A 110328-nucleotide genomic window follows, 5' to 3' on the forward strand; every position below is an offset into this window, starting at 1 on the left:
GCTGGACAAGCCGTTCCTGATGCCGATCGAGGACGTGTTCTCGATCTCGGGCCGCGGCACGGTGGTGACCGGCCGCGTCGAGCGCGGCGTGGTCAAGGTCGGCGAGGAGCTGGAGATAATCGGCATCCGTCCGACGACCAAGACGACCTGCACGGGCGTCGAGATGTTCCGCAAGCTGCTCGACCAGGGCCAGGCTGGCGACAACATCGGCGCGCTGCTGCGCGGTGTCGACCGTGAAGGTGTCGAGCGCGGCCAGGTTCTGGCCAAGCCCGGTACGGTCAAGCCGCACAAGAAGTTCGTGGCCGAAGCCTACATCCTGACCAAGGACGAGGGTGGCCGTCACACGCCGTTCTTCACCAACTACCGTCCGCAGTTCTACTTCCGCACGACGGACGTGACCGGCATCGTGTCGCTGCCGGAAGGCACCGAGATGGTGATGCCTGGCGACAACATCACGGTCGATGTCGAGCTGATCGTGCCGATCGCCATGGAAGAGAAGCTGCGCTTCGCCATCCGTGAAGGCGGCCGCACCGTCGGTGCCGGCATCGTCGTCACCATCAAAGAGTAATTGGCGCCGGCCTTCGCCGGAATCCAAACAGAAAGGGTGGTCCTCGGGCCGCCCTTTTTGCATTGTGGCCTTGCGTTACAGCCTCTTGGAAGCGGGCAAGCCGTCATTTCAAAACCTGTTGCAAGCGCCGCCACCGCAACTAGTATAGGTTGTATCGAGGGGGCTTGCCCAAATGGGTTGGTGGCATCGTTTGAATGGCCGGACATGGTGGTCGCTCAGGCTGATCTGCCTGGTGTCGTTCTGTGTCATCGGGCACGCCGCCTTCGCGGCGAAGACAAAGAAGCCCGTGCCCGATCTTGGTCCGACGATGCGGTTTGTCGTCGTCCGCAGCAATGCACCGGGTTGCGAGCCGACCTGCCCGGAATGGATATCGGCGGAGGGCACGATCGAGGCCGGCACGCCGGTTCGGTTCAAACGCACGCTCAAGGCGCTCCGCGGCCGAAAGCTGCCTGTCGTCGTGGATTCTCCCGGCGGCCACGTCGAGGCGGCGCTGGCGCTTGGCCGACTGATCCGTAAGAACAAGCTCGATATCGCGGTTGGCAAGACCCGGTTCACTGGGTGTCAGCCGGATGCCAAGGACTGCAAGGAAAACGACGGCAAGGGCGCCCGCTATTTCGGCAATCCCTATGCCAACGGCGCTATCTGCAATTCAGCCTGCCCGTTGATGTTTGCCGGTGGCATCAGGCGCGTTGTAGGGCAGTGGGCCTATCTCGGCGTCCATCAGATCACCACGACCTACATCCGGACGAAATTGCAGTACCGGACCACCTATCGCGTCGTGAGAGGCAAGAAGAAGATCATCGACAAGAAGATCGTCAGCCGCAAGAACGCCGGCAGCTACAAGACCTACGAGATGAGCAAGGCGGTGGAGAAGAAGCTGGCGGCCTATCTCAAGGAAATGGGCGTCGGCCTCGGCGTGCTCGAAACGATGAAGAACACCCCGGCCAGCGGCATCCAGCAACTGGCCCCGTACGACATGCTGCAGACGAACCTGGTCACCAGCCTCGATTCCCTCGACCTCCTGACCACGCCGACCATATGCAAGGCAACTCCGGTACCGGCGAATTGCCGGGAAATACCGGCGAACAAGGGCGCAGAGCCGGCCGACGTGCCGACGGCCGAAGCCAAGCCCGAGATTCCGCAGCCGGCTGCGACCGTGCCGCCAAAGGAAGAGGCGGAGATGCGCTTCGCCCTCGTTCGCGGCAGCAACCCGCTGTGCAATCCCGATTGCCCGGAGTGGATTTCGGCGGAAGGCACGATCACTGCGGGGACCCCTGAAAGGCTGCGCAAGTTGCTCGATACCCTCAGTGGGCGAAGACTGCCCGTGGTGATCAGCTCGCCTGGAGGCGACGTGCTCGGCGCCATTGCGGCCGGCCGGCTGATCCGGGAGCAAAAGCTCGACGTTTCCGTCGCCCGAACCGATTTCGTCGACTGTGATCCCCGGGCGGTGGGTTGCATCGCCGCGGATGGAGTCCATGCCGGGCTGGATGGCATCCATGCCGGGCTTACCATCGATTCAGGTGGCGAATGTAGCTCGGCCTGTGCGATCATGGTCGCCGGCGGTGTCAGGCGCCTTGTCGGCCCCAGAGCACGCCTCAGCATCCAGTCAGTGGGGCAAGCGCGGCAGGTTGAGGCCTATCTCGACGACATGGCGATTGGCCGGGATCTGTTCACCGCAATTCAGCGCCACTCAGCCCAGCACCAACTCGAACCTGACACGATGCTGAAGCTCGGGTTGACGACGGGACGCCAATCGGTGGACGAACTGACCGGCGCCACCATCTGCAGATCGGTGCCGAAGCCCGACAATTGCAGGGTCACGCCGTCGGCCAATGCCGAGGCCGCAACGCCCCCGAAGCTGTAGCGTCGCCGACCAAACTAGCCATCGAGGCAGGTTGAGTTCGCCACGATCCTTCCGCTATCGTCCCTGCCCATCAGCCGGGCGTCCAATAGTGGAGCAGGCTGCTGCCCCCTGTTTTCCACCGCCCATGGCCACACGCCGCTCTTTACAGCGCGCGCGGAAGCTTTTAGGAAGCGCCTGCTGCGCCGACATGCGCACGATACGGGCATAGCTCAGTTGGTAGAGCGGCGGTCTCCAAAACCGCAGGTCGTAGGTTCGAGCCCTGCTGCCCGTGCCATTTCTGCGAAATGGCGATTTCTCGGAAAAAGCCCGGTTTCCAGGAACCGGCCTTTGAAAATCGGCCGATGACTTGCCATATAGGCTGAGTTGAGGCATAAGAACCCCATAGCCGGGACGGGACGACTGGATGGTTCCGAGGCGGCGTTTGGTCATAAAGCGGACACTTGCCACTTGCGTGGATCAAGAATCGGTTTTATGTAGACGAAACAGACACGCGACGCGTGGAGCTGGGAAGCCGGCTTTACGCGTCCGATTTGCATGGGCGAAATGATTGCGCTGATTCGGCGCGGCCATGAGGTTCAGGCGGCACGTCCCGGCCAGCGGGATCATCCAGGAGACCCGGCCAACGGGTCTTGAAGACAGAGCGGCACATGGCTTCGAAAACCACAAATCCTTTCGTCTTTCTCCAGCAGGTTCGCTCGGAGACCGCCAAGGTGACTTGGCCGTCGCGTCGCGAAACGATGATCTCGACGGTGATGGTCCTGGCGTTCGCCCTGATTGCGATGATCTTTTTCTTCAGCGCCGACGTGGCCATGGGCTATGCGATCGAGTGGATTCTGAGCCTTGGACGCTAAGTCCGGCGATTACGGAGAAGTCTTGAGATGACTGCGCGGTGGTACATCGTCCACGCCTATTCGAACTTTGAAAAGAAGGTCGCCGAGGATATCGAGAACAAGGCCAAGCAGAAGGGCCTGTCCGCCGACATCGAGCAGATCGTGGTGCCGACCGAGAAGGTCGTCGAGATCCGCCGCGGCCGCAAGGTCGATGCCGAGCGCAAGTTCTTCCCGGGCTATGTGCTGCTGAAGGCCAATCTGACCGATGCGATCTTCTCGCTGGTGAAGAACACGCCGAAGGTCACCGGCTTCCTGGGCGACTCCAAGCCGGTGCCGATCACCGAAGCCGAGGCCCAGCGCATCCTGAACCAGGTGCAGGAAGGCGTCGAGCGGCCCAAGCCCTCGGTCACCTTCGAGATCGGCGAGGCGATCCGCGTTTCGGACGGTCCGTTCGCCTCGTTCAACGGTTTCGTCCAGGAAGTGGACGAGGAGCGGGCGCGGCTCAAGGTGGAAGTTTCGATCTTCGGGCGCGCCGTGCCCGTCGATCTCGAATTCGGACAGGTCGAGAAGGGCTGATCCGAAATCCTCGCCGCCGGTTGGCGGCAAGGAGGCGGCGCGGAAAAAACGCGCGGCCTGAACGGGTGGGAGGCGAATGCGGCTTTAGCCGGCCGCACGAACCGCACCACCAGACTGCAACCGCCGGCGTTTCCCCGATAGTGGGGCCGGCATGAGACAAAGGCAGGAATAGAGATGGCTAAGAAAGTTGCAGGCCAGCTCAAGCTCCAGGTTGCCGCGGGCTCGGCTACGCCGTCGCCCCCGATCGGCCCGGCGCTTGGTCAGCGCGGCATCAACATCATGGAGTTCTGCAAGGCGTTCAACGCGCAGACCCAGGAAATGGAAAAAGGTTCTCCGATCCCGGTCGTCATCACCTACTACCAGGACAAGTCGTTCACCTTCGTCATGAAGACGCCGCCGGTGAGCTACTTCCTGAAGAAGGCCGCGAACCTGAAGTCGGGCTCGAAGGAGCCGGGCAAGGTCAAGGCCGGCACGATCGGCCGCGACAAGGTGCGCGCCATCGCCGAGCAGAAGATGAAGGATTTGAACGCCAACGACGTCGAGGCGGCCATGCGCATGGTCGAGGGCTCCGCCCGCTCGATGGGCCTGGAAGTGGTGGGCTGAGATCATGGCAAAGATTGCAAAACGCGTATCGAAGGCCCGCGAAGGCATCGATCCCAACAAGGCTTACGCGCTGGGTGAAGCGCTGAAGCTGCTCAAGGATCGCTCCTCGGTGAAGTTCGACGAGACCATAGAAGTCGCCATGAACCTCGGCGTCGACCCGCGCCATGCCGACCAGATGGTCCGCGGCGTGGTCAACCTGCCGAACGGCACCGGCCGCTCGGTCCGCGTCGCCGTGTTCGCACGTGGCGACAAGGCCGAGGAAGCCAAGGCTGCCGGCGCCGATATCGTTGGCGCCGAGGATCTGGTCGAGATCGTCCAGAAGGGCACGATCGACTTCGATCGCTGCATCGCCACGCCGGACATGATGCCGCTGGTCGGCCGTCTGGGCAAGGTGCTCGGCCCGCGCGGCATGATGCCGAACCCGAAGGTCGGCACCGTCACCACCGACGTGGCCGCCGCCGTCAAGGCATCGAAGGGCGGCGCCGTCGAATTCCGCGTCGAGAAGGCCGGTATCGTCCATGCCGGCGTCGGCAAGGTCTCGTTCGACGTGACGGCGCTGGAAGAGAACGTCCGCGCCTTCGCCGACGCGGTGACCAAGGCAAAGCCGGCTGGCGCCAAGGGCAACTACGTCAAGAAGGTGTCGGTCACCTCGACGATGGGCCCGGGCCTCAAGCTCGACGTCTCGACGCTCGCGGCGTCCTGATACGAATGACCCGGATCGGCCGCTAAAGGGCTGATCCGAAAAAGAATTCCGGGCCTCCGACCTGTCGGCGGCCCGGTACCGGAAGTCGGAAGGCTTCCGGACATCCTGTCCGAGATTGCAGGCGGCCCGAGCCTTGGTTTGAAAAGGGGGGCCTTAATTCATGTGGGCCTGCATGAGACGGGTGAAGACCGGACAACGGAGCCGCAAGCTCCAATGAAAGGTTCGAACCGTGTTTGCCTTTTGTCTGCGCATCGCCGGCTTGGCCGTCGATGTGGCGAAAGGGGGCAGGATCCTCGAGCGTCGTTCGGGAGATCCGTTACTGGATGGCCCGGCCGGCAAAAGGCAACCCGACGCCTGTCCTCGTGAATGGGAATGTTCCCATTGAAAGGGCAGGGGTCAACTGGAGATAGGCAGTGGACAGAGCGGAAAAACGCGAACTCGTCACGGGCCTGAATGATGCGTTTTCAAGCGCTGGTTCAGTTGTCGTGGCCCACTACGCCGGTATCACCGTCGCGCAAATGAACGACCTTCGGTCGAAAATGCGCGCCGCCGGTGGCACCGTCAAAGTCGCGAAGAACCGTCTCGCCAAAATCGCTCTTCAGGGCACGGACTCCGCATCGATCATCGAGCTGTTCAAGGGACAGACGCTGATCGCTTATTCGGAGGATCCGATTGCGGCGCCGAAGGTCGCGTCCGATTTCGCCAAGGGAAATGACAAGCTCGTCATTCTCGGCGGCGCAATGGGCACAACCTCGCTCAACGCCGACGGTGTGAAGGCACTCGCCACACTTCCGTCGCTCGATGAGCTGCGCGCCAGGCTGGTTGGCATGATCGCCACGCCGGCTACCCGGATCGCCCAGATCGTCAATGCGCCAGCGGCTTCGGTCGCGCGCGTCATCGGCGCTTACGCCCGGAAGGACGAGGCGGCATGAGGCCGTTCCTCGCTATCACAAACACACGTTCGAACCTTATGAAGGAACATTCAAATGGCTGATCTGGCAAAGATCGTAGACGACCTTTCGAAGCTGACCGTCCTCGAGGCGGCCGAGCTGTCGAAGCTTCTGGAAGAAAAGTGGGGCGTTTCCGCCGCTGCTCCGGTGGCGGTTGCCGCCGCTGGCGGCGCTGCGGCCGCTGCTGCTCCGGCCGAGGAAAAGACGGAATTCGACGTCGTCCTCACCGAGGCAGGCGCTCAGAAGATCAACGTCATCAAGGAAGTCCGCGCCATCACCGGTCTTGGCCTCAAGGAAGCCAAGGACCTGGTCGAGGCGGCTCCGAAGCCGGTCAAGGAAGGCGTTTCCAAGGCCGACGCGGACAAGTTCAAGGCGCAGCTCGAAGCAGCCGGCGCCAAGGTCGACTTGAAGTAAGCGTTGTCTAAAGCGGCGGGCGGCCTCGCGCCGTCCGCCACTCCCTTCGCGTGAAGGGAGGCCAGAGTTACGCGAGACGTACGAAAACCTCTTTCCTGAAGGCCTTGAAACCGGCCTTCAGGAAACGGGTTTTCTCCCGTTCTAGCCGACCGCCGACAGGCGGCCGGATAACCGATTGAAGGGCCGCCGCCGAGGTGGCCGCGAATGCAAGGCGAACCGCGGCGAGGTTCGTCCCGAGTTTAGAGCTAAGGAGCGACGATGGCCCAGACCCAGACTTTCAATGGCCGCAGACGCGTACGCAAGTTCTTCGGTAAGATCCCGGAAGTTGCGGAGATGCCGAACCTCATCGAGGTTCAAAAGGCATCCTATGACCAGTTCCTGATGGTGGACGAGCCCAAGGGCGGGCGTCCGGATGAGGGACTGCAGGCCGTTTTCAAGTCGGTCTTCCCGATCTCCGATTTTTCCGGCTCCTCGATGCTGGAGTTCGTGAAGTACGAGTTCGAAGGACCGAAATTCGACGTTGACGAATGCCGTCAGCGCGACCTGACCTATGCCGCGCCACTGAAGGTGACGCTGCGCCTCATCGTGTTCGATATCGACGAGGATACCGGCGCCAAGTCGATCAAGGATATCAAGGAGCAGGACGTCTACATGGGCGACATGCCGCTCATGACCTTGAACGGTACCTTCATCGTCAACGGCACCGAGCGCGTCATCGTCTCGCAGATGCACCGTTCGCCGGGCGTCTTCTTCGACCATGACAAGGGCAAGTCGCACTCGTCCGGCAAGCTATTGTTTGCCGCGCGCGTCATTCCCTATCGCGGTTCGTGGCTCGACATCGAGTTCGATTCGAAGGACGTTGTGCACGCCCGCATCGACCGCCGCCGCAAGATTCCGGTGACGTCGCTGCTGATGGCGCTTGGCATGGACGGCGAGGAGATCCTGTCGACCTTCTACAACAAGATCACCTACAAGCGTGCCGGCGACCACTGGCGCATCCCCTTCAACGTCGAGCGTTTCCGCGGCCTCAAGGCCGTTGGCGACCTGGTCGATGCCGACACCGGCGAGGTCGTCGTCGAGGCCGGCAAGAAAATCACCGCACGCCAGGCCAGGGCGCTGGGCGAAAAGGGTCTCAAGGCGATCAAGGCGACCGACGAGGATCTGCTCGGCAACTACCTCGCCGAGGACATCGTCAACTACGCCACCGGCGAGATTTTCCTCGAAGCCGGCGACGAGATCGACGACAAGACGCTGAAGGTGCTGCTCGGTACCGGCGAGGACGAGATCAAGGTTCTCGACATCGACCATGTCAATGTCGGCGCCTATATCCGCAACACGCTCAACGTCGACAAGAACGAGAGCCGCCAGGACGCGCTGTTCGACATCTACCGCGTCATGCGTCCCGGCGAGCCGCCGACGCTCGAGACCGCCGAAGCCATGTTCAACTCGCTGTTCTTCGACAGCGAGCGCTATGATCTGTCGGCCGTCGGCCGCGTCAAGATGAACATGCGCCTCGAGCTCAAGGCCGAGGACACCGTGCGCGTGCTGCGCAAGGACGACATCCTGGCCGTGGTCAAGACGCTGGTCGAACTGCGCGACGGCAAGGGCGAGATCGACGACATCGACAATCTCGGCAACCGCCGCGTGCGCTCGGTCGGCGAGCTGATGGAAAACCAGTACCGCGTCGGCCTGCTGCGCATGGAGCGCGCGATCAAGGAGCGTATGTCCTCGATCGAGATCGACACGGTGATGCCGCAGGACCTGATCAACGCCAAGCCGGCGGCCGCCGCCGTGCGCGAGTTCTTCGGCTCCTCGCAGCTGTCGCAGTTCATGGATCAGACCAACCCGCTGTCGGAGATCACCCACAAGCGCCGCCTTTCGGCGCTTGGACCGGGCGGTCTGACCCGCGAGCGCGCCGGCTTCGAGGTGCGCGACGTGCACCCGACGCATTACGGCCGCATCTGCCCGATCGAGACGCCGGAAGGCCCGAATATCGGCCTGATCAACTCGCTGGCCACGTTCGCGCGCGTCAACAAGTACGGCTTCATCGAGAGCCCGTACCGCAAGATCGTCAACGGCAAGCTGACCAATGAGGTCGTCTATCTCTCCGCTATGGAAGAGTCCAAGCACCACGTTGCGCAGGCCAATGCCGAGCTCGACAAGAACGGCGGTTTCGTCGACGAATTCGTCATTTGCCGCAGCGCCGGCGAAGTGATGATGGCGCCGCGCGAAAACGTCGATCTGATGGACGTATCGCCGAAGCAGATGGTGTCGGTGGCAGCTGCCCTGATCCCGTTCCTCGAGAATGACGACGCCAATCGGGCGCTGATGGGCTCGAACATGCAGCGTCAGGCCGTGCCGCTGGTGCGCGCCGAGGCGCCGTTCGTCGGTACCGGCATGGAGCCGATCGTCGCTCGTGACTCGGGCGCTGCCATCGGCGCTCGTCGCGGCGGTGTCGTCGACCAGGTGGACGCGACGCGTATCGTCATCCGCGCCACGGAAGATCTCGATCCCGGCAAGTCCGGCGTCGATATCTACCGGCTGATGAAGTTCCAGCGTTCGAACCAGAACACCTGCATCAACCAGCGTCCGCTGGTGCGCATGGGTGACCGGGTCAACAAGGGCGACATCATTGCCGACGGTCCCTCGACCGAGCTCGGCGATCTGGCGCTCGGCCGCAACGTGCTGGTCGCGTTCATGCCGTGGAACGGCTACAACTACGAGGACTCCATCCTCTTGTCCGAGCGCATCGTCGCCGACGACGTCTTCACCTCGATCCACATCGAGGAGTTCGAGGTCATGGCGCGCGACACCAAGCTCGGTCCGGAGGAAATCACGCGCGACATCCCGAACGTCTCGGAAGAAGCGCTGAAGAACCTCGACGAAGCCGGCATCGTCTATATCGGCGCGGAAGTGCAGCCCGGCGACATCCTGGTCGGCAAGATCACGCCGAAGGGCGAAAGCCCGATGACGCCGGAAGAAAAGCTGCTGCGCGCCATCTTCGGCGAAAAGGCGTCCGACGTGCGCGACACCTCCATGCGCATGCCTCCGGGCACTTTCGGCACCGTCGTCGAAGTGCGCGTCTTCAACCGTCACGGCGTCGAAAAGGACGAGCGCGCCATGGCGATCGAGCGCGAGGAGATCGAACGCCTCGCCAAGGACCGCGACGACGAGCAGGCGATCCTCGACCGCAACGTCTATTCGCGCCTGTCCGACGTTCTCGTCGGCAAGGAGGCGATCGCCGGGCCGAAGGGGTTCAAGAAGGGCTCGAAGCTGTCGAAGGACACGCTCGACGAGTATCCGCGTTCGCAGTGGTGGCAGTTTGCCGTGGAGAACGAAAAGCTCCAGAGCGAACTGGAAGCGCTGCGTGGCCAGTACGACGATTCCAAGAAGGCGCTCGAACAGCGCTTCATGGACAAGGTCGAGAAGGTGCAGCGCGGCGACGAAATGCCTCCGGGCGTCATGAAGATGGTCAAGGTCTTCGTGGCCGTGAAGCGCAAGATGCAGCCCGGCGACAAGATGGCCGGCCGCCACGGCAACAAGGGTGTCGTGTCGCGCATTGTTCCGGTCGAGGACATGCCTTTCCTCGAGGACGGCACGCATGCCGATATCGTGCTCAACCCGCTGGGTGTGCCGAGCCGCATGAATGTCGGCCAGATCCTGGAAACGCATCTGGGCTGGGCTTGCGCCGGCATGGGCAGGAAGATCGGCGAGCTGATCGACGCGTACAAGACAGGCGGCGACATCAAGCCGCTGCGCAAGACGCTCGAGAGCTTCATGCCGGCCAACGACCGCAACGAGCCGATCCGCGAGTATGACGACGAGAGCGTCGTTCGCCTCAGCGAACAGATGCGCCGCGGCGTCTCCATCGCGACACCGGTGTTCGACGGCGCGCACGAGGCTGACATCAACATCATGCTGGAGCAGGCGGGCCTGCACACCAGCGGTCAGTCGCAGCTCTATGACGGGCGCACCGGCGAGCCGTTCGATCGCAAAGTGACGATGGGCTACATATATATGCTCAAGCTTCACCATCTTGTGGACGACAAGATCCACGCGCGTTCGATCGGACCGTACTCGCTCGTTACCCAGCAGCCGCTGGGCGGCAAGGCGCAGTTCGGCGGCCAGCGCTTCGGCGAAATGGAGGTCTGGGCGCTTGAAGCGTACGGTGCCGCCTACACGTTGCAGGAGATGCTGACGGTGAAGTCGGACGACGTCGCCGGCCGCACCAAGGTCTACGAGGCGATCGTCAGAGGCGACGACACGTTCGAGGCCGGCATTCCGGAGAGCTTCAACGTTCTGGTCAAGGAAATGCGGTCTCTCGGCCTCAATGTCGAGTTGGAAAACACCAAGCTCGACGACAACCCTGTCCGGCTGCCCGATGCTGCCGAATAGAGGCGCGGCCGAGTAAACAAGACATCCGGTCGCGGGAGATGGCTCTCGCGACCGGGTGCAGAAATTTTCGGCCGGTGGGCCGACCACTCAGCGGGCATTCGGCTCGCGTTAGATGCAAGGGGTTTTCGAGGACCCCGAAAAGGAGAACGGCATGAACCAAGAGGTCATGAATCTCTTCAATCCCCAGGCGCCGGCGCAGGTGTTCGATTCCATCCGGATTTCGCTCGCCAGCCCTGAGAAGATTCTGTCCTGGTCGTTCGGCGAGATCAAGAAGCCGGAGACCATCAATTACCGCACCTTCAAGCCGGAGCGCGACGGCCTGTTCTGCGCGCGCATTTTTGGTCCGATCAAGGACTATGAGTGCCTGTGCGGCAAGTACAAGCGCATGAAGTACAAGGGCGTCATCTGCGAGAAGTGCGGCGTCGAAGTCACGCTGTCGCGCGTCCGCCGCGAGCGCATGGGCCATATCGAGCTCGCCGCGCCCGTCGCCCATATCTGGTTCCTGAAGTCGCTGCCCTCGCGCATCGGCACGCTGCTCGACATGACGCTGAAGGACATCGAGCGCGTCCTCTACTTCGAGAACTACATCGTCACCGAGCCCGGTCTGACCGCGCTGAAGGAGCACCAGCTCCTCAGCGAGGAAGAGTACATGATCGCCGTCGACGAATATGGCGAGGATAGCTTCACCGCCATGATCGGCGCCGAGGCCATCCATGACCTCCTGGCCGGCATGGATCTGGAGAAGATCGCCGGTGACCTGCGTTCGGAGCTGGCTTCGACCACGTCCGAGCTGAAGCAGAAGAAGTATCTGAAGCGCCTCAAGGTCGTCGAGAACTTCATGGAGTCCGGCAACCGTCCGGAATGGATGATCATGAAGGTGGTTCCGGTGATCCCGCCGGACCTGCGCCCGCTTGTCCCGCTGGACGGCGGTCGTTTCGCCACGTCCGACCTCAACGATCTCTATCGGCGCGTCATCAACCGTAACAACCGCCTGAAGCGGCTGATCGAGCTGCGCGCGCCCGGCATCATCGTGCGCAATGAAAAGCGCATGCTGCAGGAAGCCGTCGACGCACTGTTCGACAATGGCCGCCGCGGCCGCGTCATCACCGGCGCCAACAAGCGTCCGCTGAAGTCGCTGTCCGACATGCTCAAGGGCAAGCAGGGCCGGTTCCGCCAGAACCTGCTCGGCAAGCGCGTCGATTATTCCGGCCGCTCGGTCATCGTCACCGGTCCGGAGCTCAAGCTGCACCAGTGCGGCCTGCCGAAGAAGATGGCGCTCGAACTGTTCAAGCCCTTCATCTATGCCCGCCTTGATGCCAAGGGTTATTCCTCGACCGTCAAGCAGGCCAAGAAGCTGGTCGAGAAGGAGCGTCCGGAGGTCTGGGATATCCTCGACGAGGTCATCCGCGAGCATCCGGTGCTGTTGAACCGCGCGCCGACGCTGCACCGCCTCGGCATCCAGGCATTCGAGCCGATCCTGATCGAAGGCAAGGCGATCCAGCTTCACCCGCTGGTCTGCACGGCCTTCAACGCCGACTTCGACGGCGACCAGATGGCGGTTCACGTGCCGCTGTCGCTGGAAGCGCAGCTCGAGGCTCGCGTGCTGATGATGTCGACCAACAACATCCTGCACCCGGCTTCCGGCGCGCCGATCATCGTGCCGTCGCAGGACATGGTTCTCGGTCTCTACTATCTCTCGATCGTCAACCAGAACGAGCCGGGCGAGGGCATGGTGTTTGCCGACATGGGCGAGCTCCAGCACGCGCTCGAGACCAAGGCGGTGACGCTGCATTCCAAGATCAAGGGTCGTTTCCGCACGGTCGACGCCGAAGGCAATGTCGTGTCGAAGATCCATGACACCACGCCTGGCCGCATGATCATCGGCGAACTGCTGCCGAAGAACGTCAACGTGCCTTACGAGACGGCCAACCAGGAGATGACCAAGAAGAACATCTCCAAGATGATCGACACCGTCTACCGCCATTGCGGTCAGAAGGAGACGGTCATTTTCTGCGACCGCATCATGGCGCTCGGCTTCAGCCACGCCTGCCGCGCCGGCATTTCGTTCGGCAAGGACGACATGCTGATCCCGGATGCGAAGATCAAGCTGGTCTCCGACACCGAGGCTTTGGCCAAGGAATACGAGCAGCAGTACAATGACGGCCTGATCACGCAGGGCGAGAAGTACAACAAGGTCGTCGACGCCTGGGCCAAGTGCTCGGAAAAGGTCGCCGACGAGATGATGGCCCGCATCAAGGCGGTCGAGTTCGAGGACAATGGCCGTCAGAAGCCGATGAACTCGATCTACATGATGTCGCACTCCGGTGCGCGTGGCTCGCCCACCCAGATGCGCCAGCTCGCCGGCATGCGCGGCCTGATGGCCAAGCCGTCGGGTGAAATCATCGAGACGCCGATCATCTCGAACTTCAAGGAAGGCCTGACCGTGCTCGAGTACTTCAACTCGACCCACGGCGCCCGCAAGGGTCTGGCCGACACCGCCTTGAAGACGGCGAACTCGGGTTACCTCACCCGTCGTCTGGTCGACGTGGCGCAGGACTGCATCGTCAACTCGCTCGACTGCGGCACCGACAAGGGCCTCACCATGCAGCCGATCGTCGATGCCGGCCAGGTCGTCGCTTCGGTCGGTCAGCGCGTGCTGGGCCGTACGTCGCTCGACGACATCACCCATCCGGTGTCGGGCGAGGTTCTGGTCAAGGCCGGAACGCTGATGGACGAACGCGACGTGGAGCAGATCGAAAAGGCCGGCGTCCAGTCGGTCCGCATCCGCTCGGCGCTGACCTGCGAGGTCAGGGTCGGCGTCTGCGCGGTCTGCTACGGACGCGATCTGGCCCGCGGCACCCCGGTCAACCAGGGCGAAGCCGTCGGCGTCATCGCGGCGCAGTCGATCGGCGAGCCGGGCACCCAGCTCACCATGCGTACCTTCCACATGGGCGGCACGGCGCAGGTGGTGGATAGCTCGTTCCTTGAAGCCTCGTATGAGGGCAAGGTCGAGATCCGCAACCGCAACGTGGTGCGCAACTCCGACGGCCAGCAGATGGTCATGGGCCGCAACATGGCGGTGCTGATCCTCGACGAGGCCGGCAAGGAGCGCGCCACGCACCGCGTCACCTATGGTTCGCGCATCTTCGTGGACGATGGCGACAAGGTGAAGCGCGGCCAGCGCATCGCCGAGTGGGATCCCTATACCCGCCCGATCCTCACCGAAATCGAGGGCAAGGTGGCGTTCGAGGATCTGGTCGACGGCATTTCCGTTCAGGAAACGGCCGACGAGTCGACCGGCATCACCAAGCGCGAGGTCATCGACTGGCGGTCGACGCCACGCGGCAACGACCTGAAGCCGGCGATGGTCGTCCACGACGCCAAGGGCAAGGTCGGCAAGCTGTCGAAGGGTGGCGACGCCCGCTTCCTGCTCTCGGTCGAGGCCATTCTTTCGGTCGAGCCGGGTGCGCATGTGAAGCCCGGCGACGTGCTGGCGCGTATCCCGATGGAAAGCGCCAAGACCAAGGACATCACCGGCGGTCTGCCGCGTGTTGCCGAACTGTTCGAGGCACGCCGTCCGAAGGATCACGCCATCATCGCCGAGATCGATGGCACGATCCGCTTCGGCCGCGACTACAAGAACAAGCGCCGCATCATCATCGAGCCGCATGACTCGACGCTTGAGCCGGTCGAGTACCTGATCCCGAAGGGCAAGCCGTTCCATCTCCAGGACGGCGACGTCATCGAGAAGGGCGACTACATCCTCGACGGCAACCCGGCGCCGCACGACATCCTGGCGATCAAGGGCGTGGAGGCGCTTGCCTCCTACCTCGTCAACGAGATCCAGGAAGTCTACCGCCTGCAGGGCGTGTCGATCAACGACAAGCACATCGAGGTGATCGTTCGCCAGATGCTGCAGAAGGTCGAGATCACCACGCAGGGCGATTCGACCTACATTCCGGGCGACCACGTCGACGTGATCGAGCTGGAAGAGGTCAACGAGCGCCTGATCGAGGACGGCAAGAAGCCGGCCGAAGGTCAGCCGGTGCTGCTCGGCATCACCAAGGCCTCGCTGCAGACGCCGTCCTTCATCTCTGCCGCCTCCTTCCAGGAGACGACCAGGGTGCTGACCGAAGCGGCGGTTGCCGGCAAGACCGACATGCTGCAGGGGCTGAAGGAAAACGTCATCGTCGGCCGGCTTATCCCGGCCGGCACCGGCGGCACGATGAGCGCGATCCGGCGCATCGCCACCTCGCGCGACGAGCTGATCATCGACGAGCGCCGCAAGGCCTCGGGCGTCGAGGTCGCCGAGCCGATGCTGACCGACATGGTCACCGCCGCGCAGTAAGCGCGGGATGAAAGAGAAGAAGGAAAGGGGCCCAAGCGGCCCCTTTTCGCATTTTGGCTTTCCCAGGGATCGAGAAGAACATGAGCAAGAAGATTTGGACTGATGTCGACGACTACATCGTTTCCTCTCTCTTCGAAGCGGATCCCGTGCTTGACGCGGTGCTGGCAGCAAACCGCGACAAGGGCCTGCCGGCCATCGACGTCTCGGCCGCGCAAGGCAAGCTGTTGTCGCTGCTGGTGCGCATCGGCGGCGCGAAGAAGGTGCTCGAGGTTGGCACGCTTGGCGGCTACTCCACCATCTGGATGGCAAGGGGATTACCCGCCGGCGGCAAGATCGTGACCCTCGAACTCGACCCGCATCATGCCAGGGTCGCGCGGTCGAACTTCGAGCGGGCAGGGGTCTCGGACCGGGTAGACCTACGCACCGGTCCGGCGCTTCAGTCGCTCGCCGCGCTGGGCAGCGCAAACGCCGGTCCGTTCGACCTGATCTTCATCGACGCCGACAAGCCGAACAACCCGAACTATCTGTCATGGGCCATGCGGTTGTCGCGGCCGGGAACGGTCATCGTCTGCGACAACGTCATCCGTGACGGCGCGGTGCTGGATGAGGATGGCCGTGACGTCAACGTCGAAGGCGCACGTGCGGCGCTCTCGTTCATCGGCGGCGACAAGCGCCTGGACGGCACCGCCATCCAGACAGTCGGCGCCAAGGGCTATGACGGCTTTGCGATAGCGATCGTCAATTGAACTTGCGCGGTGAGCGGCCGGACCTGCGATCCGGCCGACGCCTACTGATCAGTCGAAGAAAGCCTCGACCACATTGCGCTTGCCGAGCATGAAGGCGTCGGCGACATGCTGGAGCGGGGCGAGGTCGACGTCCGAGGTGCCGGCGCGCACGATCTCGGCAAAGCGCCTGTAGAGCATCGGATACTCGGCTTCCGGCTCGTCATGGATCACCTTGCCGTCGACTGCGAGCTTCGTGCCGCCGCCGGAAAGCACCATCTGGCCCTTGTCGGTTTCGGCAACGATATCCCAGCTTTGCGGGCCGGTCTGCAGCCAGTCGAGTTCCATCGTCACCGGCAATCCATCAGAGGTGCGGAAGGCGACATGTGCCGCGACCGGGGACGCGCGGTTTTCGGGAAAATCCAGAACCGCCGAGGTGATGAACATCGCCGGCAAGATGTGGGTTGCGATCGACAGCGCATTGATGCCGGGATCGAAGACGCCGAAGCCGCCCGGCGCCCAGATCCATTCCTGGTTCGGGTGCCAGCGGCGCACGTCTTCCTTCCAGTTGATGGCCGCCGATTTGATTTTGGCCGAGCCGAGGAATGCGCGCGCGGCCTCGACCGCCGGCGCATAGCGCGAGTGCCAGCTGGCGAACAGCGACACGCCGTTTGCCGCCGCCAGAGTCTTGAGGTCTTCGACCTCGCTGACCGTGGCGCCGGGCGGCTTCTCCAGAAAGACATGCTTCTTCGCCGCCAGCGCCGTTCGCGCCGCGTCGTAGCGGTATTGTGGCGGCATGCACAGCGATACGGCCTCAAGTTCAGGCACCGCCTCGAGCATCGCTTCGATATCAGGAAAATTCGGAATGCCGTCGACCTTGCCATTCCGGCTGGCAGCGGCGGTCAGGCTATAATCCTTGTCCTTGGCCAAGGCTGGAAGGTGCTGGTCGCGGACGATCTTGCCCACCCCGACAATGCCGATCTTGATGGGCTCGCTATTCCTGGACATGGAGGCTCCGACGATTGGAAAGATTGGTTCTTAGCAGAGAACCGATGCCGGGCAAGCCTCGGTGCAGGTGGAACGCTTAGCCATTCGCCCGGATCTGCTCTGCGTCAGAGCGGCACGTCGAAGGTGACGATCGAGACTTCGCCCTCGAGCGCGCCTTGATAGGCCGACAGGTGCGGCTCGTCGTCGGGGACGCCCTCCATGTCGCCGATCTGATCGAGCTCGGCCTCGGCATAGCCTTCGGCCGCCAGTGATTCGAGAGTGCGCCGCACCGCCGAATCGTCGTCGGGCGCGACCAGCATGACGTGGACGCCTTCCGGCTTACCGCCTTTTCTTTTCCACACCCGGCCGGTGATGATGGTGACCGGGCGCTCCTCATTGTCGTTCACGGGCCGATTCCTCTGTATAGGTTTGGCGGGCGGGGGATTGCGCCGTTCATGCCGACTTTTTCGCATGAAGCATGGCCGCATGACAGCCAAAAGCCGGTCACTTTCTTCCCAGCCCTTGCAAAATGGCGAAAGAAAATTACATGCGTTTTTCGCATGGCTGCCAAGCTCCGGTTGGCGCGCAATATTTGGCGCTGCGGGGTTGACGGACAACAGGCTTGCGAGTAGAAGCCGCCCAGTCAGAACCGATGTGAGGCTCTCCCTTCCGAAGCGACACGCTTTGGAGTTTGCCTCAAACAGGGTTCGTTTTACGAGCGAAAAGACATTTCCGGCGTGCATGAAGCGGCTTCCGCTTCCTCTGCCATTTGTTCGGGCAAGACCGCGAGGCGCGGTTTGTGGCCCGAATTTGCGTATGGAAATGACGCTTTGAGCGGCCCTGACCGGGCGAGACACGGATTGAGAGACAAGAGGGTTTAATGCCTACCGTCAACCAGCTGATCCGCAAGCCGCGCATTGCGCCGGTGAAGCGCAACAAGGTCCCGGCCATGCAGCAGAACCCGCAGAAGCGGGGCGTCTGCACGCGCGTCTACACAACGACGCCGAAGAAGCCCAACTCGGCGCTGCGCAAGGTGGCCAAGATCCGCCTGACCAATGGTTTTGAAGTGATCGGTTACATCCCCGGCGAAGGTCACAACCTTCAGGAACACTCCGTGGTGATGATCCGCGGCGGCCGCGTCAAGGATCTTCCGGGCGTGCGCTACCACATCATTCGTGGCGTGCTCGACACGCAAGGCGTGAAGAACCGCAAGCAGCGCCGTTCGAAATACGGTGCCAAGCGTCCGAAGTAAGGTTTTCCGGCTTCGGCGCTTTTTTTGACTGCGCCGGGCTATGAGAGATTGAGAGACAAAAGCCATGTCCCGTCGTCACAGTGCAGAAAAGCGTGAGATCAATCCGGACCCCAAGTTCGGCGATCTGATCGTCACCAAGTTCATGAACGCCGTCATGTATGATGGCAAGAAGTCGGTTGCCGAGACCATCGTCTATGGCGCGCTCGACCAGGTCCAGTCGAAGACCAAGCAGGAGCCGGTCACCGTCTTCCATCAGGCGCTCGACAATGTCGCGCCGCATGTGGAAGTGCGCTCGCGTCGCGTCGGCGGCGCCACCTACCAGGTTCCGGTCGACGTGCGCCCCGAGCGCCGCCAGGCTTTGGCCATCCGCTGGCTGATCGCCGCCGCCCGCAACCGCAACGAGACCACCATGGTCGACCGCCTCTCCGGCGAGCTGATGGACGCGGCCAACAACCGCGGCACCGCCGTCAAGAAGCGTGAAGACACCCACAAGATGGCAGAAGCCAACCGCGCCTTCGCGCACTACCGCTGGTAAAGCGCGAACGAGACTGAGAGGCAGCTACGATGGCCCGCGAATATAAAATCGAAGACTACCGCAATTTCGGTATCATGGCGCATATCGACGCCGGCAAGACGACGACCACCGAGCGCGTCCTCTATTACACGGGCAAGTCGCACAAGATCGGCGAAGTCCATGACGGTGCTGCCACCATGGACTGGATGGAGCAGGAGCAGGAACGCGGCATCACCATCACGTCGGCCGCGACCACGACCTTCTGGAAGGGTCGTGACGGCAAGATGTACCGCTTCAACATTATCGACACCCCCGGCCACGTCGACTTCACCATTGAGGTCGAGCGTTCGCTGCGCGTGCTCGACGGCGCCATTGCGCTGCTCGATGCCAATGCCGGTGTTGAGCCGCAGACGGAAACCGTCTGGCGCCAGGCCGACAAGTACCGCGTGCCGCGCATGATCTTCTGCAACAAGATGGACAAGATCGGCGCCGACTTCTACCGCTCGGTCGAGATGATTGGTTCGCGCCTCGGTGCGCATGCCGTCGTCATGCAGCTGCCGATCGGCGCCGAGACAGAGTTCAAGGGCGTCGTCGACCTCGTTGAGATGAACGCGCTGGTCTGGCGCGACGAAACGCTGGGCGCTGCCTGGGACGTCGTCGAGATCCCGGCCGACCTCAAGGCCCGTGCCGAGGAATATCGCGAGAAGATGATCGAGGCCGCCGTCGAAATGGACGAGACGGCGCTTGAGAATTACCTCGAAGGCAAGATGCCGAGCAACGATGAGATCCGCGCGCTGATCCGCAAGGGCACCATCGCGGTCAAGTTCTATCCGATGTTCTGCGGCTCGGCCTTCAAGAACAAGGGCGTCCAGCCGCTGCTCGACGCCGTCGTCGAATATCTGCCGTCGCCGGCCGATGTTCCAGCCATCAAGGGCGTCGATGCCAAGACCGACGCCGAGATCGAGCGTCACGCCGACGATAACGAGCCGCTGTCGATGCTCGCCTTCAAGATCATGAACGACCCGTTCGTCGGTTCGCTGACCTTTGCCCGCATCTATTCGGGCAAGCTGACCAAGGGCGTCTCGCTCGACAACACGGTCAAGGGCAAGAAGGAGCGCATCGGCCGCATGCTGCAGATGCATGCGAATTCGCGCGCCGACGTCGAGGAGGCTTTTGCCGGCGACATCGTCGCTCTTGCCGGTCTCAAGGACACGACCACCGGCGACACGCTCAGCGATCCGCTGCATCCGGTCATCCTCGAGCGCATGGAATTCCCAGACCCGGTCATCCAGATCGCGATCGAGCCGAAGACCAAGAACGACCAGGAAAAGATGGGCCTCGCCCTTCACCGCCTGGCCGCCGAGGATCCGTCCTTCCGCGTCAAGACCGACGAGGAATCGGGCCAGACCATCATCTCCGGCATGGGTGAGCTTCACCTCGACATCATCGTCGACCGCATGCGTCGCGAGTTCAAGGTCGAGGCCAATGTCGGCGCGCCGCAGGTGGCCTATCGCGAGACGATCACCCGCAAGCACGAGCAGGACTACACGCACAAGAAGCAGACCGGCGGTACCGGTCAGTTCGCCCGCGTCAAGCTGCTCTTCGAGCCGAATCCGGAAAGCAGCGAATTCGAGTTCGAATCGAAGATCGTTGGCGGCGCGGTGCCGAAGGAATACATCCCCGGCGTCGAAAAGGGCATCAACAGCGTCATGACGTCTGGTCCGTTTGCCGGCTTCCCGATGATCGGCGTCAAGGCGACGCTCATCGACGGCGCCTACCACGATGTCGACTCCTCGGTGCTCGCCTTCGAAATCGCCGGCCGTGCCTGCTTCCGTGAAGCAGCGCCCAAGCTTGGCGTGCAGTTGCTCGAGCCGATCATGAAGGTCGAGGTGGTGACGCCGGAAGACTACGTCGGCAGCGTCATCGGCGATCTGAACGGCCGCCGCGGCCAGATCCAGGGCCAGGAAGCCCGCGGCGTTGCCGTGGTCATCAACGCCATGGTGCCGCTCGCCAACATGTTCAAATACGTCGACAATTTGCGCTCGATGAGCCAGGGGCGCGCTGCCTACACGATGCAGTTCGACCACTATGAGCCGGTGCCGACCGCGGTCGCCCAGGAAGTCCAGAAGAAATACGCGTAACCCGCACGGGTTGCAGCGCTAACTTAATTCAAAGCCCGCACGGGCGAGCAGGAATGGAGACATCACATGGCAAAAGGTAAATTCGAGCGCACTAAGCCTCATGTGAACATCGGCACGATTGGTCACGTCGACCATGGCAAGACGTCGCTGACGGCGGCGATCACGAAGTATTTTGGCGAATACAAGCGCTATGACCAGATCGATGCGGCGCCCGAGGAGAAGGCGCGCGGCATCACGATTTCGACGGCGCATGTCGAATACGAGACGGCCAACCGCCACTATGCCCATGTCGACTGCCCCGGCCACGCCGACTATGTGAAGAACATGATCACCGGTGCGGCGCAGATGGACGGCGCGATCCTGGTGGTGTCGGCCGCCGACGGTCCGATGCCGCAGACGCGCGAGCACATCCTTTTGGCCCGCCAGGTCGGCGTGCCCTCGATCGTGGTGTTTTTGAACAAGGTCGACCAGGTCGACGACGCTGAGCTGCTCGAACTGGTCGAGCTCGAGGTGCGCGAGCTCCTGACCAAGAACGAGTTCCCCGGCGACGACATTCCGATCGTCAAGGGTTCGGCTTTGGCCGCTCTGGAAGATTCCGACAAGAAGATCGGCGAGGACGCGATCCGCGAGCTGATGGCTCAGGTCGACGCCTACATCCCGACGCCGGTTCGCCCGCTCGACAAGCCGTTCCTGATGCCGATCGAGGACGTGTTCTCGATCTCGGGCCGTGGCACGGTGGTGACCGGCCGCGTCGAGCGCGGCGTGGTCAAGGTTGGCGAGGAGCTCGAGATCATCGGCATCCGTCCGACGACCAAGACGACCTGCACGGGTGTCGAGATGTTCCGCAAGCTGCTCGATCAGGGCCAGGCCGGCGACAACATCGGCGCGCTGCTGCGCGGTGTCGACCGTGAAGGTGTCGAGCGCGGCCAGGTTCTGGCCAAGCCCGGTACGGTCAAGCCGCACAAGAAGTTCGTGGCCGAAGCCTACATCCTGACCAAGGACGAGGGTGGCCGTCACACGCCGTTCTTCACCAACTACCGTCCGCAGTTCTACTTCCGCACGACGGACGTGACCGGCATCGTGTCGCTGCCGGAAGGCACCGAGATGGTGATGCCTGGCGACAACATCACGGTCGATGTCGAGCTGATCGTGCCGATCGCCATGGAAGAGAAGCTGCGCTTCGCCATCCGTGAGGGCGGCCGCACCGTCGGTGCCGGCATCGTCGTCACCATCAAAGAGTAATTGGACTTAAACCGATCTGTCGCGGGCGCGGGATGCCCGCGCCGCGCCAGAACAAGGAATTGACGAATGAACGGTCAGAATATCCGCATCCGCCTCAAGGCGTTTGATCACCGGGTGCTTGACGCCTCGACGCGGGAAATCGTGTCGACGGCCAAGCGCACCGGCGCCAACGTCCGCGGCCCCATTCCGCTGCCGACGCGGATCGAAAAATTCACGGTCAACCGGTCGCCCCACGTCGACAAGAAGAGCCGTGAGCAGTTCGAGATGCGCACGCACAAGCGTCTGCTCGACATCGTCGATCCGACCCCGCAGACGGTCGATGCTTTGATGAAGCTCGATCTGGCCGCCGGCGTCGACGTCGAGATCAAGCTCTAAGGGATTGAGAGCGCGGTGGGGGCGGTGCCCCGGCCCGGAACTCTAAAGGAATTGAACCGATGCGTTCAGGTGTGATTGCAAAGAAGGTGGGAATGACCCGCATCTACAACGATGCCGGGGAACATGTTCCCGTCACCGTTCTCCAGATGGAGAACTGCCAGGTCGTGGCGCAGCGCACGCAGGAGAAGAATGGCTACACCGCCGTTCAGCTCGGCGTTGGCCTTGCCAAGGTGAAGAACACGTCGAAGGCGATGCGCGGCCATTTCGCGACCGCTTCCGTCGAGCCGAAGGCCAAGGTTGCCGAGTTCCGCGTCTCCGCCGACAACATGATCGATGTCGGCGCCGAGATCACCGTCGAGCATTTCGTCGCCGGCCAGAAGGTCGATGTGACGGGCACGACGATCGGCAAGGGTTTCCAGGGCGTCATCAAGCGCCACCACATGGGGGGTGGCCGTGCGACGCACGGTAACTCGGTCTCCCACCGCACGCACGGTTCGACCGGCCAGCGCCAGGACCCGGGCAAGGTGTTCAAGGGCAAGCATATGGCTGGCCACATGGGCGACACCCGCGTCACCACGCAGAATGTCGAGGTCGTTTCGACCGACGCCGACCGCGGCCTGATCCTGATCCGCGGCGCGGTTCCCGGTTCGAAGGGCGCCTGGATCCTGGTCCGCGACGCCGCCAAGGTTGCGCTGCCGGCCAATGCGCCGAAGCCTGCCGCGATCCGTGCAGCTGCCGAAAGTGGCGCCAAGAACGATGCCCCGGCCACAGAGGGAGCGGAATAATGGACCTCAAGATCACAACGCTGGGCGGCAAGGACGCCGGCAAGGTGAAACTCTCCGAGGAGATTTTCGGCCTTGATCCGCGCGAGGACATCCTGCAGCGCGTCGTGCGCTGGCAGCTCGCCAAGAAGCAGCAGGGCACGCACAAGGCCAAGGGCCGCGCCGAGATCGCGCGCACCGGCGCCAAGATGTACAAGCAGAAGGGTACGGGCCGCGCCCGTCACCATTCGGCGCGCGCTCCGCAGTTCCGCGGCGGCGGCAAGGCTCACGGCCCGGTCGTTCGCAGCCACGAGCACGACCTGCCGAAGAAGGTGCGCGCGCTCGGTCTGAAGCATGCTCTTTCGGCCAAGGCCAAGAGCGCGTCGATCATCATCATCGACGAGCTGAAGCTGACCGAGGCCAAGACAAAGGCGCTGATCGCGAATTTCGCGACGCTGGGCCTGTCCAACGCCCTGGTGATCGGCGGCGCCGAGCTTGACAAGAACTTCAAGCTGGCGGCGACCAACATCCCCAACATCGACGTGCTGCCCATCCAGGGCATCAACGTCTACGACATTCTGCGCCGCGGCACGCTGGTCCTTTCGAAGGCCGCCGTCGAGGCTCTCGAGGAGCGCTTTAAATGACCGACCTTCGTCATTACGACGTGATCGTCTCGCCGGCGATCACCGAAAAGTCGACCATGGCTTCCGAGCAGAACCAGGTCGTCTTCAACGTCGCCAAGAAGGCGTCGAAGCCGGAAATCAAGGCCGCCGTCGAAGCGCTGTTCGGCGTCAAGGTGATGGCCGTGAACACGCTTGTCCGCAAGGGCAAGATCAAGCGCTTCCGCGGCACGATCGGCCGCCAGAGCGACGTCAAGAAGGCGGTTGTGACGCTGGCCGACGGCCAGTCGATCGACGTCGCGACGGGTCTCTGAGCAAGGCCGCGAGGACAGGACAATGGCACTTAAAAAATTCAACCCGGTAACGCCGAGCACCCGCCAGCTGGTCATCGTCGACCGCTCGGGCCTCTACAAGGGCAAGCCCGTCAAGGGCCTGACCGAAGGCCTGACCAAGTCGGGCGGCCGCAACAATTACGGCCGCATCACGGCCCGCTTCATCGGCGGCGGTCACAAGCGTACGTACCGCATCATCGACTTCAAGCGCCGCAAGTTCGACGTCGTCGGCACGGTCGAGCGCATCGAGTACGATCCGAACCGCAGCGCCTTCATCGCGCTGATCAAATATGACGATGGCGAGCTGTCCTACATCATCGCCCCGCAGCGCCTTGCCGCCGGCGACAAGATCGTGGCTGGCGAAGCGGTCGACGTGAAGCCGGGCAATGCGATGCCGCTGGCCTCGATGCCGGTCGGCACGATCGTCCACAACATCGAGCTGAAGCCGGGCAAGGGCGCCCAGGTTGCCCGTTCGGCGGGCGGCTACGCCCAGCTCGTCGGCCGCGACCAGGGCATGGCCATCCTGCGCCTGAACTCGGGCGAGCAGCGTGTCGTGCACGGCTCCTGCATGGCCACCGTTGGCGCCGTGTCGAACCCCGACCACGGCAACATCAACGACGGCAAGGCAGGTCGCACGGTGTGGCGCGGCAAGCGCCCGCACAATCGCGGCGTGACCATGAACCCGGTCGACCATCCGCATGGCGGCGGCGAAGGCCGCACCTCGGGTGGCCGCCATCCGGTTTCGCCCTGGGGCAAGCCGACCAAGGGCAAGAAGACGCGGTCCAACAAGGCGACCGACAAGTTCATCCTGCGCTCGCGCCATCAGCGCAAGAGCTAAGAAGAGGTAACGCCAAGTGACTCGTTCTATTTGGAAAGGCCCCTTCATCGACGGCTACCTTCTCAAGAAGGTGGACAAGGTTCGTGAAGGCGGTCGCAATGAGGTGATCAAGATGTGGAGCCGTCGCTCCACCATCCTGCCGCAGTTCGTCGGCTTCACCTTCGGTGTCTACAACGGCCAGAAGCATGTTCCCGTTTCGGTGAACGAGGACATGGTCGGCCACAAGTTCGGTGAATTCGCTCCGACCCGGACCTATTACGGTCACGGCGCGGATAAGAAGGCGAAGAGGAAATAATCATGGGCAAGGCCAAAGCTCCGCGCAGGCTTGCTGACAACGAAGCGCGCGCCGTGTTGCGCACGATCCGTATCAGCCCGCAGAAGCTGAACCTGGTTGCCGCGCTGATCCGCGGCAAGAAGGTCGCGACAGCGCTCTCCGACCTCGAATTCTCGGCCAAGCGGATTTCCGGCACGGTCAAGAAGACGCTGGAATCGGCGATCGCCAACGCGGAAAACAATCACGACCTCGACGTCGATGCGCTGATCGTGGCGGAAGCCTATGTCGGCAAGTCGATCGTCATGAAGCGGTTCCATGCCCGTGGCCGCGGTCGCGCCAGCCGTATCGAGAAGCCGTTCTCGCACCTCACGATCGTCGTTCGTGAAGTCGAAGAAAAAGGGGAGGCCGCATAATGGGCCAGAAAGTCAATCCGATCGGTCTGCGTCTCGGCATCAACCGCACCTGGGATTCGCGCTGGTTCGCGAACACCGGCGAGTACGGCAAGCTGCTGCACGAGGACATCAAGATCCGCAAATATCTTGAGAAGGAACTCAAGCAGGCTGCGATCTCGAAGGTCGTGATCGAGCGTCCGCACAAGAAGTGCCGCGTCACCATCCATGCGGCGCGTCCGGGCCTGATCATCGGCAAGAAGGGCGCCGACATCGAGAAGCTTCGCAAGAAGCTGATGGAGATGACGAAGTCGGAGACGCACCTCAACATCGTCGAAGTGCGCAAGCCCGAGATCGACGCGACCCTGGTCGCCCAGTCGATCGCCCAGCAGCTCGAGCGCCGCATCGCGTTCCGCCGCGCCATGAAGCGCGCCGTGCAGTCGGCGATGCGCCTCGGCGCCGAAGGCATCCGCATCAATTGCGCCGGCCGTCTCGGCGGCGCCGAGATCGCGCGCATGGAATGGTACCGCGAGGGCCGCGTGCCGCTGCATACGCTGCGCGCCGACGTCGACTACGGCACGGCCGAAGCGCATACGGCTTACGGCATCTGCGGCGTCAAGGTCTGGGTGTTCAAGGGCGAGATCCTCGAGCATGACCCGATGGCTTCGGAGCGCCGCGCGACCGAAGGCGATGCGCATGGCGGTGGTGGTGAGCGCGAACGCGGTCGCCGTCGCGAAAACGCGTAAGACATTTAGGAATTTGGAGTTAGAACGATGCTGCAGCCAAAGCGCACAAAGTTCCGCAAGCAGTTCAAGGGCCGCATCCATGGTACCGCCAAGGGCGGCACCAACCTGGATTTCGGCGGTTTCGGGCTGAAGGCGCTTGAGCCGAACCGCGTCACCGCGCGTGAGATCGAGGCGGCCCGCCGCGCGATCACCCGCGAGATGAAGCGCGCCGGCCGCGTGTGGATCCGTATTTTCCCGGACGTGCCGGTGACGTCGAAGCCGACCGAAGTGCGCATGGGCAAGGGCAAGGGCGCCGTCGATTACTGGGCGGCCCGCGTCAAGCCAGGCCGCATCATGTTCGAGATCGACGGCGTCAACGAGGAAACCGCCCGTGAGGCGCTGCGTCTCGGCGCGGCCAAGCTCTCGGTCAGGACGCGCTTCGTACAGCGCATCGCAGAATAAGGACGGGCTGATCATGAAAGCCGAAGACATCCGGACCAAGACCCAGGACCAGCTGACCGACGATTTGGCCAGCCTGAAGAAGGAGCAGTTCAACCTGCGCTTCCAGAAGGCCACCGGCCAGCTCGAAAAGACCGCGCGCGTGAGGCAGGTCCGCAAGGACATTGCGCGCATCAAGACCATCGCCGCGGAAAAATCCGCGGCCAAGAAGGCTTAAGGACGAAAACCATGCCAAAGCGCATTCTGCAGGGCACCGTCGTCAGCGACAAGAACGAGAAGACGGTTGTCGTCAAGGTCGAACGGCGCTTCACGCATCCCGTGATGAAGAAGACCGTGCGCATGACCAAGAAGTACAAGGCGCACGACGAGAACAACGCCCACAAGGTCGGCGATCAGGTGTTCATCCAGGAATCGAAGCCGATTTCCAAGGACAAGCGCTGGATCGTCGTGGCCTCGGACCAGGCGTAAAACAACGAATTTTGGACAGACCGGGGAGGGGCTTCGAGCCTGTCCCGTTAGAAAAGAAGAAGGCGGCCAGTCATGATTCAGATGCAAACAAACCTCGACGTCGCGGATAATTCCGGCGCCCGTCGTGTCATGTGCATCAAGGTGCTGGGCGGCTCGAAGCGGAAATACGCTTCCGTGGGCGACATCATCGTGGTGTCGATCAAGGAAGCCATCCCGCGCGGCCGCGTGAAGAAGGGCGATGTGATGAAGGCGGTCGTGGTTCGCACGGCCAAGGACATCCGCCGCCCGGACGGCAGCGTGATCCGTTTCGACAAGAACGCGGCCGTTCTCGTCGACAACAAGAAAGAGCCGATCGGCACCCGCATCTTCGGACCGGTTCCGCGCGAACTGCGCGCCAAGAACCACATGAAGATCATCTCGCTCGCGCCTGAAGTGCTGTAAGGAGCCGGACCAATGCAAAAGATTAGAAAAGGCGACAAGGTCGTCGTGCTGGCCGGCAAGGACAAGGGCCGTTCGGGCGAAGTCCTCTCGGTACAGCCGAAGGATGACACCGCGCTGGTGCGCGGCGTCAACATGATCCGTCGTCACCAGAAGCAGTCCCAGTCCCAAGAGGGCGGGATCATCACCAAGGAAGCGCCGATCCAGCTGTCGAACATCGCGCTGGCCGATCCCAAGGATGGCAAGCCGACCCGCGTCGGCTTCATCTTCCAGAAGGACGGCAAGAAGGTGCGCGTCGCCAAGCGCTCGGGAGAAGTCATCAATGGCTAAGGCTCAAACCAAGCAGGCGACTGCCCAGAACACGCCGCGTCTCAAGCAGGTCTACAACGAGACCATCCGCAAGGCGCTGCAGGAGCAGTTCGGCTACGAGAACGAGATGCAGGTTCCGCGCATCGACAAGATCGTGCTGAACATGGGCGTCGGCGAAGCGACCGGCGATTCGAAGAAGCCTTCGATCGCGGCCGAAGACCTGGCGATGATCGCCGGCCAGAAGGCCGTCGTCACCCGCGCCCGCAATTCGATCGCCGGCTTCAAGGTCCGCGAGAAGATGCCGATCGGCGCCAAGGTCACGCTGCGCAAGGAACGCATGTACGAGTTCCTCGACCGCCTCGTGAACATTGCGCTGCCGCGCGTCCGCGACTTCCGCGGGCTCAATCCGAAGAGCTTCGATGGCCGTGGCAACTACGCCATGGGCATCAAGGAACACATCGTGTTCCCGGAGATCAACTACGACAAGGTTGATCAGATCTGGGGCATGGACGTCATCGTTTGTACGACTGCGAAGACGGACGACGAAGCCAGGGCATTGCTCAAGGCCTTCAACTTCCCCTTCCGCCAGTAACGGCAGCGAGAAAAGGAAAAATCTGAAATGGCAAAGACCAGCTCAGTCGAGAAGAACAACAGGCGCCGCAAGCTTGCGGACCAGTACGGTCCCAAGCGCAAGGCCCTCAAGGCGATCATCATGGATCAGTCCAAGCCGATGGAAGAGCGCTTCCGCGCCCAGCTCAAGCTTGCTGCCCTGCCGCGCAACTCGGCCAAGATCCGCATCCGTAACCGCTGCGAAGTCACGGGACGTCCGCGTGCCTATTATCGCAAGCTCAAAGTATCGCGCATCGCGCTTCGTGATCTCGGCAATAACGGCCAGATCCCGGGCCTGGTCAAGTCGAGCTGGTAAGGAGGACATAACATGTCATTGAGCGATCCTCTCGGCGATATGCTGACCCGCATCCGCAATGCCTATGGCCGCAAGAAGTCGAGCGTTTCGACGCCGGCCTCGCGCCTGCGTACCCGCGTCCTCGACGTGCTGAAGGCTGAAGGCTATATCCGCGACTACAGCCAGACCGACTTCGACAACGGCAAGTCCGAAATCGAGATCGAGCTGAAGTATTTCGACGGCGCGCCGGTCGTGCGCGAAATCGCCCGCGTCTCGAAGCCGGGGCGTCGCGTTTACGTTTCGGCCAAGTCGATCCCGCACGTCGCCAACGGTCTCGGCATCGCCATCCTTTCGACACCGAAGGGCGTGATGGCCGACCACGAAGCACGCGAACAGAATGTCGGCGGTGAGATCCTCTGCCAGATCTTCTGATCTGGCAGCTCATCGCAAAGTGGAATCCGGTCTTCGGATCGTTCCCGAAGACAGAGACCTGAAACAAGAGAAGTGACGAGGACAAAAAAATGTCTCGTATTGGAAAGAAACCCGTTTCGCTGCCGCAGGGCGTGACCGCGACCGTCAACGGCCAGACCGTGACGGCGAAGGGCCCCAAGGGCGAGCTGAAGTTCGTGGTGAACGACGAAGTGCTGGTCAAGATGGAAGGCTCGGAGATCGCTGTCCAGCCGCGCGACCAGACCAAGACCGCCCGCGCCAAATGGGGCATGTCGCGCACGCAGATCGTCAACATCCTGCAGGGCGTCAAGGACGGTTTCGAAAAGAAGCTCGAGATCACCGGCGTCGGCTACCGCGCCGCCATGCAGGGCAAGAACCTGCAGCTCGCGCTTGGCTTCAGCCATGACGTCGTTTATGAGACGCCGCAAGGCATCACGATCACCGTGCCGAAGCCGACAGAAATCACCGTGGCCGGCATCGACAAGCAGATGGTCGGCCAGGTCGCCGCCGAGATCCGCGAATATCGCGGTCCGGAGCCCTACAAGGGCAAGGGCGTGCGCTACGCTGGCGAGAAGATCGTCCGCAAGGAAGGCAAGAAGAAGTAGTGGGCTTGGCCCCGAAAAGTTGCAGACTTTTCGGAAAGGGCCAAGCCAAAGAAGTGTAACGCCGCGGGGCACGGCCGCGGGAGGCGCTTTCGCCTACCGCATATGGTTGTCCCCGTTTTTTGAAGGCAAGGAACTGACATCATGGGCTCGAAAGAATCCACCCAGCGCCGCGCTCAGCGCGTCCGCCGCCAGATCAAGAAGGTCGCGGGCGAGCGTCCGCGTCTGTCCGTCCACCGCACGTCGAAGAACATCTACGTGCAGGTCATCGACGACGCCAAGGGCCACACCATCGCTGCCGCCTCGACGCTGGAGAAGGACCTCAAGGGTTCGCTCAAGACCGGCGCCGACACCGCGGCCGCCGCCGCGATCGGCAAGCTGATCGCCGAGCGCGCCTCGAAGGCAGGCGTCAAGGAAGTCGTCTTCGACCGCGGCCCGTATATCTATCACGGCCGCGTCAAGGCGCTGGCCGAAGCCGCCCGTGAAGGCGGTCTCAGCTTCTAAAGACTTTCGCCCCCGGTAACCCACAGAGGCGCCGGATATCATCATCAACCGTGCTTCCGGAAAAAAACAAGGAACAGGATATGGCACAGGAACGTAGGGATGGCGGCCGCGGCCGTGATCGCGAAGAGCGCGACGATGGCATGGTGGACAAGCTCGTCCACATCAACCGCGTCGCCAAGGTCGTCAAGGGCGGCCGTCGCTTCGGTTTTGCAGCGCTCGTCGTCGTCGGCGACCAGAAGGGCCGCGTCGGCTTCGGCCACGGCAAGGCGCGCGAAGTGCCGGAGGCGATCCGCAAGGCGACCGAATCGGCCAAGCGCGACATGATCTTCGTGCCGCTGCGCTCGGGCCGCACGCTGCACCACGACGTCGAGGGACGCTGGGGTGCGGGACGCGTGCTGCTGCGCGCTGCTAAGCAAGGTACCGGCATCATCGCCGGCGGCCCGATGCGCGCCGTCTTCGAGACGCTCGGCATGCATGACGTGGTCGCCAAGTCGATGGGTTCGTCGAACCCCTACAACATGGTTCGCGCCACCTTCGACGCGTTGAAGAGCCAGATGCATCCCAAGGATGTGGCCGCAGCGCGCGGCATCAAGTATTCGACGCTTCAGGCCCGCCGCGGCACCGCCGTTGCGGCCGAAGAATAGTCGATCTGACCAGGGATTTTGACCATGGCCAAGAAAGCAACAAAGACCATCACCGTCGAGCAGATCGGCTCGCCGATCCGCCGGCCGAAGGAGCAGCGCGCGACGCTGGTCGGCCTCGGCCTCAACAAGATGCACAAGCAGCGCACGCTGGAGGATACGCCCTCCGTGCGCGGCATGATCGCTGCCGTCCAGCACCTCGTCCGCGTCGTGGACGAGGGCTGAGCAAAAGCGCAGGAGAACGAAGATGAAACTCAACGATCTGCGTGACAAGGACGGCGCCACGCATTCCAAGAAGCGTCTCGGCCGCGGCATCGGTTCCGGCTCGGGCAAGACCGCCGGTCGCGGCGTCAAGGGACAGAAGGCGCGCTCCGGCGTCGCCGTCAACGGCTTCGAGGGTGGCCAGATGCCGCTCTACCGGCGCCTGCCGAAGCGCGGCTTCAACAACATCTTCGCCAAGAGCTTTGTCGTCGTGTCGCTGGCCCGTATCCAGACCGCGCTCGATGCCAAGAAGCTCGATGCGAAGGCGACGGTGACGGCCGAAGCGCTGGTCGCGGCCGGCGTCATCCGCCGCGTCAAGGACGGCGTGCGCATCCTCTCCGATGGCGACATCAAGGCCAAGCTTGCCTTCGACGTGGCCGGCGCCTCCAAGGCGGCAATCGAGAAGATCGAAAAGGCCGGCGGTTCCGTGAAGCTGCCGGAAAAGGCAGCCGCCGAGTAACGACGATTTGAAGCGCGATCGGCAAAGGTGCGACCCGGTTTTGCTTTCGATTGCGCTTTGATTTGACCAATATGGCGGCCGCGTCAACGCGGCCGCTTGCATGTTTACGGTCCGGAGCTTATCTCGTGAGTTTCGGTGATACGCGCCGCCTGTCCTGCGGGCCTTTGAGCGTGACATAGAAATCAAAGAAGTAGAGCATGATGTTACCCGAAAACCGCTTCACACTTTTCGGCATCATGCTCTAGCGGAGAATCAGGCATGGCTTCGGCTGCTGAACAACTGGCCTCGAATCTGAATTTCTCGGCCTTCGCCAAGGCGGAGGACCTGAAGAAACGCATCTGGTTCACCATCGGCGCGCTGCTCGTCTACCGCCTCGGCACCTACATCCCGCTTCCCGGCATCAATCCCGACGCTTTCGCGCAGGCCTTCCAGTCGCAGAGCAAGGGCGTGCTCGGCATGTTCAACATGTTCGCCGGCGGCGCCGTGCAGCGCATGGCGATCTTCGCGCTGGGCATCATGCCTTACATCTCCGCCTCCATCATCATGCAGCTGATGACCTCGGTCATCCCGTCGCTGGAAGCGCTGAAGAAGGAAGGCGAGCAGGGCCGCAAGATCATCAACCAGTACACGCGCTACGGCACCGTGCTGCTGGCGCTGGTGCAGGCCTATGGCATTTCGGTCGGGCTGGAGGGCGGCAACGGCATCGTCAGCGATCCCGGCATGTTCTTCCGCATCTCGACCGTCGTCACCCTGGTTGGCGGCACCATGTTCCTGATGTGGCTCGGCGAGCAGATTACCGCGCGCGGCATCGGCAACGGCATCTCGCTGATCATCTTCGCGGGCATCGTCGCCGGCCTGCCGCACGCCATCTCCGGCACGCTGGAGCTTGGCCGTACCGGTGCGCTGTCGACCGGTCTTATCCTCGCGATCATCGTTCTCGCTGTCGTCGTCATCGCGCTGATCGTGTTCTTCGAGCGCGCCCAGCGCCGCCTGCTGATCCAGTATCCGAAGCGCCAGGTCGGCAACCGCATGTTCCAGGGCGACACCTCGCATTTGCCGCTGAAGCTCAACACGGCAGGCGTCATTCCGCCGATCTTCGCCTCGTCGCTGCTGTTGCTGCCGGCGACCGTCGCCGGCTTCTCGCAGACGACCAACATGCCTGCCTGGGCCAGCACCGTCCTGGCGGCGCTCGGCCATGGCCAACCGCTCTATATGGCGTTCTACGCGGCAATGATCGTGTTCTTCGCCTTCTTCTACACGGCGATCGTCTTCAACCCGAAGGACACCGCCGACCAACTCAAGAAGCATTCGGGCTTCATTCCGGGCTACCGTCCGGGCGAACGCACCGCCGATTACATCGACTACGTTCTCACCCGCATCACCGTCGTCGGCGCCATCTATCTGGTGCTGGTGTGTCTGCTGCCCGAGTTCCTGATTTCTGCGACTGGCGTACCATTCTACCTCGGTGGCACATCGCTTCTGATCGTGGTCAGTGTAACGCTCGATACGGTGGCGCAAATTCAGGGTCACCTGATCGCGCACCAGTATGAGGGCCTGATCAAGAAGTCGAAGCTGCGCGGGGGGAAGAAGGCCAGATGAGGTTGATATTGCTTGGGCCGCCAGGAGCGGGCAAGGGGACACAAGCACAAAGACTGGTAGAAAAGCACGGCATACCCCAGCTTTCCACCGGCGACATGCTGCGCGCGGCCGTCCAGGCCGGCACCGAAGTCGGCAAGCGCGCCAAGGCTGTGATGGATGCCGGCGAGCTGGTTTCCGACGCCATCGTCAACGCCATTGTGGCCGAGCGCATCGACCAGGCCGATTGCGCCAAGGGCTTCATCCTCGACGGGTACCCACGCACGCTGGTGCAGGCGGACGCGGTCGAATCGATGCTCAGGGAGCGCGGCCTCGCTCTCGACGTCGTCATCGAACTTGTCGTCGACGACAAGGCGCTGGTCGGTCGTATCGTCAAGCGCGCCGAGGAGACCAAGGCCGCCGGTCAGCCCGTGCGCAAGGACGACAATCCGACGGTGTTCGAAGAACGCCTAAGGGAGTACTACAAGAAAACGTCGCCGCTGATCGGCTACTATTACGCCAAGGGCAAGCTCAGAGGCGTCGACGGGATGGCCGGCATCGATGCGGTCACCGAACAGATAGAAACCGTGCTCAAGTCGGCCACCCAAGAGGCTGCCTAGAGAAAGTAGACGATTGCGCTTGACTGGAGCGGTCCGCTGGGGTATGGCGGCCCGTCTTCCTATCAGGGCACTACAGCGCCGCGCGTCTTTTGGACGCGCAAAGGACGCTGTAGCACTTTGATTTGGCGCATGATCCTTTCCTAAAACCGATTTCGGTTTTAGGGGTCATGCGCAGGCTTTGCTTGTCCGCAAGGGCAAGGCGGCCCGCTTTGAACTGGAAACTCCCGCAAGGGCCGGCCTCCACCGGACGCGGGGCAACTTTGACAGCGCCGAGCCTACCTTGTTTCCAAGGGTTGGCCGGCCCATATGGAGAAGAGAAGAACATGGCTCGTATAGCCGGCGTCAACATTCCGACCAACAAGCGCGTTGTCATCGCGCTTCAGTACATTCACGGCATTGGCAAGAAGTTCGCCCAGGAGATCGTCGACAAGGTCGGCATCCCGGCCGAGCGCCGCGTCAACCAGCTCACCGACGCCGAAGTCCTGCAGATCCGCGAGACGATCGACCGCGACTACCAGGTCGAAGGCGACCTGCGCCGCGAAGTGTCGATGAACATCAAGCGGCTGATGGACCTCGGCTGCTATCGCGGCCTGCGCCATCGCCGCTCGCTGCCGGTTCGCGGCCAGCGCACGCATACCAATGCACGCACCCGCAAGGGCCCGGCCAAGTCGATCGCCGGCAAGAAAAAGTAATTTAGGGCAGTAAGGGAGTAGGGCAGTAAGGCAATAGGATCGGCAGACATACTGCCCTACTGCCATATTCCCCTACTGCCTTCTCCCTGGTGGAGCCGCTGGCATTACGGCGGTGTAGAGATCAACTGAAAGGACCATCATGGCCAAGGAAGCCGCTCGTGTTCGCCGTCGCGAACGCAAGAACATCTCGTCGGGCGTTGCCCACGTCAATTCGACCTTCAACAACACGATGATCACCATCACCGACGCGCAGGGCAATTCGATTGCCTGGTCGTCGGCCGGCGCTCAGGGCTTCAAGGGTTCGCGCAAGTCGACCCCGTTCGCCGCCCAGATGGCCGCCGAGGACGTCGCCAAGAAGGCCCAGGAACACGGCATGCGCATGCTCGAGGTCGAGGTCTGCGGACCCGGCTCCGGTCGTGAATCGGCGCTGCGCGCCCTGCAGGCGGCCGGCTTCACCATCACCTCGATCCGTGATGTGACGCCGATCCCGCACAATGGCTGCCGCCCGCGCAAGAAGCGCCGCGTCTAAATTACCGAACGCCGCGCGAGCGCCTCTACGGCGCTCCTCCACGGCATTCCAGGTCGCCCGCCACGATTGGATGGTGGCGGGTCAACGGAAGGAAAGCATCATGATCCAGAAAAATTGGCAGGAACTGATCAAGCCGAACAAGATCGAGTTCTCGTCGAAGAAGAAGACGCTGACCACGCTGGTCGCCGAGCCGCTGGAGCGGGGCTTTGGCCTCACGCTCGGCAACGCGCTGCGTCGCGTGCTTCTGTCTTCGCTGCGCGGCGCGGCTGTGACCGCCGTGCAGATCGACGGCGTCCTGCATGAATTCTCGTCCATCGCCGGCGTGCGCGAGGACGTGACCGACATCGTCTTGAACATCAAGGAAATCGCCATCCGCATGGAAGGCGATGGCCCCAAGCGCATGGTCGTGCGCAAGCAGGGACCGGGCGCGGTTCTCGCCGGCGACATCCAGACGGTTGGCGATGTCGAGATCCTCAACCCCGACCACGTCATCTGCACGCTGGACGAAGGCGCTGAGATCCGCATGGAATTCACCGTCGACACCGGCAAGGGCTACGTGCCGGCCGAGCGCAACCGCGCCGAGGACGCGCCGATCGGCCTGATCCCGGTCGACAGCCTGTATTCGCCGGTCAAGAAGGTCTCCTACAAGGTCGAGAACACCCGCGAGGGGCAGGTTCTCGACTATGACAAGCTGACCATGACCATCGAGACCGACGGTTCGATCTCGGGCGAGGACGCGGTGGCTTTCGCCGCCCGCATCCTGCAGGACCAGCTCGGCCTGTTCGTCAATTTCGACGAGCCGCAGAAGGAAGTCGCCACGGAGGCCGTCACCGAGCTGGCCTTCAACCCGGCACTGCTCAAGAAGGTCGACGAACTCGAGCTTTCGGTGCGTTCGGCCAACTGCCTGAAGAACGACAACATCGTCTATATCGGCGACCTGATCCAGAAGACCGAAGCCGAGATGCTGCGCACCCCGAACTTCGGCCGCAAGTCGCTGAACGAGATCAAGGAAGTCCTAGCGGCGATGGGCCTGCACCTCGGCATGGAAGTGCCGGACTGGCCGCCGGAAAACATCGAAGACCTCGCCAAGCGTTACGAAGATCAATATTGAGGCGTTTGCCTCTGAACCCGCAATGAAGGAGAAGAGCCATGCGCCACGGATTTAAAGGCCGCCGGTTCGCCCGCAGCATAAGCCATCGCAAGTCGATGTTTGCCAATCTTGCCGTGTCGCTCATCGAGCACGAGCAGATCGTCACCACTCTGCCGAAGGCGAAGGATTTGCGTCCGATCGTCGAGAAGCTGGTGACGCTTGGCAAGCGTGGCGACCTGCACGCCCGCCGCCAGGTGATTGCCCAGATCGGCAATGAAGGCGTCGTCAAGCGCCTGTTCGACACCATCGCGCCGCGCTACGCCACCCGCAACGGCGGCTATCTGCGCATCATGAAGGCGGGCTTCCGCCACGGCGACAATGCCGCGATGGCGGTCATCGAGTTCGTCGATCGCGACACCTCGGCCAAGGGCGCGGGCGACCGTGCCCGCATCGAGGCCGAAGGCATCGATGAGGAAGCCGCGGCAGCATAAGGCCCGGTTTTCCTGAGTGAGTTTGAGGGGCCTGCGGGCCCCTTTTGCTGTCACGAGGGCTCCCGACGAGCGCTTGCTTGCCTTTGGCGGCCGGTTTTGTCGCCGATTGCCCAAAATAATCAGATTTCAGCGCCTTAGCCTTTCATTCTGCACAATCGTCGGGACAATGCGCCCGAACTTGCCTTGGAGGATTCGGAATGCGCATCAAACGGCTGTCCCTTGTTCTGTTCTGCGCCATGCTGGCATTCACAGCCGCGCCGGTGATCAGGCAGGCGCTGGCCGAAGACGCCGCCAAGACCGATCCCGGCCTGTCCGACGTGCTGACCGACCTGCTACACGGCGTTGAAGGTGAAAACGCCACTTCCGGACCCGACAAGCGCGTGCCGTTCGGCCGCGAGGAGGTGCAACTGTCCTTCGCGCCGCTGGTCAAGCAGACGGCGCCGGCGGTGGTCAACGTGTATGCCTCGCAGACCGCCAAGGTGGTGTCGCCTTTCGACGGCGATCCGTTCTTCGAGGAATTCTTCGGCCGTTCGCAGCCGCGCGCGCAGTCTTCGCTCGGCTCCGGCGTGCTGGTCGACCCGACCGGCGTGGTGGTCACCAATTTCCACGTCGTCAAGGACGCCGATCAGGTCAAGGTCGCGACCGCGGACGGCCGTGAATTCGATTCGAAGGTGCTGCTCAAGGACGAGACGCTCGATCTCGCCGTGCTCAAGATCTCCTCCGACAAGCCGTTTCCGGTGATCGCCATCGGCGATTCCGATGCGCTCGAGGTCGGCGATCTGTTGCTGGCCATCGGCAATCCCTTCGGTGTCGGTCAGACCACCACCAGCGGCATCGTTTCGGCACTTGCCCGCAGCCATATCGGCGTTTCCGATTCCGGCTTCTTCATCCAGACGGACGCCGCGATCAACCCCGGCAATTCCGGCGGCGCGCTGATCAACATGGGCGGTCAGCTGGTCGGCATCAACACGGCGATCTACAGCCGCAGCGGCGGTTCGATCGGCATTGGCTTTGCCATCCCCTCCAACATGGTTCGCGCTTTCGTCGACGCCGCCAAGGCCGGGCTCACCTTCTTCGAGCGGCCCTATGTCGGCGCCGAATTCGAGCGTGTAACGCCGCAGATCGCCGAATCGCTCGGCATGGAGAAGCCGACCGGCGCGCTTGTTTCGTCGGTCGAAGAGGCCGGACCGGCCGCCAAGGCCGGGCTCAAGCCCGGCGATGTCGTGCTGTCGCTCAACGGCAAGCCGATCGAGGGCATCGAGGCTTTGGATTACCGCATGGCGACGCTGTCGATCGGCACCAATGCCAGTTTCGCCGTGCTGACCAAGGGGCAGCAGGCGACGATGGACATCGCGCTGGAGCGCGCGCTGGAAGGTGCCAAGTCCTCGGAAGTGACGCTGCGCGGCCGCAGCCCGTTTTCGGGCGCCAAGGTTGCGGAACTGTCGCCGCGGCTTGCCCAGCGGCTCGGCGTCCGCACCGGCGTCAAGGGCGTCACCGTGGTCGACATCAACCGCAATTCACCCGCGGCCGATTTCGGCTTCCAGCCGGGAGATATCGTTCGCGAGGTCAATGGCACGACCATCGATACCGCCGCGACGCTGGCGCAAGTAGCCCAGCAGGATACGCGCTGGTGGCGCTTTACCGTCGAGCGCGGCGGGCAGATAATGCGCCAGGTGTTGCGTTACTGAGCCCGATCTCCGCCTCTCTGAACGAGATCGCGCTCCAAACCAAAAGAAATGCATGGCCGATCTGTTCAGCGTCGATGAACCTGAGAAGGCGCCGCCCGGCCGGCCGCTGGCCGACCGCTTGCGTCCGAAGAACCTCGGCGAGGTCGTCGGCCAGGAGCATCTCACCGGCCCTGACGGCGCGCTGACACGGCTGATCGGTTCGGGCTCGCTCGGCTCGATGATCTTCTGGGGGCCGCCCGGCACGGGCAAAACGACGGTCGCGCGGCTGCTTGCCGGCGAGACCAGCCTTGCCTTCGAACAGATATCGGCGGTGTTTTCCGGCGTCGCCGACCTGAAGAAAGTGTTCGAGGCGGCAAAGTTGCGCCGCTCCAATGGCCGTCAGACGTTGCTCTTCGTCGACGAGATCCATCGCTTCAACCGCGCCCAGCAGGACAGTTTCCTGCCCGTCATGGAAGACGGCACTGTGGTGCTGGTCGGGGCCACCACCGAGAATCCGTCCTTCGAACTGAATGCCGCGCTTCTATCACGCGCGCGTGTGCTCGTCTTTCATTCGCTCGGTGAGGACAGCATAGCCAAACTCCTGGCGCGGGCGGAGGAGAGCGAGGGCAGGGCGCTGCCGCTCGACGATGAAGCAAGGGCGATGCTCATCCGCATGAGCGATGGCGACGGCCGTGCATCGCTGACGCTGGCGGAGGAAGTCTGGCGGGCGGCCAAGTCAGGCGAGGTGTTCGGCGCCGAGGGCCTGCAGCGCATCGTACAGCGCCGCGCGCCGATCTACGACAAGGGCCAGGACGGCCACTACAATCTGATCTCGGCGCTGCATAAATCAGTGCGCGGCTCTGATCCCGACGCAGCGCTCTACTATCTCGCCCGCATGTTCGACGCCGGCGAGGATCCGCTCTATCTCGGCCGTCGGCTGGTACGCATGGCGATGGAGGATATCGGGCTTGCCGACCCGCAGGCCCTGGTCATCGCCAATGCCGCCAAGGATGCCTATGACTATCTGGGCTCACCGGAGGGTGAACTTGCCTTCGCCGAAGCCACCGTCTATCTCGCCACCGCTCCCAAATCCAACGCCGTCTACACGGCCTTCAAGGCCGCCACCGGGGCCGCCAAGGAATTCGGATCGCTGCTGCCGCCCAAGCACATCCTCAACGCGCCGACCAAGCTGATGAAGGAGGAGGACTACGGCGCGGGATATCGCTATGACCATGACCAGCCCGACGCATTTTCCGGCCAGGATTATTTCCCGGAAAAGATGGGCCGGCGCACATTCTACGATCCGCCCGAGCGTGGGTTCGAGCGCGATATCAGGAAGCGTCTCGACTATTGGGCGAAGCTGAGAAGCGAGCGGGAAAAGTAGGCTTGGCGCGCGCGGCCGTCCTTGCGCCCGTCATTGCACCCTGGGGCGACAACCTGCCCTGGGGCATTTCGGCTTCGCTCGTCCTGCACATGATGCTCGCCGCCACGCTGGCGCTGATGCCGATGCCGAAGCGCCCGAAACAGCTGCAGGAGGAACGGGTTTCGGTCGAGATACTGACGCCGGAACAACTCCAGCCGCCAACAGATGCGAAGCCTGCGCCAGCAGCAGCCGCTGCGCCGGTTCCTTCCCCTGTCACCGCGGCGCCTTTGCAGGAGGCGCTACCGCCAGCGACAGCGCCTCCGGCCATGATCCGTCCGACGGAAATGCTGTCGGCAAAGACGCTCGCCGATCCACGCAGCAGGCAGGCGCGCGCCGATCTTGCGACATTGGCCTCCGACGAGCGCATGGTGCAGCTCTGCAATCTCGAGGCAATGGATCAGATCCGCAAATGGCGGGCTGATTTCCAGCCGGAACGGGTGGTGCCTTACGCGATGGGCGAGGAGACGATCTCCGCAACCTCCATCACCGCCAACGGAGCAGCCTTCCGCAGCCGCAGGAACTGGTACGCGCTGAAGTTCACATGCGAGCTGGCACGGGATGGCGAAAGCGTCACCGGCTTCGCGTTCCTGGTCGGCGATCCCGTGTCCCGTGAAAAGTGGGACGAGCTCGGCCTGCCAGCGGTGCATTGACATGTGTTCCGACACGGGATGCCGAATCTGAGCCGATCAGGTACAGTGTCGCCGGCAAGTCACAGTAGTGTGATGTGTACCGTGGAATAAAAAATTCTATCAAAGCGCGCGGCCGGCCGGGGTGCGCCGCCAGATTGGGCCAGATTTGGCCAAGACCATTTTTCGAAGAAGGATCGCGCATAGCGCGTGGAAAAATGACCAAGAAACTTCGCAAATCCCTTCGGCAGTTTGCTATTGCCGCTCCGCTGCTTGCGCTCGGCTTCTACTTCATCCCGATCCTGACCATGATCTGGATCGTCTGCGGCCTGATCGACGTGCTGCGCAATCACAATAAGAATCTGTCGCTGTTCCGCGGCTATTTTCTCGGCAATGGCATCTTCACCTGGCTGCTGTCGCCCTTCAACCTGTTGGTCGATCTGCTGTGCTACAGAAACCCGGGCGTCTGGAAGCTGGAGCAGTTTCCGCCGGACTATCAGCGCGAAGTCAACGAGGTTCTCGACGTCTTCAAGGCGCGCAAGGATGAGATCATCGCCGATATCGACGCCAATTTCGGCACCGGCCGGCGCGGCATGTATGTCTACCAGTGGTACGGCAAGCACAAGATCGACAACGTCGCGGAATTCAACAAGGACTTCAAATACATCAAGACCATCGCCGTGTCGGTGTTCAAGGGCAAGGAATCGACCTCCTGGCATTTCGGACCGCTGCGGCTCAGCCTGCGCATTCTCTACAATCTTCTTCCGGTGAAGGCCGAGGTTTTCGTCGAGTGCAACAACGCCAGGAACTACTGGCACGACAATCCGCTCTACATTTTCGACGACACGCTGCTGCATCGCTCGGTCAACGAATATGATGGGCCCCGCTATTGCGTCTTCATGGACATCATCCGGCCGTCGCCATTCCCCGGCCTCATCGCCGCTCTTCTCGCCATCGTCTCGGTCAGCGTCGAGCGGTTCAATTCCATGTTCTACAAAAACTGGAAGATGATCGGCTCGAGCAAGCCGAAGAAGGTCGAGGCGAACTGAGACAGGTAATCGGCGGAACGGTTTCCGCCGCCAGCAGCAGGGATTGACCCGGCGATCGGGCAGGGGCAGTAGACGGCAATGTTCAATCTCATTCTCGTTGTCGTCGGTGGCGGAATTGGCGCCGGTATCCGCCATCTCACCAACATGGGTGCGCTGCGGCTTGTCGGCCCGAATTATCCCTGGGGCACGATGGCGATCAACATCGTCGGCTCCTTCGTCATGGGCCTGTTCATCGCCATCATGATGCGGCGTGGCGGATCAGCCGAACTCAGATTGTTTGTCGCCACCGGCATCCTGGGCGGCTTCACCACCTTCTCGGCTTTCTCGCTCGATTTCGCGACGCTATGGGAGCGGGGCGCTGCGCTGCCGGCGTTCGGCTATGCGCTCGCCAGCGTCCTTGGCGCGATCATCGCCCTGTTTCTGGGTCTTTGGCTCGCAAGAAGCCTGCCTTAATGCTATTGCCCCCGTTCTAAACGGGGTAAAGCGAGAAAAATGGCAGGCGTTGAACAGATCACAGTGGAGGCCGGTGAGGCGGGCATGCGGCTCGATCGCTGGTTCAAGACCCATTTCCCGGGTCTCGGCTTCGGCCATCTGCAAAAGCTCTTGCGCTCCGGCCAGATCCGCGTCGACGGCGGCCGGGTGAAGGCCGACACCCGCGTCGAACCGGGGCAGATGGTCCGCGTGCCGCCGCTCGAAGTCGACAAGAAGGGCGAGAGCCCGCTCACCGGCCACTCGATCCGCAACCAGGGCGATGCCGACGTGCTCGCCAAAATGCTGATCCATGAGGACCCGAAGGTCTTCGTCTTCAACAAGCCGGCGGGCCTCGCCGTTCAGGGCGGCTCGGGCGTCACCCGCAATGTCGACGACATGCTCGAAACCTGGCGCAATCAAAAGGGCGAAAAACCGCGACTGGTGCACCGGCTCGACCGCGACACGTCGGGCGTGCTTGTCGTTGCCCGTACCAGGCTTGCGGCCATGAAGCTTTCCGAGGCGTTCCGGGCGCGCGAGACCAAGAAAACCTATTGGGCCCTGGTCAAGGGCGTGCCGCCGAAGCGCGAGGACAAGATCTCGACCTGGCTGATCAAGGAGCCGACGCCCGACGGCGACCGCGTGCGCGTGGCCGCGCATGGTGAGAAGGGCGCCGACCACGCGGTGTCGTACTATCGCGTCATCGAGCAGGCGGCACAGACGATGACCTGGCTTGAAATGGAACCCTATACCGGCCGCACCCATCAGCTTCGCGTCCATGCCGCCTATATCGGCTGCCCGATTATCGGCGACCCCAAATATTTCGAGGCCGATACCAATTGGGATTTCCCCGGCGGCATTCAAAACCGCCTGCATCTGCATGCGCGCCGCATCGTCATTCCGCATCCCGACAAGGGCGTCATCGATGTGACCGCGCCGATGCCGCCGCATATGCGCCAGAGCTGGAACCTGATCGGCTTCGACGACGCCAGCGCGGAGGAGTAGGGCAGTGGGCGTCGCCACCGACACGCTTGACCGCCGCGACGCGATCGACATGGCGGCGGCCGCGATCATGGTCGGGCTGACGTTTTCCTGGGGCCTGAATTATGTCGCCGCCAAGATCTCGTATGCTGGCTACGATCCCGTTTTCCTGTCGGTCGCGCGCTCCATCATCGGTGGTCTTTGCGTTTTTGGCTGGTGCTGCTGGCGCGGCATCAAGCTGTTCACGCCCGACAAGACCCTTGTCGCGGGCATCGTGGTGGGTGTGCTCTTCGGCATCGAGTTTCTGTTTCTTTATGTCGGGCTGGAACACACGACGGTTGCCCGCAACACGCTTCTGGTCAACACCATGCCGTTCTGGGTGCTGGTCGGCGGTCATTTCCTGCTGGACGAGCGCATAACGACCCGCAAGCTCCTTGGTCTTCTCTTGGCTTTCGCCGGTCTGGTCGCCGTATTCTCCGACAAGGCGGGCGCCGGCAACGGCGTGACATTGACTGGTGACCTGCTCAGCCTTGGCGCCGGCATCCTTTGGGCTCTGACCAGCATCGTCATCAAGCGCTCGAAACTGGCCGAGACCAGCGCCGAGAAGTTGCTGCTCTATCAACTGGCCGGCGCCATCCTGGTCGGCGTCCTGGTGTTGCCTTTCGCCGGCCCGCCCGTCCGCGACTTTGCTGCCTTGCCGACATTGGCCCTGCTGTTCCAGGCTGTCTACGTCGTCGCCTTCACCTATGTTCTCTGGTTCTGGCTGCTCAGGCGCTATCCGGCATCGGGCCTGTCGAGTTTCACCTTCCTGTCGCCGGTGTTCGGTGTGCTGTGTGGCGCCGTCATCTTGAACGAGCCGCTGACCGTCCGCATTTTCCTGGCGCTCGGTCTGATCGCCGCCGGCCTGATTATCGTCAACCGGCCCGCGCGCAAGCTGGCACCCGTGTAAGAGAGACCTTCCATGCGCGATATCCTCAACGACCTTGAAGCGGCAAAGCAGCTTTCCGATCCGGATCCGGTGCGCCGCGCCCAGATCCAGATGAAGACGCAATTGCCGAAACGCTTCTACAAAGCCGTCTCGGTCGCACCGCTCGACGACGGTTTTGCCGTTCATCTCGACGGCAAGCCGGTGCGCACGCCGGGCAAGGCGCTTCTGGTGCTGCCAAACGAAAAGGCTGCCCGCCTGGTCGCCGACGAATTCGCCGTGCAGGGCGAGACCATCGACCCGGTGACCATGCCGGTCATGCGTCTCGTCAACACGGCCATAGACGGTGTCGCCAGCGACCCGCAGGCGGTGCTGGAAGACATCTTGCGCTTCGCCTCGTCCGACCTGCTCTGCTATCGCGCCGACGCACCGCAAGGGCTCGTCGACCGGCAGAACGAGCATTGGGATCCAGTCATCGACTGGGCGCGGACGGCGCTCGGTGCGCGGTTCCATCTCGCCGAAGGGGTGATCCATGTCGAGCAGCCGCGCGAGACAATCGCCGTGCTGGGCGTCCATTTTGCCCAGCGCAAGGATCCGCTGCGGCTGGCGTCGATCCACGTCATGACCTCGCTGACGGGATCGGCGCTGCTGGCGCTGGCGGTCGACTTCGGCGAACTCGACGGCGAGGCGGCCTGGACCGCCGGCCATGTCGACGAGGACTGGCAGGCCGAGCACTGGGGCCAGGATGCGGAAGCCGTCGCGCGCCGCTCGGCCCGCAAGCGCGACATGATGGCGGCCGTCAGCCTGCTTGAAGCGCTCAAGGGCTGAAGCGTTCACCGCGGCGCGGGCTTTCGCGCCGATGCGTTAGAGCGACGTGCGTCCGGTTGGACGCACTAAGTACGCTCTAACATTTTTGAATCTATGCATCGTGCTTTCCGAAGATCGTTCCGATATTCGGGCCGATGCATTCGACCAAAGTCATAATCCCAAGGTTGGTCTGCCGCCGGACGGCACTTTCTGTCATTTCTTCCGCCGATGGCCGTGCCGTTCCGCTTTCGGAAGAGAACGCGGACATGATGCGCAGCATCGAAGACAGCCGGAATCTCACGGGAGGACATATCAATGGCAATGGCATCGACCGCCGGCAGCGTAAGCCGCGGCATGACGCGGGAGGAGAAGAAGGTCATCTTCGCTTCCTCGCTCGGCACCGTTTTCGAATGGTACGATTTCTATCTCTATGGCTCTCTGGCAGTGTTCATCGGTTCGACTTTCTTCAGTCCAACCATTCCGGAAGCCACGCGCAATATCTTCGCGCTGCTGGCGTTCGCCGCCGGCTTCCTGGTGCGTCCGTTCGGCGCGCTGCTATTCGGCCGCATCGGCGACCTTGTCGGCCGCAAATATACTTTCCTTGTCACCATGACGATCATGGGCCTGTCGACCTTCCTGGTTGGCTTGCTGCCTGGATATGCGACTTTGGGCATCGCCGCGCCGATCATCCTGATCGTCCTGCGCATGCTGCAGGGCCTGGCGCTCGGCGGTGAATATGGCGGTGCGGCAACCTATGTCGCCGAGCATGCGCCGGACGACCGCCGCGGCTACTACACGTCGTGGATCCAGACGACGGCAACGCTCGGCCTGTTCCTATCGCTGATCGTCATCCTGATCGTCCAGGGTTCGATGGCCAAGGAAACCTACGCCGCCTGGGGCTGGCGCATTCCGTTCATCGTCTCCTTCCTGCTGCTTGGCATTTCGATCTGGATCCGGCTTTCATTGTCTGAATCGCCGACCTTCCAGCGCATGAAGGACGAGGGCAAAGGCTCCAAGGCGCCGCTGACGGAAGCCTTTGGCCAATGGAAAAATGCCAAGATCGCCATACTGGCGCTGTTCGGCCTCACCGCCGGTCAGGCAGTGATCTGGTACAACGGCCAGTTCTACGCGCTGTTCTTCCTGACCAACGTGCTCAAGGTCGATGCGCAGTCGGTCAACATCATGATCGCGATTGCGCTGGCAATCGGGTCGATCTTCTTCGTCGTGTTCGGCTGGCTCTCCGACAAGATCGGCCGCAAGCCGATCATCATGGCTGGCCTCGCATTGGGAATTGTCTGCACCTTCCCGCTGTTCAAGGCACTGACCTGGGCCGCCAATCCGGCGCTGGCCACCGCGCAGCAGAACACGCGTGCGACGGTGACGGCGGCACCCGGGGACTGCAGGTTCCAGTTCAATCCGGTCGGCACGGCGAAGTTCACGACATCCTGCGATATCGCGACTTCGTTCCTGACCAAGAACTCGGTGCCTTATGATGTGGTGGCAACGGCTGCGCCCGGAACGGCTGCGTCGGTCAAGATCGGTAACGAGACGGTAGAGTCCTACGACGCCATCGCCGCTGGCGATCAGGCGAAAGCCAAGGACGCCGCCTTCGTCAAGGCCGTCAACATGTCCTTGCAGGACGGCGGCTATCCGCTGAAGCGGGCGGCAATCAAGGTGCCGGACCAGAAGCTTGACGGTTTCGTCGCGGCCAATCCGGAACTGAAGCTCGATGCCACCGCCATCCGCGCTGGCGAGAAGGCGACGGTTCCGACAGACCAGGCGATCAGGGACAAGCTGCTGACTGCCGAGGAGGCAGCGGGTGCGCCCGAGGTCACCGTCTACAACATACCGGGCGGTGGCGCCTTCGCCATGTTCGCCGACCCGGCCGCGGTCAACTGGCCGATGACGATCGGTATCCTGTTCATCCTCGTGCTGTTCGTGACCATGGTCTACGGTCCGATCGCCGCGATCCTGGTCGAGATGTTTCCGACCCGCATCCGCTACACTGGCATGTCGCTGCCTTACCACATCGGCAATGGCTGGTTCGGCGGCCTGTTGCCGGCGACGGTGTTCGCGCTCAGCGCCTACAAGGGCGATATCTACTATGGTCTCTGGTATCCCGTGATCATCGCGGCGATGTCCCTGATCATCGGCATGATCTTCGTCAAGGATACGCTGGGAACCGACCTGCACGCCAAAGAGTAGGCGACTGTTCCGCCTTCAAAGACAAAGCCCGGCGCGAACGATCGCGCCGGGCTTTTGCGTTTTCAGGGTACGATAATTCTGCGGCTTCAACTCTTTCGAGTTTGTTTGGCTTCGTCCTCGATGGCGGCCTCGTGGTACCAGGCGTCGCCGAAATCCGCGCTGACATTGCGCAAGGAGGCAAGCTCTGCCGCGAACTTAGCCTTTCCGCTTAAATTTGAGGCAGAAGTGCGCGCTGCCACCGGGAACATCAGGATCTTGGCCGAGGGACGGGTCGGAGTGATTTCCATTGCCGGCCTCCTTTCTTCTGCCGAACGATATCGATTCAACCTTTTCGTAAAATAGGTGTTGCAATCCATTTAAGCAATATGCCTATGAAAAGATCAGTATTTGCCTAAGATTTATGCAACATCTGCTTTTGATTGATCTTGCCGCATTGCTTAGACGGCTTGGCGGGTTTGCCGGGTTGCCGGGCCATTTTTGCCGCACCTCTCAAGCCGAGAATGGCACACGATTTGCATTTTAATGAACCGGCAGGTCGGCTGCTGGGTGGTTCGGCTTGCGCCGGCGTCATCCAGAAGTTCGGTTTATCAAGCAACGAGAGGTCAGAATGACGAAGTACAAGCTCGAGTATATTTGGCTCGATGGATACACCCCGGTTCCCAACCTTCGGGGCAAGACCCAGATCAAGGAATTCGCCGAGTTTCCGGCGCTCGAGCAGCTTCCGCTGTGGGGCTTCGACGGCTCTTCGACCATGCAGGCCGAGGGCCACAGCTCCGACTGCGTGCTGAAGCCGGTCGCCGTCTATCCGGATCCGGCGCGCACCAACGGCGTGCTCGTCATGTGCGAGGTGATGATGCCGGACGGGGTTACGCCGCATGCATCCAACAAGCGCGCCACCATCCTCGACGACGAGGGCGCCTGGTTCGGTTTCGAGCAGGAGTATTTCTTCTACAAGGACGGCCGCCCGCTCGGCTTCCCCGACAGCGGCTATCCCGCGCCGCAGGGTCCTTACTACACCGGCGTCGGCTATTCCAATGTCGGCTCCGTCGCGCGTCAGATCGTCGAGGAGCATCTCGACCAGTGCCTCGCGGCCGGCATCAACCACGAGGGCATCAACGCCGAAGTGGCCAAGGGCCAGTGGGAATTCCAGATCTTCGGCAAGGGCTCCAAGAAGGCCGCCGACCAGATGTGGATGGCCCGCTACCTCCTGCAGCGCCTCACCGAGAAATACGGCATCGACATCGAGTATCACTGCAAGCCGCTGGGCGACACCGACTGGAACGGCTCCGGCATGCACGCCAACTTCTCGACCACCCATATGCGCGAAGTCGGCGGCAAGGACTATTTCGAGGCGCTGATGGCGGCCTTCGACAAGAACCTGATGGACCACATCGCCGTCTACGGCCCGGACAACGACAAGCGCCTGACCGGCAAGCACGAGACCGCGCCGTGGAACAGGTTCAGCTACGGCATCGCCGACCGCGGCGCCTCGATCCGAGTGCCGCATTCCTTCATCAACAATGGCTACAAGGGCTATCTCGAGGATCGCCGCCCGAACTCGCAGGGCGACCCCTACCAGATCGCTTCGCAGATCCTGAAGACGATCGCCAGCGTCGACACGGCTGAGAAGAAGGCCGCTGCCTGAGCATTCCTCACGGCGCAGACCTCAGCGGTCTGCGCCGTGACGCAGCTCTGTCATGTCGGCGGCGCTTGGTGGCCTGGCTCTTACGACGAATGACATGAAAAAACCCCGGCGTCATCTGCGCCGGGGTTTCTTGTTTCGGAACCGGCCTGGTCAGATCGAATAATACATGTCGTATTCGACCGGATGCGGGGTCATTTCGAAGCGCATCACCTCGGCCATCTTGAGCTCGATATAGCTGTCGATCTGGTCGTCGTCGAAGACGCCGCCGGCTTTCAGGAAGCCGCGGTCCTTGTCGAGGCTCTGCAGGGCTTCGCGCAGCGAGCCGCAGACGGTCGGGATCTTCTTCAACTCCTTCGGTGGCAGGTCGTAGAGATCCTTGTCCATCGGCTGGCCCGGATGGATCTTGTTCTTGATGCCGTCGAGGCCGGCCATCAGCATGGCGGCGAAGGCGAGGTAGGGGTTCGCGCCCGGATCGGGGAAACGGACCTCGACGCGCTTGGACTTCGGCGACGAGCCGAACGGAATGCGGCAGGAGGCCGAGCGGTTGCGCGCCGAATAGGCGAGCAGCACCGGCGCTTCATAGCCTGGCACCAGGCGCTTGTAGGAGTTGGTCAGCGGGTTGGTGAAGGCGTTGATCGCCTTGGCGTGCTTGATGATACCGCCGATATAGAACAGGCAGCTTTCCGACAGGCCGGCATACTCATTGCCGGCGAAGGTGGGCTTGCCGCCCTTCCAGATCGACTGATGGACATGCATGCCCGAGCCGTTGTCGCCGAACACCGGCTTCGGCATGAAGGTGGCCGTCTTGCCATAGGCGTTGGCGACCTGGTGGACGACATATTTGTAGATCAGCATCTTGTCGGCGTTGCGGACCAGCGTGTCGAACTTGATGCCGAGCTCGTGCTGGGCGGCCGCGACCTCATGGTGGTGCTTTTCGACGCGCACGCCCATTTCGGCGAGCACGGTCAGCATTTCCGAGCGCATGTCCTGTGCCGAATCGATCGGCGGTACCGGAAAATAGCCGCCCTTGATGCGCGGACGGTGGCCGAGATTGCCGGTCTCATAGTCGGTGTCGTCATTGGACGGCAGTTCGGTGGAGTCCAGCTTGAAGCCGGTGTTGTAAGGGTCGGCCTTGTACTTGACGTCGTCGAATACGAAGAACTCGGCTTCCGGGCCGACGAAGATCTGGTCGCCGATGCCTTCCGCCTTCATATAGGCCTCGGCCTTCTTGGCGGTGCCGCGCGGGTCGCGGTTGTAGGACTCGCCCGAGATCGGGTCGAGGATGTCGCACAGGATGACCATCGTCGACTGCGCGAAGAACGGGTCCATATGCACCGTTTCAGGGTCGGGCATCAGCACCATGTCGGACTCGTTGATCGCCTTCCAGCCGGCGATGGAGGAGCCGTCGAACATGACGCCATCGGCAAACATGTCTTCCTCGACCTCGACGACATCCATCGTCACGTGCTGCAGCTTGCCCTTCGGATCGGTGAAGCGCAGATCGACGAACTTCACGTCGTTGTCCTTGATCTGCTTCATGATGTCTTTGGCTGTCGTCATGTCATTTCTTCCCTGTGTGGTGACGTTTCGAGGAGACGGTAATCTGAAATCAGAAACCTCAGACGGCGTCCATCCCTGTTTCGCCGGTGCGGATGCGCACGACCTCCTCGATGTTGGAGACGAAGATCTTTCCGTCGCCGATACGGCCGGTCTGGGCCGCCTTGCGGATGGCTTCGATGGCGCCTTCGACCGCATCGTCGCCGAGCACGACCTCGATTTTCACCTTGGGCAGAAAATCGACGACATATTCGGCGCCGCGATAAAGTTCGGTATGGCCCTTCTGCCGGCCGAAGCCCTTGGCTTCGGTAACGGTAATGCCTTGCAGCCCGGCCTCCTGAAGCGCTTCCTTCACTTCGTCTAGCTTGAACGGCTTGATGATCGCTTCGATCTTTTTCATGTAGTAAGTGGCCTCCACTGCCAAAAAGACGGGTTGTGAGCCCCGCTTGCGCCTCCTTCAAGCACGAACTGTGCCAATTGAGAGGGTTAGAAGCGGCGTTACGCGATTTCAATGCCATGTCGCGCCGGGATGCAAATTCGCGTCATCCGCTGCATTGGATGCGTCATGGGCGCTCGGAACCTACACATTGCCAATCACTGCGTCCGCACAATAATGGGGCAGGAAGCACATTTCATAGGCACTTACGCACAGGGTTGGCTTTGAACGTTGCATTGGCGGATTGTGTTGTCTCTGCGATGTTTGCCTCAAACCGAAAACTGGACAATGCTTGCGCAAATGCGGGTCGGCAATCCATGAGCAATGAACTTTTGTCTCCGACCGAGATGGCCGAGGCCGACCGGCTGACGATTGCGGCAGGGCCACTCGATGGCTTCGGCCTGATGCGGCGCGCCGGCGAGGCGGTCGCAGCCGTGGTGCTGGCTCGCTATCCCCAGGCGAGCCCCGTCCATGTCCTGTGCGGCCCCGGCAACAACGGAGGCGATGGCTACGTCGTCGCCGGCATTCTGAGGGCCAGCGCCGTCGAGGTCCTGCTTTGGGCATCCGGCCCGCCCAGGGCCGGCAGCGATGCGGCGCTCGCTGCTTCGCGGTGCCCGATCAAACCTCGTCCGCTGGCCGAGTTTGTTGCCGAGACGGGCTCGGTCGTGGTCGACGCGCTCTATGGGGCAGGGCTGTCCAAGCAACTCGCCGGCGATGCCGTAATCGCAGTCGACAGGGTGACCAGACTGAACCTGCCCGTCGTCGCGGTCGATCTGCCCTCGGGCGTTTCCGGCGCAAGTGGCGAAGTCCTCGGCCGGGCATTCCGCGCCGAGGTCACGGTGACGTTCGCGCGCAAAAAGCCGGGACATTTGCTGCTGCCGGGGCGCGCGATGTGCGGCGAACTGGTGCTTGCCGACATCGGCATCGGCGACGGCATCATTGCGCAGCTTGAACCACGAACCTTCGAAAACACCCCGCCGCTTTGGGTGGGTAGCTTCCCGGTTCCCGCTGTCGACGCGCACAAATACAGGCGCGGCCATGTCGGTGTTTTCTCCGGCGGGCTTTCGGCGACGGGTGCGGCGCGGCTGTCGGCGCTGGCCGCTGCCAAAAGCGGGGCAGGGGCGGTGACCGTGCTGTCGCCGGCCAATGCCATGCAGGTGAATGCCGCGCATCTGACCTCGATCATGTTGCGCAAGGCCGACACCGTTGCCGACCTGCACGGCTTCATAGGCGAGCGCCGGCCCTCGGCCTTTGTCCTCGGCCCGGGCTTTGGCGTCGGTGAAAAGGCACGGGATTTTGCCCTTGCCGTACTAGGTGCAGGACGGCACGGCGCCGCCGGCGGGATCGACGGACTGGTGCTCGATGCCGATGGCATCACCTCACTTCGCGACGCGCCTGAGTTGCTTTTCGAAGCCGCTCGTCTGCCGGACGCCCCCGCCCTGGTGCTGACCCCGCATGAGGGTGAATTCGCCAGGTTGTTTGCCGATATCGCCGGGGACAAGACCCTGTCCAAGCTGGCCAGGGCGCGCGCCGCCGCCGAGCGCGCCAACGCCGTCATCATCTACAAGGGCGCCGACACGGTGATCGCTGCACCGGATGGCAGGGCGGCAATCAACGGGAATGGTGCGCCGTGGCTCGCCACCGCCGGCTCCGGCGACGTGCTGGCAGGAATCATCGCCGGACTGTTGGCGCAAGGCATGCCGGCTTTCGAAACGGCCTGCGCGGCGGTCTGGATCCATGCCGAGGCGGGCAGCCGTTCTGGGCCAGGGCTGATCGCCGAGGATCTGCCGTCGGCGCTGGTGCCGGTGCTGCGCGAGCTTGTCGACAGGCGCAACGGGGTCGCGCGATGAGCCTCCGATTTGCTCTGCTCGCGGCGATCTTTTCCCTCTTCATAACGCATGCCGCTCGTGCCGAAGGGCCGGTATTGGTTGTCGACGATCCGGCCATTCTCGCTGCGCTCGACGCCAAGGGCTTCGGCTTCGCCGGTATTTTCGACCTCGATGGCAAGGGCGACCTGAAGACGCTTTACGACAAGGCGCCGGCCTATCATCAGATTGTTGAAACCGTTGCAGGCGACGTTGCCACGCTGCGCGTCGAGATGAAGGCCGGTGGGCGGCCCCTCTACGAAGTCACCGACGGCAATGTCGGCCGCATCATGGACATGCGGTGGCTGAAGACCGACGCCGCGCGCTTTCGCCTCGTCGGTGTCGTCAACCGGCTCGACCGGCGCGATTTCGCCGAGATGCGGGACGACAAGAGTTGCGGCGAGGTGCGTTTCATCTATCGCCTTGCCTACAGTTTTGGGAAAGGCGGCAAGGTTCTTGCCTCGCGCCTGCCGTTCAATTTCAACGCCGTCTACAGCGTCGCGACGGATGCCGATGGCGGCTGCGTCGGAGTTGCCGGACGCTGGACGCCGCAGCTCGATGAAAGCGTCGATGCCGGCTGGCTCATCGGCGGACCGCTGGAAAGGGCAGGGCTTGCCTTCAAGCAACTGGAGCTCAACGCCCAGGTGGTGCGCTTTCCCTCCGGCCAGGAAACCGAATTCGGCGGGCAGGCCGCCTATCTCATGCGGATTTTCGGCATCGACGGCACTGGTGCAAGCGAGAGGCCGTTGGAGAACACTCCGGATATCGCGCATCTTGCCGAAAATGCGGCGCTGAAGAGAAAACTCGCCGGCTATATCAGCGCCAATGTCACCGCGATCGATCTCGGCATCTACGAGATCCCCGACGAGTTCCTGGCGAAAAAGGTCATCTCATGGTCGACGTTCGGCAGCGCAAGGCAGGCCAACCACCCGTTTACGCAATTATTCCGGTCTGCGGATTTTGCCGGGCTCGATTATTCCGCCTTGAGGCTGGTGCGCACGCCGGAGGCGCTGGTCGAGCGGCTGGACAATGGCGCCTGCCAAGGTTGCCATCAGGCGGGTTCCACCGCCGGGTTCCATTTCATCGGCCTTGACGACAAGACGACCTCGCCGCTGAACCGCATCGAGGTCGGCATCTCGCCGCATCTCCACGCCGAACTGCCGCGGCGTGATGCCTGGCTGCGCGAGGTGGTTGAAGGCAAGGAGCCGAACCGTTTCCGCCCGCTGTCCTTCGCGCCGCCTGCCGTATGGAACGATGCCGACGAGATCGACTATGCGCCGGCCGAAATGGCGATGCCGTGCCTGACGCCGGAAGACGCAAATGGCTTCGGCCCGACCTGGCAATGCGGCGGCGGCACTGTCTGCACGCCGCTGGCCACCGCGTCAGGCGTGCGCACGACGCTGGCGCAATGCCTGTTGCCCAAGGACAGCGAAAAGATGTTCTCGGGCCATCCATGTCTGACAGGCTCGATCGCCAGCAATCCTGCACAGCCCTTCAACGATCGCTACCGCGTATCGGGCCAGTTCGCCGCCTTCGCGCCTGGCATTTCGCGCACCGCCTACACCTGCCGGCCACCGAAGATCGGCGTGCCGGCAGGCATCGCCTATCGCGGCTGCGACGACAAGGACCGCAGCTTCGCCGCCTTCAAACAGGGCAAACCGATGCCGAACGAGATCTGCGGGCTGGTCGGCGGCAAAAAATTCGACACCTGCGTGGCGACCAACAATTTCGACCAGTGCCTTGGCGGCGCGGTCAATCGCGGCAACCGGCCGGCCTGCTCGGCCGACCATTTCTGCCGCGAGGATTATATGTGCCAGTCGCTGCCGCCGGACACGCCGGGTGCTGCCAAGGTGGAAGGGATCGGCTTCTGCTCGCCGACTTATTTTATCTTCCAGATGCGCATCGACAATCATGCAACGCCATGGGCGGGCGCCGTCCGCGCCACCATGGGCGCCGGTTTCGGAGCAGCGAAAGCGGAGTGAGTCTTTGCTGTGGCCGCGTATGCGCTGCCAGCGATCTCACAGCGGGATGTTATCGTGCTTCTTCCAGGGGTTCTGCATATCCTTGTTGCGCAGCATCCTGAGCGCGCGGGCAATGCGGCGGCGGGTCGAATGCGGCATGATCACCTCGTCGACATAGCCGCGCTCGGCGGCGACGAAGGGCGACAGGAAGCGATCCTCGTAAGCCTTTGTATGCGCCGCGATCTTTTCCGCGTCGCCGATGTCCTTGCGATATATGATCTCGACCGCGCCCCTGGCACCCATCACGGCGATCTGCGCCGTCGGCCAGGCATAGTTCATGTCGCCGCGCAGATGCTTCGACGCCATCACGTCATAGGCGCCGCCATAGGCCTTCCTGGTGATGACGGTGATCTTCGGCACGGTCGCCTCGGCGTAGGCGAACAACAGCTTGGCGCCATGCTTGATCAGTCCGCCATATTCCTGCGCGGTGCCGGGCAGGAATCCCGGAACGTCGACGAAGGTGACGATTGGGATCGAGAAGCAATCGCAGAAGCGCACGAAACGCGCTGCCTTGCGGCTGGCATCCGAATCGAGAACGCCGGCCAGCACCATCGGCTGGTTGGCGACGAAGCCGACCGTGCGGCCCTCGACTCGCCCAAAACCGGTAACGATGTTCTTGGCGAAACTCTGCTGGATCTCGAAGAAGTCGCCCTCGTCGGCAATCTTGAGGATCAATTCCTTGATATCGTACGGCTTGTTGGCATTGTCGGGGATCAGCCGGTCGAGCGACAGATCGTGATCGGTGACCGACTGGTAGCATTCGATCTCGGGAATCTCGGCCGTGTTGGAAGCGGGCAGCAGATCGACCAGCCGGCGCATCTGCAACAGCGCCTCGACGTCATTGTCGTAGGCGCCGTCGGCGATCGAGGACTTCGTCGTATGGACGGAGGCGCCGCCCAGGCTCTCGGCGGTCACCGTCTCGTTGGTGACGGTCTTCACCACGTCCGGCCCGGTGACGAACATGTAGGAGGTGTCGCGCACCATGAAGATGAAGTCGGTCATCGCAGGCGAATAGACGTCGCCGCCGGCGCAGGGCCCCATGATCACCGAGATCTGCGGGATCACGCCGGAGGCCAGCACATTGCGCTGGAAAATCTCGGCATAGCCGCCGAGCGCCGCCACGCCCTCCTGGATGCGGGCGCCACCGGCGTCGTAGAGGCCGATGATCGGCGCGCGGTTGCGAAGCGCCATCTCCTGCACCTTGACCACTTTTTCGGCGTGCGCCTCCGACAGCGAGCCGCCGAACACGGTAAAATCCTTGGCGAAGACGTAGACCGGCCGGCCGTTGACGGTGCCCCAGCCTGTGACGACGCCATCGCCGGCGATCTTGGTTTTTTCCATGCCGAAGTCGGTCGAGCGGTGCTCGACATACATGTCGAACTCCTCGAACGAGCCCTCGTCGAGAAAGACGTCGATGCGCTCGCGAGCTGTCAGCTTGCCCTTCTTGTGCTGGGCGTCGATGCGGACCTGGCCACCGCCCATGCGCGCCATGTCGCGGCGACGCTCGAGTTCCTTCAGCACGTCCTTCATCGGTCGATCCCCAAAATGGAAAGCTGCATTTCGTGGTAATCATGCCGGCAAGGGAGCGCAAGCGTGACTCTCCCGCGGCGAAACTTCTTTGCAGGAATTCGCCCGATATGGCAGACTGAACTTATGAAGAACAACATTGAAATATCAGAGGATTTGAGTCGCCGGATCGACATCTTGGCCTCGCGCTCCACTCTGACTCGCAATCAGATCATTGAGGATGCACTGTCCCACGGCCGTTCCCTGGCGTGGCAGGAAAAGTGGGTCGCCGGTGTTCGGGCCGGAATCGAGGCCGCTGACCGTGACGACTTCGCAAACGAAGAAGAGATCGCGGCGGTTCTCAACAAATACAGTCGGGCATAAAGGTCTGTGCGAATTGTCTGGACCCGACATTATCTGATCGAGCTAGCATCAATCGGCGACTATATCGGCCAGCACAACCCGCGAGCCGCCGCCCGCGTCGTCAATGACATTCATTCAAAGACTGCTCGGCTGCTGTCCGCCAATCCGTTCATCGGACGCATCGGTTAAATCGAAGGCACTCGTGAGCTGGTAATTTCCGGCACACCTTTCGTCGTGGCGTATCGGGTGAAGGACACTTCTGTTCGTCCAGCATGGGGCAAGAGAGTGGCCGGACGACGTTTGAGCACGGCAGCTCATCTTGACTGGTTTTATTGCACTGCAACATGACGCCCCTTGCATTGCGCGGCGAACTAGGCCATATGCAGCGGCATAGGCGCTTGGGCCGGGCAAGATCCGGCCTTCTCGACGAATGAGACTGGTTGCGTCTGTTTTCCCTCTTTCCCGTTGATCGGCAAGGTGGCGAAAAAGCCCCGTGGCATGATGCCTGCGGGCACGACAGCGCAGCCGAGTGGACGTTTACGTCCGCCCGCCTTGTCGTTTCATATCAATTTTTTCGACGGCAGGTTGCGCCCTGCCGCCATCGATGTTTGCGGCTACAGGCCGCGTGAAAGAAGACTATTTTGACCAACGAAAACACCCTTGCCGGTAACACCATCTCGACCGGCAGCACTGCGGAACTCACAGGTTTCGCAGCCCTTGGAATTACCGGCGCGCTGCTCAAGGCGACCCATGGCGCCGGCTTCACCGAGCCGAAGCCGATCCAGATGCAGGCGATCCCGCCGCAGATGGAAGGCCGTGACATATTCGGCATCGCCCAGACCGGCTCCGGCAAGACAGCGGCCTTCGCGCTGCCGATCCTGTCGAAGATCATCGCGCTCGGCACCAAGCGCCGTGCGAAGACCACACGTGCCCTGATCCTGGCGCCGACGCGCGAGCTTGCCGTGCAGATCGAGGACACCATCAAGATCCTCGCAAAGGGCGCGCATGTCTCGACGGCGCTGGTGCTTGGCGGCGTCTCGCGCTTCAGCCAGGTGAAGAAGGTTGCGCCCGGCGTCGATATCCTGATCGCCACGCCCGGCCGCCTGACCGACCTGGTGCGCGAGGGGGACCTCATCCTCTCCGACACCAAATGGCTGGTGCTGGACGAGGGCGACCGCATGCTCGACATGGGCTTCATCAACGACGTCAAGCGCATCGCCAAGGCGACCGCGCCCGACCGTCAGACGGTGCTGTTCTCTGCGACCATGCCGAATGAAATCGCCGAGCTGGCGAAGGGCCTGCTGAAGAACCCGATCCGCGTCGAAGTCGCGCCGCAAAGCACCGCGGCGGCCGAGATCGTGCAGGGCGTCGTCTTTGCCCGCACCAAGCAGAAGCGCCAGGTGCTGTCGACGATGCTCGCCGACGACGCAATGAAGTCCGTCATCATCTTTTCGCGCACCAAGCATGGCGCCGACAGGGTGACCAAGGACCTCGAGCGCGACGGCTTCAAGGCCGCCGTCATCCACGGCAACAAGTCGCAGAACGCCCGCCAGAAGGCACTGAACGATTTCCGCGATGGTTCGGTGCGCATTCTTGTCGCCACCGATATCGCGGCGCGTGGCATCGACGTGCCCGGCATCAGCCATGTGGTGAATTTCGACCTGCCCGATGAGGCGGAGAGCTATGTCCACCGCATCGGCCGCACCGGCCGCAACGGCATGGATGGCATTGCGATCACGCTTTGCGATCCTTCCGAAAACAGCAAGCTGCGCCAGGTCGAGCGTATCATCCGCACCAAGCTGCCTGTCGTTGCCGACCATCTCGGCAGCCCGGATCCGCAGCGCAATCCGGCCGAAAAGAACGAGCGCTTCGAGCCGGCGAGCAGCCGCCCCGACCACAATGGCCGTCGCGACGGCAGGCGGCCCGGTGGTGGCAACAACGGCTTCGGCAAGAAGCGGTTCGGCGATAAGCCGGCCGGCGATCGGCCGTTCGCGGCCAAGCCGCAAGGCGACCGCCCGGAAGGCCGCAAGCCGTTCAAGGGAAACAACAAGCGCCGCTTTGGCGGCAAGCGGCCGGCGACGCACGCTGCCTGATGAGTGCCACTTCGGCGGATTGAGCCCGGCTTGATCGCTGATAAATGAAAAAGGGCGATCGGAGCAATGCTCTGATCGCCCTTTCGTTTCTACTGCACCACGGCCTCCACCCACACCACGATCCGCTGCGCCAGGAAAGCCGTGGTCGACGGCGACAGCGCGTCGCCGGCAATGACGTGGTTGTCCTTGTCGCCGGTGTCGTCCACGGGCACCAGCTCGTGTGCCGCACCCCAGCGCCCGGCGATTTCGCGGATGCGGTCGGGCCGCACCACGGCGTCCGAATCCGAAAAGATGAACAAGGCAGGGATGGTCGCCTTCTCCACCGGCGCGCCATAGGCGAGTTCCGTCAGCGCCGCCATCGGCAGCGTCGCCGCCGTCGGATACCGGTGTGTCCAGAATTTCGCGTGCAAGGCATTGCGCGTCTCAAAGCTGCGTTGCTTGCCGATGACCAGTTCGGCGATCTGTTTGCCCCATGGCTTGGTGAGCAGCTCGGCGCCGGAAGCCTTCACGCCGAAATTCGGCGAGATGAACGCGATCGCCGCAACGCCGTCCGAAGCGCAGGGCTGCGTTGCCGCCCACGCCGCCAGCGAGCCGCCTGTCGAGGTGCCGATGACGATTACCTTCTCGCCGATCGCCCGGCCTATGGCGAGCGCTTCCTCGTAGTCGTTGATCCAGGCGTTGACGCTGCCTTCAGCCATCGCGGCGCCGTCCTGCCCATGGCCGGTGAGGCGGGTGTAGAAGAGGTTGGCGTCGAGCTGGTCGGCGACCTCGTCAGGCAGCGGACGGACCTCGCCCTTCGACGCCGAAAATCCGTGGATGTAGACGATCGAAAGCTTCGTCCTGGCGTGAACCATCGGGTTTGCCCAGATGATTTCCTTCTCCAGCCCGTCGCGGATATCAGGCGCGGCGGCTTCCTGGCGCGCCAGATAGGCCTGCGGATCGTCGCCGATCACCGAAGGATCGAAACGGATCGTGGTGTCGACCGGCACACGCGGGCCAAGCACGACGGCCAGGACAAGGATGACGACAAGACCCAGCACCGCGAGCACGATCCGCCGCCCCATCGCAGACTCCAAACAACAATTCTCAACCTATGGCCGCGGTTGCAACCAGGCAACTCGTACGCTGTGGACAGTTTATTCGTTCGGCGGCTTGCGGTCGAAATTCAGCGGCCGTGACTTCCAGCGCGTCGCCGTTTTGATGACCCACCGGCAGACCGGTCTCGGCAGGATGCTGAGCAGCTTCAGCCCCCAGCTCAAGCGGCGCGGGAAGGTGACTTCGAAGCCGCCGGACTTGATGCCGCGCGCCATGCGCCGCGAGGCGCGGTTCACGGGCATCAGCCCCGGCATCGGCAGCAGGTTCTTCTCGGTCAGCGGCGTGTCGACAAAGCCCGGGTTTATCACCTGGACGCGGACGTTCATCTTGTCGAAGTCATATTTGAGCGATTCCGCCAATATGTTGATCGCCGCCTTGGTGCCGCCATAGGCCGCCGTGGTCGGCCAACCGAAATAGGCGGTAACCGAACCGACCAGCACGATGTGGCCGCGCCCACGCACGCGCATGCGTTCGACGACCGGCACCAGGCCGTTGATGATGCCGAAATAATTGACCTCGAAGGACAGGCGAAACCCACGCACGGTAAGATCCTCGCCCGGCGTCGCGATGTAGTTCCCGGCATTGAAGACGGCGAGCACGATCGGGCCGAGATCCTTCTCGATAGCCGCGACCGTCCTTGCCATGCGCTTCTCGTCGGTGACGTCGCAAGGGTAGGCGGTGACGCGGCCCGGCATCTGCGCCGTCTCGACAACAAGCGTGTCGATCGGATCGTCGTCGAGCGACGACACCGCGACGGCATAGCCCTGGGCTGCGAGATCCTTGGCCAGTGAGCGGCCGATGCCGCTGCTGCCGCCGGTGATCCAGGCGACGCCGTGCTTCGGGTTGGCCCGGTAAAGTGTCATGCCGTGTCCCGCGACTCTTTCTTAGCTTGTGCTCTAGCGACGAAGAAATCGAATGAAAAGAGTGCTTTTCCAGACAAGGTTTAAATGGATGCCCGAGCGCGGTATCCGGTTTGAGGGAATTGCAGTGCCCGAAATGCGACTGGACCAGATGAAATCTTGCCTTGAAACCGAAGCGGTGGGTTTCTAGGGTCTCGCCGCACGCATAAGGGAACCTATATGCCACGTTCTGTAATTGAAGCGATCGGCAACACGCCCCTGATCCGCCTCAACAAGGCCTCGGAAGCAACCGGCTGCGAGATTCTGGGCAAGGCCGAATTCATGAACCCGGGCCAGTCGGTCAAGGACCGCGCCGGCCTGTTCATCATCCGAGACGCCGAGCAGCGTGGGCTTTTGAAACCGGGCGGCGTCATCGTCGAGGGGACGGCCGGCAACACCGGCATCGGCTTGACGCTGGTCGCCAAGGCGCTTGGCTACCGCACCGTGATCGTCATTCCCGACACGCAGAGCCAGGAGAAGAAGGACACGATCAAACTGCTCGGCGCCGAACTGATCGAGGTGCCCGCGGTTCCCTACAGGAACCCCAACAATTATGTGAAACTGTCGGGCCGCCTGGCCGAACAGATGGCCCGGTCCGAGCCGAATGGTGCGATCTGGGCCAACCAGTTCGACAACGTCGCCAACCGCGACGGCCACATCCGTACCACCGCACAGGAGATCTGGGCCCAGACCGGCGGCAAGGTCGATGGTTTCGTGTCCGCCGTTGGGTCCGGCGGCACGCTGGCCGGCGTCGCCATCGGGCTGAAGGCCAAGAGCAAGGACATCAAGGTCGCGCTCGCCGATCCGCTGGGCGCCGCGCTCTACAGTTTCTATACCAGCGGCGAATTGAAATCCGAGGGCAGCTCGATCACCGAAGGCATCGGGCAGGGGCGGATCACCGCCAACCTCGAGGGTTTCACGCCGGATTTTTCTTTCCAGATTCCCGACGAGGAAGCGCTGCCGATCGTCTTCGACCTGATCCAGGAGGAGGGGCTCTGCGTCGGCGGCTCGACCGGCATCAACATTGCCGGCGCGATCCGGCTGGCGCGGGAGCTGGGTCCCGGCCACACCATCGTGACCGTGCTCTGCGACTACGGCACACGCTATCAGTCGAAGCTGTTCAACCCGCAGTTCCTGCGCGAAAAGCAGCTGCCGGTGCCAGGCTGGATGGAAGAGAAAGCCGAGATTTCGGTGCCGTTCGAAAAGGTCGCGTGATGTCCTATAAGACGCAGGCGCTGTTTCGCGACGATGCTTATCTGCGCACCGCCGACGCCACGATAGTCGCCGTCAACGAGCGCGGCGGCGTCATTCTCGACCGCACCATCTTTTATGCCACGTCGGGCGGGCAACCGGGTGATACGGGTGCGCTCGAGCGCGCCGACGGCAGCGTGATCGCGATTGCCGCCACCATCACCGGCGAGACCAAGGACGAGATCATCCATGTGCCGGCGCCCGACCAGCCGGTTCCGTCCGTCGGCGAACGGGTCAAGCTCGCCATCGACTGGCAGCGGCGGCATCTTTTGATGCGCATGCACGCGGCCTGCCACCTGCTGACCGTCGTCTGCCCGTTCCCGATCACGGGTGCCGCGGTTTCCGAGGACGACAGCCGCGTCGACTTCGATATCCCGGATGCCGGCTTCACCAAGGAAGACGTGACGGCAAAGGTGATGGAACTGGTGCGGGCTGACCATCCGATCTTTGTCAGGCTGATATCGGACGAGGAACTGGCGGCCAACCCTGGCCTGGTCAAATCCAAGAATGTGCGACCGCCCGTCGGCACCGGCCAAATCCGCCTGGTCTGCATCGGCGACAACGCCTCGATCGACAGCCAGCCTTGCGGCGGCACCCATGTGAAGAGTACCGGTGAAGTCGGCGAGATCCATATCGGCAAGATCGAGAAGAAGGGCCGCGAGAACCGGCGCTTTCGCATACGCTTTGGACCGATGCCGGCAGCTTGATAAAATACAGAAGCTCCGCCTAGGGCGAAGCGGGAGAACGAAAATGGCCGAAGACAGCCCTTTCACCGTCGATGCAGACTGGTTGCAGGCGCGCCTCGGCGAACCGGGCCTGACCATCGTCGATGCGTCCTGGTATCTGCTAGCGCAAGGCAGGGACGCGCGCGCCGAATATGAGGCGGCGCATATTCCGGGCGCCCGCTTCCTTGATCAGGATGCGATATCGGACCCTAATTCGGCCTTACCGCACACGCTGCCTTCGCCGCAGCATTTCGCCCAATATGTCGGCGCGATGGGCATTTCGGCGGACGACACCATTATCGTCTATGACGGTCCGGGCTTCTTCTCAGCGCCGCGCGCCTGGTGGATGTTCCGCGTCATGGGCGTGTTCCAAGTCTACATACTGGACGGCGGCTTCGACCATTGGAAAGCGGCGGGACGACCGGTGACGGCGGAGCCGACGAAGACAGCGCCTTGCGTGTTTCACGCCGACTTCGATGCCAAGCGTGTCGCCAGCCTTGCCGATATGCGCCGCATCGTCGAGACGAAGGAGAGCCAGATCGCCGATGCGCGCTCCGCTGGCCGGTTTGCCGGCACGGAGCCGGAACCTCGCGCAGGCATCCGCTCCGGTCATATGCCTGGAGCGAACAATCTGCCGTCATCGGTGCTCGCCGAGAACGGCGAACTGTTGTCGAAGGATCGTTTGCGCAAGGTGATCGAGGGCGCCGGAATCGATCTGTCGAAGCCGGTCGTCACCTCTTGCGGTTCAGGCATCACCGCGGCTGCGATCACGCTGGCGCTGGAGACGCTTGGCCACACCGACAACAGGCTTTACGACGGTTCATGGACGGAGTGGGGCGGACTTTCCGACACGCCTGTCGTGACGGGCCCCGCCTTGACGGGCAAGGAATGACGGCCATGGAAAACGGAGTGGTGGAAGACATCGACGTCACGGTGACGTTTCTCGAAATGCATGTACCGCCGGCCTACTCGCCGCCGGTGCCGTACAACCGCCAGATCGCGCTGCTGAAAACCAAGAACATTCCGCTGCACTTCTATCGCTATCTGATGGATCGGGTGGGACGCAAATGGCACTGGGTCAATGTTCTCAGGCTGAACGACGAAGAGCTTTCGGCGGGCATCCATCGCGAGGACCGCGACATCAGGGTGCTTTATCTCGACGGCGCGCCGGCCGGCTTCTTCGACCTCAAGCCGCATCTGCCGGAAGAAGTGGAGCTAGCCTATTTCGGCATGATGGAACATGCGACCGGACAAGGCATCGGCCGCTGGTTCCTGGGGGCGGCGATCGCCGCCGCCTGGTCGCACGGGCCGAAGCGGGTGACGGTACAGACCTGTACGCTCGACCATCCGGCGGCATTGCCGCTCTATCAGAAACTCGGCTTCGCGCCGGTGGCGCAGAAGAAAGAGATCGTGCATCCGATGGCTTTCGCCGAGCGCTCGGCCAGCGTCATGCGGCCCTGAAAACTGAACCTTTCGTTCATCGAGGCTTCAGACTGCCTCTGGCATCTTGTCGGCACCATCAATGCGGCCATCAGAGCAGGGCCGAAGGAGAAAGACATGCTGACCAGACGCACCTTTGCCGCCGTGCTGATTGCGGCGCTTGCCATGCCGACCCTTGCCGCCGCCCAGGCTACCACGCCTTCGGCCGCCACGATCGAGCGGCAACTCGAAGCGGCGCCCAAGGTGAAGCTGCGCCCGAACCAGCGCGTCACCATCCGCGAATTCAAGCGCCGGCCGGATCTGCGGCGCATGGCCCGCTCGATCGACATCCAGTCGATCAATTTCGCCTTCGGCTCGGCGGCCATTTCCGAGTCGCAATACGGCAAGATCGAAAACATCGCCGACGCACTGCGGCGCATCCTGCGGCGTGACCGCGGCGCCCGCATTCTGATCGAGGGTCATACGGACGCCGTCGGTTCCTTCCAGTCGAACCAGATCCTGTCGGAGCAGCGTGCCGCCTCGCTGAAGCGCACGCTGGTGCGCGAATTCGGCGTGCCAGGCCATGCGCTCGAAACCGTCGGCTATGGCGAGGAGTTCCTGCTGGTGCAGACGCAGAACGAGAACTGGCGCAATCGCCGGGTGACGCTGCGCCGCTTCGACGATTTCATAAGATAACGCTGTTTGAACCGGCCATCCGACTGCCTGCGCGGTGTCTGGATCAACACTCAAGAAAGAGCCTGGCTTGAATGAGCCGGGCTCTTTCCATATCGCTGGTCGTTTCAAGTCGCGATTGGAGGACCAGGCGATGACGATACGAGTGGTGATGGCCGGGGCGACCGGCTGGGTCGGCAAGGCGCTGGTGCCGGCGATCTCGGCGCAAGGTGACATGAATTTGGCCGGAGCGGTTTCGCGCAGCGGTGCGGGGCAGGATGCCGGCCTGCTGGTTGGCCTGCCGGCTAATGACGTGATTGTTTCCGGCTCGCTGGCGGAGGCGCTGGAGAGGCCGTCCGACGTGCTGGTCGACTATACCAAACCGCATGTGGTGAAGGATCATGCGCTGCTGGCGATCGAAAAGGGGCGCCATGTGGTGATCGGCACATCGGGGCTTGGGGCCGCCGACTATGCCGAAATCGATGCCGCGGCGCGCGCCAACCGGGTCGGTGTGATCGCCGCCGGCAATTTTTCGATCACCGCCACGCTGATGAAGCGTTTTGCCCTGATGGCGGCGAAATATGTGCCCGATGTCGAGGTCATCGACTATGCCAGCGCCAAGAAGCCCGACGCCCCGTCCGGCACGGCGCGCGAGCTTGCCGAGGCGCTGGCGGATGTCCGCAAGGCTTCGACGGCAAGACCAGTCTCAGAAGTGACGGGCGTGCCCGGAACACGCGGCGCTGCGGTTGGCGCGGGCGAGGGGGTGCAGGTGCATGCGCTTCGCCTGCCGTCCTACATCCTGTCCTGCGAGGCGCTGTTCGGCCTGCCCGATGAGCGGCTCACCATTCGCCACGACGCCGGCTCGTCCGCGGCACCTTACGTGGCCGGCACGCTTCTCGCCATTCGGCGCGTGCGGGAAGTCACCGGGCTGGTGCGCGGTCTCGATGCGCTAATGGACTAGTCCTAGACTAGCATCGTGCGCAGTGGTCGGTGGCCCCAGCTACCCGCCAACCATCAGCTTGACGACTTCATCATGGTTGGTTTCGGAGATCTTGCGCTCGCCGGCCTGGACGCCGCGCCGCAGCACGACGATGCGGTCGGACACGGCGAAGATATCCTGCAGATTGTGCGAGATGAAGATCACGCCGCGCCCTTGCGCCTTGAGCTGGTGGATGAGCGAAATGACCTTGCGCTGTTCGGGCACCCCAAGGGCGGCGGTCGGTTCGTCCATGATCAGGATCTGCGCGTCCCAATAGACGGCCCGGCCGATGGCGACAGCCTGCCGTTGGCCCCCGGAGAAATTGCTGACCGGGGCATCCAGCCGGCTGACATGGAAGTCCAGCCGCCCCATGGTCTGCTTGGCGGCGACGGCCATGGCCTTGCGATCAAGCACCGGCAGGAAGCCGAAAGCCTTGCGCATCGGTTCACGGCCCAGGAAGATATTGGCGCCGATCGACAAATTGTCGGCGAGCGCGAGATCCTGGTAGATCGTCTCGATGCCTTTTTCGCGCGCCTCCTGCGGCGTCGCGAAGGTTACCGGCTGTCCCCTGAGCAGGATCTCGCCGGCCGTTGGCTGAAACACCCCCGATATCGCCTTGATCAACGTGGTCTTGCCGGCGCCGTTGTCGCCCGCCAGGGCCACCACTTCGCCCGGCCGCACGGCCATCGAGAAATCATTGAGCGCCTGGACGGCACCAAAATGCTTGGAAAGGTGTCGGACTTCGAGAAGCGGTATGGTTTGTTCGGAACTATTCATCCTGGCGAGCTCCACTGAACCGGCGCTGCGCCTGGTCGATAAGGACGGAGATGATGATGACGAGGCCGACGGCGATGAACTGCCAGAACGGCTCGACATTGACGAAAACCAGCCCGTACTGGATGACCGCGATCACCAATGCGCCGGCGACCGTGCCGAAGATCGTACCGGAGCCGCCGAACAGGCTGGCGCCGCCGATCACCACGGCCGCGACGCTGTCGAGCAGCAAGGGTTCGCCGGCCTGGGCAGCGCCGGCGGTGAAGCGCGCAGCGTAGAGCGCACCACCGAGGCCGGCACACATCGCCGAAAGCACGTAGAGACGCAGTATGTGTCTCCTGATGTCGATACCGGCGCGGCGCGCCGCCTGCACATTGGCGCCGATGGCGTAATTGTGCTGGCCGAACCGGGTCTGGCTCAGGATGTAGTGCATCACGACGACGAAGATTGCGGTGATCATCACAAGATAGGGTATCCCATGGAACTTGCCGTTGCCGAGCAGCGCGAACCAGGAATTCTGGACCGGCACCGTCGTGCCGCCGGCAAGGAGATAGGCAGCGCCACGCGCCACGCCGAACATGCCGAGCGTGCCGATGAAGGGTGGAATTCTCAGCCGCGAGATCAGCAGGCCGTTGATGATGCCCGGCACGCCGGCAACGAGCACGGCAGCCAGAATACCTGACAGCATTGCCAGCGGCAGCGGAATTGCCGCTCCCGCCATATTCGTGGCGTGGGCGGCAACGACGGCGGCAAGGCCCATGATGAAGCCCAGCGAGAGGTCGATGCCTCCCGAAATGATGACGAAGGTCTGTCCGGTCGCAAGCAGCAACGGCGCCACCGCGAATATCGCTATGGACTGCAGGTTGAACGGGTTGAGCACGAATGTCGCGCCGAAGTCGAGCCTCGACCAGACCTCGAAACAGATGATCAGGCCGGCGAGAAACAGCCAGGCGCGCGCCTCGGCGATGCGCCCGATCCAGGTCTTGGCCGGATCACCGTGATCCGCCTGAGGAGCGACATGCGCTTCGCTTTGCTGAGTTGGCGATGTTGAAGTCATGAATGGTTCCGATCCGCGGCATGGCCTCCGTCGAGCAGGGGTCCCAAGGACACCCGGCGTAGGTCTCCTCCCGCCAGGCGGGAAGGAGACCCAACGCGCCTGGACTCATTCGGAGTAGAGATACTTCGAGATGTTCGGATCCGCGATGTTGGACTTGTCCATGATCGTGAAGCCGGTGCCGATCGCAACCGGGATCGACTGGCCGGTCAGGTGGGCGTAGGCCGAAACGACACCGAAATAACCGATCTCGGCGGGATGCTGGGCAATCGCCACGTCGACCAGGCCGGTGTTGATGTTGTCGACGATGCTGGTCGGCGCGTCGAACGCCACGACCTTGACGGTGCCGGTCTGCCCAGCTTGCTGGACGCCATTCGCCGCGCCGAGCGCCGAGAACAGGTTTGCGCCGAACACGCCAACGAGGTCGGAATTGCGCGCGAACACAGCCTGCAGTTGCGAGGCGGCCTTGTTGGCGTCGTTGTCGTTGAACTGGGTCTCGAGAACGGTGATCCCGGGATGGTTGGCCGCCATCTCCTTCTTGAAGCCCTCTTCACGCTGATCGGTGGTCGAAATGCCGGGCTTGACGTTCGAAACGTAGACCTTGCCCTTGTCGCCTATCGCCTTGGCCAATGCCCGAGCGGCAATCTCGCCGCCCAAAATGTTGTCCGAAGCGATATAGGACAGCGGGAAATCCGCCTCGCCGGCGCCGGTCTGGTAAACACCGCTGCCGATGAAAGTGTCGACGGTGATGACCGGGATGCCGGCGTCATTGGCCTTGCGCAGCGGCTCGACCAATTGGACCTTGTCGGTCGGCGCGATCAGGATGGCGTCCGGCTTCTTGGCGATGACCGCGTCAAGCACGGGTACCTGGGTTACCGGATTGAAGTCCGGGGCGCCCTGGAAAACAAGGTCCACGCCAAGCGCGTCGGCTGCCGCCTGGGCGCCTTTGCGCATGGTGATATAGAAACCATCGGTCGTGAGGCCGGGGATAAGTGCAATGGTGAACTTCTTGTCCTGCGCCAGCGCGGGCGCGACCAGCGCCGTTGCGCTGATGGCGAGAGCCGCGAGCGCGGCAACAATCTTCTTCATGACATCCTCCTCATTGTTGGCAGATTTGCCGTTGCAAGTGACATTGGAATGGCCGTCAATCGTTCAGGCATAAGGTGCCCGACGGCCGGGAAACGCCTGTGCTGTCGCGGGCAGCTTCCTCCCAAGCGCCCTCCGGTCGATATGTCAGCCGGTCGAACCCGACCGGAACAAGAGCCGCGGCTCCCTTTTACTCGCCTCCGCAAGTCTCTGGGAACTGCGTCGCCCGGCGTTCTTGCATGCCGGGTCGCTTTGGTTGTAACACTTTGCAGAAATAAATTGCAAATCGGCTTTTCCGAGTTGGCGGCGTCGGACTTTTCAAACCGGACAGCATGATGCGCTCCGCAGGGCTCCAGGCGAACTATTGCCCCCGACATCTCGGCGACACAACCGATTTCCTCGCAAGCGAACTAGGTTCCGCTCGGAGCCGGCCGGCGGCGCTTCGATAGATCTGCCTCTATCGAAGCGCGAGAGCCTCGAGGATAGCCTGCGCCGTCTTCGTATCCGTAGTCAGGGCATTGATGAGCCTGGCGCGAGCGGCACCGATGATTGCCGTCGCTTTCTCCGGCGACGCGGCAACGCCGATCACCAGCGGTACCGCGTGAAGCTGTGCCGGCGACATCGCGATCATCCGGCTCTCGCCTTCCCAGGGGATCAGCGCTCCTTCGGCATCGAAATAGTGCCGAAGGACATCTCCCGCCGCATGAACCAAGGCCTGCTCACTCAATGTGGCAGCACTCGCCTCCGGCGGATTGATGGCGTGCGGCAGGCCGATGCCGACGATAGCGACGTCGGTCCGATCCCAGAGCATTACGGCATCGCGAATGGCCGCATCGCCAAGGAAGACATCACGCAACTCGCTGGACGGCAGATAGGGCGCATGGATGAAATGCGGCGTTCCGCCCAATTCCTCGGCGGCGAGCCGCACGAACTCGTTGATCTGAAAATGCGGCGCATGCTGCTGCATGCCGCCGGTGGCGGCGACGGTGTGGACGCCGGGAATACGCGGAAGGCCGGTCCGGATCACCTCGCGGACGGCGCGTCCCCAGCCGATGGCGACCACGGAGCCGGCCACCAACTGCGCTTGCTTGAGCAACGCGCCGAGCGGAGCGGCAAGCGCCGTCAGCGCGCCCGCCGCCGGCGTCTCGATCACCGCCGCGTCCCGAAGTCCGAGTCCATCGATCAACTGTCTGGTGATGTCCTCGGGCGTCGCCAGATCGAGAACCTCGATCCGGACGATCCCCTCGGCCCGGGCCCGCTGCAGCAGACGCGAAATCGTCGCCGTGGAGACGCCGAGCTGCCGTGCTATGTCGACCTGCGACATCTCAGCCTCGTAGTGCAGCTTGGCGACCGTGTGCAGCATCGTGCGCGATGCGGTCGCGTCCTGGATCGGAGGGGCAGACAGCTTGCAATTCCTTTCAGCAATGTGTTACACGAGCATAGGCCGACGGGAGTTATCGCGCAATTTCGGCAAACTCGCAACTTGAGGCATAACGGGCGGCAGTGTCGGCGAGGCCGCTTCTCCCGGGGAATACATAGCAAGCGGCAAAGATCTTTCCGCCGGCAAGCGGGAAAACTGAACAATCTTGTTTCCACGGAATTCGCGCCTCGGGAATGGGCGCCAACATCGGACAGAAGAACCATGGCAAAGATGACCACTGCGGAGTTGCGCGGCTACCAGCAGATATGCGGCAAGGACGGGGCCATGGTGGCCATCGCCTGCGACCAGCGCGGCGGCATGCGGACCTTGCTGGCGTCGGATCCGGCCGAACAGGCCAAGATCACCAATGATATGCTCGGCGACACCAAATCGGACATCACGCGCTACCTCGCCAGCGCCGCGTCCTGCGTCTTGCTCGACCCGCTATGCGCGGTGCCGAGGGTGGTCGACGAAGGCGTGCTGAACCGGGATACGGCGCTGCTCATCGGCCTCGACGCTTCCGGCTTCGACGTCTCGCCCGAGGGCTATCGCTTGTCGCGCCTGGTTCCCGGCATCGACGCGCGCCGCGTTCGCGAACTGGGCGGCACGGGCGGCAAGATCATGGTCTATCTCAGGGCCGACAAGCCTGAAGCCAACGCGCACAACATCGCCATCCTGCGCCAGTGCATCGCAGACTTCGGGCGGGAGGACCTGCTGCTCGTCGTCGAGTTCCTGACCTACCAGCTCGAAGGGGAAAGCCCCGAAGACTATGCAGCCAAAACACCCTGGCTTGTCGAAGAGGGTACCCGGATTTCGCTGGAGTGCGGCGCGAAAGTGCTGAAGCTTCCGTACCCGGGAACACCCGAGGCTTGCGCCAACATCACCAGAATGGCAGGCGAGGTGCCATGGGCGGTGCTTTCGGCCGGCGTCGACCACGCGACCTTCCTCGGCCAGGTCAAGATTGCCATGCAAAACGGCGCGTCGGGCGTCATCGCCGGCCGTTCGCTGTGGAAAGACTGCATCTCGCTCGATCGTGACATTCAGCGCGAAAGGCTTAAGACCATCGCAGTGCCGCGATTGCGCGAGATCCAGGCTGTGATCGGACACTACCGGCAGAAGAAAGCCGCCTGATATCCGCGTTTGATCACTGGCAGGACGTCATGCCTCTCACCATCGGAATTGACATTGGCGGCACCAATCTGCGTGCCGCCCGTATTTCCGCCACGGGTGAAATCCTCGACCGCATTTCCGAGAAGAGCGCGCCGGACCCGGTGCTGGTTCTCTCCCGCATCGCCAATATGGTGCGCCGGCTCGATTCCCCGGAGGTTGCGGCCATTGGCATCGGCGTTCCCGGGCGCGTCGATGCGCGGCTTCGCAGGGTGCTTTCCGGCGGCTATGTCAACCTGGCCTCGGTCTCGCTGGCTGAACGGCTTGAAGACGTCGCTGGCAAGCCCGTCGTCGTCGACAATGACTGCAACATGGCGCTGGCCGCCGAAATGGCGCTCGGCGCCGGCCGGGGCCATGGCAATATCGTCATGTTCACGATCGGGACCGGCATTGGCGGCGCCGTCGTCCGGAACCGGCAGATCGTGCGGGGCCAGGCAACGGCAGGCCAGCTCGGCCACATCACCGTCGACGTGAACGGCGAGACCTGCGCCTGCGGCCGGCGCGGTTGCGTCGAAACCACCAGTTCGGGCACGGCGCTCGGCCGGCACATCGCGCGGGCAGGGCTTGGCGCGGATGTCTCGGTCGATGAGCTTTTTGCCCGTGACGCGGTCGGCGATATCCAGGCGCGCGGTGTACTGGAAGCCTGGGCCAGGCCGCTGCGAGCCGCGATCGATACGACCGTTGCAGTGCTCGACCCCGATCTGGTTCTGCTTGGCGGCGGCCTTGGCCGGGCGGCGCACAAGGCGCTTGCCTGCGCGCCGGCGCTGGCGCCCTGGTACCAATGCAAGGTGGAGCCGGCACAGCTCGGCGACGACGCCGGTGTGATCGGCGCTGGCCTGCAGGCGTTGGCGGGCGAGGCCGGCATGACGCCGGCTCCGACTGCCCAACCCGGCCGCGCCAGGCGCGCCGTGCTCGTCAACGGCATCCCCGCCAGCGGCAAGAGCACCGTCTCGCGCGGCATCGCCAACCGCATGGGATGGCCCTTGCTTGCGCTCGATACTGTCAAGAACCCGTTCCTCGAAGTGCTCGGCGGCGGAGACCGCGAGTTCAACCGCACGCTCGGCCGCGCCAGCTACCAGGCGATCTGGTCGGTCGTCGGCGAGGCGCCCGCCGGCACAACCGTGATCGTCGACGCCTGGTTCGGCTTCCAGCCGCGCCAGATTCTCGAGGATCATCTGCAAAAGGCGGGCGTCGAACGGACCGCCGAAATCTGGTGCCACGCGCCCGGCGAGGTTCTTGCCGAACGCTATCGCGCCCGGCTCGACCAGCGCCCCGCCGGCCATCCAGGTGCCGCCTATATTCCCGAGCTGATCGAATTGGCCAGGCGCGCCGAGCCGCTGCGGCGCGGACCGCTTTTCGACGTCGATACGACGAAACCGATAGACTTTGATGCGATCTCGGAATGGTTGAAAGCCATCATTGAAGCCGGCGATTGAGCGGCGCGTAATCTCGACTGATTTTTATGCGTTTGGCATGAATCGGGTGGGAAGTGCCGGCGGGCAAGCATAGTTTCCGGTCAACACACCGGAGATTTCATCATGACCATCCAGTTCAAAGCCTTGCCTACTGAAGACGTAAGGGCCTTGCAGCGCGGCGGACCGGATGCCTACGGCAGGACACCTGAGCAGAGGATTTCCGATGGCGACGGCGTGCCTTGCCGCCACTGCCTGAAGAACGTAGCCGCCGGCGATCCCTATCTCATCCTTGCCTTCCGACCGTTTCCGGAACTTCAGCCCTACGCCGAGACCGGACCGATCTTCCTGCATGCCGAGGAATGCGAACGTGCCGCCGCGGCTGATGCGCTCCCCGAAATGCTCGAAAGCACCGACTACATCGTGCGCGGCTATGGCAAGGACGACCGCATCGTCTATGGCAGCGGCGGCGTCATCTCGACCGGCGCCATCGCGGCACGGGCGGAGACCCTGTTCGAGCGCGACGACATTGCCTATGTCCATGTCCGCTCGGCGCGCAACAATTGCTATCAATGCCGGATCGAGCGGGCGTGACGGGTGTCGTCGTCGGTCGTTTCTGTCGCACGCCTGTCGCAATGCCGCGCTAGAACGTGATTGTCGATCGATTTGCCGACCGCGGATGAACCGGCGGGAAATCTCGACAGCAGAGGAAGCGGGGCAAAAACCCCGCTTTTTTGTTGCCCATATTCTCCCGCGTTCCGCACTCTTCCGAACAAACAAAAAGCCCGCCGGAACGACCGGCGGGCTTTGACCGCTGCCTGGACGGTTTTAGTTGAACTTGTACTTCGCACCGATACGGACGGTGTGGAAGGAAGGCTTGGAGGTGAGGGTGTCGTCCGGCAGCCCGATATCCGACGAGAAATCCTTCTCGGCGAACTGCGAATAGCGATATTCGAGACCGACGGTCATGTTGCTCGACAGGGCCGTTTCCACACCGCCGCCCACCGAGAAGCCGCTGGAACCCCAGTCGATGATATCGCCGAGGGGCGCTGACGCATTCAGATCGAAATGCTGCCAGGAATAACCGCCGAGCACATAGGCCAGCGTCGATTCGTTGACCTTCATGCCGACGCGGCCGAGCACATCGAACCCGTAGTCGGTATCGAGGTTGATCGATCCACCCGGGATCTTCAGCTCCGAAGTCATGCCGGAGTAGCGGGCATCGACCATGACGCCTGCCACCCAGCTGCCGAAGTCGTGATCGTAGCCGGCGTTCAACTCGCCGAAGACGCCTTCGCCGCCGAGCCCGTTGAATTCCAGGCCGCCAAGCGGTGGAACGTTGATCTGATGCACCGATGCGCCCGCGCCGGCCGCGCCGCCGACGTAGAAACCGGTCCAGTTGTAGGCAGGGACCTCAAAGGAGGCGGCGCCACCGTTCTGGGCGCCAAAGCGATAATTGGCCGCAACCTGGAACGTATGCCGCGACGTGTCGAGATTGAGGGTGCCGTCCGGCGCGCCGAGATCGGCAAGAAGGTCGTCGTTGGTGCCGAAGCGCGTATAGCGATATTCGGTTTTGATCGTCCAATTGCTGTTGATGGCGGTCTCGACGCCAGCTCCAACGAAATAGCCGCTCTGATCCCAATCGAAATCAAAACCGGCGTTCGTGTCGAGCTTGTATTTCTGCCAGGAATAACCGCCGAGCACATAGCCCAACGTGTTTGGCGTAAAGAGGTAGCCTGCGCGCAGACCAGCGTCGAAACCGTAGGTCTCCTTGATCGAAGCATTCAACCCGGCGACGTCGAGCGAGGTTTCGATGTTGCCGACATGGGCGTCGACAAGTCCACCGATCAGGAAGCGCGGCGACACCATATAGTCGTAGCCAACGGTGAGTTCACCGTACACGCCTTCGCCACCTATGCCGTTCAATGACAGGCCGGGAATGAAGTCGCTGCTGAGCTCGTGGACATTGGCGCCGGCGCCGACGCCAAAACCGACATAGATGCCGCTCCAGTTGAAGCCGGACGCCTCTACCGGCGCGACCACATCGGCGGCATGAGCGACTGAGCCGAGCGCCAGAACGGACGCTGCGCCGAGAAGAAGAGACTTTGCGGATTTTATGCTGATCATTGCCTTGCCCTTGATGAAACCCGCGGGCTTCGTAGCATCGGTTCACGACAATCGCTGTAACAAAAAAGCCACAGAAAGATCGGATTGCACGCAAAACGGGAAACCCGGCTCCACGGGCTCTAAGTCATTAAAATTACTTGTGGAAAAAATGAGCCGCCGAGACAATCGGCGGCCCTATCGAAGAATCCGGGGCGGATTCAGGCGGCGAGAACGGCCTTCGGCTCGACCAGTTCGTAGCCAAGTGCTTCGGCCACCGCGCGGTTGGTGATCTTGCCCTTGTGGACATTGAGGCCATTGCGCAAATGATGATCGTCGACCAGCGCCTTGAGGCCCTTGTCGGCGAGTTGCAGGCCGTAATGCAGCGTCGCGTTGTTGAGCGCGTGGGCCGAGGTGACCGGCACCGCGCCCGGCATGTTGGCGACGCAATAGTGGATGACGCCGTCGACCTCGTAGGTCGGCTCGGCATGGGTGGTGGCATGCGAGGTCTCGAAGCAGCCGCCCTGGTCGATGGCGACATCGACCAGCACCGAGCCCTTCTTCATGCCGGACAGCATTTCGCGCGAAACGAGCTTCGGCGCTGCCGCGCCCGGGATCAGCACCGCGCCGATGACGATGTCGGCGGAGAAACATTCCTCTTCCAGCGCTTCGACGGTGGAATAGCGGGTGTGGACGCGGCCGGCGAAGAGATCGTCGAGTTGGCGCAGGCGCGGGATCGACCGGTCGATGATGGTGACATCGGCGCCGAGGCCGGCCGCCATGCGAGCCGCATGCAGGCCGACAACGCCGCCCCCGAGCACGGTGACCTTGCCGGGCAGCACGCCGGGCACGCCGCCGAGCAGCACGCCGCGGCCGCCATTGGCCTTCTGCAGTGCGGTCGCCCCGGCCTGGATCGACAGGCGGCCGGCGACTTCCGACATCGGCGCCAGCAGCGGCAGGCCGCCGCGATCGTCGGTGACGGTCTCGTAGGCGATTGCCGTGACGCCGGAGGCGAGCAGGCCCTTGGTCTGCTCCGGATCCGGAGCGAGATGGAGATAAGTGTAGAGGATCTGGCCGTCGCGGAGCTGTACCCACTCGTTGGGCTGCGGTTCCTTGACCTTGACGATCATGTCGGACTTGGCGAACACGTCGGCGGCGGTCTTGGCGATGGTCGCGCCGGCGGCGCGATAGGCATTGTCGTCGGCGCCGATGCCGGCCCCCGCGCCGGTCTCGACCAGCACCTCATGGCCATGCGCGACATATTCGCGAACCGCGCCAGGCGTCAGCCCGACGCGGTATTCGTGGTTCTTGATTTCCCGGGGGCAGCCGACGCGCATTTTCTTTTCTCCTGATCCGGCCCTTGGGGGCTCGTTCCCTGTGTGAACACAGTGAACCACGAATCGTTGCGCAGGTGTTTGCGAATGCGCTTGCGCTAAAGTGCGCGCTTCGATAATCGTTGCGCAAAATGTCAGGTTTTTCGCAGGAATCCCGAAAAATGCCGCTGGACAGGATTGATATCGCCATTCTCGAGACATTGCAGAAGGATGGCCGGATACCCAATGCGGCACTTGCCGAGAAGGTCGGGCTGTCGCAGTCGGCCTGCTCCAGGCGACTGGACAATCTGGAGAAGTCGGGAACCATTCGCGGCTACCACGCTCGGCTCTCCAACGCTGCCCTCGGCCACCAGATGACGGCAATCGTTCATATATCGCTGTCGGGGCAGTTCGAGAAGACGCTGTCTGATTTCGAGGCGGCGATAAAGCGCTGCCCGAACGTGCTGTCCTGCCACCTGATGTCGGGCGAATACGACTACATCCTGCGCATCGCCGCCAAGGACCTCGTCGACTATGAGCGCATCCACAAGGAATGGCTGTCGGCCATGCCGCATGTGACGAAAATCAATTCGTCCTTCGCCTTGCGCGAGATCGTCGACCGGACGGCAATGGGGCTGAAGCCGGAGATGGCCTGAGATTCGCTAAGTTCCAGGGGTCTCCGTCACCAGCCGGTCCATCGCAATGTCGTGCGGCTGCGGATAGATGGTGGCGATGCGCTGCAACTCGTAGCCGACGCCGATGACCAATGGCTTGAACGGCATCGCCGCCAGCGTGCGATCGAAGAATCCGCCGCCATAGCCCAGGCGATAGCAATTGGGATCGATGCCGACGATCGGCGAAATGACGATGTCGGGCAGCACCGGGTCGCCTTCGGCCGGAATGGGGATGTTCCAGACGCCTTTTTCCAGTCGATCTCCGGGGACGTAGGGGCGAAACACCAACGGTTGCCCTTTCTCGATGACCACAGGTAATGCCGTGCCGCCGCCACGTGCATTGACCGATGCCATCCATGGGCGCAGGTCCGGCTCGCCGCGGAACGGCCAGTAAAGACTGACCATGCGGCCGGCAATGTCGCCGATCACGGCGTCGAGCCCTTCGGCGATCCGCTGTGACATTGTCGCCCTTGCATCGGCGGCGACGGCAAGACGCGCCGCGATCAGCCGCTCGCGCTCGGCCTTGCGCCAGCGTCTTATGTCGGCCCAGTCGGAGAGGGGCGCGCGGAATGCCGGGTCGAACTCATGCATGAAGCAAGGCGGGGAGGCGTATTGCGCCGGACCTTCATCGTCGCGTTCATTGGCCATGCTTAACCTCGGCATGCTGTTTCGATGAGGCTATCTCAGGGTGGGACCTATGGCATGCGCATTGGCGACATCAAGCGGCGAGTCCCGGGCAATCGCCCATGGTCTGGCGTTGTTGCGCTGCACAAAATGCCTATATCAATGACAGTGAATTGCTCGCCATCGGTGAAACGGAGATGAACCAGGCCAACCATCATGTCGTCGTTGTCGGCGCGGGTTTCGGCGGCCTCGAATTCACCCGCGCGCTTGCCGGCGCGCCGGTGCGCATCACCATGATCGACAAGCGCAACCACCATCTCTTCCAGCCGCTGCTCTATCAGGTGGCGACCACGGCGCTGGCGACCTCGGAGGTCGCCTGGCCGATCCGCCATCTCCTGCGCAAGCGCAAGGACGTGACGACGCTGCTCGCCAATGTCAGTGGCGTCGATCGTGCCGGCAAGCGCGTGCTGCTCGATGACGGCGGCGCGGTCGACTACGACACGCTGGTGCTGGCCACCGGCGCCAGGCACGCCTATTTCGGCCATGACGAATGGGAGCCGTTCGCGCCCGGGCTGAAGACGCTGGAGGACGCCACGACAATTCGGCGGCGCATGCTTCTGGCCTTCGAACAGGCCGAGCGTGAGAACGATCCGGCCAAGCGCCAGGCGTTGCTGACGCTGGCGATCGTTGGCGGCGGGCCTACCGGCGTGGAACTGGCCGGCACGATTGTCGAATTGGCGCACGACACGCTGCGCGGCGAGTTCCGCAACATCGATACACGGCAGACGCGCGTGGTGCTGATCGAGGCCGGCGAGCGCATCCTGCCCAATTTCGCGCCTGAACTTTCCGACTACGCCAGGAAGGCGCTCGAGCGGCTCGGCGTCGAGGTCGAACTCGGCCGGCCCGTCACGCGCTGCGATGCCGAGGGCGTCGTCTTCGGCGAAACCCAACTGCCGGCGCGGACAATCCTGTGGGCGGCGGGCGTTGCCGCTTCGCCGGCCGCCGAATGGCTGGGCGCGGCGGCGGACCGCGCGGGCAGGGTGCTGGTCGAACCCGACCTCACCGCGCCGGGGAGTCCCGAGATTTTCGTCATCGGCGACGCCGCGCATGTCCTGCGGCCCGACGGCCGCATGGTGCCCGGCGTCGCCCCCGCCGCCAAGCAGCAGGGCAAGCATGTCGCGGCGACGATCAAGGCCCGGCTTGCCGGCGACACCGCCCCGAGGCCTTTCCGCTACCGGCATGACGGCGACCTGGCAACGATCGGCAAGCGTGCCGCCGCCATCGACTTCGGCTGGATCAAGCTCACCGGCCGGCTGGCCTGGTGGCTGTGGGGCTTCGCGCACATCTATTTCCTGGTCGGCTTCCGTAACCGGCTTGCGGTTTCGCTTAGCTGGCTGTGGATCTACCTCACCGGCCAGCGCAGCGCGCGGCTGATCACCCAGGGCGACGACGACAAGGGTTGACCTCTGCGGTGGCGGACGTTCATCCGCATGTCACCCTTTCTTGATGGACTGGACTTCTGGACTCGGCTGGATTTCGGCGCGAAGCTTTGCTTCGGGCAGGCCTTGTCACGTCATGGGCGTAGGAGAACACAATGTCTCATCGGTTCCATCCCCTCTCTCGCCGCTCACTGCTTGCGGGCGCGGCCGCCACGGGAGCACTGATCATGCTGCACCCGTTCTCCGCCCGTGCGCAGGCCAACCAGGCCCATCTCAGGATCATGGAGACGACCGATATCCATGTGAACGTGCTGCCCTATGACTACTACGCCGACAAAGCGAACGACACGCTGGGCCTGTCGCGAACCGCCTCGCTGATCGATGCCGTGCGCAAGCAAGCCACCAACGCCATGCTCATCGACAATGGCGACCTGCTGCAGGGCAACCCGATGGGCGACTACATCGCCTATGAGAAGGGCATGAAGGACGGTGACCTGCATCCGATCATGAAGGGCATGAACCTGCTCGGTTACGAGTGCTCGACGCTTGGCAACCACGAGTTCAACTACGGCCTGTCCTTCATGGACAAGGTGCTGGCCGGCGCCAATTTCCCGTTCGTCTGTGCCAATCTGATCCGCGGCACCGAACTGGCCGCGAACCCGCGCGACGACAAGCTCTATCTCAAGCCCTACGTCATCCTCGACAAGACAATCAAGGATGGCTCGGGCGCCGAGCAGCCGATCAGGGTCGGCATCATCGGCTTCGTGCCGCCGCAGATCATGGTCTGGGACGTGAAGAACCTTGAAGGCAACGTCAAGACGCGCGACATCGTCGAGGCGGCAAAGGCCTGGGTGCCGGAGATCAAGGAAGCGGGCGCCGACATCGTCATCGCGTTGTCCCATTCCGGCATCGACGTCAAGCAGGGCGACATGATGGAAAACGCCTCCTTCTTCGTCGCCGGCGTCGACGGCATCGACGCGGTGTTCACCGGCCACCAGCATCTGATCTTCCCCGGCAAGAAGGATTTTCAGGCGCTCGAGGCCGTCGATACCGAAAAGGGCACGCTGCAGGGCAAGCCTGCCGTGATGGGCGGTTTCTGGGGCTCGCATATGGGCCTGATCGACCTGTTGCTTGAGCGCGACGGATCGAAGTGGCGTGTCGTCTCGGCGACCTCCGAGGCGCGGCCGATCTATGAGCGCGTCGACAACAAGAACAAGCCGACGGTCGCGGACGACAAGCGCATCATCGCGGCGCTCGAACAGGATCATCAGGCAACGCTGGCCTATGTGCGCCGACCGGTCGGCAAGACCTCGGCGCCGCTGTATTCCTATTTTGCGCTGGTCGCCGACGATCCGTCGGTACAGGTCGTCAGCCAGGCGCAGACCTGGTATCTCAGGGATATCCTCAAGAACACGCAGTGGAAGGACGTGCCACTGCTGTCGGCAGCCGCGCCCTTCAAGGCCGGCGGCCGCAACGGCGCCGACTACTATACAGACGTGCCGGTGGGTGACATCGCCATCAAGAATGTCGCCGACCTCTATCTCTACCCGAACACCGTGCGCGCCGTCGAAATCACCGGGGCGCAAGTGAAGGAATGGCTGGAGATGTCGGCGGGCATCTTTAACAGGATCGAGCCGGGCAAGGCCGACCAGGCGCTGATCAACACCGATTTCCCCTCCTATAATTTCGACGTCATCGATGGCGTCACCTACAGGATCGACCTGTCGCAGCCGCCGAAATACGACGCCAAGGGAGGGGTGGCCAATGCCGGGTCGAACCGCATCGTCGACTTGATGTTCGACGGAAAACCGATTGATCCAGCGGAGAAATTCGTTGTCGCCACCAACAATTACCGCGCCGGCGGCGGCGGCAACTTCCCCGACATCAATGCCTCGAAGATCATCTACGAGGCGCCGGACACCAATCGCGACGTGATCGTGCGCTACGTCGTCAGCGAAGGCACGATCAACCCGTCGGCGGACGGCAACTGGTCGTTTGCGCCACTGCCCGGAACCAGCGTCGTCTTCGAGACCGGCGCCAAGGCGAAGGATTTTATCGCCGAGGTGAAGTCGCTGAAGATCGAACCGGCAGGCGAGGGCGAGGCGGGGTTTGCGAAATACCGCGTGCTCCTCTAGGCGAACCGGGCGGACAAACGTCCGTTCCCACTATGCCTTGTAGACCACCTGGCGGACATCGATGTAGCTGGCGCGGAATCCGGCCTCGCAATAGTGCAGGTAGAACTCCCAGAGCTTCTTGAAGCGATCGTCGAAACCGAGCGGGACGATCTTTTCCCATGACGCCCGGAAGCGGTGGCGCCATTCGGCGAGCGTGCGGGCATAGTCGTCCGGGAAGACGCGCTCGCGCAGATGAGCAAGGCCGTGGTCTTTGCCGAGCGCCTTCAGAATCGACGGCGTCGGCAGCATGCCGCCCGGGAAGACGTAGCGCTGGATGAAATCCGGACGGGCGCGATAGGTGTCGTAAGCAGCCTCGTTGATGGTGATGATTTGCAGGCCGGCCGTGCCGCCCGGTTTCAGGCAAGCCTTCATCTTGCCGAAAAACACCGGCCAGTATTTCTCGCCGACCGCCTCGAACATCTCGATCGAGGCGATACGGTCATAGGTGCCGGTCTCGTCGCGGTAATCCTGCAGCTTGATGTCGACCTTGTCGGCCAGTCCTGCCTTCTGGATGCGCGCTTTGGCAAAATCGTGCTGCTCGCGGCTGATCGTCAAGCCGGTGACACGGCAGCCGATCTCGCGCGCGGCGAATTCGGCAAAGCCGCCCCAGCCGCAGCCGATCTCCAGCACATGATCCTTCCTGCCGATCCCGGTATCCTTGGCCAGGGCGCGGTATTTGGCGGCCTGAGCGCTTTCCAGATCATTGGCGCTGGTCGCATAAAGCGCCGACGAATAGGTCATGCTCGGATCCAGCCATTCCTTGTAGAACGCATTGCCGAGGTCGTAATGCGCCGAGATATTGCGCTTCGAACCGGTGCGGGTGTTTTCGTTGAACCAGTGGCGGATGCGCTGGACGGTGTTGATCAGCCAGCTGGCGCCGCCCGCGACACGCTCGCCGATGGCCGAATTGACCACGAACAATTCGAGGAAACTGGTGACGTCGGGGCTTTCCCAATCGCCGTCCATGTAGGATTCGGCAACGCCGATTGTGCCGCCGGTGAAGGCACGGGAAGGCAAGCGCCAGTTCTTCAGTACCAGCTCGGCGTCCGGACCTGGCCCCTTGCCGCCGACGAGGACGGCGCGGCCGTCCGGCATCCTCACCTTGAGCGAACCGCGCGGCAGGTTCATCGCCGCCGACAGCACCATGCGCGCTTTGGCCGGCAGGCCTTTGACGATTTCGGCGAAATTGACTTCGTCCAGCCTGACCGCGTCGCCCAATATAACGCTGCCCAAAGCAACGCTCTTTTGTTCCTTGTAAGCCATGTCACGCCCCCGGACTTCTGCGCAACCGGCATAAACGGCCGGTTCCCACACTCTCGCAGTTCATTCGCCAGGTTCGAACGTCGCCCCCTGATGAATCCCGCCGCAATCTTTCACGTCATCAAAGGGAACTTCAAGAGGCAAGATGTTGGGGAGGGCCGCCGGTCGACCTCGGAATCACTCTGGCAGCAGCAGCCACTCTCATGCGATAGTTTAGCCATGCGTTATGTCATCGTCATCGCCGCCGTCACCTTCTTCCTTATCTGGGACGGACTCTACAATCAGGGCCGCTATCTCGACTACACCGTCAGGGAGATAACGCGCGTCGTGAACTACGCCACCAGCTTCGTCTAGGGTTTCCTTCCCCGCGCAACACCGGCGCGACATCGTTGCCGGTTGACGCGATCGTTTTGCCCGCACAAAACACGCCTGCATATCGATCGGGGAGGCTGGTTTGATCCGGCATATCGTTTTCTTCAGTGCGCGCGAAAAAGAAGATGTGGAGGCCGTGCGCACTGGCTTGCTGGCGCTGGGCAAGATCCCCCATTCCCGCTTTTTCGAGGTGACGCTCAACACCAAGGTCGACCCGCTCTCGGATGAAATCGACGTGGTCGTCTATGCCGAGTTCGAGGATGAGACAGCCCTTGCCGCCTATAAGGCGCATCCTCTCTATGCAAAGACGACCAGCCAGGTCAGGCCATTGCGCGAATTGCGTTATTCGGCCGACGTCGTGGCAGCGGCAAGCGGTTGAAACGCTTGAACCGTCTCCCGGAATGATGCAAACCGCGCCGGCATGACCGAGACGCCGCCCGCTCATCCGCTTGACCATCTTGTGCTGCCGACCGCGAATCTCGACGTGGCGCGGGCGCGGCTCACTTCGCTTGGCTTTGTCGTGGCGCCGACCGGCATTCATCCTTTCGGAACGGAAAATTGCTGCGTCTTCCTTGGAGATGGCACCTATCTCGAGCCGCTGGCGGTAGGCGACGCGCAGGCGGCGGCGAAGGCGATCGCGGCTGGCAACGTCTTCGTCGCGCGCGATCGCGCCTTTCGCGACAGATGCGGCGACGAGGGATTTTCGGCCATCGTGCTCAGCACCGGCAATGCCGATGCCGACCATGCGCGCTATGTCAAAGCCGGCCTGTCGGCGGGCGACATGCTGAGCTTTTCGCGCGCCTTTGCCGACGCGGCGGGAAAGAGCGACATGGCATCGTTCAAACTCGCCTTCGCCTCTGGAGCCGAGGCGACGGACGCGTTGCTGTTCGCTTGCGAGCGGATCAACGCGCCCAAGGTAGACCGTACCGCGTTGCAAGCCCATGCCAACGGCGCAACCGGCATCATCGAAGTCGTGGCGGTCAGCAACCGACCATCCGAGCAGCGCCGATTGTTGGCGGTCGCGGCGGATGCGGAGGAGGACACGGCGTTTCGCTTGCCGAACGCCGGTTTGACCCTGCTTGCGCCTGCTGCGTTCGACACGCGTTTCGGCCTGCCGGCCAGTGCGCCGTCGGAACTCCGTTTCGCGGGGGTCGTCTTTTCGGTTCGCAGCACGGATACCGTGGCAACGCTCCTTGCAGCCAATTGCATCGAACACGACATAGACGGCAATGATATTGTCGTGCGGCCGGCGCCCGGACAGGGCGCGGTTTTCATTTTCCGGGAGATCCCATGAGCAAGCCCTTGGCCCCCAATTCGTCGGTAACCGTCGGCAATGTCGTCTTCGACAACAAGGCGGCCTTGGCGCTGATCGCCGGCCCGTGCCAGTTTGAATCGCGCCAGCATGCCTTCGACATGGCCGGTGCGCTGAAGGAACTCACCGGCAAGCTCGGCATCGGGCTCGTCTACAAGACCAGCTACGACAAGGCCAACCGCACCTCGCTGTCGGCGACGCGCGGCGCAGGCATGGAGGCAGCACTTCCAGTCTTCGACGAACTGCGCAAAACGTTTTCGCTCCCCGTGCTGACCGATGTCCACACCGAGGAACAGTGCGCGATCGTCGCGCCGCATGTCGACGTCCTGCAGATACCAGCATTCCTGTCGCGCCAGACCGACATGCTGGTTGCCGCCGCCAGGACCGGCAAGGTGATCAATGTCAAGAAGGGACAGTTCCTTGCTCCCTGGGACATGAAGAACGTCGTCGCCAAGATCACCGGTTCGGGCAATGCCAACGTGTTGACGACCGAGCGCGGCGCGTCCTTCGGCTACAACACACTGGTGTCCGACATGCGTTCGCTGCCGATCATGGCCGAGATCGGTGCGCCGGTGATTTTCGATGCCACGCATTCAGTGCAGCAGCCGGGGGGGCAGGGTGGTTCCTCGGGTGGCGAGCGTCGCTTTGTCGAGACGCTGGCACGCGCGGCTGTCGCCGTCGGCGTTGCCGGCGTGTTCATCGAGACCCACCAGGATCCAGACAATTCGACCTCTTCCGATGGCCCGAACATGGTGCCGCTGAAGGACATGCCGGCTTTGCTCGAACGACTAATGGCGTTCGATCGAATCGCCAAGGGTTGAAACGCACGCGCTTGTGGTCCCCAACAGCCGGCTGTACGCTTGCCCTGCAAATGAGCACCTTGGCAGGAGGAAGCCATGTCCGTCGCCCGCGTCACCGAGATCACAGCATCGTCGAAGAAGAGCTTTCAGGACGCCATCGAGAAGGGAATTGCGCGCGCCTCCAAGACCCTGAAGAACGTCGAAGGCGCATGGATTCAGGACCAGAAGATCGTCGTTGAGAACGGCAATATCTCCGCCTACCGCGTCAACATGAAAGTCACCTTCATCCTCGCGGAGTAGCTGGCCGGACATCAAAGAAAGTCTGGAACCTTCGTCCGCTCCCCTCATTGTCAACGCATAGCGTCAACAACGAGAGAGGAGCATACCATGACAACCCAAACCGGGCACACTGAGGCCATTGCCGCTTCGCGCGTCATCGGCACGTCGGTCTACAATACCGAAGGCGAGCATATCGGCGACATTGAGGATGTCATGCTCGACAAGACGTCGAACGGCATCATGTTCGCGGTGATCGGCTTTGGCGGATTTCTTGGCATCGGCGAGAAATACCACGCCATGCCATGGGCGAGCCTCGACTATGACGAGGACAAGGGCGGCTACGTCGTGCCCTTCACCAAGGAGCAACTGACAGCCGCGCCTGCCTATTCGATCAACGAACTGACCGGCGCCGACGGCGAGGCAGCACGCGACGCTTCGTACAACTATTACAAGGTCGAGCCTTACTGGCACTGACTTCAGTCCGCTGAATCGGAAAGGCCCCCGTCAGCCGGGGGCCTTTCCATATGCGATGAAAGCTATTCCGCGATCTGCAGGGCCGGCAACGATCCCTGCTGGGGCTGCTGATTGTCGCATGACGTCAGGAACGCAGCTGCAATCAGGAATAAACTCACGATACCGCTCAACTGGGACATGGCGAAACTCCTCCTGTTTCGCCCCGCGCAAGCGCGACCATAACCGAGAACCAGGCCCGCCGCCATGACTTATGATGACAGCGATTTGCGCTTCGTGAATCGGCCGGGGAAGCGGCGCGGCAATATTTGCAAGCGCCCCGATTGCCTTTTGCGGCACTTTGGCTAAGACGTGCGCGACGCTTTGCCAGATCAATCGGGGACATTACAATGACCGCCATCATCGACATTGTCGGGCGTGAAATCCTGGACAGCCGCGGAAACCCGACTGTCGAGGTCGATGTCGTGCTCGAAGACGGTTCGATGGGGCGCGCCGCGGTGCCGTCCGGCGCCTCGACCGGCGCGCATGAAGCGGTCGAGCTGCGCGACGGCGGCGCCCGCTATCTCGGCAAGGGCGTGCTCGGGGCCGTCGAGGCCGTGAACGGCGAGCTGTTCGAGGCCATCGGCGGCATGGAAGCCGAGAACCAGATCCATATCGACCAGACGATGATCGAGCTTGACGGCACGCCCAACAAGAGCCGGCTCGGCGCCAATGCCATTCTCGGCGTGTCGCTGGCGGTGGCCAAGGCTGCTGCGGACGCGGCCGGCCTGCCGCTCTACCGTTATGTCGGCGGCACCAAGGCGCATATGCTGCCAGTGCCGATGATGAACATCATCAATGGCGGCGCGCATGCCGACAACCCGATCGATTTCCAGGAATTCATGATCCTGCCGATCGGCGCGCCGACGCTGCGTGACGGCGTGCGCTGGGGCTCGGAAATCTTCCACACGCTGCGCAAGAGGCTGAAGGACGCCGGTCACAACACCAATGTCGGCGATGAGGGCGGCTTCGCTCCGAACCTGAAAAGCGCCCCGGCCGCGCTCGATTTCATCATGGAATCGATCGAAAAGGCCGGCTTCAAGCCGGGCGAGGAGGTCGCGCTCGGCCTCGACTGCGCCGCGACCGAATTCTTCAAGGACGGCAACTACGTCTATGAAGGCGAGAGGAAGACTCGCGATCCGAAGGCGCAGGCCAAATACCTGGCCAAGCTCGCCGCCGACTATCCGATCATCACGATCGAGGACGGGCTTGCCGAGGACGACTGGGACGGCTGGAAGTACCTGACCGACCTCATCGGCAAGAAGACCCAGCTGGTCGGCGACGATCTGTTCGTCACCAACACGGCGCGGCTGCGCGACGGCATCCGCATGGGCGTCGCCAATTCGATCCTGGTCAAGGTCAACCAGATCGGCTCGCTAACCGAAACGCTCGACGCTGTCGAGACCGCGCACAAGGCCGGCTACACCGCCGTCATGTCGCATCGTTCTGGCGAAACCGAGGATTCGACCATCGCCGATCTCGCGGTCGCCACCAATTGCGGGCAGATCAAGACGGGCTCGCTGTCGCGCTCGGATCGCATGGCCAAGTACAACCAGCTCATCCGCATCGAGGAAGAGCTCGGCAAGCAGGCGCACTACGCCGGCAGGTCGATTGTGAAAAGCTGATTCTGGAAACGATCTGTGAACGACAAGGGCGGGGACATTCCCGCCCTTTTTTGTTTTCAAGACCGCCAAATTGGTCATCCGTAACCGTCCATTAAGCACAATGGAGTGAAAAGGAGGGCAGAGGATTTGGACCCATGTGGACACGCCAGCACAAGCAGAGAAACACCGGTCGGCTGATCATTCCCTCGCTCTGCGTAGCGTTCCTGGCCTATTTCGGTTTCCACGCCTATCACGGCGAATTCGGCATCTATTCCAAGTACCGGCTCGAAGCCCAGGCCGCCGACCTGCAGGGCAAGCTCGACGCCGTCAAGGCACGCCGGGTCGATCTGGAACGCCGCGTCCAGCTCATGCATGAAGGCACTCTGGAAAAGGACATGCTCGACGAGCAGGCGCGCAAGGCGCTCAATCTGTCCCATGCCGACGAAATCACCATCATGCTGCCGTCGCAGGCCAGATAACCTGATTCAAGTTAATCGACGATATTTACAACGATTTTAATCGCTTAGATGCATGCCAGCCATGCATTTTTCAGCATGGCGAAACCCATTCTCGCATGTTAGCCTCTCCCAAATCGGTGGGGAGGACTGATCTCCCTCGGAGCAGATTTCATCTTGCTCTAATGTCCACAAAGAGACGCAACAGGGAGTGATGCATGGCCACCGCCGCCAGAAAAGCGCCTGCCAAATCGAGATCCGATAGCAAATCGTCGGGACTTTCAGCCCCGAAGCCAGCCGATTTCACCAAGGACGAGGAGCTTGCCGCCTACCGGCATATGCTGCTCATCCGCCGCTTCGAGGAAAAGGCCGGCCAGCTCTACGGCATGGGCTTCATAGGCGGCTTCTGCCATCTCTATATCGGCCAGGAAGCTGTCGTCACCGGCATGAAGATGGCGCTGGTCGATGGCGACCAAATGATCACCGCCTACCGCGACCATGGCCATATGCTGGCGATGGAATTGTCGCCGCGCGGCGTCATGGCCGAACTGACCGGTCGCCGCGGCGGCCTGTCCAGGGGCAAGGGCGGCTCCATGCACATGTTCTCCAAGGAGAAGCATTTTTACGGCGGCCACGGCATTGTCGGCGCGCAGGTGTCGCTCGGCACGGGCCTGGCCTTCGCCAACCGCTATCGCGACAACAACAATGTGACGCTGACCTATTTCGGCGACGGCGCCGCCAATCAGGGCCAGGTCTATGAAAGCTTCAACATGGCCTCGCTGTGGAAGTTGCCGGTGATCTACATCATCGAGAACAACCGCTACGCCATGGGCACTTCGGTCTCGCGGTCTTCGGCCGAGACCGACTTTTCGCACCGTGGCGCCTCCTTCAAGATCCCCGGCATCCAGGTCGACGGCATGGATGTGCGTGCGGTTAAATCCGCTGGCGACCTCGCCACCGAATGGTGCCGCGCCGGCAACGGGCCGCTGATCCTCGAAATGCAGACCTACCGCTATCGCGGCCATTCAATGTCTGATCCGGCAAAGTACCGCTCCAAGGAAGAAGTGCAGAAGATGCGCTCCGAGCACGACCCAATCGAGCAGGTCAAGGCGCGGCTGCTCGACAAGAAATGGGCCTCCGAGGACGAACTCAAGACCGTCGACAAGGAGGTCCGCGACATCGTCGCCGACGCCGCTGAATTTGCCCAGAACGACGCGGAGCCGGATCCGTCCGAGCTCTGGACCGACATCGTATTGTAACGAGAGGGCAAGGACATGCCGATCGAGATTCTCATGCCCGCTCTCTCGCCGACCATGGAAGAGGGCAATGTTTCCAAATGGTTGAAGAACGAAGGCGACAAGATTGTCGCCGGTGACGTCCTCGCTGAGATCGAGACCGACAAGGCGACGATGGAAGTCGAGGCCGTCGATGAAGGCACGCTGGCCAAGATCGTGGTTCCCGCCGGCACCGAAGGCGTCAAGGTCAACGCGGTGATCGCCGTGCTTGCGGTTGACGGCGAGGATATCGACAAGGCTGGCGAAGGCGTCGGCGAAGAGCCTCCCGAAGCCGAGAAAGCAGCGCCGGCGCCTGCCGCGGCCAAGAGCGAGGCTGCGGCACCCGTTGCCGCCGCTCCGAGAACCGAAATCGCCGCCGATCCGGATATCCCGGCCGGCACCGAAATGGTCTCGACCACGGTGCGCGAGGCGTTGCGCGATGCGATGGCCGAGGAAATGCGCCGCGACGAAGACGTCTTCGTGATGGGCGAGGAGGTGGCCGAATACCAGGGCGCCTACAAGATCACGCAAGGATTGCTGCAGGAATTCGGTGACCGGCGCGTCGTCGACACGCCGATCACCGAGCATGGCTTTGCCGGCGTCGGCGTCGGCGCGGCGATGGCCGGCCTGAAGCCGATCGTCGAGTTCATGACCTTCAACTTCGCCATGCAGGCGATCGACCAGATCATCAACTCCGCCGCCAAGACGCTCTATATGTCCGGCGGCCAGATGGGCGCGCCGATCGTCTTCCGCGGCCCGAACGGCGCGGCCGCCCGCGTTGCCGCCCAGCATTCGCAATGCTACGCCGCCTGGTACAGCCACATCCCCGGGCTGAAAGTGGTGATGCCTTACACCGCCGCCGACGCCAAGGGCTTGCTGAAGGCCGCGATCCGCGACCCGAACCCGGTCATCTTCCTCGAAAACGAAATCCTCTATGGCCATTCCTTCGATGTGCCGAAGCTGGACGATTTCGTTCTGCCGATCGGCAAGGCGCGCATTCACAAGCCAGGCAAGGACGTCACCATCGTCTCCTTCGGCATCGGCATGACCTATGCGGTGAAGGCCGAGGCCGAATTGCGTGGCATGGGCATCGATGCCGAAATCATCGACCTCAGGACCATCCGTCCGCTCGATTTCGACACCATCATCGCCTCGGTCAAGAAGACCAATCGTCTCGTGGTGGTGGAGGAGGGTTTCCCCCAAAATTCGGTCGGCGACCATATCGCCAACCAGGTGTCGCAGCGGGCCTTCGATTTTCTCGACGCGCCGGTCATCACCATTGCCGGCAAGGACGTGCCGATGCCCTATGCCGCTAACCTCGAAAAACTGGCGTTGCCCAATGTCGGCGAGGTCGTCGAGGCGGTCAAAGCCGTCACATATCGCTGAGCAGGGCGGAGGACAAAATGCCGATCAACATCACCATGCCGGCCCTCTCGCCCACGATGGAAGAGGGCAATCTTTCCAAATGGCTCGTCAAGGAGGGCGACAAGGTCTCGCCGGGCGATGTGATCGCCGAGATCGAGACCGACAAGGCAACGATGGAAGTCGAAGCCGTCGATGAGGGCACGGTTGCCAAGCTGGTCGTTCCGGCCGGTACTGAAGGCGTCAAGGTCAATGCGCTGATCGCCATTCTTGCCGGTGAAGGCGAGGATGCGGGTGCTGCCGCCAAGAGTGCCGGCAACGCCGCGCCGGCAAAGGCCGAGGCACCAAAAACAGACGCCCCCAAAACTGAAGCTCCGAAGGCCGAAACCCCGAAGCCGGAAGCGCCAAAGGCAGAACCTGTCGCCGCACCGGCGCCCAAGGCGGCCCCGGTGGCCAATGGCCATGCAAGCGGCGAACGGACCTTCGCCTCGCCCCTTGCTCGCCGTATCGCCAGGGAAGCCGGTGTCGATGTCTCCGCGGTAACCGGCTCCGGCCCGCATGGCCGCGTGGTCAAGGCCGATGTCGACGCGGCGATCTCTTCCGGCGGCGCCAAGGCGGCCCCGGCCGCGAAAGCTCCAGCCGGTGCTCCGTCTGCCGCTGCCGCGCCAAAAGCGATGTCGGACGAGCAGGTGCTGAAACTGTTCGCTGAAGGCTCCTACGAGCTTGTCCCGCATGACAATATGCGCAAGACGATTGCGCGGCGTCTGGTCGAGGCCAAGAGCACCATCCCGCATTTCTACCTGACGCTCGACTGCGAACTCGACGCGCTGCTGGCGCTGCGCACGCAGATCAACGGCGCGGCACCGGTGAAGAAGACCGACAAGGGCGAGGCGTCGGCCTACAAGCTCTCCGTCAACGACATGATCATCAAGGCGATGGCAATGGCGCTAATGGCGGTGCCGGACGCCAATGCGTCCTGGACCGACAGCGCCATGGTCAAGCACAAGCATGCCGATGTCGGCGTCGCCGTATCGATCCCCGGCGGGCTGATCACGCCGATCATCCGGCGCGCCGACGAAAAGACGCTTTCGGTGATCTCCAACGAGATGAAGGATCTGGCCAGCCGCGCCCGCAGCCGCAAGCTGAAGCCGGAAGAGTACCAGGGCGGCACCACCGCCGTGTCCAATCTCGGCATGTTCGGCATCAAGGACTTTGCCGCCGTCATCAACCCGCCGCATGCGACGATCCTGGCGGTCGGCGCCGGCGAGGAGCGGGCTGTGGTCAAGAACGGCGAGATCAAAATAGCCACCGTCATGTCGGTGACGCTGTCGACGGATCACCGCGCCGTCGACGGCGCGCTCGGCGCCGAACTGCTCGTCGCCTTCAAGCGCATGATCGAAAACCCGATGGGCATGCTGGTCTAGAGAGGGAAGAAGGCGGTGCGGAAATTCTTCACCAGCCTTTTTGCCTTCGTCCTTTCCGGTTTGGCCGGCGCATTTGTGCGCTGGCGGGTCAAGCGCGCCCAGACGGGCTTTGGCGGAAGTTGGGCAAACGCATGAAGACGATTCTCTGCTACGGCGATTCGCTGACCTGGGGCTATGATGCGGCAAGCCTCGACCGCCACCCGCTCGAAGACCGCTGGCCGAGCGTGCTGGGGAAGGCACTGGGCGGCGGTGTCGAGGTCATCGCCGAGGGCCTCAACGGCCGCACCACCGCTTTCGACGACCATCTGGCCGGGGCCGACCGCAACGGCGCGAAAATGCTGCCGACGGTGCTGACGACGCATGCGCCGATCGACCTCATTGTCATCATGCTTGGCGCCAACGACATGAAGCCGTGGATCCACGGCAATCCGGTCGCGGCCAAGCAGGGCATCCAGCGCCTGATCGATATCGTGCGTGGCCATGATTACCCCTTCGACTGGCCGGCGCCGCAGATCCTGATCGTCGCACCGCCCGCGGTCAGCCGCACGGAGAATGCCGAATTCAAGGAGATGTTCGCCGGCGGCGATGACGCCTCGCAGCGATTGGCGGCGCTGTATTCCGCCCTTGCCGACGAGGCCGGCTGCGGCTTCTTCGACGCCGGCACGGTGGCCAAAACCACGCCGCTCGACGGCGTTCATCTCGATGCCGAGAACACGCGAAAAATCGGGCAGGCGCTGGCGCCGCTCGTGCGCGTCATGCTGGAACTCTAGGGAATCAAGGAGAAAATCGTGGCTGAGAACTACGACGTCATCATCATCGGCTCCGGTCCCGGCGGCTATGTCACGGCGGTGCGTTCTGCCCAGCTCGGCTTCAAGACAGCGATCGTCGAGCGTGAGCATCTTGGCGGCATCTGCCTCAACTGGGGCTGCATTCCGACCAAGGCGCTGCTGCGCTCAGCCGAGATCATGCACTATTCCGATCATCTGAAAGACTATGGCCTGAAGCTCGACGGCAAGGTCGGTGTCGACACAGCTGCGGTGGTGGATCGTTCGCGAAAAGTCTCGCTCAGGCTCAATGGCGGCGTCGCCTTCCTGATGAAGAAGAACAAGGTCGACGTCATTTGGGGTGAGGCCAAGCTCACCAAACCAGGTGAGATCGTTGTCTCCAAGACGGCCAAGAAGCCGATGGAGCCGCAGCCGCCGGTGCCGAAGGGCGTCAAGGGCGAGGGCACCTACACCGCCAAGCACATCATCCTGGCCACTGGCGCCAGGCCGCGCGCGCTGCCCGGCATGGAGCCCGACGGCAAGCTGATCTGGACCTATTTCGAGGCGATGGTGCCGAAGGAGATGCCAAAATCGCTGCTGGTGATGGGCTCGGGCGCCATCGGCATCGAATTCGCCTCGTTCTACCGCACCATGGGCGCCGAGGTGACCGTGGTCGAACTTCTGCCGGCGGTGATGCCGGTCGAGGACGCGGAGGTCTCGAAATTCGCGCAGAAGCAGTTCGAGAAGCAAGGCATGAAGATCATTCTCGAGGCCAAGGTGACCAAAGTCGAGAAGTCGGCAAACTCGATCACCGCGCATGTCGAGATGAAGGACGGCAAGGTCGAGAAGATCACCGCCGACCGTATGATCTCGGCCGTCGGCGTGCAGGGCAACATCGAAAACCTCGGCCTCGAAACGCTTGGCGTGAAGACCGAGCGCGGCTGCATCGTCGTCGACGGCTACGGCAAGACCAACGTGCCCGGAATCTATGCCATCGGCGATGTCGCCGGGCCGCCCATGCTTGCCCACAAGGCCGAGCACGAGGGCGTTGTCTGCGTCGAAAAGATCGCCAATTTCCCCGGCGTGCATGCCACGGATAAGCTCAAGATCCCGGGCTGCACCTACTGCAACCCGCAGGTCGCCTCCGTCGGCCTGACCGAAGCCAAGGCAAAGGCCGAGGGCAAGGACATCCGCGTCGGTCGCTTCCAGTTCGGCGCCAACGGCAAGGCCATCGCGCTTGGCGAGGACCAGGGTTTTATCAAGACCATCTTCGACAAGAAGACCGGACAATTGCTCGGCGCGCATATGGTCGGCGCCGAGGTGACCGAACTGATCCAGGGCTTTGTCGTGGCGATGAACCTCGAAACAACAGAGGAAGAGCTGATGCACACCATCTTCCCGCATCCGACGCTGTCGGAGATGATGAAGGAAAGCGTGCTCGACGCCTATGGCCGCGCGCTGAACGCATGATAAATTGGCCGCGCGAGACTCAGAGGCAGGACTTGGAGGAACTCGACGGCAAGGCAATTCGTTTCCTGATGCATTCATCATACGAGGAGAGGGCATATGGACGTGAACGGCGTGGGCTGGATAGCAGCCATCATCATCGGAGGCCTGGCGGGGTGGCTCGCCGAGATGTTCATGAAGAGCAACACCGGCATCTTGATGAACATCATTCTTGGCATCGTCGGTGCGATCGTGCTGAACGCCATCCTGCAGGCGCTCAATATCGGTGCCTTCGGCGCGGGCTGGATCGCCTATCTGATCACCGGCTTCATCGGCGCCTGCCTGTTGATCTGGGTAGGACGCCTGGTACGCCGCTAGTTGATTTGAACCTGCGCCATGCGAAAACGGCGGTGGCGGCATGCGCCGCCGTGGCCTTTTTCTTTGCGCTGAAAAGTCCTAGATGACTTGTGGAAAGCGAACGCCGGAAAGGCGCTCGCGAATGAACCGGATTTCAGATGGTCACCGTCCTAGACACGATCGCCAATGCGCCGCGCCTGCGGCACCCGGAAAAGGCGCACAAGCCCGACCAGGAGGTGCTGCGCAAGCCCGACTGGATCCGCGTCAAGGCGCCAATGTCGAAAGGCTACGCCGAAACGCGCGAGATCGTGAAGTCGCACAAGCTGGTTACGGTGTGCGAAGAGGCCGGCTGCCCCAATATCGGCGAGTGCTGGGAAAAGAAGCACGCCACCTTCATGATCATGGGCGAGATCTGCACGCGCGCCTGCGCCTTCTGCAATGTGGCTACCGGTATACCGACCGCGCTCGACCCCTATGAGCCGGCACGTGTCGCGCATGCGGTCAAGCAGATGGGCCTGACCCATGTCGTCATCACCTCCGTCGACCGCGACGATCTCGCCGATGGCGGGGCTGGGCATTTCGCCGAGGTTATCCGCGCTATCCGCGCGGCGACGCCATCGACGACGATCGAGATCCTGACGCCCGATTTCCTGCGCAAGGAAGGCGCGCTTGAGGTCGTGGTGGCGGCCAAGCCGGATGTGTTCAACCATAATCTCGAAACCGTGCCGTCGAACTACCTGACGGTTCGTCCGGGCGCGCGCTACTTCCACTCGATCAGATTGCTGCAGCGGGTCAAGGAACTCGATCCCTCGATCTTCACCAAGTCCGGCATCATGGTCGGGCTCGGCGAGGAGCGAAACGAGATCCTGCAACTGATGGACGATCTGCGGTCGGCCAATGTGGATTTCATGACCATCGGCCAGTATCTGCAGCCTTCGAAGAAGCACCATCCGGTGATCCGCTTCGTCACGCCGGAGGAATTCAAATCCTTCGAGACGATCGGCAAGACCAAGGGCTTCCTGCTGGTGGCATCGAGCCCGCTGACGCGTTCGTCGCACCACGCCGGCGACGATTTCGCCAGGCTGCGCGCGGCGCGCGAATCGCAGCTCAGAAAATCAGCCTAACACGCTGGTTTCATGCCGAAATTCGAAGCAACACGCCGCGTCGCCCATACGCCGGAACAGATGTTCGCCCTGGTCGCGGACGTCGAAACCTATCCGCAATTCCTGCCGCTGTGCGAGGCGCTGACGGTTCGCTCACGCAAGGAGCGCGATGGTCGCACGATTCTCGTCGCCGACATGAGCATCGGCTACAAGGCGATCCGCGAAACCTTCACCACGCAGGTGCTTCTAAAGCCCGACGAGAACACCATCGACGTCAAATACATCGACGGGCCGTTCAAATATCTCAGCAATGTCTGGCGCTTCGATCCGGCCGATCGCGGTTGCGAAGTCCACTTCTTCATCGACTACGAGTTCAAGAGCCGCATTCTCGGCGTGGTGATGGGGACCATGTTCGACCGCGCCTTTCGCATGTTCTCCGAGGCCTTTGAGAAGCGTGCCGATATTATTTACGGCTCAACGCCGACAGCCTGATCCTGGTCGAGCGCGCCCAGGCCCAGTTCCAGCGCGTGCCTGACCGTTTCCCGGCGGATGAAATCGCGGCCGTTGTCGGCAAACAGCTTGCGTTCGGCAATGATCGGCTTGCCCGCCACGGCAACGCCGAACCAGACCAGCCCGACAGGTTTTTCCGCCGACCCGCCGCCCGGACCGGCAATGCCGGTGACGGCAAGGGCGAGCTGGGCGCGCGAGCGGGCTAGCGCGCCCGCCGCCATCTCCAGCACTGTCTCGCGCGAGACGGCGCCGTGCGCCTCAAGCGTGGCGGCGGAAACGCCGAGCATCTCCATCTTGGCTTCGTTGGAATAGGTGATGAACCCGCGGTCGACCACCGCGGAAGAGCCGGCAATGTCGGTGAGTGCTGCGATGATCATGCCGCCGGTGCAACTCTCGGCCGTCGCCAGCATGATGCCGCGTTGTTGGCAGGCCTGGAGCAGGGCGTTTGCGAGGTCGCTGTTGCTCATTCGGGTACGTCGCCGGGAAATACGACGCTGGCGGTTGCGATGGCCGCTATGCCTTCCTCGCGGCCGACAAAACCGAGCTTTTCGTTGGTTGTCGCCTTGATCGAGATCCGGTCCGGCGAGATTCCCAGCATCGCCGAAAGCGTCGCGGTCATCGCCGCGCGATGCGGGCCGACGCGCGGCGCCTCGCAGATCAGTGTGATGTCGGCATTGGCGATGCGCCCGCCACGTTCGCGCACCAGCTTCGCCGCATGTTCGACGAAAATCCGCGAGGCAGCGCCTTTCCATTGCGGATCGGACGGCGGGAAATGCGTGCCGATGTCGTCGGCGCCGCAGGTGGCGAGCAGCGCATCGGTCAGCGCGTGCAGGCCGACATCGGCATCCGAATGGCCGGACAGTTTCTTGTCATGCGGGATGGCGACGCCGCAGAGCGTGACGTGGTCGCCCGGTTCGAAGGCGTGGACGTCGTAGCCATTGCCGGTGCGGATATCAGGAAAACGCGGCCGTTCGCCGGAAAGCCGCTGGTCTGCCATGGCGATATCCCGTGCCCAGGTGAGTTTGACATTGTCCGGTGAGCCCGCAACGATCTTCACCGGAATATGCGCCCATTCGGCGATCGCGGCATCGTCGGTGAAATCAGCCTTGCCCAGATGGTGGGCTTTCTCATGGGCGGCAAGCAGCGGCCAGAACGGAAAACCTTGCGGTGTCTGCGCGGCATGAAGTCCGGTCCTGGGGACGGTCTCTTCGATCATGCCGGCGGCCGATTCGCGTTTCAGCGTATCAGCGACCGGCAAAGCGGGCAGCGAACCCTGGCGCTCGCCGATGGCGGCGATCGTGCGGTCGATAAGGGCAGCGTCGACGAAGGGGCGCACGGCGTCGTGGACGAGAACCCGGCCCGGTGCATGGTCGCGTAGCGCCAGCAGCCCGAGACGGACCGACGCCTGGCGTGACACGCCGCCGATCACGGCGATGACCCGGTCGGCATCGGCGCCCGCCGCCTGGCGAAAGAGGTCGCGGTCGTCGGCATGAATGGCGACGGCGACAGGGCCTGTTTGCGGATGCGACAGGAACGTCTCAAGCGTGCGCGCGATGACGGCGCGGCCACCGATGCGCTGATACTGCTTCGGTCCGTCGGCCTGTCCGGCACGCGCGCCGCGCCCGGCGGCGACGATCACCACACCCACCTTGTCGTTTGCCGCGTCGGCTGGTTTTTCGCTTGCGTCTGTCATGGCGAGAGGCTTAGTCGCGGCTTGTAGCGAAGGCCAGCATTTTCCCAAATGCGCCTTAATGTGGCGTCATTCCGCGTTGCACATTGCCTTACTTCTGGCTAGAGAATGTGCAGCAATCGAACATGCTTGGTTTTTGTGCATGCCTGACTTGAGCAAACTTGACTTGACCAAATTGGCTTTGCCGCTCGACGTCGGAGGCGCGAGAATCCGCAATCGCGTCTTTCTCGCACCCATGTCCGGTATAACAGATGAGCCGTTCCGGCAACGCGCTTACGCACATGGCGCCGGGCTGGTCGTGTCGGAGATGGTGGCGAGCGGCGAACTGGCCAGGGGCAGGGCCGGCTGCGATCTGCGCATCCGCCATTCCGGGCTGCCCGTTCACATGGTCCAGCTTGCCGGCCGCGAGGCGGCGCATATGGCCGAGGGCGCCCGAATCGCCGCCGGTGAGGGCGCCGACATCATCGACATCAACATGGGCTGCCCGGCCAAGAAGGTGACCGGCGGCTATGCCGGTTCGGCATTGATGCGCGATCTCGACCACGCGCTGTCGCTGATCGAGGCGGTGGTCGGCGCCGTCGAGGTGCCGGTCACGGTCAAGATGCGGCTCGGTTGGGACGAAGGCGCGCTCAATGCACCTCTTTTGGCCCGCCGCGCCGAGCAGGCCGGCGTCCAGATGGTGACGGTGCATGGCCGCACGCGCTGCCAATTCTACCAGGGCAAGGCCGACTGGCGCGCCATCGCCCGCATCAAGCAGGCCGTGTCGATCCCGGTCGTCGCCAATGGCGATGTCGGCTCGCCGGCAGAGGCGGCCATGGTCCTCGACCAGTCGGGCGCCGATGCGGTGATGGTCGGCCGCGCGCATTACGGCGCGCCGTGGACGGCGGGCAGTATAGCGGCGGCCGCGGCTGGTGAAACGGCATCAGGCATTCCCGCAAGCCCGCAAGCGCTCACCGATTACGTCATTGCCCATTACGAGGACATGCTGGCGCTCTACGGCATCGAAAGCGGCCTGCGCCAGGCGCGCAAGCACATTGGCTGGTATCTCGATCGCCATGCCGCCAGCATCGCCTCCGACCGGCGCAAGGCGATCCTTACCTCTTTCGAGCCGGCACAGGTCATTGCTCGGCTGCACGACGTGTTCCAAAGCGCTGCGGAACCAGCCGATCTGCGGAGCGCGGCATGAGCGCGACCGTCGCACAGAACACGGACATGGCGGACGCCGCCCATATCGTGCTGAACACCATCCGTCGCCCCGTGATCATGGTCGATGAGCAAGGCTTCATCACCTTCGCCAACGCCGATGCCGAGGATTTCTTCCGCTCGAGCGCGACCATGCTCGCCCGCAACACATTGTCCAAGCTCATTCCTTTCGGCAGTCCGTTGCTGACGCTTGTCGACCAGGTGCGCGAGCGCCGGGCGCCGGTCAACGAATACCGGGTCGACGTGTCGTCGCCACGCCTCGGAATCGAGAAGGTGGTTGACCTCTATGTCGCGCCGGTACCGGAATTCCCAGGCTCCGTGGTCGTCATGTTCCAGGAACGGTCGATGGCCGACAAGATCGACCGCCAGATGACGCATCGCGGCGCTGCGCGCTCGGTGACTGGCCTTGCCGCCATGCTCGCCCACGAGATTAAGAACCCGCTCTCTGGCATCAGGGGCGCTGCCCAGCTGCTCGAACTGTCGGCTTCCGACGAGGATCGCGCGCTGACTCGACTGATCACCGACGAGACCGACCGCATCGTCTCACTGGTCGATCGCATGGAGGTGTTCTCCGACGAGCGGCCGATCGACCGCTATCCCGTCAACATCCATGTCGTTCTCGACCATGTGAAGGCGATTGCCAAGAACGGTTTTGCCAGCCGGATCAAGATATTGGAGGATTATGATCCTTCATTGCCTCCGGTTTTCGCCAACCGCGACCAGCTCATCCAGGTGTTCCTCAACCTGGTCAAGAATGCCGCCGAGGCCATTGGCGGCGATCCGCAAGGCGAGATCACCTTGTCGACCGCGTTCCGGCCGGGCATCCGTGTCTCCGTTCCGGGATCGCAGGGACGCGTGTCGCTGCCGCTGGAATTCTGCGTGCGCGACAACGGCTCCGGTGTTTCCGAAGATATCCTGCCAATCCTGTTCGACCCGTTTATCACCACCAAACCGAACGGGTCGGGACTCGGTCTTGCGCTGGTTGCGAAAATCGTCGGCGAGCATGGCGGCATCATCGAATGCGATTCGACGCCGCGCGGAACCACCTTCCGCATTCTGATGCCGGCTTGGAAAGAAACGCCGTTCGGCACGGACGATGATGGCGAAGGAGACCGCAAATGACGGTTCGCGGCAATATTCTCGTCGCCGACGACGATGCGGCCATCCGCACGGTCCTCAATCAGGCGCTTTCGCGCGTCGGCCACGAGGTGCGGGTGACCTCCAACGCATCCACTCTGTGGCGCTGGGTGGCGGCGGGCGAGGGCGATCTCGTCATCACCGACGTGGTGATGCCCGATGAGAACGCCTTCGACATGCTGCCCCGCATCAAGAAGGCGCGGCCGGAATTGCCGGTCATCGTCATGAGCGCCCAGAATACGTTCATGACCGCGATCCGCGCCTCCGAGACCGGCGCCTATGAATATCTGCCCAAGCCGTTCGACCTGACCGAGCTTCTCAACATCGTCAACCGGGCGTTGTCGGAGCCCAGGCGGCCTAAGATCGATGCGCGGGCGGACGAGCCGCCGGAAACGATGCCGCTGGTCGGCCGCTCGGCGGCGATGCAGGATATCTACCGCATGTTGGCGCGCATGATGCAGACCGACCTGACGGTGATGATTTCGGGCGAATCGGGCACCGGCAAGGAGCTGGTGGCCCGGGCGCTGCACGAATATGGCCGCCGCCGCGGCGGGCCCTTCGTCGCCATCAACATGGCGGCGATCCCGCGCGACCTGATCGAATCGGAACTGTTCGGGCACGAGAAGGGCGCCTTCACCGGTGCGCAGAACCGTTCCACCGGCCGTTTCGAGCAGGCCGAGGGCGGCACGCTGTTCCTGGACGAGATCGGCGACATGCCGATGGAAGCGCAGACGCGCCTGCTGCGCGTGCTGCAACAAGGCGAATACACCACCGTCGGCGGCCGCACGCCGATCAAGACCGATGTGCGCATCGTCGCCGCCACCAACAAGGATCTGCGCACGCTGATCAACCAGGGTCTGTTCCGCGAGGACCTGTTCTACCGGCTGAATGTCGTGCCGCTCAGGCTGCCGGCGTTGCGCGAGCGGTCCGAGGACATTCCCGACCTCGTCCGGCACTTCTTCAAGATCGGCGCCAGCGAAGGCTTGCAGACAAAACGCATTTCCACCGGCGGCATCGAACTGATGAAGCGCTATCCCTGGCCCGGCAATGTGCGCGAGCTTGAAAATCTCGTCCGCAGGCTGGCCGCGCTCTACTCCCAGGACGAGATTTCCGCCGAGATCATCGAGGCGGAACTGAAGACCGGCGAGAGGCCGGTCGTTCCCGGTGGCGGTAACCTCATTCCCGACGATCTGTCCATTGGCCAGGCGGTGGAGCATTTCCTGCAGCGCTATTTTGCTTCCTTTGCCGGTGAGTTGCCGCCCGCCGGGCTCTATCAGCGCATTCTCTCCGAGGTCGAATATCCGCTGGTTCTGGCCTCGATGACAGCGACCCGCGGCAACCAGATCAAGGCCGCGGAACTGTTGGGGCTGAACCGCAACACGCTGCGCAAGAAGATCCGCGAACTCGGCGTTAACGTCTACAAATCGTCCAGGCAATCTTAGCGTCAGAACCCAATCACTCAGAACGACCGAGTTCGACCTAAGCGGAAGCTTGTTCGCGCTCGGCCGAATTCATGCCCAGACCCTGACATTGGGCTCTCACTTTTGCAGCCAGCCAGCGCGATGGCGAAGGTGAGACAGCTGTATCCGCTGTCCCCCACCACTCAATGCGCGACATCAGGCCAAAGTCACTTGCGCTGGCGCCAAGGGACTGACTAAGCAAATGGCCGGGAAGGTTTGAGGACCGTCATGCGCAACTTCGAAGATCCTGGTCGGTCGCTGGCCGTCGCCCGTCACGGGATGGCGGCGACCTCACATCCGGCCTCAACCCTGACGGCCATCGAGATCCTGAAGGCAGGAGGCAACGCCATCGATGCGGCGGTGGCGGCCGTGGCGGTACAATGTGTCGTCGAGGCGGGCTCGACGGGTGTCGGCGGGGACTGTTTCGCGATGATCGCGGTGGAAGGATCCACCGACATGCGGGCCTATAACGGCTCGGGCCGGACGCCGGCCGCCCTGACCCGCGATGCGTTGCGCGCCGAGGGTGTGACAGCAATCGAGCGCTCGTCTCCTCATGCCGTCACGGTTCCTGGAGCGGTCGATGCCTGGTGCCGCCTCTTGAGCGACTTCGGCCGGATGCAGATGGCCGAGGTCCTTCAACCGGCAATCGCCATGTCACGCGAGGGCTACGCACTGACGCCCCGTGTCGCCGCCGACCTGGGCCTGCAGCGCGATCTCCTGGCGGCAGACCCAACCACCCTTGCCACCTTCCTGGTCGAGGGAGAGGCGCCGGCGGTCGGCAGCGTCCAGCGCCAGCCCTTGCTCGCGGATTCGCTCGACGCGATCGCACGCGACGGCAGGGACGCCTTCTATCGCGGCGCCGTCGCCGAGGACATGGTCGACTATCTGCGAGTCCTCGGCGGCCATCACACCCTCGACGATTTCGGCAGCGCTGCGGGAGACTATGTTACACCCATCTCCACAACCTATCGCGGCCGCACCATCTACGAATGCCCGCCGAATGGCCAGGGCGTCGTCGCCCTCCTGATCCTGAACATCCTCTCACGTTTCTCGCTGTCCAACGACCCGTTCAACCCCGATGATCTGCATCTCCTCCTCGAGGCAACACGGCTCGCCTACGCCGCGCGCGACGCGATGGTCGCCGATCCGCCGGGGTCGGATGGGACCGTCGAGCGCATGCTATCGAGCACACTTGCTGATCGCCTCGCCGCTGGCATTTCCTTCGATCGGGTCACCGAACCGCTGCCGTCGTTCGACACCGTCGAGCACAAGGATACCGTCTATCTTTGTGTGGTGGATCGCGACCGCAATGCGGTCAGCTTCATCAATTCGATCTTCAGTCCCTATGGCAGCGGGCTGATGGCGCCACGCTCAGGCGTGTTGTTCCATAACCGTGGCCAGAGCTTTTCGCTTGCGGCGGGTCACCCTAACGAAGTCGGCCCCCGAAAGCGTCCAATGCATACAATAATCCCGGGAATGGCCGCCGAGGGTGGCCGCGTCGTCATGCCGTTCGGTGTAATGGGCGGCCATTATCAGGCCATGGGCCACGCCCATCTGTTATCCCGGCTCTACGATTGTGGTCTCGATCTGCAGGCCGCCATTGACCTGCCGCGCCTCTTTCCACTGCCCGCTACCGCGACGGTGGAGGCCGAGGAAGCCGTCCGCACCCGCATCGGTGCCGAACTGGAACGCCGCGGCTTCAAGGTTCAACCGCCCCGGTGGGCCATCGGCGGCGCGCAGGCCATCCGGATTGACTGGGAGCGCGGCGTCCTGATTGGAGGGTCCGACCCCCGCAAGGATGGGATGGCGTTGGGCTACTAGCTTTGCCTAGTCTCAAAGCATGAACGTCTTGCCGACCGCGGATGGAACGACCCTCTCGCGATAGGCGGCCGCAAGTGCGCTCACGGCGCGCCAACCCGTGCAGTGCCCGGGTGATATCAATTGCAGGTCAAACTGCGCCAGCGCTTCGACCGTCTCCGGAATAATTGGCTCGGTGATCCCGGAGAGGTGGAAGCCGCCAAACACGCCATAGAGCGGGATATTCGGAAACCGTGACTGGGCGTGCGTCAGAACGTTAATCAGGCCGGCATGCGAGCAGGCGGTGAAGACGACTTGCCCCTTACCGGCCACGTTGATCGCCACGAAACGCTCGTCCGGCATTACCTCGTCCGGCTCCCAACTGCCTGTCGCGATCCGGCGATACTGGCCGGGAAACCCGCGTTCGAACCGGGTCACGCGAGGGATTTCGCCGCTCACATAGAACGTCTCGTCAAAAAGCAGCAGCTCGTCTCGGGTAACGATGACATCGGCGCCGTTTCCGGACAGGACATCCACGCTCGGCACCAGCTCCATCGGTCGAAACTGCCCGTCAGCGGATTTGGTCGCGCGTAAGGCGAACATATCGGGGTGCATATAGGTCGGAACCGGCTGCCCGCCATTGCTCATTGTGATCATCTGGAGGGCGCGCGGCATTGCACCCCCATGATCCCAGTGACCATGCGACAGCACCACCGCGCCAACTTCCCCCAGATCGACGCCGAGCCGCACTACATTGCGCTCAAACACCCATTCCTCTGGCCCGGTGTCGAACAGCAGCGTGCGGCTGGCGGATCCGGTCCGGGCGGTGATCAAGCAGGAAAGCCCATGCGCGGCGCAGCACAGGCATTTCCCGGACAGCCACTGCATGCCGCGACGGCGATGGCTGGCGAACTCGGTCTCGACGAAACCAGGGTTCGACGAGAGACTGTCGGTCGCGTTATCGACCAGAAAGATGACCTCTGCCGTATCGACAGCTCTCATGGAAGCGGCCCCGCCTGGCGATGCATCGGGGCCATTCTATCCAATTCGCTTGCGGCGCATAGCTCCGATAGGCATCCGGGGCCTATGCTCTTCTTGCGTCGAGCTTGCGCGATGCGATAGAGCCACGCCGTTTTTCCGGGGATCAATCGCCGAAAGATTTTCCGTCCAGGTCACACTTGTTGCATAATCGCCACAATGCGTTGCATAGATCCGACGCAATCATCGGCTCCACACGGCAACATGGCTTCACAGGCACCGACACTGAGTGAACGGCTTTTCAGCAAGCCCGGCCCGAGGGACGGGCGCCGGCTGCTTGCGCTGCCCGGCGTGGTGGCGATCGCCGGCGCGCTGATCACGGCGGCGATCTCCTTCGCGATTCTCGTCGGCGCCACGCCGATCGTTCCGAACGAGAAGACGACGCTGGCGCTCATCGCGCTCAACGCCGCCTTCGTCCTGTTCCTGACCGCGCTGGTCGGGCGCGAAGTGCATCGCATCGTGATGGCGCGCCGGCACGGCAAGGCGGCGTCGCGGCTGCATGTGCGCATCGTCGCGATGTTCGCCCTGGTCGCCGCAATTCCCGCCATCATGGTGGCGATCATCGCCTCGATCACGCTGGACATCGGCCTCGACCGCTGGTTCGAAATCCGCACCAAGACGATCGTCAATTCGTCGCTGTCGATTGCGGACGCCTATGTGCAGGAGAACGCGCGCAATCTCCAGGGGACGACGCTGTCGATGGCCTATGACCTCGATGCGTCGCGCACGCTCTACGGTCTCGACCGGACCGGTTTCCTCGATCTCATGAACAAGGAAGCCGTTGGCCGTTCACTGGCCCATGCCGCACTCATCAAGCCCGACGGCTCCTTCGTCATGAGCGCCAAGACCGATGCGGATTTTGCCATGCCGGAGCCGCCGGAAGGCTCCGTCGCCAGTGCCACCGATGGCAAGCCGGTGCTGATCGAGCCGAAGACGCGCAACATCATGGGCGCCATCGTCAAGCTGCGCGAGATCGAAGGGCTCTATCTCTACACCATCCGCCTCGTCGATCCCGAGGTGATCAAGGCGCGGCAGATCGTCAGGTCCAACGCCGACGAATATCGTGGCCTCGAAGACAATCGCCGCACCTCGCAAGTGGCCTTCGCGCTGCCCTATCTGTCGTTGACGCTGATCATCATCCTGTCCGCCATCTGGACCGGCATTGCCGTCGCCGACCGCCTGGTGCGGCCCATCCGTCAGCTTATCGGCGCGGCCGACGAGGTGGCGACCGGCAATCTCGACGTTGCCGTGCCCGTTCGGCCCTCCGATGGCGACGTTGCCTCGCTCGGCGATACCTTCAACAAGATGCTCTTGGAGCTGAAATCGCAGCGCAACGAGATCCTGTCCGCCAAGGATCTGATCGATGAGCGGCGGCGGTTTTCGGAAGCGGTGCTTGCCGGCGTCACTGCCGGCGTCATCGGCGTCGATCCCTATGGCATCGTTACCATCGTCAACCGCTCGGCCGAGACGATGCTGGCCATATCGGCCACCGCCACACTCGGGCAGAACCTTTCCGCGGTGCTGCCGCATGTCGGCCGCGTCTTCGAGATCGGCCGCAAGTCGGGAAAACCGGTCTATCGCGAACAGGTGACCTTCTACCGCGCCGGCACGGAGCGGACCTTCAACGTGCAGATCACGATCGAGGCTGGCGATGACGGTTTGGAGGAGAAATCCTATGTCGTGACGGTCGACGACATCACCGATCTGGTGCAGGCACAGCGCTCGTCGGCTTGGGCCGACGTGGCGCGGCGCATCGCCCACGAGATCAAGAACCCGCTGACACCGATCCAGCTTTCCGCCGAGCGCATCAAGCGCCGCTACGGCAAGGTCATCACCGAGGATCGCGAGGTTTTCGATCAGTGCACCGACACGATCATCCGGCAGGTCGAGGATATCGGCCGCATGGTCGACGAGTTCTCCGCCTTCGCACGCATGCCCAAGCCTGAAATGAAGTCCCTCGACTTGCGCGAATCATTGCGCGAGGCCTCGTTCCTCGTCGAAGTGAGCCGCGCCGACATCACTTTCGAGCGCATGTTCGGCAACGAACCTCTGAAAGGCACCTTCGACAGCCGGTTGATGGCGCAGGCTTTCGGCAATGTCATCAAGAACGCGGCCGAGGCCATTGACGGACTTGATCAAAAGGATCGTTCGGACGGCATAATCCGGATTCAGGCCGGGCGCCAGAATGGCGCGATTCGCATCGATGTCATCGACAATGGCAAAGGCTTGCCGCGCGAGAATCGCCAGCGGCTGCTTGAGCCCTATATGACGACGCGCGAGAAGGGCACCGGGCTCGGCCTCGCTATCGTCAAGAAGATCGTGGAGGACCATGGCGGCCGGCTCGAACTGCATGATGCGCCGGCGGACTTCCACGGTGGCCGGGGCGCGATGATCAGCATCATCCTGCCGCCAGCCGCCGTTGCCGCGCCACCGCGCGGCGAGGGCAGGACGGAAAACGAGAGAGAAACTGAAAAGGTCGGTAATGGCGTCTGACATTCTCATCGTCGATGACGAGGAAGACATCCGCGAACTTGTCGCCGGTATTTTGAGCGACGAAGGTCACGAAACCCGCACGGCATTCGATGCCGACAGCGCGCTTGCGGCGATCGCCGACCGGGCGCCGAGGCTGATTTTCCTCGACATCTGGCTGCAGGGCTCGCGGCTGGACGGGCTGGCGTTGCTCGACGAGATCAAGACGATGCACCCCAACCTGCCGGTGGTGATGATCTCCGGCCACGGCAATATCGAAACGGCGGTCTCCGCCATCCGCCGCGGCGCCTACGACTTCATCGAAAAGCCGTTCAAGGCCGACAGGCTGATCCTGATTGCCGAGCGTGCGCTGGAGACCTCGAAGCTGAGGCGGGAGGTTTCGGACCTCAAGCTGCGCAGCGGCGAAACCTTCGATCTGATCGGCATGTCGTCGGCGATGAGCCAGTTGCGACAGACCATCGAGCGCGTCGCGCCGACCAACAGCCGCGTCATGATCATCGGCCCGTCCGGTTCCGGCAAGGAGCTTGCGGCCCGCGCCATCCATACGTTGTCGGCGCGCAAGGGCGCGCCTTTCGTCACGCTGAGCGCCGCCAACATCACGCCCGAACGCATGGAGGTCGAACTGTTCGGCACCGAATCGAACGGTGTCGAACGCAAGGTCGGCGCACTGGAAGAGGCGCATCGTGGCATTCTCTACATCGACGAAGTGGCCGACATGCCGCGCGAGACGCAGAACAAGATCCTGCGCGTGCTGGTCGAACAGCAGTTCGAACGGGTAGGGGGCACCAAGCGGGTCAAGGTCGATGTCCGCATCATCTCGTCGACCTCGCAGAACCTGGAGGCGATGATCGCCGACGGCCGTTTCCGCGAGGATCTCTACCACCGCCTGGCGGTGGTTCCGGTCATGGTGCCGGGGCTGGCCGAGCGGCGGGAGGACATTCCCTATCTGGTCGACAATTTCATGAAGCAGATCGCTCGTCAGGCCGGCATCCGGCCCCGGCGCATCGGCGACGACGCACTGGCCGTGCTGCAGGCCCACAACTGGCCAGGCAACGTCCGCCAGTTGCGCAACAATGTCGAGCGGTTGATGATCCTGGCGCGTGGCGACGATGTCGATGCGCCGATCACCGCCGATCTTCTGCCCGCCGAGATCGGCGACGTCATGCCGCGCACGCCAAACCAGTCCGACCAGCACATCATGGCGCTGCCCCTGCGTGAAGCGCGCGAACAGTTCGAGAAGGACTACCTGATCGCCCAGATCAACCGTTTTGGCGGCAACATCTCGAAGACCGCCGAATTCATCGGCATGGAGCGCTCGGCGCTGCATCGCAAGCTGAAGTCGCTGGGCGTCTGACCGGCGGCCTGTCGCGGACCTTGCCGCTTCTGGCCCACGCATTTGTCGGTTACGCCGGTGGCGGAATCGCTTAAGAAAGCCGGGACCATCCAGGGGACTACAGATGCCGCGCATTGCCTATGTGAACGGGCGCTATGTCGCTCACGCCGACGCCTGTGTGCACATCGAGGATCGCGGCTATCAGTTCGCGGACGGCGTCTATGAGGTCTGCGAGGTGGCGCGCGGCTTTATCGTCGACATGCCACGCCATCTCGCCCGGCTGGACCGTTCCTTGCGTGAGCTCTCGATCGACTGGCCGGTGACGCAGCGCGTATTGCCGCTCATCCTGCGCGAAGTGGTGCGCCGCAACCATGTCGCCAACGGCCTGGTCTATCTCCAGGTGACGCGCGGCGTTGCCAGCCGCGACTTTGTCTTCCCGGCGGCCGGCACCAAGCCGTCGATGGTGGTGACCGCCCGGAAGGCCGACCCCGCAGTCGCCGCCAAGCGGGCCGAGAGCGGGATCAAGGTCATCACCGTGCCGGAGAATCGCTGGGACCGGGTCGACATCAAGTCCGTCGGCCTGCTGCCCAATGTGCTTGCCAAGCAGAAAGCCAGGGAAGCGGGTGCGCAGGAAGCCTGGTTCGTCGATGCCGACGGCACCGTCAAGGAAGGCGGGTCGTCGAACGCCTGGATCATCACCAGGGATGGCGTGCTGGTGACGCGGCCGGCCGAACACGGCATCCTGCGCGGCATTACCCGCACCACGCTGTTCGAAGTGGCCGCCAAGCTGGGGCTGACGATTGAGGAGCGGGGGTTTTCGGTCGCCGAAGCCAAGGCCGCGCGCGAGGCTTTCATCAGTTCCGCGACGACGATCGCCATGCCGATCGTGGCGATCGACGGCGTTCCCGTGGCCAACGGCCATCCCGGCTCAATAACACTTTCCTTGCGGCAGGCCTTTTTTGACGTTGCGGAAAAAAGTCCGGCCTGATAACCGCACAGGTGGAATGAACATCAATATATCTCGTTCTGCTTGTCGTTACTGACGGCAAGAGGGTGTTTGTACGCTTGACATGGGCCGGTTAATTTGGCGCATTGGCCTGCAAACCGAAGGGGATCGGCGGAAAGACAAGAACAATGGCGGAACGATCGCAAAACCTTCAGGACCTGTTCCTGAACTCAGTTCGCAAGAGCAAGAACCCGCTCACCATCTTCCTCATCAACGGCGTGAAACTGACCGGCGTGGTCACTTCATTCGATAATTTCTGTGTTCTGCTGCGTCGTGACGGCCATTCCCAGCTCGTCTACAAGCACGCCATTTCCACGATCATGCCGAGCCAGCCGGTTCAGATGTTCGATGGCGAGGAAAGCCAGGGCGCCTGATTGGCACGTGAGAAAGACGCGGATCGCAGCATCCGCGAAAAAAAATCGTCACATCAGCCCGGGACCGAGGCCAAGGGTCCAACCCGGGCTGTCGTCATCGTGCCGGTGCTCACCCGCCAGCAGCGCGGCGACGACGAGACGAATCGCCCGCGCCTGACGCGTTCGGCCGAGGCCCGCCATGACGAGGCGGTCGGCTTGGCCCGCGCCATTGACCTCGACCCGATCCATACGGCGGTGGTGACCGTCAACGATCCGCGCCCGGCGACCCTGCTCGGCAGCGGCAAGGTGGCGGAATTCGCGGAGATCGTCAAAGAGGGCCATGCGGAGCTGGTCATCGTCGACCATCCGCTGACGCCGGTGCAGCAGCGCAATCTCGAAAAGGAATTGAACGCCAAGGTGCTGGACCGCACCGGGCTGATCCTGGAAATCTTCGGCGAGCGTGCTCGGACCAAGGAAGGCACGCTGCAAGTCGAGCTTGCCCATCTCAACTATCAGAAGGGCCGGCTCGTCCGCAGCTGGACCCACCTTGAGCGCCAGCGCGGCGGCGCCGGCTTTCTCGGCGGTCCCGGCGAAACGCAGATCGAATCGGACCGGCGCGTCCTGCAGGACAAGATCATCAAGCTCAAGCACGAACTGGAAACCGTGCGGCGCACTCGCGACCTGCACCGCGCCAAGCGCAAGAAGGTGCCGTTCCCGGTGGTGGCGATCGTCGGCTACACCAATGCCGGAAAGTCGACGCTGTTCAACAGGCTGACCGGGGCAGGGGTTCTGGCCGAGGACATGCTGTTTGCCACGCTCGATCCGACGCTGCGCCGCGTGCGCCTGCCGCACGGCACGCCGGTCATCCTGTCGGATACGGTCGGCTTCATTTCAGACCTGCCGACGCATCTGATCGCGGCCTTCCGGGCTACGCTGGAAGAGGTGGTCGAAGCCGATCTCGTCATCCATCTGCGCGATATTTCGGACCCCGACACGACCGCACAGGCCGAGGATGTCGAGCGTATCCTTGCCGATCTCGGCGTCGATGCCGGCGACACCGAGCGCGTCATCGAAGTGTGGAACAAGATCGACCGGCTCGACGAGGGCAACCGGGCGCGGTTACTTGCTGATGGCGCGGACGGCAAAAAGGCGCCGC

Annotated in this window: 114 protein-coding genes and 1 tRNA gene (2 of these 115 only partly in view); 95 read left to right on the forward strand and 20 right to left on the reverse strand. The window is 62.7% G+C overall.

Annotated elements, in window-relative coordinates; all coding sequences use genetic code 11:
- The 12 genes from tuf (AC0L2H_RS08605) to AC0L2H_RS08660 form a co-directional block, all read left to right on the forward strand.
- Window positions 1-568 carry the 3' end of an elongation factor Tu gene (tuf, locus tag AC0L2H_RS08605; protein WP_256753628.1) on the forward strand. 608 nt of this gene lie to the left of the window's left edge, so only the last 568 of its 1176 coding nucleotides appear in the window; the start codon falls outside the window, past its left edge; it ends in the stop codon at window positions 566-568.
- Between the two features lie 172 nt (window positions 569-740).
- Window positions 741-2432 (forward strand): COG3904 family protein, encoded by a 1692-nt coding sequence (locus AC0L2H_RS08610; RefSeq protein WP_473589819.1) that lies wholly within the window; start codon window positions 741-743, stop codon window positions 2430-2432.
- A gap of 198 nt (window positions 2433-2630) precedes the next feature.
- A tRNA-Trp gene (locus tag AC0L2H_RS08615) sits at window positions 2631-2706 on the forward strand.
- Window positions 2707-3079: 373 nt separating this feature from the next.
- The gene (gene secE, locus AC0L2H_RS08620; RefSeq protein WP_473589820.1) at window positions 3080-3283 is read left to right on the forward strand and encodes a preprotein translocase subunit SecE; all 204 of its coding nucleotides are present in this window, start codon (window positions 3080-3082) and stop codon (window positions 3281-3283) included.
- A gap of 27 nt (window positions 3284-3310) precedes the next feature.
- Window positions 3311-3838, forward strand: coding sequence for a transcription termination/antitermination protein NusG (gene nusG / locus AC0L2H_RS08625; RefSeq protein WP_008875655.1), 528 nt, complete (start codon window positions 3311-3313; stop codon window positions 3836-3838).
- Window positions 3839-4012: 174 nt separating this feature from the next.
- Window positions 4013-4441, forward strand: coding sequence for a 50S ribosomal protein L11 (gene rplK, locus AC0L2H_RS08630; protein ID WP_006202140.1), 429 nt, complete (start codon window positions 4013-4015; stop codon window positions 4439-4441).
- Window positions 4442-4445: 4 nt separating this feature from the next.
- Window positions 4446-5144 carry a 50S ribosomal protein L1 gene (gene rplA, locus AC0L2H_RS08635; protein ID WP_473589821.1) on the forward strand — a complete coding sequence of 233 codons (699 nt, stop codon included), beginning with the start codon at window positions 4446-4448 and terminating at the stop codon, window positions 5142-5144.
- Between the two features lie 413 nt (window positions 5145-5557).
- Complete coding sequence (rplJ, locus tag AC0L2H_RS08640) at window positions 5558-6076, forward strand: 50S ribosomal protein L10 (RefSeq protein ID WP_008875657.1); 519 nt, start codon at window positions 5558-5560, stop codon at window positions 6074-6076.
- Between the two features lie 54 nt (window positions 6077-6130).
- Window positions 6131-6508, forward strand: a complete 378-nt coding sequence (rplL, locus tag AC0L2H_RS08645; RefSeq protein WP_008875658.1) for a 50S ribosomal protein L7/L12 — start codon at window positions 6131-6133, stop codon at window positions 6506-6508.
- Between the two features lie 258 nt (window positions 6509-6766).
- Window positions 6767-10903, forward strand: coding sequence for a DNA-directed RNA polymerase subunit beta (gene rpoB / locus AC0L2H_RS08650; RefSeq protein ID WP_473589822.1), 4137 nt, complete (start codon window positions 6767-6769; stop codon window positions 10901-10903).
- A 151-nt stretch (window positions 10904-11054) separates the two neighbouring features.
- Complete coding sequence (gene rpoC / locus AC0L2H_RS08655; RefSeq protein ID WP_473589823.1) at window positions 11055-15251, forward strand: DNA-directed RNA polymerase subunit beta'; 4197 nt, start codon at window positions 11055-11057, stop codon at window positions 15249-15251.
- A gap of 80 nt (window positions 15252-15331) precedes the next feature.
- Entirely contained in the window at window positions 15332-15997 is a 666-nt protein-coding gene (locus tag AC0L2H_RS08660) for an O-methyltransferase (RefSeq protein WP_473589824.1), read from the forward strand.
- Window positions 15998-16045: 48 nt separating this feature from the next.
- On the opposite strand, the gene AC0L2H_RS08665 is transcribed toward AC0L2H_RS08660, so the two are convergent.
- Both AC0L2H_RS08665 and AC0L2H_RS08670 read right to left on the reverse strand, forming a co-directional pair.
- Window positions 16046-16981, reverse strand: coding sequence for a Gfo/Idh/MocA family protein (locus AC0L2H_RS08665; protein ID WP_473589825.1), 936 nt, complete (start codon window positions 16979-16981; stop codon window positions 16046-16048).
- Between the two features lie 104 nt (window positions 16982-17085).
- On the reverse strand, window positions 17086-17367 hold the full coding sequence (locus tag AC0L2H_RS08670) for a transcriptional regulator (protein ID WP_097577466.1): 282 nt from the start codon (window positions 17365-17367) through the stop codon (window positions 17086-17088).
- Window positions 17368-17840: 473 nt separating this feature from the next.
- Here AC0L2H_RS08670 and rpsL point away from each other — a divergent pair, with 473 nt between their 5' ends.
- The 39 genes from rpsL to AC0L2H_RS08865 all read left to right on the forward strand — a co-directional run bounded on the left by rpsL (window position 17841) and on the right by AC0L2H_RS08865 (window position 44883).
- The gene (gene rpsL, locus AC0L2H_RS08675) at window positions 17841-18212 is read left to right on the forward strand and encodes a 30S ribosomal protein S12 (RefSeq protein ID WP_006333356.1); all 372 of its coding nucleotides are present in this window, start codon (window positions 17841-17843) and stop codon (window positions 18210-18212) included.
- A 64-nt stretch (window positions 18213-18276) separates the two neighbouring features.
- Complete coding sequence (gene rpsG, locus AC0L2H_RS08680) at window positions 18277-18747, forward strand: 30S ribosomal protein S7 (protein WP_008875664.1); 471 nt, start codon at window positions 18277-18279, stop codon at window positions 18745-18747.
- Window positions 18748-18776: 29 nt separating this feature from the next.
- Window positions 18777-20867 carry an elongation factor G gene (fusA, locus tag AC0L2H_RS08685; protein ID WP_107653088.1) on the forward strand — a complete coding sequence of 697 codons (2091 nt, stop codon included), beginning with the start codon at window positions 18777-18779 and terminating at the stop codon, window positions 20865-20867.
- Window positions 20868-20933: 66 nt separating this feature from the next.
- Entirely contained in the window at window positions 20934-22109 is a 1176-nt protein-coding gene (tuf, locus tag AC0L2H_RS08690) for an elongation factor Tu (protein WP_473589826.1), read from the forward strand.
- 66 nt (window positions 22110-22175) lie between these two features.
- Window positions 22176-22484 carry a 30S ribosomal protein S10 gene (gene rpsJ, locus AC0L2H_RS08695; protein WP_006205468.1) on the forward strand — a complete coding sequence of 103 codons (309 nt, stop codon included), beginning with the start codon at window positions 22176-22178 and terminating at the stop codon, window positions 22482-22484.
- Between the two features lie 59 nt (window positions 22485-22543).
- A complete protein-coding gene (gene rplC, locus AC0L2H_RS08700; protein WP_473589827.1) occupies window positions 22544-23269 on the forward strand; it encodes a 50S ribosomal protein L3 in 726 nt (241 codons plus the stop codon).
- Entirely contained in the window at window positions 23269-23889 is a 621-nt protein-coding gene (gene rplD / locus AC0L2H_RS08705; protein ID WP_008875667.1) for a 50S ribosomal protein L4, read from the forward strand. The genes rplC and rplD overlap by 1 nt, the downstream gene beginning before the upstream one ends.
- Window positions 23886-24179 (forward strand): 50S ribosomal protein L23, encoded by a 294-nt coding sequence (locus tag AC0L2H_RS08710; RefSeq protein WP_006205465.1) that lies wholly within the window; start codon window positions 23886-23888, stop codon window positions 24177-24179. Before rplD ends, AC0L2H_RS08710 begins: the two co-directional genes overlap by 4 nt.
- A gap of 22 nt (window positions 24180-24201) precedes the next feature.
- Complete coding sequence (gene rplB, locus AC0L2H_RS08715; RefSeq protein ID WP_008875668.1) at window positions 24202-25035, forward strand: 50S ribosomal protein L2; 834 nt, start codon at window positions 24202-24204, stop codon at window positions 25033-25035.
- A gap of 16 nt (window positions 25036-25051) precedes the next feature.
- On the forward strand, window positions 25052-25330 hold the full coding sequence (rpsS, locus tag AC0L2H_RS08720; protein ID WP_006205463.1) for a 30S ribosomal protein S19: 279 nt from the start codon (window positions 25052-25054) through the stop codon (window positions 25328-25330).
- 2 nt (window positions 25331-25332) lie between these two features.
- A complete protein-coding gene (gene rplV, locus AC0L2H_RS08725) occupies window positions 25333-25722 on the forward strand; it encodes a 50S ribosomal protein L22 (protein ID WP_006205462.1) in 390 nt (129 codons plus the stop codon).
- The gene (rpsC, locus tag AC0L2H_RS08730) at window positions 25722-26444 is read left to right on the forward strand and encodes a 30S ribosomal protein S3 (protein WP_107648179.1); all 723 of its coding nucleotides are present in this window, start codon (window positions 25722-25724) and stop codon (window positions 26442-26444) included. Before rplV ends, rpsC begins: the two co-directional genes overlap by 1 nt.
- A gap of 27 nt (window positions 26445-26471) precedes the next feature.
- Window positions 26472-26885 carry a 50S ribosomal protein L16 gene (rplP, locus tag AC0L2H_RS08735; protein WP_006205460.1) on the forward strand — a complete coding sequence of 138 codons (414 nt, stop codon included), beginning with the start codon at window positions 26472-26474 and terminating at the stop codon, window positions 26883-26885.
- 13 nt (window positions 26886-26898) lie between these two features.
- Window positions 26899-27099 (forward strand): 50S ribosomal protein L29, encoded by a 201-nt coding sequence (gene rpmC, locus AC0L2H_RS08740; RefSeq protein ID WP_006205459.1) that lies wholly within the window; start codon window positions 26899-26901, stop codon window positions 27097-27099.
- 11 nt (window positions 27100-27110) lie between these two features.
- Window positions 27111-27350: a 30S ribosomal protein S17 gene (gene rpsQ, locus AC0L2H_RS08745; RefSeq protein ID WP_006205458.1), complete on the forward strand. Its 240-nt coding sequence runs from the start codon at window positions 27111-27113 to the stop codon at window positions 27348-27350.
- A gap of 72 nt (window positions 27351-27422) precedes the next feature.
- On the forward strand, window positions 27423-27791 hold the full coding sequence (gene rplN, locus AC0L2H_RS08750; protein ID WP_006205457.1) for a 50S ribosomal protein L14: 369 nt from the start codon (window positions 27423-27425) through the stop codon (window positions 27789-27791).
- Between the two features lie 12 nt (window positions 27792-27803).
- A complete protein-coding gene (gene rplX / locus AC0L2H_RS08755) occupies window positions 27804-28118 on the forward strand; it encodes a 50S ribosomal protein L24 (RefSeq protein ID WP_006205456.1) in 315 nt (104 codons plus the stop codon).
- Entirely contained in the window at window positions 28111-28689 is a 579-nt protein-coding gene (rplE, locus tag AC0L2H_RS08760) for a 50S ribosomal protein L5 (RefSeq protein ID WP_008875670.1), read from the forward strand. The genes rplX and rplE overlap by 8 nt, the downstream gene beginning before the upstream one ends.
- 27 nt (window positions 28690-28716) lie before the next feature.
- Window positions 28717-29022 (forward strand): 30S ribosomal protein S14, encoded by a 306-nt coding sequence (rpsN, locus tag AC0L2H_RS08765; RefSeq protein ID WP_008875671.1) that lies wholly within the window; start codon window positions 28717-28719, stop codon window positions 29020-29022.
- Between the two features lie 12 nt (window positions 29023-29034).
- On the forward strand, window positions 29035-29433 hold the full coding sequence (gene rpsH, locus AC0L2H_RS08770) for a 30S ribosomal protein S8 (RefSeq protein ID WP_006205453.1): 399 nt from the start codon (window positions 29035-29037) through the stop codon (window positions 29431-29433).
- Window positions 29434-29522: 89 nt separating this feature from the next.
- Complete coding sequence (gene rplF / locus AC0L2H_RS08775) at window positions 29523-30056, forward strand: 50S ribosomal protein L6 (RefSeq protein ID WP_473589828.1); 534 nt, start codon at window positions 29523-29525, stop codon at window positions 30054-30056.
- A 141-nt stretch (window positions 30057-30197) separates the two neighbouring features.
- Window positions 30198-30557: a 50S ribosomal protein L18 gene (gene rplR, locus AC0L2H_RS08780; protein ID WP_097577173.1), complete on the forward strand. Its 360-nt coding sequence runs from the start codon at window positions 30198-30200 to the stop codon at window positions 30555-30557.
- An 80-nt stretch (window positions 30558-30637) separates the two neighbouring features.
- Window positions 30638-31201: a 30S ribosomal protein S5 gene (gene rpsE / locus AC0L2H_RS08785; protein WP_006333394.1), complete on the forward strand. Its 564-nt coding sequence runs from the start codon at window positions 30638-30640 to the stop codon at window positions 31199-31201.
- 24 nt (window positions 31202-31225) lie between these two features.
- On the forward strand, window positions 31226-31423 hold the full coding sequence (rpmD, locus tag AC0L2H_RS08790) for a 50S ribosomal protein L30 (RefSeq protein ID WP_006205449.1): 198 nt from the start codon (window positions 31226-31228) through the stop codon (window positions 31421-31423).
- A 22-nt stretch (window positions 31424-31445) separates the two neighbouring features.
- A complete protein-coding gene (gene rplO / locus AC0L2H_RS08795; RefSeq protein WP_473589829.1) occupies window positions 31446-31919 on the forward strand; it encodes a 50S ribosomal protein L15 in 474 nt (157 codons plus the stop codon).
- 258 nt (window positions 31920-32177) lie between these two features.
- The gene (gene secY / locus AC0L2H_RS08800; RefSeq protein WP_473589830.1) at window positions 32178-33518 is read left to right on the forward strand and encodes a preprotein translocase subunit SecY; all 1341 of its coding nucleotides are present in this window, start codon (window positions 32178-32180) and stop codon (window positions 33516-33518) included.
- Entirely contained in the window at window positions 33515-34114 is a 600-nt protein-coding gene (locus tag AC0L2H_RS08805) for an adenylate kinase (protein ID WP_473589831.1), read from the forward strand. Before secY ends, AC0L2H_RS08805 begins: the two co-directional genes overlap by 4 nt.
- 323 nt (window positions 34115-34437) lie before the next feature.
- Complete coding sequence (gene rpsM / locus AC0L2H_RS08810) at window positions 34438-34806, forward strand: 30S ribosomal protein S13 (protein ID WP_006205445.1); 369 nt, start codon at window positions 34438-34440, stop codon at window positions 34804-34806.
- Window positions 34807-34945: 139 nt separating this feature from the next.
- Window positions 34946-35335: a 30S ribosomal protein S11 gene (gene rpsK, locus AC0L2H_RS08815; RefSeq protein WP_006205444.1), complete on the forward strand. Its 390-nt coding sequence runs from the start codon at window positions 34946-34948 to the stop codon at window positions 35333-35335.
- A 100-nt stretch (window positions 35336-35435) separates the two neighbouring features.
- Entirely contained in the window at window positions 35436-36446 is a 1011-nt protein-coding gene (locus AC0L2H_RS08820; RefSeq protein ID WP_032933403.1) for a DNA-directed RNA polymerase subunit alpha, read from the forward strand.
- A 38-nt stretch (window positions 36447-36484) separates the two neighbouring features.
- Window positions 36485-36916, forward strand: coding sequence for a 50S ribosomal protein L17 (gene rplQ / locus AC0L2H_RS08825; protein ID WP_473589832.1), 432 nt, complete (start codon window positions 36485-36487; stop codon window positions 36914-36916).
- A gap of 197 nt (window positions 36917-37113) precedes the next feature.
- Entirely contained in the window at window positions 37114-38604 is a 1491-nt protein-coding gene (locus tag AC0L2H_RS08830; protein WP_473589833.1) for a DegQ family serine endoprotease, read from the forward strand.
- 52 nt (window positions 38605-38656) lie between these two features.
- Window positions 38657-39967 (forward strand): replication-associated recombination protein A, encoded by a 1311-nt coding sequence (locus AC0L2H_RS08835; protein WP_473589834.1) that lies wholly within the window; start codon window positions 38657-38659, stop codon window positions 39965-39967.
- A 2-nt stretch (window positions 39968-39969) separates the two neighbouring features.
- Window positions 39970-40656: a DUF930 domain-containing protein gene (locus tag AC0L2H_RS08840; RefSeq protein ID WP_473589835.1), complete on the forward strand. Its 687-nt coding sequence runs from the start codon at window positions 39970-39972 to the stop codon at window positions 40654-40656.
- Between the two features lie 194 nt (window positions 40657-40850).
- Window positions 40851-41681 (forward strand): aspartyl/asparaginyl beta-hydroxylase domain-containing protein, encoded by an 831-nt coding sequence (locus AC0L2H_RS08845; RefSeq protein WP_473589836.1) that lies wholly within the window; start codon window positions 40851-40853, stop codon window positions 41679-41681.
- A gap of 78 nt (window positions 41682-41759) precedes the next feature.
- The gene (gene crcB, locus AC0L2H_RS08850) at window positions 41760-42134 is read left to right on the forward strand and encodes a fluoride efflux transporter CrcB (protein ID WP_473589837.1); all 375 of its coding nucleotides are present in this window, start codon (window positions 41760-41762) and stop codon (window positions 42132-42134) included.
- 39 nt (window positions 42135-42173) lie between these two features.
- Window positions 42174-43154, forward strand: a complete 981-nt coding sequence (locus AC0L2H_RS08855) for an RluA family pseudouridine synthase (RefSeq protein WP_473589838.1) — start codon at window positions 42174-42176, stop codon at window positions 43152-43154.
- Window positions 43155-43203: 49 nt separating this feature from the next.
- Window positions 43204-44079 (forward strand): DMT family transporter, encoded by an 876-nt coding sequence (locus AC0L2H_RS08860; protein ID WP_473589920.1) that lies wholly within the window; start codon window positions 43204-43206, stop codon window positions 44077-44079.
- A 12-nt stretch (window positions 44080-44091) separates the two neighbouring features.
- The gene (locus AC0L2H_RS08865; protein ID WP_473589839.1) at window positions 44092-44883 is read left to right on the forward strand and encodes an ATP12 family chaperone protein; all 792 of its coding nucleotides are present in this window, start codon (window positions 44092-44094) and stop codon (window positions 44881-44883) included.
- A 91-nt stretch (window positions 44884-44974) separates the two neighbouring features.
- On the opposite strand, the gene AC0L2H_RS08870 is transcribed toward AC0L2H_RS08865, so the two are convergent.
- A complete protein-coding gene (locus tag AC0L2H_RS08870; RefSeq protein ID WP_473589840.1) occupies window positions 44975-45142 on the reverse strand; it encodes a hypothetical protein in 168 nt (55 codons plus the stop codon).
- 35 nt (window positions 45143-45177) lie between these two features.
- Here AC0L2H_RS08870 and AC0L2H_RS08875 point away from each other — a divergent pair, with 35 nt between their 5' ends.
- Window positions 45178-47067 carry an MFS transporter gene (locus AC0L2H_RS08875; RefSeq protein WP_473589841.1) on the forward strand — a complete coding sequence of 630 codons (1890 nt, stop codon included), beginning with the start codon at window positions 45178-45180 and terminating at the stop codon, window positions 47065-47067.
- A gap of 86 nt (window positions 47068-47153) precedes the next feature.
- On the opposite strand, the gene AC0L2H_RS08880 is transcribed toward AC0L2H_RS08875, so the two are convergent.
- The gene (locus AC0L2H_RS08880) at window positions 47154-47354 is read right to left on the reverse strand and encodes a DUF2735 domain-containing protein (protein ID WP_473589842.1); all 201 of its coding nucleotides are present in this window, start codon (window positions 47352-47354) and stop codon (window positions 47154-47156) included.
- A gap of 320 nt (window positions 47355-47674) precedes the next feature.
- Between AC0L2H_RS08880 and AC0L2H_RS08885 the strand changes: the two genes are divergently transcribed.
- Window positions 47675-48712, forward strand: a complete 1038-nt coding sequence (locus AC0L2H_RS08885; protein WP_473589843.1) for a glutamine synthetase beta-grasp domain-containing protein — start codon at window positions 47675-47677, stop codon at window positions 48710-48712.
- A gap of 150 nt (window positions 48713-48862) precedes the next feature.
- Here the strand turns inward: AC0L2H_RS08885 and glnA are convergent, their stop codons facing one another.
- Together glnA and AC0L2H_RS08895 are read right to left on the reverse strand one after the other, a co-directional pair.
- Complete coding sequence (gene glnA / locus AC0L2H_RS08890) at window positions 48863-50272, reverse strand: type I glutamate--ammonia ligase (protein ID WP_107648165.1); 1410 nt, start codon at window positions 50270-50272, stop codon at window positions 48863-48865.
- Window positions 50273-50330: 58 nt separating this feature from the next.
- Window positions 50331-50669 carry a P-II family nitrogen regulator gene (locus tag AC0L2H_RS08895; protein ID WP_006205430.1) on the reverse strand — a complete coding sequence of 113 codons (339 nt, stop codon included), beginning with the start codon at window positions 50667-50669 and terminating at the stop codon, window positions 50331-50333.
- Window positions 50670-51022: 353 nt separating this feature from the next.
- Here AC0L2H_RS08895 and AC0L2H_RS08900 point away from each other — a divergent pair, with 353 nt between their 5' ends.
- Both AC0L2H_RS08900 and AC0L2H_RS08905 read left to right on the forward strand, forming a co-directional pair.
- Complete coding sequence (locus tag AC0L2H_RS08900; protein WP_473589844.1) at window positions 51023-52555, forward strand: NAD(P)H-hydrate dehydratase; 1533 nt, start codon at window positions 51023-51025, stop codon at window positions 52553-52555.
- Complete coding sequence (locus tag AC0L2H_RS08905) at window positions 52552-54552, forward strand: hypothetical protein (RefSeq protein ID WP_473589845.1); 2001 nt, start codon at window positions 52552-52554, stop codon at window positions 54550-54552. The genes AC0L2H_RS08900 and AC0L2H_RS08905 overlap by 4 nt, the downstream gene beginning before the upstream one ends.
- 36 nt (window positions 54553-54588) lie before the next feature.
- Here AC0L2H_RS08905 and AC0L2H_RS08910 read toward each other — a convergent pair whose 3' ends face one another.
- Entirely contained in the window at window positions 54589-56121 is a 1533-nt protein-coding gene (locus AC0L2H_RS08910) for an acyl-CoA carboxylase subunit beta (protein WP_473589846.1), read from the reverse strand.
- 123 nt (window positions 56122-56244) lie between these two features.
- Between AC0L2H_RS08910 and AC0L2H_RS08915 the strand changes: the two genes are divergently transcribed.
- From AC0L2H_RS08915 to AC0L2H_RS08925, 3 genes are all read left to right on the forward strand, one after another.
- Entirely contained in the window at window positions 56245-56481 is a 237-nt protein-coding gene (locus AC0L2H_RS08915; protein ID WP_473589847.1) for a transcriptional regulator, read from the forward strand.
- A 6-nt stretch (window positions 56482-56487) separates the two neighbouring features.
- Window positions 56488-56649 carry a type II toxin-antitoxin system RelE/ParE family toxin gene (locus AC0L2H_RS08920; RefSeq protein WP_473589848.1) on the forward strand — a complete coding sequence of 54 codons (162 nt, stop codon included), beginning with the start codon at window positions 56488-56490 and terminating at the stop codon, window positions 56647-56649.
- Window positions 56650-57101: 452 nt separating this feature from the next.
- Window positions 57102-58553, forward strand: coding sequence for a DEAD/DEAH box helicase (locus AC0L2H_RS08925; RefSeq protein ID WP_473589849.1), 1452 nt, complete (start codon window positions 57102-57104; stop codon window positions 58551-58553).
- Window positions 58554-58642: 89 nt separating this feature from the next.
- Here the strand turns inward: AC0L2H_RS08925 and AC0L2H_RS08930 are convergent, their stop codons facing one another.
- Both AC0L2H_RS08930 and AC0L2H_RS08935 read right to left on the reverse strand, forming a co-directional pair.
- Window positions 58643-59617 (reverse strand): alpha/beta hydrolase, encoded by a 975-nt coding sequence (locus AC0L2H_RS08930; RefSeq protein ID WP_473589850.1) that lies wholly within the window; start codon window positions 59615-59617, stop codon window positions 58643-58645.
- Window positions 59618-59689: 72 nt separating this feature from the next.
- On the reverse strand, window positions 59690-60511 hold the full coding sequence (locus tag AC0L2H_RS08935) for an SDR family oxidoreductase (protein ID WP_473589851.1): 822 nt from the start codon (window positions 60509-60511) through the stop codon (window positions 59690-59692).
- A gap of 216 nt (window positions 60512-60727) precedes the next feature.
- Here AC0L2H_RS08935 and AC0L2H_RS08940 point away from each other — a divergent pair, with 216 nt between their 5' ends.
- The 6 genes from AC0L2H_RS08940 to dapB all read left to right on the forward strand — a co-directional run bounded on the left by AC0L2H_RS08940 (window position 60728) and on the right by dapB (window position 65575).
- Window positions 60728-61762 carry a cysteine synthase A gene (locus AC0L2H_RS08940; protein ID WP_473589852.1) on the forward strand — a complete coding sequence of 345 codons (1035 nt, stop codon included), beginning with the start codon at window positions 60728-60730 and terminating at the stop codon, window positions 61760-61762.
- The gene (locus tag AC0L2H_RS08945) at window positions 61762-62505 is read left to right on the forward strand and encodes an alanyl-tRNA editing protein (protein ID WP_473589853.1); all 744 of its coding nucleotides are present in this window, start codon (window positions 61762-61764) and stop codon (window positions 62503-62505) included. The genes AC0L2H_RS08940 and AC0L2H_RS08945 overlap by 1 nt, the downstream gene beginning before the upstream one ends.
- A 43-nt stretch (window positions 62506-62548) precedes the next feature.
- Window positions 62549-63415 (forward strand): 3-mercaptopyruvate sulfurtransferase, encoded by an 867-nt coding sequence (gene sseA, locus AC0L2H_RS08950; protein ID WP_473589854.1) that lies wholly within the window; start codon window positions 62549-62551, stop codon window positions 63413-63415.
- A gap of 5 nt (window positions 63416-63420) precedes the next feature.
- Window positions 63421-63984 (forward strand): GNAT family N-acetyltransferase, encoded by a 564-nt coding sequence (locus AC0L2H_RS08955; protein ID WP_473589855.1) that lies wholly within the window; start codon window positions 63421-63423, stop codon window positions 63982-63984.
- 96 nt (window positions 63985-64080) lie between these two features.
- Entirely contained in the window at window positions 64081-64638 is a 558-nt protein-coding gene (locus tag AC0L2H_RS08960; protein WP_107647876.1) for an OmpA family protein, read from the forward strand.
- A gap of 130 nt (window positions 64639-64768) precedes the next feature.
- Window positions 64769-65575, forward strand: a complete 807-nt coding sequence (dapB, locus tag AC0L2H_RS08965; protein WP_473589856.1) for a 4-hydroxy-tetrahydrodipicolinate reductase — start codon at window positions 64769-64771, stop codon at window positions 65573-65575.
- A gap of 39 nt (window positions 65576-65614) precedes the next feature.
- Here dapB and AC0L2H_RS08970 read toward each other — a convergent pair whose 3' ends face one another.
- The 4 genes from AC0L2H_RS08970 to AC0L2H_RS08985 form a co-directional block, all read right to left on the reverse strand.
- Window positions 65615-66370 carry an ATP-binding cassette domain-containing protein gene (locus tag AC0L2H_RS08970; protein WP_473589857.1) on the reverse strand — a complete coding sequence of 252 codons (756 nt, stop codon included), beginning with the start codon at window positions 66368-66370 and terminating at the stop codon, window positions 65615-65617.
- Entirely contained in the window at window positions 66363-67424 is a 1062-nt protein-coding gene (locus AC0L2H_RS08975; protein WP_473589858.1) for an ABC transporter permease subunit, read from the reverse strand. Before AC0L2H_RS08975 ends, AC0L2H_RS08970 begins: the two co-directional genes overlap by 8 nt.
- Before the next feature lie 105 nt (window positions 67425-67529).
- On the reverse strand, window positions 67530-68510 hold the full coding sequence (locus tag AC0L2H_RS08980; RefSeq protein WP_473589859.1) for an ABC transporter substrate-binding protein: 981 nt from the start codon (window positions 68508-68510) through the stop codon (window positions 67530-67532).
- A gap of 454 nt (window positions 68511-68964) precedes the next feature.
- On the reverse strand, window positions 68965-69870 hold the full coding sequence (locus tag AC0L2H_RS08985; protein WP_473589860.1) for a sugar-binding transcriptional regulator: 906 nt from the start codon (window positions 69868-69870) through the stop codon (window positions 68965-68967).
- A 279-nt stretch (window positions 69871-70149) separates the two neighbouring features.
- Here AC0L2H_RS08985 and AC0L2H_RS08990 point away from each other — a divergent pair, with 279 nt between their 5' ends.
- From AC0L2H_RS08990 to AC0L2H_RS09000, 3 genes are all read left to right on the forward strand, one after another.
- Window positions 70150-71058 (forward strand): tagatose-bisphosphate aldolase, encoded by a 909-nt coding sequence (locus AC0L2H_RS08990; RefSeq protein ID WP_473589861.1) that lies wholly within the window; start codon window positions 70150-70152, stop codon window positions 71056-71058.
- Between the two features lie 29 nt (window positions 71059-71087).
- Window positions 71088-72530, forward strand: a complete 1443-nt coding sequence (locus tag AC0L2H_RS08995) for an ROK family protein (RefSeq protein WP_473589862.1) — start codon at window positions 71088-71090, stop codon at window positions 72528-72530.
- A 102-nt stretch (window positions 72531-72632) separates the two neighbouring features.
- Window positions 72633-73100, forward strand: coding sequence for a DUF1203 domain-containing protein (locus tag AC0L2H_RS09000; protein WP_473589863.1), 468 nt, complete (start codon window positions 72633-72635; stop codon window positions 73098-73100).
- A 234-nt stretch (window positions 73101-73334) separates the two neighbouring features.
- Here the strand turns inward: AC0L2H_RS09000 and AC0L2H_RS09005 are convergent, their stop codons facing one another.
- Both AC0L2H_RS09005 and ald read right to left on the reverse strand, forming a co-directional pair.
- Window positions 73335-74633 carry an outer membrane protein gene (locus AC0L2H_RS09005; protein WP_473589864.1) on the reverse strand — a complete coding sequence of 433 codons (1299 nt, stop codon included), beginning with the start codon at window positions 74631-74633 and terminating at the stop codon, window positions 73335-73337.
- A 197-nt stretch (window positions 74634-74830) separates the two neighbouring features.
- Window positions 74831-75946, reverse strand: a complete 1116-nt coding sequence (gene ald / locus AC0L2H_RS09010) for an alanine dehydrogenase (RefSeq protein WP_473589865.1) — start codon at window positions 75944-75946, stop codon at window positions 74831-74833.
- A 158-nt stretch (window positions 75947-76104) separates the two neighbouring features.
- Between ald and AC0L2H_RS09015 the strand changes: the two genes are divergently transcribed.
- On the forward strand, window positions 76105-76578 hold the full coding sequence (locus AC0L2H_RS09015; RefSeq protein WP_006333495.1) for an Lrp/AsnC family transcriptional regulator: 474 nt from the start codon (window positions 76105-76107) through the stop codon (window positions 76576-76578).
- Window positions 76579-76584: 6 nt separating this feature from the next.
- Here the strand turns inward: AC0L2H_RS09015 and AC0L2H_RS09020 are convergent, their stop codons facing one another.
- A complete protein-coding gene (locus AC0L2H_RS09020) occupies window positions 76585-77244 on the reverse strand; it encodes a 5-formyltetrahydrofolate cyclo-ligase (protein WP_473589866.1) in 660 nt (219 codons plus the stop codon).
- Window positions 77245-77417: 173 nt separating this feature from the next.
- Here AC0L2H_RS09020 and AC0L2H_RS09025 point away from each other — a divergent pair, with 173 nt between their 5' ends.
- Together AC0L2H_RS09025 and AC0L2H_RS09030 are read left to right on the forward strand one after the other, a co-directional pair.
- Window positions 77418-78683 carry an NAD(P)/FAD-dependent oxidoreductase gene (locus tag AC0L2H_RS09025; RefSeq protein WP_473589867.1) on the forward strand — a complete coding sequence of 422 codons (1266 nt, stop codon included), beginning with the start codon at window positions 77418-77420 and terminating at the stop codon, window positions 78681-78683.
- A gap of 131 nt (window positions 78684-78814) precedes the next feature.
- The gene (locus AC0L2H_RS09030) at window positions 78815-80794 is read left to right on the forward strand and encodes a bifunctional 2',3'-cyclic-nucleotide 2'-phosphodiesterase/3'-nucleotidase (RefSeq protein WP_473589868.1); all 1980 of its coding nucleotides are present in this window, start codon (window positions 78815-78817) and stop codon (window positions 80792-80794) included.
- A 30-nt stretch (window positions 80795-80824) separates the two neighbouring features.
- Here the strand turns inward: AC0L2H_RS09030 and AC0L2H_RS09035 are convergent, their stop codons facing one another.
- Complete coding sequence (locus tag AC0L2H_RS09035) at window positions 80825-82096, reverse strand: class I SAM-dependent methyltransferase (protein ID WP_473589869.1); 1272 nt, start codon at window positions 82094-82096, stop codon at window positions 80825-80827.
- A 216-nt stretch (window positions 82097-82312) separates the two neighbouring features.
- Here AC0L2H_RS09035 and AC0L2H_RS09040 point away from each other — a divergent pair, with 216 nt between their 5' ends.
- From AC0L2H_RS09040 to AC0L2H_RS09115, 16 genes are all read left to right on the forward strand, one after another.
- Entirely contained in the window at window positions 82313-82447 is a 135-nt protein-coding gene (locus tag AC0L2H_RS09040; RefSeq protein ID WP_280954045.1) for a hypothetical protein, read from the forward strand.
- A 100-nt stretch (window positions 82448-82547) separates the two neighbouring features.
- Complete coding sequence (locus tag AC0L2H_RS09045; protein WP_473589870.1) at window positions 82548-82844, forward strand: Dabb family protein; 297 nt, start codon at window positions 82548-82550, stop codon at window positions 82842-82844.
- 42 nt (window positions 82845-82886) lie between these two features.
- Window positions 82887-83759 carry a VOC family protein gene (locus AC0L2H_RS09050; protein ID WP_473589871.1) on the forward strand — a complete coding sequence of 291 codons (873 nt, stop codon included), beginning with the start codon at window positions 82887-82889 and terminating at the stop codon, window positions 83757-83759.
- On the forward strand, window positions 83756-84598 hold the full coding sequence (gene kdsA / locus AC0L2H_RS09055; protein ID WP_473589872.1) for a 3-deoxy-8-phosphooctulonate synthase: 843 nt from the start codon (window positions 83756-83758) through the stop codon (window positions 84596-84598). Before AC0L2H_RS09050 ends, kdsA begins: the two co-directional genes overlap by 4 nt.
- A 75-nt stretch (window positions 84599-84673) precedes the next feature.
- Window positions 84674-84877 carry a dodecin family protein gene (locus tag AC0L2H_RS09060; protein ID WP_097575803.1) on the forward strand — a complete coding sequence of 68 codons (204 nt, stop codon included), beginning with the start codon at window positions 84674-84676 and terminating at the stop codon, window positions 84875-84877.
- Between the two features lie 87 nt (window positions 84878-84964).
- Complete coding sequence (locus AC0L2H_RS09065) at window positions 84965-85330, forward strand: PRC-barrel domain-containing protein (RefSeq protein ID WP_097575798.1); 366 nt, start codon at window positions 84965-84967, stop codon at window positions 85328-85330.
- Between the two features lie 386 nt (window positions 85331-85716).
- Window positions 85717-86991, forward strand: a complete 1275-nt coding sequence (eno, locus tag AC0L2H_RS09070; RefSeq protein WP_473589873.1) for a phosphopyruvate hydratase — start codon at window positions 85717-85719, stop codon at window positions 86989-86991.
- 134 nt (window positions 86992-87125) lie between these two features.
- A complete protein-coding gene (locus tag AC0L2H_RS09075; RefSeq protein WP_107647855.1) occupies window positions 87126-87449 on the forward strand; it encodes an FtsB family cell division protein in 324 nt (107 codons plus the stop codon).
- A 194-nt stretch (window positions 87450-87643) separates the two neighbouring features.
- Window positions 87644-88684 (forward strand): pyruvate dehydrogenase (acetyl-transferring) E1 component subunit alpha, encoded by a 1041-nt coding sequence (gene pdhA / locus AC0L2H_RS09080; RefSeq protein ID WP_473589874.1) that lies wholly within the window; start codon window positions 87644-87646, stop codon window positions 88682-88684.
- 15 nt (window positions 88685-88699) lie between these two features.
- Window positions 88700-90085: a pyruvate dehydrogenase complex E1 component subunit beta gene (locus tag AC0L2H_RS09085; RefSeq protein ID WP_473589875.1), complete on the forward strand. Its 1386-nt coding sequence runs from the start codon at window positions 88700-88702 to the stop codon at window positions 90083-90085.
- A gap of 17 nt (window positions 90086-90102) precedes the next feature.
- A complete protein-coding gene (locus AC0L2H_RS09090) occupies window positions 90103-91485 on the forward strand; it encodes a pyruvate dehydrogenase complex dihydrolipoamide acetyltransferase (RefSeq protein ID WP_473589876.1) in 1383 nt (460 codons plus the stop codon).
- A 131-nt stretch (window positions 91486-91616) separates the two neighbouring features.
- Entirely contained in the window at window positions 91617-92255 is a 639-nt protein-coding gene (locus AC0L2H_RS09095; RefSeq protein WP_473589877.1) for an SGNH/GDSL hydrolase family protein, read from the forward strand.
- 18 nt (window positions 92256-92273) lie between these two features.
- Window positions 92274-93719 (forward strand): dihydrolipoyl dehydrogenase, encoded by a 1446-nt coding sequence (gene lpdA / locus AC0L2H_RS09100; RefSeq protein WP_473589878.1) that lies wholly within the window; start codon window positions 92274-92276, stop codon window positions 93717-93719.
- 96 nt (window positions 93720-93815) lie between these two features.
- Window positions 93816-94073: a GlsB/YeaQ/YmgE family stress response membrane protein gene (locus AC0L2H_RS09105; protein WP_473589879.1), complete on the forward strand. Its 258-nt coding sequence runs from the start codon at window positions 93816-93818 to the stop codon at window positions 94071-94073.
- Between the two features lie 137 nt (window positions 94074-94210).
- Entirely contained in the window at window positions 94211-95176 is a 966-nt protein-coding gene (gene lipA, locus AC0L2H_RS09110) for a lipoyl synthase (protein WP_473589880.1), read from the forward strand.
- Between the two features lie 12 nt (window positions 95177-95188).
- Complete coding sequence (locus tag AC0L2H_RS09115) at window positions 95189-95647, forward strand: type II toxin-antitoxin system RatA family toxin (protein ID WP_473589881.1); 459 nt, start codon at window positions 95189-95191, stop codon at window positions 95645-95647.
- Here AC0L2H_RS09115 and AC0L2H_RS09120 read toward each other — a convergent pair.
- On the reverse strand, window positions 95623-96132 hold the full coding sequence (locus AC0L2H_RS09120; RefSeq protein ID WP_473589882.1) for a CinA family protein: 510 nt from the start codon (window positions 96130-96132) through the stop codon (window positions 95623-95625). The genes AC0L2H_RS09115 and AC0L2H_RS09120 overlap by 25 nt on opposite strands.
- A complete protein-coding gene (locus AC0L2H_RS09125) occupies window positions 96129-97358 on the reverse strand; it encodes a bifunctional 2-C-methyl-D-erythritol 4-phosphate cytidylyltransferase/2-C-methyl-D-erythritol 2,4-cyclodiphosphate synthase (protein WP_473589883.1) in 1230 nt (409 codons plus the stop codon). Before AC0L2H_RS09125 ends, AC0L2H_RS09120 begins: the two co-directional genes overlap by 4 nt.
- Before the next feature lie 139 nt (window positions 97359-97497).
- On the opposite strand from AC0L2H_RS09125, the gene dusB reads away from it, so the two are divergent.
- The 4 genes from dusB to AC0L2H_RS09145 all read left to right on the forward strand — a co-directional run bounded on the left by dusB (window position 97498) and on the right by AC0L2H_RS09145 (window position 102976).
- Window positions 97498-98541 carry a tRNA dihydrouridine synthase DusB gene (gene dusB / locus AC0L2H_RS09130; RefSeq protein WP_473589884.1) on the forward strand — a complete coding sequence of 348 codons (1044 nt, stop codon included), beginning with the start codon at window positions 97498-97500 and terminating at the stop codon, window positions 98539-98541.
- The gene (locus AC0L2H_RS09135) at window positions 98538-99680 is read left to right on the forward strand and encodes a two-component system sensor histidine kinase NtrB (protein WP_473589885.1); all 1143 of its coding nucleotides are present in this window, start codon (window positions 98538-98540) and stop codon (window positions 99678-99680) included. The genes dusB and AC0L2H_RS09135 overlap by 4 nt, the downstream gene beginning before the upstream one ends.
- Window positions 99677-101137 (forward strand): nitrogen regulation protein NR(I), encoded by a 1461-nt coding sequence (gene ntrC, locus AC0L2H_RS09140; RefSeq protein ID WP_107647843.1) that lies wholly within the window; start codon window positions 99677-99679, stop codon window positions 101135-101137. The genes AC0L2H_RS09135 and ntrC overlap by 4 nt, the downstream gene beginning before the upstream one ends.
- A gap of 246 nt (window positions 101138-101383) precedes the next feature.
- Window positions 101384-102976: a gamma-glutamyltransferase family protein gene (locus tag AC0L2H_RS09145; protein WP_473589886.1), complete on the forward strand. Its 1593-nt coding sequence runs from the start codon at window positions 101384-101386 to the stop codon at window positions 102974-102976.
- 12 nt (window positions 102977-102988) lie between these two features.
- Here AC0L2H_RS09145 and AC0L2H_RS09150 read toward each other — a convergent pair whose 3' ends face one another.
- Complete coding sequence (locus AC0L2H_RS09150) at window positions 102989-103954, reverse strand: MBL fold metallo-hydrolase (RefSeq protein WP_473589887.1); 966 nt, start codon at window positions 103952-103954, stop codon at window positions 102989-102991.
- 240 nt (window positions 103955-104194) lie between these two features.
- On the opposite strand from AC0L2H_RS09150, the gene AC0L2H_RS09155 reads away from it, so the two are divergent.
- The 5 genes from AC0L2H_RS09155 to hflX all read left to right on the forward strand — a co-directional run.
- Window positions 104195-106483 carry a sensor histidine kinase NtrY-like gene (locus AC0L2H_RS09155; protein ID WP_473589888.1) on the forward strand — a complete coding sequence of 763 codons (2289 nt, stop codon included), beginning with the start codon at window positions 104195-104197 and terminating at the stop codon, window positions 106481-106483.
- Window positions 106473-107834: a nitrogen assimilation response regulator NtrX gene (gene ntrX / locus AC0L2H_RS09160; RefSeq protein WP_473589889.1), complete on the forward strand. Its 1362-nt coding sequence runs from the start codon at window positions 106473-106475 to the stop codon at window positions 107832-107834. The genes AC0L2H_RS09155 and ntrX overlap by 11 nt, the downstream gene beginning before the upstream one ends.
- A 103-nt stretch (window positions 107835-107937) precedes the next feature.
- The gene (locus AC0L2H_RS09165) at window positions 107938-108801 is read left to right on the forward strand and encodes a D-amino-acid transaminase (RefSeq protein WP_473589890.1); all 864 of its coding nucleotides are present in this window, start codon (window positions 107938-107940) and stop codon (window positions 108799-108801) included.
- Window positions 108802-108947: 146 nt separating this feature from the next.
- Complete coding sequence (gene hfq / locus AC0L2H_RS09170; protein ID WP_006202172.1) at window positions 108948-109193, forward strand: RNA chaperone Hfq; 246 nt, start codon at window positions 108948-108950, stop codon at window positions 109191-109193.
- Window positions 109194-110328 carry the 5' portion of a GTPase HflX gene (gene hflX, locus AC0L2H_RS09175; RefSeq protein WP_473589891.1) on the forward strand. 260 nt of this gene lie beyond the right edge of the window, so only the first 1135 of its 1395 coding nucleotides appear in the window; the start codon lies at window positions 109194-109196; the stop codon falls past the right edge of the window. It abuts the gene before it with no gap.

It is taken from the genome of Mesorhizobium sp. WSM4871 (assembly GCF_055811295.1).

What these genes read in the sequence shown, in the direction of transcription:
- AC0L2H_RS08960 (WP_107647876.1), top strand. Translation starts at nt 64,081, where the DNA reads ATGCTGACCAGACGCACCTTTGCCGCCGTGCTGATTGCGGCGCTTGCC.
- AC0L2H_RS09165 (WP_473589890.1), top strand. Translation starts at nt 107,938, where the DNA reads ATGCCGCGCATTGCCTATGTGAACGGGCGCTATGTCGCTCACGCCGAC.
- rplF (WP_473589828.1), top strand. Translation starts at nt 29,523, where the DNA reads ATGTCTCGTATTGGAAAGAAACCCGTTTCGCTGCCGCAGGGCGTGACC.
- rplK (WP_006202140.1), top strand. Translation starts at nt 4,013, where the DNA reads ATGGCTAAGAAAGTTGCAGGCCAGCTCAAGCTCCAGGTTGCCGCGGGC.
- AC0L2H_RS09060 (WP_097575803.1), top strand. Translation starts at nt 84,674, where the DNA reads ATGTCCGTCGCCCGCGTCACCGAGATCACAGCATCGTCGAAGAAGAGC.
- rpsG (WP_008875664.1), top strand. Translation starts at nt 18,277, where the DNA reads ATGTCCCGTCGTCACAGTGCAGAAAAGCGTGAGATCAATCCGGACCCC.
- dapB (WP_473589856.1), top strand. Translation starts at nt 64,769, where the DNA reads ATGACGATACGAGTGGTGATGGCCGGGGCGACCGGCTGGGTCGGCAAG.
- AC0L2H_RS09115 (WP_473589881.1), top strand. Translation starts at nt 95,189, where the DNA reads ATGCCGAAATTCGAAGCAACACGCCGCGTCGCCCATACGCCGGAACAG.
- tuf (WP_473589826.1), top strand. Translation starts at nt 20,934, where the DNA reads ATGGCAAAAGGTAAATTCGAGCGCACTAAGCCTCATGTGAACATCGGC.
- rplV (WP_006205462.1), top strand. Translation starts at nt 25,333, where the DNA reads ATGGGCAAGGCCAAAGCTCCGCGCAGGCTTGCTGACAACGAAGCGCGC.
- AC0L2H_RS08870 (WP_473589840.1), bottom strand. Translation starts at nt 45,142, where the DNA reads ATGCTGCGCATCATGTCCGCGTTCTCTTCCGAAAGCGGAACGGCACGG.
- AC0L2H_RS09090 (WP_473589876.1), top strand. Translation starts at nt 90,103, where the DNA reads ATGCCGATCAACATCACCATGCCGGCCCTCTCGCCCACGATGGAAGAG.
- rpsH (WP_006205453.1), top strand. Translation starts at nt 29,035, where the DNA reads ATGTCATTGAGCGATCCTCTCGGCGATATGCTGACCCGCATCCGCAAT.
- AC0L2H_RS08610 (WP_473589819.1), top strand. Translation starts at nt 741, where the DNA reads ATGGGTTGGTGGCATCGTTTGAATGGCCGGACATGGTGGTCGCTCAGG.
- hfq (WP_006202172.1), top strand. Translation starts at nt 108,948, where the DNA reads ATGGCGGAACGATCGCAAAACCTTCAGGACCTGTTCCTGAACTCAGTT.
- AC0L2H_RS09035 (WP_473589869.1), bottom strand. Translation starts at nt 82,096, where the DNA reads ATGGCTTACAAGGAACAAAAGAGCGTTGCTTTGGGCAGCGTTATATTG.
- AC0L2H_RS08835 (WP_473589834.1), top strand. Translation starts at nt 38,657, where the DNA reads ATGGCCGATCTGTTCAGCGTCGATGAACCTGAGAAGGCGCCGCCCGGC.
- AC0L2H_RS09155 (WP_473589888.1), top strand. Translation starts at nt 104,195, where the DNA reads ATGGCTTCACAGGCACCGACACTGAGTGAACGGCTTTTCAGCAAGCCC.
- rplP (WP_006205460.1), top strand. Translation starts at nt 26,472, where the DNA reads ATGCTGCAGCCAAAGCGCACAAAGTTCCGCAAGCAGTTCAAGGGCCGC.
- ntrC (WP_107647843.1), top strand. Translation starts at nt 99,677, where the DNA reads ATGACGGTTCGCGGCAATATTCTCGTCGCCGACGACGATGCGGCCATC.
- AC0L2H_RS09005 (WP_473589864.1), bottom strand. Translation starts at nt 74,633, where the DNA reads ATGATCAGCATAAAATCCGCAAAGTCTCTTCTTCTCGGCGCAGCGTCC.
- sseA (WP_473589854.1), top strand. Translation starts at nt 62,549, where the DNA reads ATGGCCGAAGACAGCCCTTTCACCGTCGATGCAGACTGGTTGCAGGCG.
- rplO (WP_473589829.1), top strand. Translation starts at nt 31,446, where the DNA reads ATGAAACTCAACGATCTGCGTGACAAGGACGGCGCCACGCATTCCAAG.
- AC0L2H_RS08980 (WP_473589859.1), bottom strand. Translation starts at nt 68,510, where the DNA reads ATGAAGAAGATTGTTGCCGCGCTCGCGGCTCTCGCCATCAGCGCAACG.
- AC0L2H_RS09025 (WP_473589867.1), top strand. Translation starts at nt 77,418, where the DNA reads ATGAACCAGGCCAACCATCATGTCGTCGTTGTCGGCGCGGGTTTCGGC.
- AC0L2H_RS08905 (WP_473589845.1), top strand. Translation starts at nt 52,552, where the DNA reads ATGAGCCTCCGATTTGCTCTGCTCGCGGCGATCTTTTCCCTCTTCATA.
- rpmC (WP_006205459.1), top strand. Translation starts at nt 26,899, where the DNA reads ATGAAAGCCGAAGACATCCGGACCAAGACCCAGGACCAGCTGACCGAC.
- AC0L2H_RS08940 (WP_473589852.1), top strand. Translation starts at nt 60,728, where the DNA reads ATGCCACGTTCTGTAATTGAAGCGATCGGCAACACGCCCCTGATCCGC.
- rpmD (WP_006205449.1), top strand. Translation starts at nt 31,226, where the DNA reads ATGGCCAAGAAAGCAACAAAGACCATCACCGTCGAGCAGATCGGCTCG.
- AC0L2H_RS08910 (WP_473589846.1), bottom strand. Translation starts at nt 56,121, where the DNA reads ATGAAGGACGTGCTGAAGGAACTCGAGCGTCGCCGCGACATGGCGCGC.
- secE (WP_473589820.1), top strand. Translation starts at nt 3,080, where the DNA reads ATGGCTTCGAAAACCACAAATCCTTTCGTCTTTCTCCAGCAGGTTCGC.
- AC0L2H_RS09135 (WP_473589885.1), top strand. Translation starts at nt 98,538, where the DNA reads ATGAGCGCGACCGTCGCACAGAACACGGACATGGCGGACGCCGCCCAT.
- AC0L2H_RS09000 (WP_473589863.1), top strand. Translation starts at nt 72,633, where the DNA reads ATGACCATCCAGTTCAAAGCCTTGCCTACTGAAGACGTAAGGGCCTTG.
- AC0L2H_RS09150 (WP_473589887.1), bottom strand. Translation starts at nt 103,954, where the DNA reads ATGAGAGCTGTCGATACGGCAGAGGTCATCTTTCTGGTCGATAACGCG.
- rpsN (WP_008875671.1), top strand. Translation starts at nt 28,717, where the DNA reads ATGGCAAAGACCAGCTCAGTCGAGAAGAACAACAGGCGCCGCAAGCTT.
- rpsC (WP_107648179.1), top strand. Translation starts at nt 25,722, where the DNA reads ATGGGCCAGAAAGTCAATCCGATCGGTCTGCGTCTCGGCATCAACCGC.
- rplC (WP_473589827.1), top strand. Translation starts at nt 22,544, where the DNA reads ATGCGTTCAGGTGTGATTGCAAAGAAGGTGGGAATGACCCGCATCTAC.
- rplQ (WP_473589832.1), top strand. Translation starts at nt 36,485, where the DNA reads ATGCGCCACGGATTTAAAGGCCGCCGGTTCGCCCGCAGCATAAGCCAT.
- rplR (WP_097577173.1), top strand. Translation starts at nt 30,198, where the DNA reads ATGGGCTCGAAAGAATCCACCCAGCGCCGCGCTCAGCGCGTCCGCCGC.
- rplB (WP_008875668.1), top strand. Translation starts at nt 24,202, where the DNA reads ATGGCACTTAAAAAATTCAACCCGGTAACGCCGAGCACCCGCCAGCTG.
- AC0L2H_RS08875 (WP_473589841.1), top strand. Translation starts at nt 45,178, where the DNA reads ATGGCAATGGCATCGACCGCCGGCAGCGTAAGCCGCGGCATGACGCGG.
- AC0L2H_RS08855 (WP_473589838.1), top strand. Translation starts at nt 42,174, where the DNA reads ATGGCAGGCGTTGAACAGATCACAGTGGAGGCCGGTGAGGCGGGCATG.
- rpoC (WP_473589823.1), top strand. Translation starts at nt 11,055, where the DNA reads ATGAACCAAGAGGTCATGAATCTCTTCAATCCCCAGGCGCCGGCGCAG.
- glnA (WP_107648165.1), bottom strand. Translation starts at nt 50,272, where the DNA reads ATGACGACAGCCAAAGACATCATGAAGCAGATCAAGGACAACGACGTG.
- rplX (WP_006205456.1), top strand. Translation starts at nt 27,804, where the DNA reads ATGCAAAAGATTAGAAAAGGCGACAAGGTCGTCGTGCTGGCCGGCAAG.
- AC0L2H_RS09120 (WP_473589882.1), bottom strand. Translation starts at nt 96,132, where the DNA reads ATGAGCAACAGCGACCTCGCAAACGCCCTGCTCCAGGCCTGCCAACAA.
- secY (WP_473589830.1), top strand. Translation starts at nt 32,178, where the DNA reads ATGGCTTCGGCTGCTGAACAACTGGCCTCGAATCTGAATTTCTCGGCC.
- AC0L2H_RS08665 (WP_473589825.1), bottom strand. Translation starts at nt 16,981, where the DNA reads ATGTCCAGGAATAGCGAGCCCATCAAGATCGGCATTGTCGGGGTGGGC.
- fusA (WP_107653088.1), top strand. Translation starts at nt 18,777, where the DNA reads ATGGCCCGCGAATATAAAATCGAAGACTACCGCAATTTCGGTATCATG.
- AC0L2H_RS09065 (WP_097575798.1), top strand. Translation starts at nt 84,965, where the DNA reads ATGACAACCCAAACCGGGCACACTGAGGCCATTGCCGCTTCGCGCGTC.
- AC0L2H_RS08935 (WP_473589851.1), bottom strand. Translation starts at nt 60,511, where the DNA reads ATGACACTTTACCGGGCCAACCCGAAGCACGGCGTCGCCTGGATCACC.
- rpsE (WP_006333394.1), top strand. Translation starts at nt 30,638, where the DNA reads ATGGCACAGGAACGTAGGGATGGCGGCCGCGGCCGTGATCGCGAAGAG.
- AC0L2H_RS08955 (WP_473589855.1), top strand. Translation starts at nt 63,421, where the DNA reads ATGGAAAACGGAGTGGTGGAAGACATCGACGTCACGGTGACGTTTCTC.
- AC0L2H_RS08885 (WP_473589843.1), top strand. Translation starts at nt 47,675, where the DNA reads ATGACGAAGTACAAGCTCGAGTATATTTGGCTCGATGGATACACCCCG.
- AC0L2H_RS08915 (WP_473589847.1), top strand. Translation starts at nt 56,245, where the DNA reads ATGAAGAACAACATTGAAATATCAGAGGATTTGAGTCGCCGGATCGAC.
- eno (WP_473589873.1), top strand. Translation starts at nt 85,717, where the DNA reads ATGACCGCCATCATCGACATTGTCGGGCGTGAAATCCTGGACAGCCGC.
- lipA (WP_473589880.1), top strand. Translation starts at nt 94,211, where the DNA reads ATGGTCACCGTCCTAGACACGATCGCCAATGCGCCGCGCCTGCGGCAC.
- AC0L2H_RS08860 (WP_473589920.1), top strand. Translation starts at nt 43,204, where the DNA reads ATGGCGGCGGCCGCGATCATGGTCGGGCTGACGTTTTCCTGGGGCCTG.
- dusB (WP_473589884.1), top strand. Translation starts at nt 97,498, where the DNA reads ATGCCTGACTTGAGCAAACTTGACTTGACCAAATTGGCTTTGCCGCTC.
- AC0L2H_RS09040 (WP_280954045.1), top strand. Translation starts at nt 82,313, where the DNA reads ATGCGTTATGTCATCGTCATCGCCGCCGTCACCTTCTTCCTTATCTGG.
- AC0L2H_RS09020 (WP_473589866.1), bottom strand. Translation starts at nt 77,244, where the DNA reads ATGGCCAATGAACGCGACGATGAAGGTCCGGCGCAATACGCCTCCCCG.
- AC0L2H_RS08975 (WP_473589858.1), bottom strand. Translation starts at nt 67,424, where the DNA reads ATGACTTCAACATCGCCAACTCAGCAAAGCGAAGCGCATGTCGCTCCT.
- AC0L2H_RS08865 (WP_473589839.1), top strand. Translation starts at nt 44,092, where the DNA reads ATGCGCGATATCCTCAACGACCTTGAAGCGGCAAAGCAGCTTTCCGAT.
- AC0L2H_RS08880 (WP_473589842.1), bottom strand. Translation starts at nt 47,354, where the DNA reads ATGGAAATCACTCCGACCCGTCCCTCGGCCAAGATCCTGATGTTCCCG.
- rplA (WP_473589821.1), top strand. Translation starts at nt 4,446, where the DNA reads ATGGCAAAGATTGCAAAACGCGTATCGAAGGCCCGCGAAGGCATCGAT.
- ntrX (WP_473589889.1), top strand. Translation starts at nt 106,473, where the DNA reads ATGGCGTCTGACATTCTCATCGTCGATGACGAGGAAGACATCCGCGAA.
- AC0L2H_RS08820 (WP_032933403.1), top strand. Translation starts at nt 35,436, where the DNA reads ATGATCCAGAAAAATTGGCAGGAACTGATCAAGCCGAACAAGATCGAG.
- AC0L2H_RS08895 (WP_006205430.1), bottom strand. Translation starts at nt 50,669, where the DNA reads ATGAAAAAGATCGAAGCGATCATCAAGCCGTTCAAGCTAGACGAAGTG.
- rplN (WP_006205457.1), top strand. Translation starts at nt 27,423, where the DNA reads ATGATTCAGATGCAAACAAACCTCGACGTCGCGGATAATTCCGGCGCC.
- AC0L2H_RS09030 (WP_473589868.1), top strand. Translation starts at nt 78,815, where the DNA reads ATGTCTCATCGGTTCCATCCCCTCTCTCGCCGCTCACTGCTTGCGGGC.
- AC0L2H_RS09015 (WP_006333495.1), top strand. Translation starts at nt 76,105, where the DNA reads ATGCCGCTGGACAGGATTGATATCGCCATTCTCGAGACATTGCAGAAG.
- AC0L2H_RS09050 (WP_473589871.1), top strand. Translation starts at nt 82,887, where the DNA reads ATGACCGAGACGCCGCCCGCTCATCCGCTTGACCATCTTGTGCTGCCG.
- rpoB (WP_473589822.1), top strand. Translation starts at nt 6,767, where the DNA reads ATGGCCCAGACCCAGACTTTCAATGGCCGCAGACGCGTACGCAAGTTC.
- AC0L2H_RS08995 (WP_473589862.1), top strand. Translation starts at nt 71,088, where the DNA reads ATGCCTCTCACCATCGGAATTGACATTGGCGGCACCAATCTGCGTGCC.
- ald (WP_473589865.1), bottom strand. Translation starts at nt 75,946, where the DNA reads ATGCGCGTCGGCTGCCCCCGGGAAATCAAGAACCACGAATACCGCGTC.
- AC0L2H_RS09125 (WP_473589883.1), bottom strand. Translation starts at nt 97,358, where the DNA reads ATGACAGACGCAAGCGAAAAACCAGCCGACGCGGCAAACGACAAGGTG.
- AC0L2H_RS09085 (WP_473589875.1), top strand. Translation starts at nt 88,700, where the DNA reads ATGCCGATCGAGATTCTCATGCCCGCTCTCTCGCCGACCATGGAAGAG.
- AC0L2H_RS08990 (WP_473589861.1), top strand. Translation starts at nt 70,150, where the DNA reads ATGGCAAAGATGACCACTGCGGAGTTGCGCGGCTACCAGCAGATATGC.
- AC0L2H_RS08845 (WP_473589836.1), top strand. Translation starts at nt 40,851, where the DNA reads ATGACCAAGAAACTTCGCAAATCCCTTCGGCAGTTTGCTATTGCCGCT.
- rplL (WP_008875658.1), top strand. Translation starts at nt 6,131, where the DNA reads ATGGCTGATCTGGCAAAGATCGTAGACGACCTTTCGAAGCTGACCGTC.
- nusG (WP_008875655.1), top strand. Translation starts at nt 3,311, where the DNA reads ATGACTGCGCGGTGGTACATCGTCCACGCCTATTCGAACTTTGAAAAG.
- rpsQ (WP_006205458.1), top strand. Translation starts at nt 27,111, where the DNA reads ATGCCAAAGCGCATTCTGCAGGGCACCGTCGTCAGCGACAAGAACGAG.
- AC0L2H_RS08830 (WP_473589833.1), top strand. Translation starts at nt 37,114, where the DNA reads ATGCGCATCAAACGGCTGTCCCTTGTTCTGTTCTGCGCCATGCTGGCA.
- AC0L2H_RS08805 (WP_473589831.1), top strand. Translation starts at nt 33,515, where the DNA reads ATGAGGTTGATATTGCTTGGGCCGCCAGGAGCGGGCAAGGGGACACAA.
- rpsM (WP_006205445.1), top strand. Translation starts at nt 34,438, where the DNA reads ATGGCTCGTATAGCCGGCGTCAACATTCCGACCAACAAGCGCGTTGTC.
- AC0L2H_RS09105 (WP_473589879.1), top strand. Translation starts at nt 93,816, where the DNA reads ATGGACGTGAACGGCGTGGGCTGGATAGCAGCCATCATCATCGGAGGC.
- rpsK (WP_006205444.1), top strand. Translation starts at nt 34,946, where the DNA reads ATGGCCAAGGAAGCCGCTCGTGTTCGCCGTCGCGAACGCAAGAACATC.
- AC0L2H_RS08985 (WP_473589860.1), bottom strand. Translation starts at nt 69,870, where the DNA reads ATGCTGCACACGGTCGCCAAGCTGCACTACGAGGCTGAGATGTCGCAG.
- AC0L2H_RS08900 (WP_473589844.1), top strand. Translation starts at nt 51,023, where the DNA reads ATGAGCAATGAACTTTTGTCTCCGACCGAGATGGCCGAGGCCGACCGG.
- pdhA (WP_473589874.1), top strand. Translation starts at nt 87,644, where the DNA reads ATGGCCACCGCCGCCAGAAAAGCGCCTGCCAAATCGAGATCCGATAGC.
- AC0L2H_RS08945 (WP_473589853.1), top strand. Translation starts at nt 61,762, where the DNA reads ATGTCCTATAAGACGCAGGCGCTGTTTCGCGACGATGCTTATCTGCGC.
- AC0L2H_RS09075 (WP_107647855.1), top strand. Translation starts at nt 87,126, where the DNA reads ATGTGGACACGCCAGCACAAGCAGAGAAACACCGGTCGGCTGATCATT.
- kdsA (WP_473589872.1), top strand. Translation starts at nt 83,756, where the DNA reads ATGAGCAAGCCCTTGGCCCCCAATTCGTCGGTAACCGTCGGCAATGTC.
- AC0L2H_RS08710 (WP_006205465.1), top strand. Translation starts at nt 23,886, where the DNA reads ATGACCGACCTTCGTCATTACGACGTGATCGTCTCGCCGGCGATCACC.
- AC0L2H_RS08970 (WP_473589857.1), bottom strand. Translation starts at nt 66,370, where the DNA reads ATGAATAGTTCCGAACAAACCATACCGCTTCTCGAAGTCCGACACCTT.
- rplD (WP_008875667.1), top strand. Translation starts at nt 23,269, where the DNA reads ATGGACCTCAAGATCACAACGCTGGGCGGCAAGGACGCCGGCAAGGTG.
- rpsL (WP_006333356.1), top strand. Translation starts at nt 17,841, where the DNA reads ATGCCTACCGTCAACCAGCTGATCCGCAAGCCGCGCATTGCGCCGGTG.
- crcB (WP_473589837.1), top strand. Translation starts at nt 41,760, where the DNA reads ATGTTCAATCTCATTCTCGTTGTCGTCGGTGGCGGAATTGGCGCCGGT.
- rpsJ (WP_006205468.1), top strand. Translation starts at nt 22,176, where the DNA reads ATGAACGGTCAGAATATCCGCATCCGCCTCAAGGCGTTTGATCACCGG.
- AC0L2H_RS09145 (WP_473589886.1), top strand. Translation starts at nt 101,384, where the DNA reads ATGCGCAACTTCGAAGATCCTGGTCGGTCGCTGGCCGTCGCCCGTCAC.
- AC0L2H_RS08930 (WP_473589850.1), bottom strand. Translation starts at nt 59,617, where the DNA reads ATGGGGCGGCGGATCGTGCTCGCGGTGCTGGGTCTTGTCGTCATCCTT.
- AC0L2H_RS08660 (WP_473589824.1), top strand. Translation starts at nt 15,332, where the DNA reads ATGAGCAAGAAGATTTGGACTGATGTCGACGACTACATCGTTTCCTCT.
- rplE (WP_008875670.1), top strand. Translation starts at nt 28,111, where the DNA reads ATGGCTAAGGCTCAAACCAAGCAGGCGACTGCCCAGAACACGCCGCGT.
- AC0L2H_RS09095 (WP_473589877.1), top strand. Translation starts at nt 91,617, where the DNA reads ATGAAGACGATTCTCTGCTACGGCGATTCGCTGACCTGGGGCTATGAT.